The 115,343-nt window shown below is 41.1% G+C and carries 97 protein-coding genes, 5 tRNA genes, 3 rRNA genes and 1 pseudogene; 55 read left to right on the plus strand and 51 right to left on the minus strand.

Annotation, left to right across the window (positions count from 1 at the left end; genetic code table 11):
- Positions 1 to 331 precede the first annotated feature (331 nt).
- From dnaA to LXF01_RS00025, 5 genes are all read left to right on the plus strand, one after another.
- Complete coding sequence (gene dnaA, locus LXF01_RS00005) at positions 332 to 1,717, plus strand: chromosomal replication initiator protein DnaA (RefSeq protein WP_180066860.1); 1,386 nt, start codon at positions 332 to 334, stop codon at positions 1,715 to 1,717.
- 108 nt (positions 1,718 to 1,825) lie between these two features.
- On the plus strand, positions 1,826 to 2,974 hold the full coding sequence (gene dnaN / locus LXF01_RS00010) for a DNA polymerase III subunit beta (RefSeq protein ID WP_078194448.1): 1,149 nt from the start codon (positions 1,826 to 1,828) through the stop codon (positions 2,972 to 2,974).
- 23 nt (positions 2,975 to 2,997) lie between these two features.
- Positions 2,998 to 4,080 (plus strand): DNA replication/repair protein RecF, encoded by a 1,083-nt coding sequence (gene recF, locus LXF01_RS00015; RefSeq protein WP_078194447.1) that lies wholly within the window; start codon positions 2,998 to 3,000, stop codon positions 4,078 to 4,080.
- 43 nt (positions 4,081 to 4,123) lie between these two features.
- Positions 4,124 to 6,592 (plus strand): DNA topoisomerase (ATP-hydrolyzing) subunit B, encoded by a 2,469-nt coding sequence (gene gyrB, locus LXF01_RS00020; protein WP_233944753.1) that lies wholly within the window; start codon positions 4,124 to 4,126, stop codon positions 6,590 to 6,592.
- A gap of 170 nt (positions 6,593 to 6,762) precedes the next feature.
- A complete protein-coding gene (locus LXF01_RS00025) occupies positions 6,763 to 7,140 on the plus strand; it encodes a hypothetical protein (RefSeq protein ID WP_233944754.1) in 378 nt (125 codons plus the stop codon).
- Positions 7,141 to 7,670: 530 nt separating this feature from the next.
- On the opposite strand, the gene LXF01_RS00030 is transcribed toward LXF01_RS00025, so the two are convergent.
- Positions 7,671 to 9,608, minus strand: coding sequence for an ATP-binding cassette domain-containing protein (locus LXF01_RS00030; protein ID WP_233944755.1), 1,938 nt, complete (start codon positions 9,606 to 9,608; stop codon positions 7,671 to 7,673).
- A gap of 196 nt (positions 9,609 to 9,804) precedes the next feature.
- Here LXF01_RS00030 and LXF01_RS00035 point away from each other — a divergent pair, with 196 nt between their 5' ends.
- The 4 genes from LXF01_RS00035 (at position 9,805) to erpA (ending at position 13,758) form a co-directional block, all read left to right on the plus strand.
- Entirely contained in the window at positions 9,805 to 10,809 is a 1,005-nt protein-coding gene (locus tag LXF01_RS00035) for a putative solute-binding protein (protein WP_233944756.1), read from the plus strand.
- Positions 10,810 to 11,066: 257 nt separating this feature from the next.
- Positions 11,067 to 12,077 carry a putative solute-binding protein gene (locus LXF01_RS00040; RefSeq protein ID WP_078194442.1) on the plus strand — a complete coding sequence of 337 codons (1,011 nt, stop codon included), beginning with the start codon at positions 11,067 to 11,069 and terminating at the stop codon, positions 12,075 to 12,077.
- Between the two features lie 203 nt (positions 12,078 to 12,280).
- On the plus strand, positions 12,281 to 13,288 hold the full coding sequence (locus tag LXF01_RS00045; RefSeq protein ID WP_233944758.1) for a putative solute-binding protein: 1,008 nt from the start codon (positions 12,281 to 12,283) through the stop codon (positions 13,286 to 13,288).
- A 134-nt stretch (positions 13,289 to 13,422) separates the two neighbouring features.
- Positions 13,423 to 13,758, plus strand: a complete 336-nt coding sequence (gene erpA / locus LXF01_RS00050; RefSeq protein WP_078194440.1) for an iron-sulfur cluster insertion protein ErpA — start codon at positions 13,423 to 13,425, stop codon at positions 13,756 to 13,758.
- A gap of 68 nt (positions 13,759 to 13,826) precedes the next feature.
- Here erpA and LXF01_RS00055 read toward each other — a convergent pair whose 3' ends face one another.
- The 4 genes from LXF01_RS00055 to grpE all read right to left on the minus strand — a co-directional run bounded on the left by LXF01_RS00055 (position 13,827) and on the right by grpE (position 18,050).
- Positions 13,827 to 14,204 (minus strand): hypothetical protein, encoded by a 378-nt coding sequence (locus LXF01_RS00055; RefSeq protein WP_171263823.1) that lies wholly within the window; start codon positions 14,202 to 14,204, stop codon positions 13,827 to 13,829.
- Positions 14,205 to 14,324: 120 nt separating this feature from the next.
- Positions 14,325 to 15,236 (minus strand): matrixin family metalloprotease, encoded by a 912-nt coding sequence (locus LXF01_RS00060; protein ID WP_233944760.1) that lies wholly within the window; start codon positions 15,234 to 15,236, stop codon positions 14,325 to 14,327.
- A gap of 213 nt (positions 15,237 to 15,449) precedes the next feature.
- Complete coding sequence (dnaK, locus tag LXF01_RS00065) at positions 15,450 to 17,390, minus strand: molecular chaperone DnaK (protein ID WP_078194438.1); 1,941 nt, start codon at positions 17,388 to 17,390, stop codon at positions 15,450 to 15,452.
- Positions 17,391 to 17,510: 120 nt separating this feature from the next.
- Positions 17,511 to 18,050, minus strand: coding sequence for a nucleotide exchange factor GrpE (gene grpE / locus LXF01_RS00070; RefSeq protein WP_111885723.1), 540 nt, complete (start codon positions 18,048 to 18,050; stop codon positions 17,511 to 17,513).
- 938 nt (positions 18,051 to 18,988) lie between these two features.
- Between grpE and LXF01_RS00075 the strand changes: the two genes are divergently transcribed.
- Positions 18,989 to 19,216: a hypothetical protein gene (locus tag LXF01_RS00075; RefSeq protein ID WP_233944762.1), complete on the plus strand. Its 228-nt coding sequence runs from the start codon at positions 18,989 to 18,991 to the stop codon at positions 19,214 to 19,216.
- A gap of 177 nt (positions 19,217 to 19,393) precedes the next feature.
- Here LXF01_RS00075 and LXF01_RS00080 read toward each other — a convergent pair whose 3' ends face one another.
- A complete protein-coding gene (locus tag LXF01_RS00080; protein WP_180056042.1) occupies positions 19,394 to 19,963 on the minus strand; it encodes a hypothetical protein in 570 nt (189 codons plus the stop codon).
- Between the two features lie 201 nt (positions 19,964 to 20,164).
- Here LXF01_RS00080 and LXF01_RS00085 point away from each other — a divergent pair, with 201 nt between their 5' ends.
- Positions 20,165 to 21,235 carry an alpha/beta hydrolase gene (locus LXF01_RS00085; protein ID WP_233944764.1) on the plus strand — a complete coding sequence of 357 codons (1,071 nt, stop codon included), beginning with the start codon at positions 20,165 to 20,167 and terminating at the stop codon, positions 21,233 to 21,235.
- A gap of 63 nt (positions 21,236 to 21,298) precedes the next feature.
- Here the strand turns inward: LXF01_RS00085 and LXF01_RS00090 are convergent, their stop codons facing one another.
- Positions 21,299 to 21,970, minus strand: a complete 672-nt coding sequence (locus LXF01_RS00090; RefSeq protein ID WP_180110253.1) for an acetoacetate decarboxylase family protein — start codon at positions 21,968 to 21,970, stop codon at positions 21,299 to 21,301.
- A gap of 101 nt (positions 21,971 to 22,071) precedes the next feature.
- On the opposite strand from LXF01_RS00090, the gene LXF01_RS00095 reads away from it, so the two are divergent.
- From LXF01_RS00095 to LXF01_RS00145, 11 genes are all read left to right on the plus strand, one after another.
- Complete coding sequence (locus LXF01_RS00095) at positions 22,072 to 22,641, plus strand: peptidylprolyl isomerase (RefSeq protein ID WP_180005529.1); 570 nt, start codon at positions 22,072 to 22,074, stop codon at positions 22,639 to 22,641.
- A gap of 430 nt (positions 22,642 to 23,071) precedes the next feature.
- Positions 23,072 to 24,610 (plus strand): 16S ribosomal RNA (locus LXF01_RS00100).
- A gap of 61 nt (positions 24,611 to 24,671) precedes the next feature.
- Positions 24,672 to 24,748 (plus strand) — tRNA-Ile (locus LXF01_RS00105).
- Positions 24,749 to 24,822: 74 nt separating this feature from the next.
- A tRNA-Ala gene (locus tag LXF01_RS00110) sits at positions 24,823 to 24,898 on the plus strand.
- Between the two features lie 413 nt (positions 24,899 to 25,311).
- Positions 25,312 to 28,205: ribosomal RNA gene (locus tag LXF01_RS00115) — 23S ribosomal RNA — on the plus strand.
- Between the two features lie 196 nt (positions 28,206 to 28,401).
- A 5S ribosomal RNA gene (gene rrf, locus LXF01_RS00120) occupies positions 28,402 to 28,516 on the plus strand.
- Together the 16S, 23S and 5S rRNA genes with 2 tRNA genes alongside form the textbook arrangement of a ribosomal RNA operon.
- A gap of 625 nt (positions 28,517 to 29,141) precedes the next feature.
- The gene (locus tag LXF01_RS00125) at positions 29,142 to 30,515 is read left to right on the plus strand and encodes an MFS transporter (RefSeq protein WP_180066004.1); all 1,374 of its coding nucleotides are present in this window, start codon (positions 29,142 to 29,144) and stop codon (positions 30,513 to 30,515) included.
- Between the two features lie 361 nt (positions 30,516 to 30,876).
- Positions 30,877 to 32,322: an aldehyde dehydrogenase family protein gene (locus LXF01_RS00130; protein ID WP_233944765.1), complete on the plus strand. Its 1,446-nt coding sequence runs from the start codon at positions 30,877 to 30,879 to the stop codon at positions 32,320 to 32,322.
- An 86-nt stretch (positions 32,323 to 32,408) separates the two neighbouring features.
- Positions 32,409 to 32,969, plus strand: coding sequence for a DUF1287 domain-containing protein (locus LXF01_RS00135; protein ID WP_180134003.1), 561 nt, complete (start codon positions 32,409 to 32,411; stop codon positions 32,967 to 32,969).
- A gap of 367 nt (positions 32,970 to 33,336) precedes the next feature.
- Entirely contained in the window at positions 33,337 to 34,821 is a 1,485-nt protein-coding gene (locus LXF01_RS00140; protein ID WP_180079292.1) for a sodium-dependent transporter, read from the plus strand.
- Position 34,822: 1 nt separating this feature from the next.
- Positions 34,823 to 34,930 carry a methionine/alanine import family NSS transporter small subunit gene (locus LXF01_RS00145; protein ID WP_078191653.1) on the plus strand — a complete coding sequence of 36 codons (108 nt, stop codon included), beginning with the start codon at positions 34,823 to 34,825 and terminating at the stop codon, positions 34,928 to 34,930.
- A 74-nt stretch (positions 34,931 to 35,004) separates the two neighbouring features.
- Here LXF01_RS00145 and rsmB read toward each other — a convergent pair whose 3' ends face one another.
- Together rsmB and fmt are read right to left on the minus strand one after the other, a co-directional pair.
- Complete coding sequence (gene rsmB / locus LXF01_RS00150) at positions 35,005 to 36,312, minus strand: 16S rRNA (cytosine(967)-C(5))-methyltransferase RsmB (RefSeq protein ID WP_180131364.1); 1,308 nt, start codon at positions 36,310 to 36,312, stop codon at positions 35,005 to 35,007.
- On the minus strand, positions 36,312 to 37,271 hold the full coding sequence (gene fmt, locus LXF01_RS00155; RefSeq protein ID WP_233944767.1) for a methionyl-tRNA formyltransferase: 960 nt from the start codon (positions 37,269 to 37,271) through the stop codon (positions 36,312 to 36,314). Before fmt ends, rsmB begins: the two co-directional genes overlap by 1 nt.
- 437 nt (positions 37,272 to 37,708) lie before the next feature.
- Here fmt and ilvD (LXF01_RS00160) point away from each other — a divergent pair, with 437 nt between their 5' ends.
- The 6 genes and pseudogenes from ilvD (LXF01_RS00160) to LXF01_RS00185 all read left to right on the plus strand — a co-directional run bounded on the left by ilvD (LXF01_RS00160) (position 37,709) and on the right by LXF01_RS00185 (position 44,518).
- Positions 37,709 to 39,538 carry a dihydroxy-acid dehydratase gene (gene ilvD, locus LXF01_RS00160; RefSeq protein ID WP_111885144.1) on the plus strand — a complete coding sequence of 610 codons (1,830 nt, stop codon included), beginning with the start codon at positions 37,709 to 37,711 and terminating at the stop codon, positions 39,536 to 39,538.
- Positions 39,539 to 40,224: 686 nt separating this feature from the next.
- On the plus strand, positions 40,225 to 41,910 hold the full coding sequence (gene ilvD / locus LXF01_RS00165) for a dihydroxy-acid dehydratase (RefSeq protein ID WP_233944769.1): 1,686 nt from the start codon (positions 40,225 to 40,227) through the stop codon (positions 41,908 to 41,910).
- A gap of 151 nt (positions 41,911 to 42,061) precedes the next feature.
- Positions 42,062 to 43,384, plus strand: a complete 1,323-nt coding sequence (locus tag LXF01_RS00170; protein WP_111885146.1) for a hypothetical protein — start codon at positions 42,062 to 42,064, stop codon at positions 43,382 to 43,384.
- A complete protein-coding gene (locus LXF01_RS00175; RefSeq protein WP_078191648.1) occupies positions 43,365 to 43,652 on the plus strand; it encodes a chorismate mutase in 288 nt (95 codons plus the stop codon). The genes LXF01_RS00170 and LXF01_RS00175 overlap by 20 nt, the downstream gene beginning before the upstream one ends.
- 336 nt (positions 43,653 to 43,988) lie before the next feature.
- Positions 43,989 to 44,117, plus strand: a pseudogene (locus tag LXF01_RS00180) (IS5/IS1182 family transposase); the annotation flags it as partial.
- Positions 44,118 to 44,137: 20 nt separating this feature from the next.
- Positions 44,138 to 44,518, plus strand: a complete 381-nt coding sequence (locus tag LXF01_RS00185; RefSeq protein ID WP_168417344.1) for a hypothetical protein — start codon at positions 44,138 to 44,140, stop codon at positions 44,516 to 44,518.
- A 194-nt stretch (positions 44,519 to 44,712) separates the two neighbouring features.
- Here the strand turns inward: LXF01_RS00185 and nadS are convergent, their stop codons facing one another.
- From nadS to LXF01_RS00200, 3 genes are all read right to left on the minus strand, one after another.
- Positions 44,713 to 44,985 carry a NadS family protein gene (gene nadS / locus LXF01_RS00190; RefSeq protein WP_004676016.1) on the minus strand — a complete coding sequence of 91 codons (273 nt, stop codon included), beginning with the start codon at positions 44,983 to 44,985 and terminating at the stop codon, positions 44,713 to 44,715.
- Positions 44,978 to 45,298 carry a type II toxin-antitoxin system RelE/ParE family toxin gene (locus LXF01_RS00195; RefSeq protein WP_002126330.1) on the minus strand — a complete coding sequence of 107 codons (321 nt, stop codon included), beginning with the start codon at positions 45,296 to 45,298 and terminating at the stop codon, positions 44,978 to 44,980. The genes nadS and LXF01_RS00195 overlap by 8 nt, the downstream gene beginning before the upstream one ends.
- A 156-nt stretch (positions 45,299 to 45,454) precedes the next feature.
- On the minus strand, positions 45,455 to 46,063 hold the full coding sequence (locus LXF01_RS00200; protein ID WP_078194113.1) for an FMN-dependent NADH-azoreductase: 609 nt from the start codon (positions 46,061 to 46,063) through the stop codon (positions 45,455 to 45,457).
- A 98-nt stretch (positions 46,064 to 46,161) separates the two neighbouring features.
- On the opposite strand from LXF01_RS00200, the gene LXF01_RS00205 reads away from it, so the two are divergent.
- Both LXF01_RS00205 and LXF01_RS00210 read left to right on the plus strand, forming a co-directional pair.
- Complete coding sequence (locus LXF01_RS00205; RefSeq protein WP_233944771.1) at positions 46,162 to 47,073, plus strand: LysR family transcriptional regulator; 912 nt, start codon at positions 46,162 to 46,164, stop codon at positions 47,071 to 47,073.
- Between the two features lie 379 nt (positions 47,074 to 47,452).
- Positions 47,453 to 48,190, plus strand: coding sequence for a sulfite exporter TauE/SafE family protein (locus LXF01_RS00210; RefSeq protein ID WP_180049573.1), 738 nt, complete (start codon positions 47,453 to 47,455; stop codon positions 48,188 to 48,190).
- 9 nt (positions 48,191 to 48,199) lie between these two features.
- On the opposite strand, the gene LXF01_RS00215 is transcribed toward LXF01_RS00210, so the two are convergent.
- The 4 genes from LXF01_RS00215 to LXF01_RS00230 form a co-directional block, all read right to left on the minus strand.
- Positions 48,200 to 49,102, minus strand: a complete 903-nt coding sequence (locus LXF01_RS00215) for a LysR substrate-binding domain-containing protein (protein WP_233944772.1) — start codon at positions 49,100 to 49,102, stop codon at positions 48,200 to 48,202.
- A gap of 115 nt (positions 49,103 to 49,217) precedes the next feature.
- On the minus strand, positions 49,218 to 50,522 hold the full coding sequence (locus tag LXF01_RS00220; protein WP_180090300.1) for a solute carrier family 23 protein: 1,305 nt from the start codon (positions 50,520 to 50,522) through the stop codon (positions 49,218 to 49,220).
- A gap of 297 nt (positions 50,523 to 50,819) precedes the next feature.
- Positions 50,820 to 53,504: a phosphoenolpyruvate carboxylase gene (gene ppc / locus LXF01_RS00225; RefSeq protein ID WP_180107703.1), complete on the minus strand. Its 2,685-nt coding sequence runs from the start codon at positions 53,502 to 53,504 to the stop codon at positions 50,820 to 50,822.
- 152 nt (positions 53,505 to 53,656) lie between these two features.
- Entirely contained in the window at positions 53,657 to 54,280 is a 624-nt protein-coding gene (locus LXF01_RS00230; RefSeq protein ID WP_233944773.1) for a TetR/AcrR family transcriptional regulator, read from the minus strand.
- A 151-nt stretch (positions 54,281 to 54,431) separates the two neighbouring features.
- On the opposite strand from LXF01_RS00230, the gene LXF01_RS00235 reads away from it, so the two are divergent.
- From LXF01_RS00235 to dnaJ, 4 genes are all read left to right on the plus strand, one after another.
- Positions 54,432 to 55,538, plus strand: a complete 1,107-nt coding sequence (locus LXF01_RS00235; RefSeq protein ID WP_233944775.1) for an efflux RND transporter periplasmic adaptor subunit — start codon at positions 54,432 to 54,434, stop codon at positions 55,536 to 55,538.
- Positions 55,538 to 58,675, plus strand: a complete 3,138-nt coding sequence (locus LXF01_RS00240; protein ID WP_233944777.1) for an efflux RND transporter permease subunit — start codon at positions 55,538 to 55,540, stop codon at positions 58,673 to 58,675. The genes LXF01_RS00235 and LXF01_RS00240 overlap by 1 nt, the downstream gene beginning before the upstream one ends.
- Before the next feature lie 133 nt (positions 58,676 to 58,808).
- Entirely contained in the window at positions 58,809 to 59,186 is a 378-nt protein-coding gene (locus LXF01_RS00245) for a hypothetical protein (RefSeq protein ID WP_180011060.1), read from the plus strand.
- A gap of 106 nt (positions 59,187 to 59,292) precedes the next feature.
- Positions 59,293 to 60,411, plus strand: coding sequence for a molecular chaperone DnaJ (gene dnaJ, locus LXF01_RS00250; protein WP_111885156.1), 1,119 nt, complete (start codon positions 59,293 to 59,295; stop codon positions 60,409 to 60,411).
- An 84-nt stretch (positions 60,412 to 60,495) separates the two neighbouring features.
- On the opposite strand, the gene LXF01_RS00255 is transcribed toward dnaJ, so the two are convergent.
- Positions 60,496 to 62,139, minus strand: coding sequence for a PglL family O-oligosaccharyltransferase (locus LXF01_RS00255; protein WP_233944778.1), 1,644 nt, complete (start codon positions 62,137 to 62,139; stop codon positions 60,496 to 60,498).
- A gap of 198 nt (positions 62,140 to 62,337) precedes the next feature.
- Here LXF01_RS00255 and dapB point away from each other — a divergent pair, with 198 nt between their 5' ends.
- On the plus strand, positions 62,338 to 63,159 hold the full coding sequence (dapB, locus tag LXF01_RS00260) for a 4-hydroxy-tetrahydrodipicolinate reductase (RefSeq protein WP_078194102.1): 822 nt from the start codon (positions 62,338 to 62,340) through the stop codon (positions 63,157 to 63,159).
- Positions 63,160 to 63,217: 58 nt separating this feature from the next.
- On the plus strand, positions 63,218 to 63,862 hold the full coding sequence (locus tag LXF01_RS00265) for an START domain-containing protein (protein WP_233944780.1): 645 nt from the start codon (positions 63,218 to 63,220) through the stop codon (positions 63,860 to 63,862).
- A gap of 32 nt (positions 63,863 to 63,894) precedes the next feature.
- Here the strand turns inward: LXF01_RS00265 and LXF01_RS00270 are convergent, their stop codons facing one another.
- Positions 63,895 to 64,323 (minus strand): hypothetical protein, encoded by a 429-nt coding sequence (locus tag LXF01_RS00270; RefSeq protein WP_233944782.1) that lies wholly within the window; start codon positions 64,321 to 64,323, stop codon positions 63,895 to 63,897.
- Positions 64,324 to 64,430: 107 nt separating this feature from the next.
- On the opposite strand from LXF01_RS00270, the gene LXF01_RS00275 reads away from it, so the two are divergent.
- The gene (locus tag LXF01_RS00275; protein WP_233944783.1) at positions 64,431 to 65,867 is read left to right on the plus strand and encodes an aminotransferase-like domain-containing protein; all 1,437 of its coding nucleotides are present in this window, start codon (positions 64,431 to 64,433) and stop codon (positions 65,865 to 65,867) included.
- A 70-nt stretch (positions 65,868 to 65,937) separates the two neighbouring features.
- Here the strand turns inward: LXF01_RS00275 and ahr are convergent, their stop codons facing one another.
- From ahr to LXF01_RS00335, 12 genes are all read right to left on the minus strand, one after another.
- Positions 65,938 to 66,960 (minus strand): NADPH-dependent aldehyde reductase Ahr, encoded by a 1,023-nt coding sequence (gene ahr, locus LXF01_RS00280; protein ID WP_233944785.1) that lies wholly within the window; start codon positions 66,958 to 66,960, stop codon positions 65,938 to 65,940.
- 25 nt (positions 66,961 to 66,985) lie between these two features.
- Positions 66,986 to 67,555 (minus strand): DNA-3-methyladenine glycosylase I, encoded by a 570-nt coding sequence (locus LXF01_RS00285; protein WP_233944787.1) that lies wholly within the window; start codon positions 67,553 to 67,555, stop codon positions 66,986 to 66,988.
- Between the two features lie 20 nt (positions 67,556 to 67,575).
- Positions 67,576 to 67,821, minus strand: coding sequence for a hypothetical protein (locus LXF01_RS00290; protein WP_233944788.1), 246 nt, complete (start codon positions 67,819 to 67,821; stop codon positions 67,576 to 67,578).
- Between the two features lie 15 nt (positions 67,822 to 67,836).
- Complete coding sequence (locus tag LXF01_RS00295) at positions 67,837 to 68,364, minus strand: M23 family metallopeptidase (RefSeq protein ID WP_218949567.1); 528 nt, start codon at positions 68,362 to 68,364, stop codon at positions 67,837 to 67,839.
- 67 nt (positions 68,365 to 68,431) lie between these two features.
- The gene (gene mutY, locus LXF01_RS00300) at positions 68,432 to 69,478 is read right to left on the minus strand and encodes an A/G-specific adenine glycosylase (RefSeq protein WP_233944790.1); all 1,047 of its coding nucleotides are present in this window, start codon (positions 69,476 to 69,478) and stop codon (positions 68,432 to 68,434) included.
- A 156-nt stretch (positions 69,479 to 69,634) separates the two neighbouring features.
- Positions 69,635 to 69,994, minus strand: coding sequence for an HIT family protein (locus LXF01_RS00305; RefSeq protein WP_180022942.1), 360 nt, complete (start codon positions 69,992 to 69,994; stop codon positions 69,635 to 69,637).
- A 23-nt stretch (positions 69,995 to 70,017) separates the two neighbouring features.
- A complete protein-coding gene (locus LXF01_RS00310) occupies positions 70,018 to 70,785 on the minus strand; it encodes a dienelactone hydrolase family protein (protein WP_233944792.1) in 768 nt (255 codons plus the stop codon).
- 193 nt (positions 70,786 to 70,978) lie between these two features.
- The gene (locus LXF01_RS00315) at positions 70,979 to 71,671 is read right to left on the minus strand and encodes an FKBP-type peptidyl-prolyl cis-trans isomerase (RefSeq protein ID WP_233944793.1); all 693 of its coding nucleotides are present in this window, start codon (positions 71,669 to 71,671) and stop codon (positions 70,979 to 70,981) included.
- A 54-nt stretch (positions 71,672 to 71,725) separates the two neighbouring features.
- Positions 71,726 to 72,439 (minus strand): FKBP-type peptidyl-prolyl cis-trans isomerase, encoded by a 714-nt coding sequence (locus LXF01_RS00320; RefSeq protein WP_078191625.1) that lies wholly within the window; start codon positions 72,437 to 72,439, stop codon positions 71,726 to 71,728.
- Between the two features lie 246 nt (positions 72,440 to 72,685).
- The gene (locus LXF01_RS00325; RefSeq protein ID WP_233944795.1) at positions 72,686 to 74,872 is read right to left on the minus strand and encodes a polysaccharide biosynthesis tyrosine autokinase; all 2,187 of its coding nucleotides are present in this window, start codon (positions 74,870 to 74,872) and stop codon (positions 72,686 to 72,688) included.
- Positions 74,873 to 74,888: 16 nt separating this feature from the next.
- A complete protein-coding gene (locus LXF01_RS00330; RefSeq protein ID WP_078194091.1) occupies positions 74,889 to 75,317 on the minus strand; it encodes a low molecular weight protein-tyrosine-phosphatase in 429 nt (142 codons plus the stop codon).
- Positions 75,317 to 76,372, minus strand: a complete 1,056-nt coding sequence (locus tag LXF01_RS00335; RefSeq protein ID WP_180022948.1) for a polysaccharide biosynthesis/export family protein — start codon at positions 76,370 to 76,372, stop codon at positions 75,317 to 75,319. The genes LXF01_RS00330 and LXF01_RS00335 overlap by 1 nt, the downstream gene beginning before the upstream one ends.
- Positions 76,373 to 76,787: 415 nt before the next feature.
- On the opposite strand from LXF01_RS00335, the gene tviB reads away from it, so the two are divergent.
- The 10 genes from tviB to LXF01_RS00385 all read left to right on the plus strand — a co-directional run bounded on the left by tviB (position 76,788) and on the right by LXF01_RS00385 (position 87,984).
- The gene (tviB, locus tag LXF01_RS00340) at positions 76,788 to 78,065 is read left to right on the plus strand and encodes a Vi polysaccharide biosynthesis UDP-N-acetylglucosamine C-6 dehydrogenase TviB (protein ID WP_180122106.1); all 1,278 of its coding nucleotides are present in this window, start codon (positions 76,788 to 76,790) and stop codon (positions 78,063 to 78,065) included.
- Between the two features lie 17 nt (positions 78,066 to 78,082).
- Positions 78,083 to 79,108 (plus strand): NAD-dependent epimerase/dehydratase family protein, encoded by a 1,026-nt coding sequence (locus LXF01_RS00345; RefSeq protein ID WP_233944798.1) that lies wholly within the window; start codon positions 78,083 to 78,085, stop codon positions 79,106 to 79,108.
- The gene (locus LXF01_RS00350) at positions 79,105 to 80,322 is read left to right on the plus strand and encodes a lipopolysaccharide biosynthesis protein (protein WP_233944800.1); all 1,218 of its coding nucleotides are present in this window, start codon (positions 79,105 to 79,107) and stop codon (positions 80,320 to 80,322) included. The genes LXF01_RS00345 and LXF01_RS00350 overlap by 4 nt, the downstream gene beginning before the upstream one ends.
- Positions 80,319 to 81,512 (plus strand): O-antigen polymerase, encoded by a 1,194-nt coding sequence (locus tag LXF01_RS00355; RefSeq protein WP_233944802.1) that lies wholly within the window; start codon positions 80,319 to 80,321, stop codon positions 81,510 to 81,512. Before LXF01_RS00350 ends, LXF01_RS00355 begins: the two co-directional genes overlap by 4 nt.
- Positions 81,499 to 82,302, plus strand: a complete 804-nt coding sequence (locus LXF01_RS00360; protein ID WP_233944803.1) for a glycosyltransferase family A protein — start codon at positions 81,499 to 81,501, stop codon at positions 82,300 to 82,302. The genes LXF01_RS00355 and LXF01_RS00360 overlap by 14 nt, the downstream gene beginning before the upstream one ends.
- A complete protein-coding gene (locus tag LXF01_RS00365) occupies positions 82,299 to 83,513 on the plus strand; it encodes a glycosyltransferase family 4 protein (RefSeq protein WP_233944805.1) in 1,215 nt (404 codons plus the stop codon). Before LXF01_RS00360 ends, LXF01_RS00365 begins: the two co-directional genes overlap by 4 nt.
- Positions 83,514 to 83,518: 5 nt before the next feature.
- Entirely contained in the window at positions 83,519 to 84,127 is a 609-nt protein-coding gene (locus LXF01_RS00370) for a sugar transferase (RefSeq protein WP_326489494.1), read from the plus strand.
- Complete coding sequence (locus LXF01_RS00375) at positions 84,127 to 84,780, plus strand: acetyltransferase (RefSeq protein ID WP_233944808.1); 654 nt, start codon at positions 84,127 to 84,129, stop codon at positions 84,778 to 84,780. The genes LXF01_RS00370 and LXF01_RS00375 overlap by 1 nt, the downstream gene beginning before the upstream one ends.
- A 32-nt stretch (positions 84,781 to 84,812) precedes the next feature.
- Entirely contained in the window at positions 84,813 to 85,982 is a 1,170-nt protein-coding gene (locus LXF01_RS00380; protein ID WP_233944810.1) for a DegT/DnrJ/EryC1/StrS family aminotransferase, read from the plus strand.
- A 127-nt stretch (positions 85,983 to 86,109) separates the two neighbouring features.
- Positions 86,110 to 87,984: a polysaccharide biosynthesis protein gene (locus tag LXF01_RS00385; RefSeq protein WP_233944811.1), complete on the plus strand. Its 1,875-nt coding sequence runs from the start codon at positions 86,110 to 86,112 to the stop codon at positions 87,982 to 87,984.
- A gap of 60 nt (positions 87,985 to 88,044) precedes the next feature.
- Here the strand turns inward: LXF01_RS00385 and glmS are convergent, their stop codons facing one another.
- From glmS to LXF01_RS00425, 8 genes are all read right to left on the minus strand, one after another.
- The gene (glmS, locus tag LXF01_RS00390; RefSeq protein WP_233944813.1) at positions 88,045 to 89,883 is read right to left on the minus strand and encodes a glutamine--fructose-6-phosphate transaminase (isomerizing); all 1,839 of its coding nucleotides are present in this window, start codon (positions 89,881 to 89,883) and stop codon (positions 88,045 to 88,047) included.
- A 12-nt stretch (positions 89,884 to 89,895) separates the two neighbouring features.
- The gene (gene glmU, locus LXF01_RS00395; protein WP_233944815.1) at positions 89,896 to 91,260 is read right to left on the minus strand and encodes a bifunctional UDP-N-acetylglucosamine diphosphorylase/glucosamine-1-phosphate N-acetyltransferase GlmU; all 1,365 of its coding nucleotides are present in this window, start codon (positions 91,258 to 91,260) and stop codon (positions 89,896 to 89,898) included.
- A gap of 21 nt (positions 91,261 to 91,281) precedes the next feature.
- The gene (locus LXF01_RS00400) at positions 91,282 to 91,758 is read right to left on the minus strand and encodes a phosphatidylglycerophosphatase A family protein (protein WP_078194116.1); all 477 of its coding nucleotides are present in this window, start codon (positions 91,756 to 91,758) and stop codon (positions 91,282 to 91,284) included.
- 22 nt (positions 91,759 to 91,780) lie between these two features.
- Positions 91,781 to 92,698 (minus strand): thiamine-phosphate kinase, encoded by a 918-nt coding sequence (gene thiL, locus LXF01_RS00405; protein ID WP_180024788.1) that lies wholly within the window; start codon positions 92,696 to 92,698, stop codon positions 91,781 to 91,783.
- A 20-nt stretch (positions 92,699 to 92,718) separates the two neighbouring features.
- Positions 92,719 to 93,168, minus strand: coding sequence for a transcription antitermination factor NusB (gene nusB, locus LXF01_RS00410; protein WP_180024787.1), 450 nt, complete (start codon positions 93,166 to 93,168; stop codon positions 92,719 to 92,721).
- A gap of 4 nt (positions 93,169 to 93,172) precedes the next feature.
- The gene (gene ribH / locus LXF01_RS00415) at positions 93,173 to 93,643 is read right to left on the minus strand and encodes a 6,7-dimethyl-8-ribityllumazine synthase (protein ID WP_111885509.1); all 471 of its coding nucleotides are present in this window, start codon (positions 93,641 to 93,643) and stop codon (positions 93,173 to 93,175) included.
- 11 nt (positions 93,644 to 93,654) lie between these two features.
- The gene (ribBA, locus tag LXF01_RS00420; RefSeq protein ID WP_067765588.1) at positions 93,655 to 94,776 is read right to left on the minus strand and encodes a bifunctional 3,4-dihydroxy-2-butanone-4-phosphate synthase/GTP cyclohydrolase II; all 1,122 of its coding nucleotides are present in this window, start codon (positions 94,774 to 94,776) and stop codon (positions 93,655 to 93,657) included.
- A 314-nt stretch (positions 94,777 to 95,090) separates the two neighbouring features.
- Positions 95,091 to 95,663 (minus strand): TetR/AcrR family transcriptional regulator, encoded by a 573-nt coding sequence (locus LXF01_RS00425; RefSeq protein WP_233944817.1) that lies wholly within the window; start codon positions 95,661 to 95,663, stop codon positions 95,091 to 95,093.
- Between the two features lie 152 nt (positions 95,664 to 95,815).
- Between LXF01_RS00425 and LXF01_RS00430 the strand changes: the two genes are divergently transcribed.
- Positions 95,816 to 96,559, plus strand: coding sequence for an SDR family oxidoreductase (locus tag LXF01_RS00430; protein ID WP_233944818.1), 744 nt, complete (start codon positions 95,816 to 95,818; stop codon positions 96,557 to 96,559).
- Positions 96,560 to 96,607: 48 nt separating this feature from the next.
- A complete protein-coding gene (locus tag LXF01_RS00435; protein ID WP_180102805.1) occupies positions 96,608 to 97,213 on the plus strand; it encodes a 2-hydroxychromene-2-carboxylate isomerase in 606 nt (201 codons plus the stop codon).
- A gap of 191 nt (positions 97,214 to 97,404) precedes the next feature.
- Here LXF01_RS00435 and LXF01_RS00440 read toward each other — a convergent pair whose 3' ends face one another.
- The gene (locus LXF01_RS00440) at positions 97,405 to 97,980 is read right to left on the minus strand and encodes a hypothetical protein (protein WP_180090116.1); all 576 of its coding nucleotides are present in this window, start codon (positions 97,978 to 97,980) and stop codon (positions 97,405 to 97,407) included.
- A 158-nt stretch (positions 97,981 to 98,138) separates the two neighbouring features.
- Positions 98,139 to 99,650 (minus strand): acetaldehyde dehydrogenase ExaC, encoded by a 1,512-nt coding sequence (gene exaC, locus LXF01_RS00445; protein WP_078194071.1) that lies wholly within the window; start codon positions 99,648 to 99,650, stop codon positions 98,139 to 98,141.
- A 222-nt stretch (positions 99,651 to 99,872) separates the two neighbouring features.
- Between exaC and LXF01_RS00450 the strand changes: the two genes are divergently transcribed.
- Positions 99,873 to 101,054, plus strand: coding sequence for a helix-turn-helix domain-containing protein (locus tag LXF01_RS00450; RefSeq protein ID WP_233944820.1), 1,182 nt, complete (start codon positions 99,873 to 99,875; stop codon positions 101,052 to 101,054).
- 21 nt (positions 101,055 to 101,075) lie between these two features.
- Here LXF01_RS00450 and LXF01_RS00455 read toward each other — a convergent pair whose 3' ends face one another.
- Complete coding sequence (locus tag LXF01_RS00455; protein ID WP_233944822.1) at positions 101,076 to 102,038, minus strand: alpha/beta hydrolase; 963 nt, start codon at positions 102,036 to 102,038, stop codon at positions 101,076 to 101,078.
- A 246-nt stretch (positions 102,039 to 102,284) separates the two neighbouring features.
- Positions 102,285 to 103,496, minus strand: coding sequence for an iron-dependent methanol dehydrogenase (mdh, locus tag LXF01_RS00460; RefSeq protein WP_180123833.1), 1,212 nt, complete (start codon positions 103,494 to 103,496; stop codon positions 102,285 to 102,287).
- Between the two features lie 400 nt (positions 103,497 to 103,896).
- Between mdh and LXF01_RS00465 the strand changes: the two genes are divergently transcribed.
- Positions 103,897 to 105,597, plus strand: a complete 1,701-nt coding sequence (locus LXF01_RS00465) for an NAD-dependent malic enzyme (protein WP_233944823.1) — start codon at positions 103,897 to 103,899, stop codon at positions 105,595 to 105,597.
- Positions 105,598 to 105,742: 145 nt separating this feature from the next.
- On the opposite strand, the gene LXF01_RS00470 is transcribed toward LXF01_RS00465, so the two are convergent.
- The 9 genes from LXF01_RS00470 to LXF01_RS00510 form a co-directional block, all read right to left on the minus strand.
- Positions 105,743 to 106,402: a methionine ABC transporter permease gene (locus tag LXF01_RS00470; protein WP_078191524.1), complete on the minus strand. Its 660-nt coding sequence runs from the start codon at positions 106,400 to 106,402 to the stop codon at positions 105,743 to 105,745.
- A complete protein-coding gene (locus tag LXF01_RS00475) occupies positions 106,383 to 107,453 on the minus strand; it encodes a methionine ABC transporter ATP-binding protein (protein ID WP_233944825.1) in 1,071 nt (356 codons plus the stop codon). The genes LXF01_RS00470 and LXF01_RS00475 overlap by 20 nt, the downstream gene beginning before the upstream one ends.
- A gap of 10 nt (positions 107,454 to 107,463) precedes the next feature.
- Entirely contained in the window at positions 107,464 to 108,294 is an 831-nt protein-coding gene (locus LXF01_RS00480; RefSeq protein ID WP_233944827.1) for a MetQ/NlpA family ABC transporter substrate-binding protein, read from the minus strand.
- 64 nt (positions 108,295 to 108,358) lie between these two features.
- The gene (locus tag LXF01_RS00485) at positions 108,359 to 109,795 is read right to left on the minus strand and encodes an LLM class flavin-dependent oxidoreductase (RefSeq protein WP_233944828.1); all 1,437 of its coding nucleotides are present in this window, start codon (positions 109,793 to 109,795) and stop codon (positions 108,359 to 108,361) included.
- The gene (locus LXF01_RS00490; protein ID WP_233944830.1) at positions 109,795 to 111,018 is read right to left on the minus strand and encodes an SfnB family sulfur acquisition oxidoreductase; all 1,224 of its coding nucleotides are present in this window, start codon (positions 111,016 to 111,018) and stop codon (positions 109,795 to 109,797) included. The genes LXF01_RS00485 and LXF01_RS00490 overlap by 1 nt, the downstream gene beginning before the upstream one ends.
- Positions 111,019 to 111,029: 11 nt before the next feature.
- Positions 111,030 to 112,256: an SfnB family sulfur acquisition oxidoreductase gene (locus LXF01_RS00495; protein ID WP_233944832.1), complete on the minus strand. Its 1,227-nt coding sequence runs from the start codon at positions 112,254 to 112,256 to the stop codon at positions 111,030 to 111,032.
- Between the two features lie 399 nt (positions 112,257 to 112,655).
- Positions 112,656 to 112,731: transfer RNA gene (locus LXF01_RS00500), tRNA-Gly, on the minus strand.
- A gap of 46 nt (positions 112,732 to 112,777) precedes the next feature.
- Positions 112,778 to 112,853, minus strand: a tRNA-Gly gene (locus tag LXF01_RS00505).
- A gap of 47 nt (positions 112,854 to 112,900) precedes the next feature.
- Positions 112,901 to 112,973: transfer RNA gene (locus LXF01_RS00510), tRNA-Gly, on the minus strand.
- A 242-nt stretch (positions 112,974 to 113,215) separates the two neighbouring features.
- Here LXF01_RS00510 and LXF01_RS00515 point away from each other — a divergent pair.
- The 4 genes from LXF01_RS00515 to LXF01_RS00530 all read left to right on the plus strand — a co-directional run bounded on the left by LXF01_RS00515 (position 113,216) and on the right by LXF01_RS00530 (position 115,246).
- Positions 113,216 to 113,527, plus strand: coding sequence for a BolA family protein (locus LXF01_RS00515; RefSeq protein ID WP_078191519.1), 312 nt, complete (start codon positions 113,216 to 113,218; stop codon positions 113,525 to 113,527).
- 8 nt (positions 113,528 to 113,535) lie between these two features.
- Positions 113,536 to 113,928 (plus strand): SirB2 family protein, encoded by a 393-nt coding sequence (locus tag LXF01_RS00520; RefSeq protein WP_168378832.1) that lies wholly within the window; start codon positions 113,536 to 113,538, stop codon positions 113,926 to 113,928.
- 63 nt (positions 113,929 to 113,991) lie between these two features.
- On the plus strand, positions 113,992 to 114,828 hold the full coding sequence (locus LXF01_RS00525; protein WP_233944833.1) for a ParA family protein: 837 nt from the start codon (positions 113,992 to 113,994) through the stop codon (positions 114,826 to 114,828).
- Between the two features lie 13 nt (positions 114,829 to 114,841).
- Positions 114,842 to 115,246, plus strand: a complete 405-nt coding sequence (locus LXF01_RS00530; RefSeq protein ID WP_180026158.1) for a hypothetical protein — start codon at positions 114,842 to 114,844, stop codon at positions 115,244 to 115,246.
- Positions 115,247 to 115,343 lie beyond the last annotated feature (97 nt).

The raw sequence follows: 115,343 nt of genomic DNA on the forward strand, positions 1-115,343 counted from the left end.
TTTTAAAATTTAAATTTATTATTATTAGTGTTGATATTTTCTGTGGAAAACGCATTTTTAGATTTAAAAAACAAATAATTGCATTGTGGATAACGATGTTTTTATAATTTTGATAGTTTGTGGATAACTTTGTGCTACAATTTATCCACAGCTTGCGGATAAACTTATCCACACGTGATTTAAATTTAAATTTAAACTCAATTTGCGTTTTTTTGATCGATTTCGACTGATTTGTTCATGACAGATGTGGATAAGATGGTTAGAATGGCTGCCCGCTTAGGCGGGGTTGAATTATTTTTTTACGTACAATGGACTGAAATAGGGGTTTCACATGCTTTGGACAGACTGCTTAACTCGCTTGCGACAAGAGCTTTCAGGAAATGTCTATACAATGTGGATACGCCCACTAGTGGCAGAAGATGCAGGTGATAGTCTAAAACTCTATGCACCGAATCCGTATTGGACACGCTATATTCAAGAGCATCATTTAGAACTGATTTCAATTTTAGCGGAACAGTTGTCTGAAGGTCGGGTACGTAAAGTCGAGATTTTGGTTGATTCACGGCCTGGTGCAATTTTATCTGCAGCTGAGCAACCAGCAACAACCACCGCAGCATTAGAGTCAACGCCACAAGTGTCGGCACCGACTCGTCCTAAAAAAGAAAAAGAAGAGACGTCATCAAAGAATAACCGTAAGCGTCAGCTTAACCCATTATTTACCTTTTCCTTGTTTGTTGAAGGCCGTTCCAATCAGATGGCGGCAGAAACCTGTCGTAAAGTCTTGACGCAGCCCGGTGCTTCACAGCATAACCCCTTATTTTTGTATGGACCGACTGGTTTAGGTAAAACCCATTTGATGCAAGCTGTAGGTAATGCATTATTACAAGCGAAGCCGAATGCACGTGTGATGTACATGACGGCTGAAAGTTTTGTACAAGACTTTGTGAGCTCTCTACAGCAAGGTAAGGTTGAAGAATTTAAGAAAAATTGTCGTTCGCTAGATTTGTTATTGGTGGATGATATTCATTTGTTGGCGGGTAAAGAGGCCAGCTTGGTTGAGTTTTTCTATACCTTCAACGCGTTATTAGATGAATCTAAGCAAATCATTTTAACCTCAGATCGTTATCCAAAAGAACTGACTGAGCTAGATCCACGTTTAGTTTCACGTTTTTCGTGGGGCTTATCGGTGGGTGTTGAACCACCAGATATTGAAACCCGTATTGAAATTTTACTGAAAAAAGCGGAAAGCAATGGCGTGGAACTTCCACGTAATTGTGCGCTGTTTATTGCTCAACAAGTGGTTGCCAATGTTCGTGAACTTGAAGGTGCGCTGAATAAAGTTGTAGCCATTTCTCGTTTTAAAGGTACCGCTATCGACCTTGATGTGGTGCGTGAATCATTAAAAGATGTGTTGGCGATTCGTGCACGTACCATTAGTACTGAAAATATTCAGCGTGTGGTGAGTGAATATTTTCGTATTCCGCTGAAAGAATTGGTTGGCCCAAAACGTACACGTATTTATGCACGTCCACGTCAGTTGGCTATGGGGCTAGCACGTGAGCTGACAGGGGATAGTTTCCCTGAAATTGGTATGGCTTTTGGTAATCGTGATCACAGTACGGTGATGCATGCGTGTGAAAAAGTACAAAGCCTGCGAGAAGAAGATCCAATCTTCAATGAGGACTATAAAAACTTGCAACGTCTGCTGCAAAGTTAAGTCTTTTTGTTCAAATTCTGTTCTTGCAATGCGGTATATTCTGCCGCATAGTACACTGCTAAAAAATTAATTTATTTTGTCTGTCTTCAGTTTTTAGAGGAATGTATTGTGCGTTTAAAAATCGCGAAAGAAAGCTTACTGAATGTTCTGTCACATGTCGTAGGAGCGGTTGAGCGTCGCCATACCTTAAATATTTTATCTAATGTAAAAGTACAGGTAACAGAGCAAGCTTTGACCATTACAGGTTCTGACCTAGAAGTGGAATTGGTTGCGAGTACACCGCTGGCAGATGGCGCATGTTTACAAGCAGGGGTGACGACAGTTCCTGCGCGTAAACTGATGGATATCTGTAAATCATTGCCTTCAGCGGCATTGATTGATTTGCAAATTACTGAAGATCAACGTTGTATTTTAAAATCTGGCAACAGTCGTTTTGTATTGGGTACTTTGCCTGCAGAAGACTATCCATTATTAACCACTGAAAATACTCAAGGCACTCAAGTCGGTGTGACTCAACGTGAGTTAAAGCGTTTATTTGAAAAAACGTCTTTTGCTATGGCGGTTCAAGATGTGCGTTTTTATTTGACGGGTACTTTGCTTGAAATTGATGAAAATCAATTGCGTGCAGTAACGACCGATGGCCACCGTTTAGCGATGTGTGAAACAGCAGCAAGCTCGAATGCAACTCAAGCTATGCAAGCGATTGTTCCACGTAAAGCCGTAGGTGAATTGCAGCGTCTATTGAGTGTTGAAGACGAGCAATTATCGTTGTTAATTGGTCGTGAATTATTAAATGTAACAATTACCATTGCCAGCCGTGATAAAGAGCAGGGTGATATTACCGTACGTTTCACCACAAAATTGATTGATGGTAAATTCCCAGACTACCGTCGTGTGATTCCACGTGGTGGCGATAAAAACGTGCGCATTGCACATGATGTATTTAAACAATCACTGCAACGTGTAGCGATTTTAAGTAATGAAAAATTGCGTGGCGTCTTCTTGAAGTTTGATGCGGACACCTTACAACTTCGTGCCAATAACCCTGAGCAAGATGAAGCTATCGAAGATCTCGCGATTCAATATGCTGATGCACCGATGGAAATGTCATTCAATGCACAGTACTTATTGGAAGTTCTGAATGTATTGGATGGTGATGATGTTGCAATGACCATGACAGAAGCCAACCAGTCTGTATTGGTACAAGATCCACAGCAACAAGATCAAACCTATGTTGTGATGCCAATGCGTGTTTAATTCGGACTGACGTCTCAATTATTATGCATATCACGCGTTTACATGTAGAACGTGTTCGAAATTTAAAGACGGTTGCACTCTCTGGGTTGCAGCCGTTTAATGTCTTTTATGGGCAAAATGGTTCAGGTAAAACGTCTGTATTAGAAGCAGTACATTTGCTGGCAACTGGACGTTCTTTTCGAACCCATATTCCGAAAAACTATATTCAAAATAATAGCCCTGACGCTGTTGTCTTTGCGCAGTCTGCAACAGACCGTATTGGTATGCAAAAAATGCAGTCGGGCGAGCAAGTGATTAAAGTCAATGGAGACCTAGTGGGGACACAAGGACAGTTGGCTAAGATTTTACCGCTACAACTCATCGACCCACAAAGTACAGATATTATTGATCATGGTGCGAAGCCACGACGTCAACTTTTAGATTGGTTGATGTTCCACGTGGAACCGGAGTTTTACCATACATGGCAATATTATGCACGGGCATTAAAACAGCGGAATAGTTTGCTGAAATCACGACGTCATTTGAGTTTGTCTGACTTAGAACCGTGGAACAAAATGCTCAGTGACTATGGTGAGATCTTGCATAGTCTACGGAGTAATGTGGTGGAACAGTGGATTCGATATTTTCAACAAGATCTAGAAGCCTTATTGCCTGATTTAACAGTGACACTGGAATACAATGCAGGCTTTCATGCCGAAACAGGGCTGTTGAATGATCTGACCAATCAGCATTTTAAAGACTGCGAGCGTGGCTATACTGAGTATGGTCCGCACCGTGCAGATTTAAGGTTAAAAACCGCTATGGGTGATGCTGATGTTGTGCTCTCTCGTGGGCAAAAAAAGTTATTGATCATGGCGTTAAAACTGTCACAGATTGCAATGCTACATGCTTGTAATAAGGAAACTGTGGTATTATTAGATGATCTGACAGCAGAATTAGATTTAACCGCACAACAGCGTTTAATTGAGCGTTTAAGCCATCTTGGTAGTCAAGTTTTTATTACCACTTTAGACCATGATTCAGTGCAAAAACACTTACATGATTTATCTATTTCTTATCAATTATTCAAAGTTGAAAATGGTACGGTGCAGGCTGTTGTGCAATGAAATACCACCTTTGGATAGACCTATTTTTCACTAGGGAGAAACCATGAGTTCAGAAGATCAAGCTGCTTCTCAAACAGAACAAACCATAGAAAAAGCTTATGATTCCTCTAGCATCAAAGTATTACGTGGTCTAGACGCTGTACGTAAGCGTCCGGGCATGTATATTGGTGATACTGACGATGGTACTGGCCTACACCACATGGTGTTTGAAGTTGTCGATAACTCAATTGATGAAGCGTTGGCAGGTCATTGTGACGAAATTCAAGTCACCATCCATGAAGATGAATCTGTGAGCGTATCGGATAACGGCCGTGGTATTCCTACCGATATTCACCCAGAAGAAGGTGTTTCTGCAGCAGAAGTGATTTTAACGATTCTGCATGCGGGCGGTAAATTTGACGATAATAGCTATAAAGTTTCAGGCGGTCTACACGGTGTAGGTGTATCCGTGGTGAATGCGCTTTCAAGCAAGCTCGAATTAACTATTCATCGTGCGGGTCAAATCCACCAGCAAGAATATAAACACGGTGATTCTGTGTATCCATTAAAAGTGGTGGGTGAGACAGATCGTACCGGTACACGTGTACGTTTTTGGCCAAGTTCTGAAACCTTCAGTCAAACGATTTTTAATGTCGATATTTTGGCGCGTCGTTTACGTGAATTATCTTTCCTGAATGCAGGTGTGCGAATTGTACTACGTGACGAACGTATCAATTTAGAACACGTTTATGACTATGAAGGTGGTTTGTCTGAGTTTGTAAAATATATTAACCAAGGCAAAACCCATCTCAATGATATCTTCCACTTTACTACTCAAGCGGATAATGGCATTGGTGTAGAAGTTGCATTGCAGTGGAACGATTCTTATCAGGAAAATGTTCGTTGCTTTACCAACAACATTCCACAAAAAGATGGCGGTACGCATTTAGCGGGTTTCCGTGCTGCATTAACCCGTGGCTTAAACAGCTACATGGAAAGCGAAAACTTACTCAAAAAAGAGAAAGTAGCAGTTTCTGGTGATGATGCGCGTGAAGGTTTAACTGCGATTGTTTCGGTGAAAGTGCCTGATCCAAAATTTTCTTCGCAAACCAAAGAAAAATTGGTGTCGAGCGAAGTGAAAACTGCGGTTGAGCAAGCAATGAATAAGTCGTTCTCTGAATATCTTTTAGAGAACCCACAAGCCGCTAAATCGATTGCAGGTAAGATTATTGATGCAGCACGTGCGCGTGATGCAGCACGCAAAGCGCGTGAAATGACTCGTCGTAAGAGTGCGCTTGATATTGCAGGCTTGCCCGGTAAATTGGCAGATTGTCAGGAAAAAGATCCTGCCTTGTCTGAACTTTACTTAGTCGAAGGTGACTCTGCGGGCGGTTCTGCAAAACAGGGCCGTAACCGTAAGATGCAAGCGATTTTGCCGCTGAAAGGTAAAATTCTCAACGTGGAACGTGCACGTTTTGACAAGATGATTTCTTCTCAAGAAGTGGGAACACTGATTACCGCTTTAGGTTGTGGTATTGGCCGTGAGGAATATAACCCAGACAAACTGCGTTATCACAAAATCATCATCATGACCGATGCCGACGTCGATGGTTCGCACATTCGTACGTTACTGTTGACCTTCTTCTTCCGTCAAATGCCAGAACTTGTGGAGCGTGGTTATATTTATATTGCACAGCCACCGTTGTATAAGCTGAAAAAAGGCAAGCAAGAACAGTACATCAAAGATAATGATGCGCTTGAGACTTACCTGATTTCAAATGCAATTGATGAGCTTGAATTACACATCAGTGCAGAAGCACCAGCCATTCGTGGTGAGGCTTTAGCGGGTGTGATTGCGGATTATCAAACCTCTCAAAAGAGTTTGCATCGTCTGACTGTACGTTATCCTGCAAGTGTGTTGGATGGTTTATTGGCAGTAGAAGGCTTTAAGTTAGATCAAGCAAATAACCAAGACTATGTACAGACTTGGGGTGAGCAACTACGTGCCAATATTGAGAAAACTCAGCCTAGCCTACGTCCTGAATTAAGCATCGAAACGTTTGAGCATGAAGATACTGAAGGCAATAAGTCAGCGACCTATTTCCCGCGTATTACCATCTATGTTCATAATTTACCGCACCAATACTTGTTAGATTCAGGTCTATTGGGTTCAGGTGAATATGCGCGTTTACTCAAAAATTCGAAGAGTTGGTTCACATTATTGGAAGAAGGTGCTTACCTACAAAAAGGCGAGCGCAAAATTCCAGTGAGCAGCTTCCATCAGGTTTGGCAAAACATCTTACAAGACTCACGCCGTGGCATGATGATTCAGCGCTATAAAGGTTTGGGTGAGATGAATGCTGAGCAGCTTTGGGAAACCACGATGGATCCTGAGAACCGTAACATGCTGCAAGTAACGGTACAGGATGCGATTGAAGCTGATCGTATGTTCTCTTGCTTGATGGGTGATGATGTGGAACCACGTCGTGCCTTCATTGAAGAAAATGCGTTAAATGCGGATATTGATGCCTAAATTCTGATTACAGAATCATTCAAAAAAGCACTCTTGGGAGTGCTTTTTTTTATGCTATCTTAAATAAAATTGAATATTAAATCGCCAATTCGTGTTTTATAAAATTGACTTATTCTGATGCTAAGCTCAAATCAATTTGAACTTAGCAGCTAAAAATAAGAGGTCTATATATGATGGACAATCAACTTGAACACATTCGTGACATCTGGGTAAATGCATTTTTTACCGGAAATTATACTGTTTTAGCCGAATACGAAGATGAGCACTTTAAGGTGGTTTATGAGCAAGATGGGCGTGTCGAAAGTAATTATATCCGCTATGAACGTATTGCACATGCAGTGAAGAATGGGGTTTGGAAACCACAAAAACCAGACGTAGAATTTGAAGAATATGAGTTTAATCGTGACCAAACTGAGTGCAAAATTTTAATTGGTTTAGCTGAAACACAGCAGCAAATACAGGAAATCTGGCATTTTGATCAGACCTGGAAAATACAAAAATTACGCTTTTTAAAGGCAAAAAAAGCCCATCCTTCTGCCTTATCTTAAACAATAAAAAGTTTAAATTGATGTAGTCAGTAGAGATAAAATGCATCCATCTTGCAAATATGGATAAGTTTTGTGAATTTTCACATTTAATAGTGTTCAACATCAAAGTTATTTATAATTGTGGATAATATTATTTAAAAATATTTATCCACAAAAAGGTGGTTCGATATTTTGAATTTAAAAAATAAAAATGAATTTAAAACTAAGATTTGAATTTAAAAATGGCTTTTGTGGATAACTGCGGCAATGAGTTTGATGTGAAGTATATTTTTTGAATTCATTTACAAAATTAGGGTAAAAGCTATCGCTGAATTTTTAAATTCTTTACGAAAAGAAATGCCTTAACGATGCAATAACCAGTTGGATATGAACATTCGATTTTTTAAATATTTTTTAGATTTATAATGTGATTATTATTGTGAAGTATAAATAAAAAATCGCCGTGGAACATTTAAATTTCACGGCGATTGATTTTTTGAGCTTAAGTTAGGTTTTCTTAATAATGCAAATCTATGATTTTGCTTTTTAAATTAAGCCTCAAAACTACTTTCCATTTCTTCTAATTCCATCATTAATTCAAGCATTTGCTCTTCGACAGATTCAAGTTTGGCTTTTAATTCTGTTTGCTCATTCATTAGTTTGAGTAAGTCATCTTTACGACTGGCTTCATATAAAGCACTGTCTGCTAATAATTCCTCGATTTCGTTTAAGCGTGGCTGAATTTTGCTGATTTGCGCTTCATTTTTTTCAATGTTTTTACGAATCGGGCGGGTCAATTCACGCTGACGTGCAGCTTCTTTACGTTGCGCTTCTTTATCGACTTTAGAAATCGTCTGTTTAGTTTCAACTTGAGATTTGATGGGAGTAGGGGCTTGTTGGCTATTTTTCATCATGTCAATCCGTGCTTGACGCAGCCAATCGGCATAAACCACGAGGTCGCCATCAAATTCGCGACATTTCCCATGATGTACCAACAATAATTCGTCACAAACGCTGGCAATCAATTGACGTTCATGCGAAACCAAAACCACAGCGCCTTCAAAGTCTTGTAATGCCATAGTCAGGGCATGACGCATATCGAGGTCTAAATGGTTGGTCGGTTCATCTAGAATTAAAACATTGGGGCGCTGCCAAACAATCAAAGCCAAAGCTAATCGTGCTCGTTCACCGCCTGAAAAGCCTTCACTTGGCGTATCCATGCGTTCGCCACTAAAACCAAAGCTGCCTAAGAATGAACGTAATGCCGCTTCACTGATTTTTTTGTCAGCAATTCGAGATAATTGCAACATAGGGCTGGCATTGCCATCTAGAGCATCCATTTGATGCTGTGCAAAATAGCCAATATTCAACAGTTCAGAGGCTTTGCGTGTTCCTTGTAATAAGGGAAGGTCACCAACTAAGGATTTAATTAAGGTTGATTTACCCGCACCATTCATCCCGAGTAAACCAATTCGGCTGGTTGGGGTAATTTGCAGGTTTACGTTGGTCACGATCAGTTTGTCGCCATAGCCAATATCTGCGTGTTCCATTTGCAGCAATGGTGAACTCATTTTGGTCGGTTCACGGAAACTAAAGGTAAATGGTGTATCGACATGCGCCGCAGAAAGTTCCTGCATGCGTTCTAATTGTTTAATACGGCTTTGAGCCTGCTTAGCTTTAGTCGCTTTGGCTTTAAAACGGTCAATAAATTTTTGGAGATGTGCACGGGTTTCAAGTTGTTTTTCATAGGCTTGTTGTTGTTGTGCCAAGCGCTCAGAACGGGTGCGTTCAAAGGTTGAATAGTTACCGGTGTAAAGCGTCAGCTCTTGATTTTCGATGTGTAAAATATGATCAGTCACCGCATCTAAGAAATCACGGTCATGTGAAATCAAGATCAGTGTGCCTTCATAAGCTTTTAACCAATCTTCTAACCACAAAATCGCATCTAAGTCTAAGTGGTTGGTTGGTTCATCGAGTAATAAAAGGTCAGAGCGGCTCATCAGGGTACGCGCAAGGTTTAAACGCATACGCCAACCACCTGAAAAGCTTGAAACATTGAGCTGGGATTGATGTTCAAAAAATCCCAGGCCAGCCATCAATTGTGAGGCTTTAGATGGTGCTGTATAGCCATGGATTTCATCAAATCGGCCATATAAGTGTGCCAATGCTTCATTGTCTAATTGTTCTGGATGTTCAAGTTTATGTTGTATTTCCCAATATTCTTCATCGCCTGATAGAACGAAATCAATCGCTTTCATATCGAGTGCTTTGATTTCTTGTGCCATATGCGCGACGGTCCATACCGCAGGACGAGTCAATGAGCCGCCATCAGATTCCATTCCACCTAAAAGCGCAGAAAAAAGAGTCGATTTACCCGCACCATTTACACCGGTTAAGCCGATTTTCCAGCCTGGATGCAATTGCATAGATGCTTTTTGAAATAAAACACGCCCACCGCGACGAATGGAAAGTTGGTCTAACTGAATCATGGAACTAACTAAACAAGAAGAATGTGGGGCTATTCTAATGGATGGCTTTGCAAAAGAAAAAACAAAGCATCGCAACCATCTGAAAAAATGTGACAGATTCCACGTATTTAGGTATATTGAACGGGCTTTAGTATTAAAAAAATATTTCAAGTTTTTGTTTTAAATGGATTAATAAAACATATTGGGAATATAAGAAATGAGAAAAGGAATTTTAATTTTATCGCTTCTTTCAGGTGTGATGTCTGCACAAAGCTATGCCAATCAGAAGGTTTGTGTGTTCGATTTACTTGGAAAAGCGGGGGAATCTTATAAGCTGATGGAAGAGTGGTCTCTGGCCAGTAAGGCATGGGGAGCACAAGTTCAACTGATTTCATATCAAGATGAATCCAAAGTCGATAAAGATTTTAAAGAAGGGAAATGTGACGCATTTTATATGACCTCGATGCGGGCACGTGCGTATAACAAATTTGCCGGTTCGATTGATGCCATTGGCGGTGTACCGAATAATACTATCGCACAAAAAGCCATTACCTATGTCTTAGATAAACGGAACAGTAAACGACTGATTAGCAATCTAGGCAAAGATAGTTATGAAGTGGCAGGGATCGGGCAAATTGGTTCAGCCTACATTTTTGTCCGTGATCGCAATATCAATAATTTAGAAAAAGCTGAAGGTAAAAAATTTGCCATTTTGCATTATGATTATGCGCAAAAAGTGATGGTAGACCGTGTTGGCGCTGTGCCAGTGATGTCAGAAATTTCTAATTTTATTCGCAAGTTTAATCAGGCCGAAGTTGAAATTGTGGCTGCGCCAGCTTATGCCTTTAAGCCACTCGAAATTTCAAAAGGCTTAGGCACTACCGGGGCGATGGTGAATTTTCCTGTGGTGAATGTCACGGCAGACCTGATTATTCGTAATAATAAATTCCCAGAAGGTTTTGCTGAACCTTCTCGGCTATGGTTCGTTAAACAATTACCAAAAAGTTTTGCCATGGTGAAACGTATGGAAGCTGAAATTCCTGCCAAATATAAGATGAATCTCAGCAAAGATGATCAGTTGAAGTATCAGAAAATATTGCGTGAAGGACGGATGGATTTAACCAAACAAGGGATCTATGACTCCACCATGATGACGGTACTAAAAAAAGCCCGCTGTACGATTGAGCGAACCAATTTTGAGTGTTCAGTGGCGGGTGAATAAGCTTTTTTCTGTATTTCTTTGTAAATTTTGATGCAATCGCTGTAAATGTAAAAAGCCATTTTTGGAAAGATAAGATGATGATTATATTTATAATTTAACTTTAAATAAAATGTGATATGCATCACAGAAAAACAGAATATGCCAAAATGACATAAATAAATGGAGTAAATGCTCTATTTTTTTTAATTTAACTTGCTTAATATCGGGCTTGTGTAAGGACACCTCTGAACCATAAAAAGATTTGAAAGGAAAATAGAATGAAAAAAACGCTCCTATCATTGGCTACATTTGCTGCAATTGGCTTTGCTGGTTCAGCTCAGGCAGCAAAAGTAGATATCTGTGTATTTGACTTACTAGGTAAGTCAGGCGAGTCATATCAAATGGCTCAGGAATGGGCGCTTGCAGCAAAAGGCTGGGGTGCTGAAATTAACTTAATTCCGCGTCAAGACGAAGCAGTAGCTGACAATGACTTTAAAGCGGGTAAATGTGACGGTGTATTTATGACCGCAATGCGTGCGCGTCAATACAACAAATTTGCAGGCTCTATTGATGCGCTGGGTGGCGCACCGAGTAATGCGATTGCACAACGTGCGATTACCTTTGCATTAGACCAACGTAATGCTGCAAAAATGGTCAGCAATCTAGGTGGTAAGAAATATGAAGTGGCGGGTATTGCCCCACTAGGTTCAGCGTTCATCTTTGTCAAAGACAAAAAAATTGACTCAATTGAAAAAGCAGCAGGTAAAAAGTTTGCAGTTTTAGGCTATGACGAAGCACAAAAAATCATGGTGCAACGTGTCGGCGCTCAAGCTGTGATTTCAGATGTATCTAACTTTGTGGCGAAGTTTAATAATGGTCAGGTGGATATGGTGGGTGCGCCTGCATATGCCTACAAACCATTAGAGATCTATAAAGGTTTAGGTACCAATGGTGCGATGTTTAACTTCCCAGTTCTACAAGTGACTGCGGACTTTATTATTCGTCCTGATCAGTTCCCTGCAGGCTTTGGTCAAAAATCACGTGATTGGTTTGTGAAACACTTACCGAAGAGTATCGCGATGATTAACCGTCTAGAAGCGGGTATTCCTGCGAAATATAAACTTAACCTAAGTGCAGAAGATAAAACCAAATATCAAAAATTACTGCGTGAAGGTCGTATGGATATGACGAAGCGTGGCATTTACGATGCAGGCATGATGTCTGTTTTGAAAAAGGCACGTTGTTCTGTCGATAAAGCCAATTTTGAATGTTCACTGGGCGGCGAATAAGCTGATATTTAAAGAAAAAAGTCTGGATTTATCCAGGCTTTTTTTTGCAAATTTACAGGTCATTCTCGCCATTGAGTGAGCAAAATATTCAGGTAATCTAAATTCAAATCGAGGGCTGTGAGTCAATTGAATCGAACTCAGCATGACCCAAAATTCAAAAAATGGTTAAAAAACAAAAACAGTAAAAAACAAGGAAAGTCAGTATGAAACAATGGACAAAGGCATTGGGCGTTGCTGCTGCATTAATAGCGGTAAATGGCGTAGCTCAAGCGAAGCAAGTGGTATGCGTATTTGATTTGGTCGGTAAAAATGGTGATGTTTTTACCCTGATGAAAGATTATCAATTGGCGGCAAAAAACTGGGGCGCAGACATTGAGCTCCGCGTCGGTCAAAATGAAGCAGTGATTGCAGAAGATTTTAAAGCCGGTAAATGTGATGGGATCAGTGTTACTGGTATGCGTGGTCGCCAATTCAATAATTTTACTGGTTCTTTAGATGCCATTGGTGCGATTCCAGATTTGAAATTGGCCGTAAAAGTTATGCAAGGTCTTGCAAGTCCAACATTTGCGAAGAGCATGGTTAATAGTAAATATGAAGTGGCAGGTGTGATACCTGTTGGTGATGCCTATCTGTTAGTGAATGACCGAAGTATTAATACTGTCGCTAAAGCAGCAGGTAAAAAAATTGCGGTGCTTGACTATGATGAAGCACAGAAAATTATGGTGCAGCAGGTCGGAGCTCAAGCAGTCAGTGCTGATGTAACCAATTTTGGCGCCAAATTTAACAATGGTCAGGTAGATATAATTGGGGCACCTGCTGCGGTGTTCAAACCATTGGAATTACATAAAGGTTTAGGCAGCAAAGGCGCAATCGTCAATTATCCAATTTTACAAGTGACGGGAAATATCATTATTCGCCCAGATAAATTCCCTGCAGGTTATGGACAAAAATCACGTGATTGGGTCAAAACACAATTACCTCGCGCATTCACCATTTTAGGAAAAATGAAATCGGAAATTCCAGCCAAATATTGGATGGATGTTCCAACTGCAGACAAAGCTGGTTATCAAAAAATGATGCGTGAAGCGCGTATTGATTTGACTAAACGTGGTATCTACGACAAGCGAATGATGAAACTATTATGGCAATTCCGCTGTAAACAAGATCCGAAAAACTTCGAATGCGCATTACAGGAAGAAAACTATAAATAAGTTTTAAATGAATCTTGAGAAAAATACTCTGATTTAACTTTAAACTGTGAAGACTGACCATATATTGAGTATGTTATACTTGAAATATGGTCTTTTCTTTTTAAAGACACCCCAATGACTCAGAGGAATCCATCATGAATGCTCAAGCACTTGTGCTGACTGACAATGCTGCCAATAAAGTACGCCAATTGCGTGAGAGTGAAGGTAATCAAGACCTTATGTTACGTGTATATGTGACTGGTGGTGGTTGTTCAGGTTTCTCATATGGGTTTAATTTTGCTGAAAGCCAAAACGAAGATGATGCTGAATTTATCAATGGTGATGTGAAGATGTTGGTTGATTCACTGAGCTATCAATATTTAGTTGGTTCAACAGTCGACTATATTGAAGGTCTTGAAGGTTCTCGATTTGTGGTTCAAAACCCGAATGCGACAACCACGTGTGGATGTGGATCTTCATTCTCGATCTAATCGCGATGATGAATTGAGCCATAAAAAAGCCCTCATTTAGAGGGCTTTTTTAATGTTTAAAATCGATATTAGGCTTCAAATTTTAGTGCTTCTAATAGATCTAAAATTACGGTAGTCACGTCTTGAGTCAATTGATAATTATTAAAAATTTCATATGCCGTAATGGTGACATCGGTATCACTCGGAAGCAGGCGTTGTTCTTCTTCGATGAGGTCACGGATCGGCAATAGGGTTTGTTTAACTTGTAAATGCAAGACATCTTTAAACTCAAGATTTTCGTCTTCGAGCTCAATTAATTGCTCATTAAAAAAGGGTAAAAGTACCGCATGGAGATAAGGTTGAATGTCTGTAATATCAAAAATCTCAATATCACGGGTTTGTTCAATCGTGCTGATGTGGTCATTCACTTCAATTAAGATATGGTAGTAACTCACATTGCTCTCCACGTAAGATGTCATTGATATAAGGGAATTATTGCAAATCAACAATAACATGAAATGCTAATTATTGTTGGTGAATCCTATAATATCCTTATAAATTGTATGGTTTTTTATGATCAGGGCACACTAGCGATAATACAGTAAGCTTTGGTCTGCTGGCATCAGTTTAAAGTTTTCTAATTGTTGCGCGCCTAAGATTGGGTACATTAATGCAGCAGGGTCATTATGGTGAGATAAGCCGAGAGCATGTCCGAGTTCGTGGGCAAGGGTAAGGCGTAAATCATCTTCGGCATCAAATTGATAAATCTGAATCTGATCGCCCATAAAGACACCTTTATGAAACTCTCGAGCAGGAAAGCGCTGACTGGCTTGTATCACGCCTGCATTATATTGATCGATTTGCTGGTTATAGCTTAAGACTTGTTGGTTAAATTGATCATATTGCTGATTAAATCGATCTATTTCTTGGTCTAATTGCATCGCTTGTGCTTTAACTTGCTCAAGTTCTCTTTCAACGCGTTGCATATTGGGGCCTTGTGCATGCTCTATTCGGCTCCAATTCATACGTTCTTGTGACAGCTGTGCGATTTCCGCACGAATCATGGCTTGTTTTGATCGGAGCTGTTGCTCATTCATCTCCAGACCTTTTCTCGAATTTGCTAAGTTCTCGGCATATAAATCATTACGGGCTTTATCTGCGGCTAAGGTCTTTTGGACTTGCTTATAGGCATTGTATTGTTCTTGGCGATCATCATAAATTAGATGGATCGCCAGTTGTGCATTTGGGTCATAGATAAATAACGGTTTGAGTGTCCCTTTATGCCATATCTCTGCGGCTTCTTGGCTAAGTTGAATGACTTGTTGCTGGCTTAATCCAAAACGCGGATCGACATCAGCAACCCGATAACGCAGTCGGGTATCGAGAGGGTGTAAAAGTCGATCTGAAATTGAATTAAATTTCAGTTGAGGATGCTGCTTGGTTTGATAGATCCACCAAGTACTCAAAACGATGACAACAATAATTAAAATCAAACGCATAGAGTCGCAAAACTTGATTATATTACATTAATTTAACTGAAATTTAGCGCTATGCAAATCTAAGTTTAGATTGATAGTGAGTCGAAAAGAATGTGGCTGTTTGAACGTTTGCGTGTTATTTGAATATTGCCTGATGCAGATAAAATCATCCAAAAAAAACCGCGCTTTCGCGCGGTCTTTTTGAGCTTTGAAAGACTCAGTTAAAGCGACAAATTATTTTTTGTCATCTTTCACTTCAGTGAACTCAGCATCTACAACGCCGTCATCTGCTTTTTGAGCTTGACCTTCAGCGCCTTGGAAAGCGTTAGGATCAAAACCTTCAGCACCGCCTTGACCTTGTGCAGCTTCATAAGCACGTTGAGTGATCGGCATAATGATGTTTTGAAGTGCTTCAGTTTTCGCTTTGATTGCATCTACATCGTTTTCTTTAGTCGCTGCTTCGAGCTCAGCTACAGCAGCATCGATTGCAGATTTCTCATCAGCAGTTACCTGCTCACCAAGATCTTTTACTGCTTTTTGAGCAGAAGAAACAAGTGCATCAGCTTCGTTACGTGCTTTCGCTAATTCTTCAAATTTACGATCTTCTTCAGCATTCGCTTCAGCATCTTTGATCATCGCTTCAATTTCAGCATCGCTCAAACCAGAGTTAGCTTTAATTTGAATTGATTGCTCTTTACCTGTGCTCTTATCTTTTGCAGATACTTTCAAGATACCATCAGCGTTGATGTCAAATGATACTTCAATTTGTGGTACACCACGTGGAGCAGGTGGAATATCGCCCAATTGGAAGTTACCCAACAATTTGTTTTGTTGAGCCATTTTACGTTCACCTTGGTAAACTGAAATGTCTACAGCTGGTTGGTTGTCTGCAGCAGTTGAGAACACTTGAGATTTCTTCGCAGGAATCGTCGTGTTTTTCTCAATGATCGCTGTTAACACGCCACCCATTGTTTCAATACCAAGTGTAAGCGGAGTTACGTCAAGAAGAAGTACGTCAGTTTTATCACCTGAAAGTACTGCACCTTGAATCGCAGCACCCATCGCTACAGCTTCATCTGGGTTCACGTCTTTACGTGGCTCACGGCCGAAGAACTCTTGTACTTTTTGTTGTACAAGTGGCATACGAGACTGACCACCCACCAAGATTACGTCAGAGATGTCAGAGGTTGAAAGACCTGCATCTTTAAGTGCAATCTTACATGGCTCAATCGTACGAGCAACCAATTCAGCAACTAAACCTTCAAGTTTAGAGCGAGTCACATTGATCACTAAGTGTTTAGGACCAGTCGCATCTGCTGTGATGTATGGAAGGTTGATTTCTGTTGCATTCGAAGAAGAAAGCTCGATTTTTGCTTTTTCAGCAGCTTCTTTTAAACGTTGAAGTGCAAGCGGATCTTGTTTCAAGTTTACGCTTTGTTCTTTCTTGAACTCTTCAACTAAGTATTCAATTAATGCATTATCGAAGTCTTCACCACCAAGGAATGTATCACCGTTTGTAGACAATACTTCGATTTGTTGGTCGCCATCAAGGTCAGCGATTTCAATGATTGATACGTCGAAAGTACCACCACCTAAGTCGTAAACCGCAACTTTACGGTCGCCTTCTTTTTTGTCCATACCGAACGCAAGTGCAGCAGCTGTTGGTTCGTTGATGATACGTTTAACATCTAAACCAGCAATTTTACCTGCATCTTTAGTCGCTTGACGTTGAGCATCGTTAAAGTACGCAGGAACAGTAATTACCGCTTCAGTTACTGTTTCACCAAGGTAGTCTTCAGCTGTTTTTTTCATCTTTTTCAAGATTTCAGCAGAGATTTGTTGTGGTGCAAGTTTCTTGTCGTTTACATCAACCCAAGCATCGCCATTGTCAGCTTTGATGATTTTGTAAGGTACAAGGCCGATATCTTTTTGCACAGCTTGGTCTTGGTACTTACGACCGATCAAACGTTTGATTGCAAATAATGTGTTTTTAGGGTTAGTCACTGCTTGACGCTTAGCAGATTGACCGACAAGGATCTCGCCGTCTTTATACGCAATAATAGATGGGGTTGTACGAGCGCCTTCAGCGTTGTCGATTACTTTTACTTTGTCGCCTTCAAGTACTGCTACGCAAGAGTTTGTAGTACCTAAGTCAATACCAATGATTTTCGCCATTTGGATGTTTCCTCTAAAATTCTTTTACGATGTTTTCGCTTGTTATCCGATATGAGAGCCAATCAAAAATTTTCAAGTAATATTGGTTAAAATTTTTAATTCGTCTCAGAAAATTTGTCTTTATGCACCAACCATAACCATAGCAGGGCGTAATAGGCGACCGTTTAAACTATAGCCTTTTTGCAATACTGTTCCGATTTCATTCGATTTGGCATTTGGATCGATGCCCACAGCCTGGTGAAGATCTGCATTGAAACCATTTGCAGTATCCACAGCAACCACACCAAATTTTTCTAAAGTGCTGAGCAATGATTTCAGTGTAAGTTCTACACCTTCAGATAAACCTGATTTTTCATCACCTGCCGCAGCAATCGCGCGTTCAAGGTTATCAACTGACTCAAGCAATTGTTTTGCAAATTTTTCCAGCACAGTATCTTTATGCTTTTCAGATTCGCGTTGAATGCGCTCTACACTTTTTTGCGCTTCATATACGGCATTTGCAGTACGTGCTTTTTCAAGTTTTAAGCTTTCTTCTAAATTGGTGATTTGTGCTTGTAAATCTTCAACTGAAACTTCAGCTTGCTCGTTTTCAGCTTGAGTTTGCTGTTCTGCTTGCTCTTGTTGAAGATCTTGAGCGTCTTGGTTTTGCTCAGTCGCCATTGATTTACTCCGTTTAAATGGGTTCTTAAACATGTTCAGTCCTTATAGCTGTGCGTTCAAACGACATCGATGCGTAACTGCCATGCGTTTTGAATTCATGATTAATAAAAGAAATCGGGGCAGGGTATAAAAATTCAAGCGAAGTCAGCGATTAAATGCAATTTTTTATTCAAATAAATGGTTTTTCAGCCAAATATCGACTGCAAAATTAAATTCTATGAAAATATAAATTATTGATTTGAATGTATAATCATATTTTGATCGGATTTATAGATTTTCATCATAAATTTTAACGGTTTCTCTTTGTGCCTGAAAATTTGCATAATTTATCTATCGGAAGTGACCATATCCACTGGAGAGAGGGATATGGTGACTACCTCTAGATTTTAGAAACACTTTTCCATGCTGATTTCCCAAGAATCAGCATTTTTTTTGCCTCAAAAAATAGTGGTTAATATTTATACATAAAAACTCTTAGTATCAGTTTTATTAAATATTTCACAAAAAATGATCAGCACAGTATTCTTTATTTCAGATTCTATCGCTGTAGTTTCTTAATTTATTTCAAATGTGTTTTTCATGGCCTGCTTCTCTCATAAGCAGGCTTTTTTTTTGCATGAAATTTATAAAAACAGCCACTTAAGTAACTGAGTTGCAAGTTTTGTTGAACTTTGTTGTATTCAAAAGCTGTGATCACGCTTTATTCAAAATCATTTATATTTATTTTTTTAATAAAAAACAAAGCATTTGAGTTAAATAAATGATGTAAAGCCTCAATATAAAAGAAAACTGCCTGATTAATAAAACATTTCATAAGCTGTACCGTGCCTCGTACAAAGTACAACTCAGAAGGTGGGAACTTCACAGAATTATTTTCCATTATGACTCAGGCAAAGTTGAGCTTTGCTTTTAATGATTCAATGAAGGAAATAATGAAGATGAAAAAAATTGGTTTATTCGCTGTCGCAGTTTTAGGTTTTGGTTTAGCTGCGGTAGGTTGTACTTCTCAAGAAACTGTAGAATCTCCAGAAACCGCACAAGTAACGTCTGCAACTGAAGCATCTGTAACGACAGAGCAATCGGGTGCTGTGGTTCAAGCAGATCCATCAGCTCAAGATGCTGAAGTTCAATCTGCGCCTGCACCGCAACCTACAGTTCAGCAATAAGATTGTTTAATACTCTCTGACCTGTAACAACAGGCAGTCAAGAATAGACAGAAGATAGGATGCCTCTTCTGTCTATTTTTTCTATTGCTTTTTTTACCTTTTCTATTTTTAGTGAACGAAAAAAAGCCCATCATGTAGATGAGCTTTTTACTTTTAACCGATCTGCAAAAACAACAATTAACGGCGATTTTCCCACGCGCGACGACGTTCTTCAGCCGCTTTACGTTGTTGATCTGATGCCTTTCTTAAATCTTGAATATTCTTTTTGCGCTCTTGCTCAGTTTGTTTTCTACGATCTTGACTAGCTTTACGGCGCTGTTCTTCTAAACGCTGACGCTCTTTGCTGACTTTTTGACGATCTTGTTCAGCACGTTTACGACGTTCAGCTTCAGAGTATTTACGCTGTTGTTCTAGACGTTGACGTTCGAGTTCGTTTTTACGACGATCCCACTCTTGTTGATTTTTACGATTCTGTTCCCAGTTACGCTGGTCAAGTTGCTGCTTTCTACGTTCAAGCTCTAAACGATTACGTTGTTGTTGTTGACGTTCCCATGTACGGCGGTCTTGTTCATAACGACTGTCGTAACGGCGATCATAACGATTGTCATAGCGTCGATCATTATTATCATAACGGCGGTCATAACGTTGATCATAACGTCCATCGTAGTAACCATCTTCAGGGAATGCTACGCAGCCTACAGCCAAAAAAGCAGTCGCAAAAGACAGAAGGATGATCTTTTTAGCCATGGTGAGTATCCTTTATCGAGAATGGGTTAGCATAATCAACCCATAAAACTTGGGTAAATTGTCAATGACAACTCTATAAAAGAAGATTAGCTTAACTAGGTCTGTACTATGTATGTTGATGTTGAGACTTATATGTGAATATGGTCACATTTGACCTAGATCATGTAGAAAGTATGAAGAGCATAATTCGAAGGATAGAGCATGTTTGCATTGAATGAATCACTTAAAAATATGAAAGATAAAGGCCAAGGTACGGCTGCTCGGTTACTTGATCGTCTTCCTAACTTTGCCAAAGAAAGCCTCGCAAAACGTCTCGATTATCCGTTTATTTTTCCAGAATTAGATCCGCTGGTGAAATGCATGATGGCGGCTCAACTCAAGCAAGGTAAGTCAGGCTTTGTGACTGAAGACTATGTGAAGTCTCGTAAATTATTTGATTTACAGATGGAGTCGATCAAGACCAAGCCGACCTTTGTGAAACAAGTGCAAAATATACGTCTACCTTTACAAAGTGCTACGCTGTTTGCGCGTCATTATCATCCTGCTCCAAATAAAAAATTACCGATGATCGTGTTCTATCACGGTGGTGGTTTTGTGGTGGGTGGTCTAGACACGCATGATGAAGTTTGTCGTTTATTGGCCGTGCATGCCAAAGCACAAGTTTTAAGTATTGATTATCCTTTAACACCAGAAGCCAGCCCAGCTCAATTAATGCAAAGCTGTGAAGATGCCTTGGCCTGGACTTATCAAAATAGTCGTCAGTTTAAAATTCTAAAAAATCGAATTGCGGTGGCAGGGGATAGTGCAGGCGGCAATATTGCTACTGCGGTTGCGCAGCGCAGTGCTCAGAAAGTTTTTGCCCCGCAAGTTCAGCTATTAATTTACCCAGTAGTGGATTTCAAAAGTCGCCACCCATCTTTCTATGCGTATAAAGATGGTCTAGTTCTGACTGAAAAAGATATTGATGTCGTAACGGCTTTATATGCAGAACAACATGCTGTGGCCTTGGATGATCCATTAATTTCACCGACCTATGGAAAATTGGCAGGTATCGCACCTGCGTATATCGTGACGGCAGGGCATGACGTTTTACATGACGAAGGTGAAATTTATTCGCATAAACTCCGTCAGCAAGGGGTAAAAGTGTTTTATCAAGAATATACCGATCAAACCCATGGTTTTATCAATTTAACCCCGGTTTCGCACCGAGCTAAAAAATACGTGATCGAGATCAGTACGAAGTTCCGTAAATTTTGGGATAAACGTAGCTAATCATTCCTTTATATAAAGTAAACCCAGTGTTTCACGTGAAACACTGGGTTTTGATTTATTGAGTTATTTATCTTGGATTTTTGCAGCAGGAAATACGAGGCTAAATTCGGGGACATAAAAGCTTTGCAATAATCGTGCTTCGGCAAAATTAGGAAAAATCTTCTGCGTGTTGTGCCATTCTACCTGTTTCAGTTTAGAGAGCCGTCCACGAAACTTCGGTGAAAATTGATAGCTCTTACCTTCCCAAGCTTGTCTGATTTGCAACATCGCTGCTGGGATATGATGACTATTAATATAGAAAGAACGCTGTGAACGTGATTTTTTTAAACGGATCTGCATTTTGTGTTGTTCAACTTCTATAGTACAGACCACTTCATTGTCATGTTGTTGCCATTCAAACTTTGCCAACTCTTTAGGAATACCCCAGAGTTTTTGACCATGAATGACAGAGATATCTGTCGAAACATAAATCGTAGGAATCGAACTTAACCTTTTCTTACTCCATAAAGGGTGATCTAAAATCAGCAATTCGTCATAAGGACCCACAGGCGAATCATGGTATCGGACCAATAACACCTGAACCACACGACCTAAAGGCGATGTCGCTAAACGGAACATCTGCGCTTGTTGGATAAAACTCGGAGAGATCCAATAATTCAAAATAAAAGCATCGCCACGCAGTTGCCAAGGCGGTAAATGTGTCAATGGAGTGTCCGACGGTATTATTTGCGTCATCATTGTTCTCGTTTTAATAATGGCAGAATAATTACTTTTTAATCATCAAAGACTAATATACAGTCAATGACAAGTACGAGATCAACCAGAAGAGTTAGCAAATGTTAAAACAGATTTTATTTACCGCAGCACTTGGCTGTGTGAGCTTAAGCAGTTTTGCTGCCAATACTATTGTCGAAATGAAAACCTCTCAAGGTAATATTGAAATTGAGCTATTCAATGACAAGGCACCTATCTCAGCTAAAAACTTTGAAAGCTATGCAAAAGAAAAATTTTATAACGGCACGATCTTTCATCGTGTGATTCCTGGATTTATGGTTCAGGGTGGGGGTATGGATGTCAAAATGCAGGAGAAGCCAACAAAAGCGGCTATTAAGAATGAATCAAGTAATGGCTTGAGCAATAAACGCGGCACATTGGCAATGGCACGGATGAATCATCCTGATTCAGCAAGTAGTCAGTTCTTTATTAATGTTGCAGACAATGACTTTCTCAATAAAAGTGCAATGAATGCGGGATATGCTGTTTTTGGTAAGGTCACTAAAGGTATGGATATCGTCGATAAAATCGTAAAAGTTCCAACTGCGAACTATGGAATGCACCAGAATGTCCCTGTAAACCCAGTGGTTATACAGAGTGTGGTGATTAAAGCAGCACCTGTAAAAAACTAAGCACACAAAATAGGAAAAATATTTTACATGATATTTGTAATAAATATCATGTATTTATGTGAATAAAGTGTGTTTTTTTGAACCATAATGGTGCATAAAAATAAAACACTCGTGTTCTTTGTGAGTGAAAAGCACTTGCACGTGTAAGAAATTGCCCTATAATGAGCACCATACCGACGAGATAGACGGAAACGAACGAAACGCGAAGCGTTGAGTTGTTGAGTTTATCGAAGTCCAGCTTCTAGCATTGACGAAATGTTAGAAAGATCATTAAGAGATTATGAAGAACAACTTGTGTGGATTTTTACTGATTGATCGATCGAAATTATTTTCATTGATTGATGGTAGAAATTACTCGAAGTTTATTTGAGCAAATTTTTGTCAGTAATTGATGAGCCAAGATTGGTACACTATATGTACTATTGATTTTAAACTGAAGAGTTTGATCATGGCTCAGATTGAACGCTGGCGGCAGGCTTAACACATGCAAGTCGAGCGGGAATAGGTAGCTTGCTACCGATTTCTAGCGGCGGACGGGTGAGTAATGCTTAGGAATCTGCCTATTAGTGGGGGACAACATTTCGAAAGGGATGCTAATACCGCATACGTCCTACGGGAGAAAGCAGGGGATCTTCGGACCTTGCGCTAATAGATGAGCCTAAGTCGGATTAGCTAGTTGGTGGGGTAAAGGCCTACCAAGGCGACGATCTGTAGCGGGTCTGAGAGGATGATCCGCCACACTGGGACTGAGACACGGCCCAGACTCCTACGGGAGGCAGCAGTGGGGAATATTGGACAATGGGGGGAACCCTGATCCAGCCATGCCGCGTGTGTGAAGAAGGCCTTTTGGTTGTAAAGCACTTTAAGCGAGGAGGAGGCTACTTTGGTTAATACCCAGAGATAGTGGACGTTACTCGCAGAATAAGCACCGGCTAACTCTGTGCCAGCAGCCGCGGTAATACAGAGGGTGCGAGCGTTAATCGGATTTACTGGGCGTAAAGCGTGCGTAGGCGGCTTTTTAAGTCGGATGTGAAATCCCCGAGCTTAACTTGGGAATTGCATTCGATACTGGGAAGCTAGAGTATGGGAGAGGATGGTAGAATTCCAGGTGTAGCGGTGAAATGCGTAGAGATCTGGAGGAATACCGATGGCGAAGGCAGCCATCTGGCCTAATACTGACGCTGAGGCACGAAAGCATGGGGAGCAAACAGGATTAGATACCCTGGTAGTCCATGCCGTAAACGATGTCTACTAGCCGTTGGGGCCTTTGAGGCTTTAGTGGCGCAGCTAACGCGATAAGTAGACCGCCTGGGGAGTACGGTCGCAAGACTAAAACTCAAATGAATTGACGGGGGCCCGCACAAGCGGTGGAGCATGTGGTTTAATTCGATGCAACGCGAAGAACCTTACCTGGTCTTGACATAGTAAGAACTTTCCAGAGATGGATTGGTGCCTTCGGGAACTTACATACAGGTGCTGCATGGCTGTCGTCAGCTCGTGTCGTGAGATGTTGGGTTAAGTCCCGCAACGAGCGCAACCCTTTTCCTTATTTGCCAGCGGGTTAAGCCGGGAACTTTAAGGATACTGCCAGTGACAAACTGGAGGAAGGCGGGGACGACGTCAAGTCATCATGGCCCTTACGACCAGGGCTACACACGTGCTACAATGGTCGGTACAAAGGGTTGCTACTCCGCGAGGAGATGCTAATCTCAAAAAGCCGATCGTAGTCCGGATTGGAGTCTGCAACTCGACTCCATGAAGTCGGAATCGCTAGTAATCGCGGATCAGAATGCCGCGGTGAATACGTTCCCGGGCCTTGTACACACCGCCCGTCACACCATGGGAGTTTGTTGCACCAGAAGTAGGTAGTCTAACCGTAAGGAGGACGCTTACCACGGTGTGGCCGATGACTGGGGTGAAGTCGTAACAAGGTAGCCGTAGGGGAACCTGCGGCTGGATCACCTCCTTAACGAAAGATTGATGATTGGTAAGAATCCACAACAAGTTGTTCTTCATGACGATGTATCTGAGGGTCTGTAGCTCAGTTGGTTAGAGCACACGCTTGATAAGCGTGGGGTCACAAGTTCAAGTCTTGTCAGACCCACCATTCTGACTAACGAAGTATTTGAATAAAATACGGAAGCAAACAGAGAATCAGAAACATTGACTTATTGATAAGCTGGGGACTTAGCTTAGTTGGTAGAGCGCCTGCTTTGCACGCAGGAGGTCAGGAGTTCGACTCTCCTAGTCTCCACCATACATTCCTTCGGAATGTATAAAGAACGAAGCTAAAATAAACAATCAAATGATTGTTAGCTTAGTCCTTAAGCGATCAAGTGTTTAGGTTATAGAGCTTAGCAACAAAGTAGCGTATGATTCGCTTCATTGTTATTAAGCTCTGTGATTTATCACAGTTTCCTGACCTGACGAAGGCTGGAAAAATCATTAACAGAATATATTTGAGTTGAAATAATTTGTTCATACTCGTTTGATTTAACCTAACAAGCAATTGTGAAAGTTGAATGAAATGAGTTACTAGCGAAATTAACTGAATCAAGCGTTTTGGTATATGAATCTAATTGAAGCTGTACAGTGATTAAATTCACGAAGCTCTAAACTGTAATGTTGGTTGATCTACTTGTAGGATCAAACGACTGTTTGGGGTTGTATAGTCAAGTAATTAAGTGCATGTGGTGGATGCCTTGGCAGTCAGAGGCGATGAAAGACGTAATAGCCTGCGATAAGCTCCGGGGAGGCGGCAAATATCCTGTGATCCGGAGATTTCTGAATGGGGAAACCCACCCGCTATAAGGCTGGTATCATAAACTGAATACATAGGTTTATGAGGCGAACGAGGGGAAGTGAAACATCTCAGTACCCTTAGGAAAAGAAATCAATTGAGATTCCCTCAGTAGCGGCGAGCGAACGGGGAAAAGCCCATTAAGTTATCTAAGCTTTAGTGGAACGCTCTGGGAAGTGCGACCATAGTAGGTGATAGTCCTGTACACGAAAGGGCTTAGATAATGATGTCGAGTAGGGCGAGGCACGTGAAACCTTGTCTGAATATGGGGGGACCATCCTCCAAGGCTAAATACTCCTGACTGACCGATAGTGAACCAGTACCGTGAGGGAAAGGCGAAAAGAACCCCTGTGAGGGGAGTGAAATAGATCCTGAAACCGCATGCATACAAGCAGTGGGAGCCAACTTGTTTGGTGACTGCGTACCTTTTGTATAATGGGTCAGCGACTTACATTCAGTAGCAAGGTTAACCGATTAGGGGAGCCGTAGAGAAATCGAGTCTTAATAGGGCGTTTAGTTGCTGGGTGTAGACCCGAAACCGGGTGATCTATCCATGAGCAGGTTGAAGGTTGGGTAACACTAACTGGAGGACCGAACCCACTGTCGTTGAAAAGCCAGGGGATGACTTGTGGATAGGGGTGAAAGGCTAATCAAACTCGGTGATAGCTGGTTCTCCCCGAAAGCTATTTAGGTAGCGCCTCGGACGAATACCATTGGGGGTAGAGCACTGTTTCGGCTAGGGGGTCATCCCGACTTACCAAACCGATGCAAACTCCGAATACCAATGAGTACTATCCGGGAGACAGACTGCGGGTGCTAACGTCCGTAGTCAAGAGGAAAACAATCCAGACCGCCAGCTAAGGCCCCAAAATTATAGTTAAGTGGGAAACGATGTGGGAAGGCATAGACAGCTAGGAGGTTGGCTTAGAAGCAGCCACCCTTTAAAGAAAGCGTAATAGCTCACTAGTCGAGTCGGCCTGCGCGGAAGATGTAACGGGGCTAAAACTATATGCCGAAGCTGCGGATTTACACATAAGTGTAAGTGGTAGGGGAGCGTTCTGTAAGCCGATGAAGGTGGATTGAGAAGTCTGCTGGAGGTATCAGAAGTGCGAATGCTGACGTGAGTAACGACAAAACGGGTGAAAAACCCGTTCGCTGAAAGACCAAGGGTTCCAGTCCAACGTTAATCGGGGCTGGGTGAGTCGACCCCTAAGGCGAGGCCGAGAGGCGTAGTCGATGGGAAATTGGTTAATATTCCAATACTTCAGTGTAATGCGATGAGAGGACGGAGAAGGTTAAGTCAGCCTGGCGTTGGTTGTCCAGGTGAAAGGAAGTAGGCATGTATCTTAGGCAAATCCGGGGTACTCTATGCTGAGATCTGACAGCAAGCTGTACTTGTACAGTGAAGTGGCTGATACCATACTTCCAGGAAAAGTCTCTAAGCTTCAGTTACACTGGAATCGTACCCGAAACCGACACAGGTGGTCAGGTCGAGTAGACCAAAGCGCTTGAGAGAACTCTGCTGAAGGAACTAGGCAAAATGGTACCGTAACTTCGGGAGAAGGTACGCTGCTTTTGGTGATGGAACTTGCTTCCTGAGCTGAGAGCAGCCACAGAAACCAGGCCCCTGCAACTGTTTATTAAAAACATAGCACTCTGCAAACACGAAAGTGGACGTATAGGGTGTGATGCCTGCCCGGTGCTGGAAGGTTAATTGATGGGGTTAGCGTAAGCGAAGCTCTTGATCGAAGCCCCAGTAAACGGCGGCCGTAACTATAACGGTCCTAAGGTAGCGAAATTCCTTGTCGGGTAAGTTCCGACCTGCACGAATGGCATAATGATGGGGGCGCTGTCTCCAGCAGAGGCTCAGTGAAATCGAAATCGCCGTGAAGATGCGGTGTACCCGCGGCTAGACGGAAAGACCCCGTGAACCTTTACTGCAGCTTGACATTGAACTTTGATCTTACTTGTGTAGGATAGGTGGGAGGCTTTGAAACCGAGACGCTAGTTTCGGTGGAGCCAATCTTGAAATACCACCCTGGTAATATTGAGGTTCTAACTCTGCTCCATGATCTGGAGCGAGGACCATGTCTGGTGGGTAGTTTGACTGGGGCGGTCTCCTCCTAAAGAGTAACGGAGGAGTACGAAGGTGCGCTCAGCGTGGTCGGAAATCACGCGTAGAGTATAAAGGCAAAAGCGCGCTTAACTGCGAGACCCACAAGTCGAGCAGGTACGAAAGTAGGTCTTAGTGATCCGGTGGTTCTGTATGGAAGGGCCATCGCTCAACGGATAAAAGGTACTCTGGGGATAACAGGCTGATACCGCCCAAGAGTTCATATCGACGGCGGTGTTTGGCACCTCGATGTCGGCTCATCTCATCCTGGGGCTGAAGCAGGTCCCAAGGGTATGGCTGTTCGCCATTTAAAGAGGTACGCGAGCTGGGTTTAGAACGTCGTGAGACAGTTCGGTCCCTATCTACCGTGGGCGCTGGAAATTTGAGAGGATCTGCTCCTAGTACGAGAGGACCAGAGTGGACGAACCTCTGGTGTACCGGTTGTGACGCCAGTCGCATCGCCGGGTAGCTATGTTCGGAAGGGATAACCGCTGAAAGCATCTAAGCGGGAAGCCTACCTCAAGATAAGATTTCCCTTGGACTTTATGTCCACTAAAGAGCCGTTGAAGACTACGACGTTGATAGGTTGGATGTGGAAGTGCGGTGACGCATGAAGCTGACCAATACTAATTGCTCGTGAGGCTTGACTATACAACACCCAAACAGTTGTATGTAAAGCATCAATTGATTCACATATAATCAATCAAACTTGATTTAGTTGAAAAGCTAGATAAAATGAACACCTTAAATTAACTCAAGTACTTCTGTTAATAACTCATTTGGTAGAAAACTTAGCACGAAGAGCACTGCTCTGAGATTAGACTAAGCAAGTATCCATAACAGTTGTGCTGGCGACAATAGCAAGAGTGAACCACCTGATCCCTTCCCGAACTCAGAAGTGAAACCTCTTAGCGCTGATGGTAGTGTGGGGTTACCCATGTGAGAGTAAGTCATCGCCAGCTCATTATTCGAAACACCCCCTTCAAAGCGAAGGGGGTGTTTTTTTATGCCGGGAAGGAAAAGAGGGAAGAAGAAAAGCAGTAGGATAAAACTGGAAAATGAGAAAATTATTGATAGATTGAGGCTTGAATTATCTAAACATGGATGATTATTAGACAAAAAACGCATTCAAAAATGATTAATCAGGAGAATTACTAGCTTAAAATGCCGGAAAATCTGAATGTAAGTCAGCTAAAACAACAGTTTAAATGCTTAATTATCGACTTAAGTGATGGCTGATGACTTATGATTTAGAAATCTACGACTTAGATCGTAGAACTGCGATTTTTTTCTATAAAATTTGAGTTTTATTCTGACAATTTTCATATCAAATAATCTATCGTCTGATTGTGATTTAGCTTCTAATAACACATTGATAATTAATCATTATTAAAACTAGACCCGCAGTCCATCGACTTTTTTATGTATAAATATTTCAAAAATATTCGAGTTTTTATGACATTTTATTCCCAAATGACATAGATATATCTGAAAGGTATGGATCTATACCTTTGTAATTTTGGACAATTTACATTGAAAAACGGCATTGTAGCGAAAAATAAAACTCACAATTGGAGGTGAGGTTCAATGTCTGCAAGCACAATGAATGTGAATAGCGTTGTCGATAACGCTAAGTTCACAAAATCGCATTTCAGCATCATGATGTGGTGTCTAATTCTTATTTTATTTGATGGTTACGACTTAGCGATCAATGGTGTTGCGCTGCCTTTATTGATGAAAGACTGGGGATTAACAGCTGTTCAAGCAGGTATGCTAGCGAGTACAGCACTTGCAGGGATGATGTTTGGTGCCATGATGTTTGGTACTTTGGCTGATAAGATTGGCCGTAAAAAAGTCATCATGATCTGTGTATTTTTATTCAGTACATTCACATTTTTAGGTGGTTTTGCATCAAATCCTACGGAATTTGGTGCTTTACGTTTTATTGCTGGACTTGGCATTGGTGGAGTATTACCGAACCTTGTGGCATTGACGTCTGAATATGCACCTAAGCATCTACGCAGTACTTTAGTGACCACTATGTTCAGTGGTTATGCAATGGGTGGCATCATGGCCGCTCTATTTGGTTCATGGTTTACTGCGGATTATGGCTGGCAAATCATGTTCTTCATTGCGGGTATTCCACTGTTACTGTTGCCGTTTGCTTGGAAATTTTTACCTGAATCGCTCACATTTTTGGTGAAGGTGAATCGTCACGATGAAGCTCGTAGGATGATTCAAACCATTGCACCAGAGCAAACGGTGACTGCAAATACTCAACTTGAACTGACTGAAGTTGCTGTTCCGGGTGGAGCGTCTGTTAGAGCGTTGTATAAGCAAGGTCGTGGCATAAGTACGATGTTGTTTTGGCTATGCTTTTTTATGTGCCTATTAACGCTTTATGCATTAGGCAGTTGGTTACCAAAACTAATGATGGCCGCAGGTTATTCATTAGGTAGCAGTTTGACGTTCCTATTGGCGATGAATATTGGTGCGGTAATTGGTACGATTGGCGGCGGTATTTTAGCGGATAAGTTCCATTTAAAACCGGTGATCATTACATTATGTCTGGCAGGTGCTGTGGCATTATCTTTACTCGGCTTTAATTCTCCACAGCCTGTGATCTACCTTTTGGTTGCAGTCGCAGGTGCATCGGCGATTGGTTCTCAAATCTTACTCTATAGCTATGTTGCACAGTATTATCCGCTGTCTGTTCGTTCGACAGGAATTGGTTGGGCATCTGCTGTGGGGCGTACAGGTGCGATTGTTGGTCCGATTCTGATCGGCTATTTATTATCACAAGAATTGCCACATCAAATTAATTTTATGGCTGTGGGAATTCCAGTAGTCATCGCAGCGATTGCAGTGTTCTTTATTCGCAAAGCGCAAACGGATGAAGAAGTTGCCGCTTTAGAAAATGTGAATAAGGCTTCAGTGAAAACACAGCGTTCGTATAGTTAAAACATAGATTTAAAAAAGCCCGTCATTTGATGGGCTTTTTTTGTGTTGTATTCACATTTTATATTATTAATTTAGTTTTGAAGAATTTATTAATATTATGATAAATAATGAGATTTTTTATTTTAAACCGCTTTTCTAATTTAATGTCATTGTTATATAGAGACTCAATCATCGTTTTTTCAGTGCAAGCATAGATCTGAAAATAGGGATGGTATTCAGGGCAATTAGGTAGCTGAGTTTGACGCTTGTGGTTCATTTTGTTACTTAAATATAGTGAACTCTGTGTTCAGTCAGCGCATGATAGAGGGCATAGATTTATTCACATTTATCAATAATGTCTCAAGATCATGGAAATATCGTCATGTCCAAAGCCGTACAAGATATAAAAGATTATCCGCTCTATGTTGCAGGTAAAGCAGCGACTACCGATCAGTGGTTAGAAGTGAATCATAAATATACCCAAGACGTATATGCACGCGTTGCACTCGCAGATGCTGCAACCATTGAAAAAGCCATTGATTCAGCGGTTAAATCTAGCGCTGCAATGGTGGCATTGGAACCTTTTCAAAAACAAAAAATCTTACTGCACTGTGTTAAACGTTTTAATGAAATGCGTGCAGAATTGACTGAAATTTTAATTGCGGAAGGTGGAAAACCGCGTAAAGCCGCAGCTGCTGAAGTTGAACGTTTAATCAATACCTTTCAAATTGCTGCCGATGCTGTCACACAGATGGATGATGGTCGCATGATCCCATTGGCGGTTACTGCAGCGGCATCTGGATATCAAGGTATGGTCAAACATGTGCCGATAGGCCCTGTATCGTTGATCAGCCCGTTTAATTTTCCGATCAATCTTACTGCGCATAAAATTGCACCTGCCATTGCCGCAGGCTGTCCATTTGTGTTGAAACCTGCAAGTTTGACGCCTATTTCAGCTTTAAAAATTGCGGAAGTTTTAGCAGAAACGGATTTACCTAAAGGTGCTTTTTCAGTTTTACCTTGTCCACGTGAACATGCAGATGTCTTGGTAACAGATGACCGATTTAAACTGCTCAGCTTTACCGGTTCCGATGTTGTCGGCTGGGATATGAAAGCGCGTGCGGGGCGTAAAAAAGTGACTTTGGAACTCGGTGGCAACGCTGCTGTATTGGTTGAGCCTGATACTGAAATTTCAGCGGCATTTATTGAACGCTTAGTCAGTGGGGCGTATAACCATGCAGGGCAGGTGTGTATTAGCGTACAACGCATCTTGGTGCATGCTGATATCTATGCAGAGGTGAAGAAAAAACTCGTGGCGAGAATGAAGGAGCTTAAAGCGGCTGATCCTCATTTGGAAAGCACCATGGTCGGTCCAATGATTAAGGAAGCAGAAGCAACACGCGTGCATAAATGGGTCGATAAAGCAGTAAAAAAAGGTGCCAAAGCATTGGTTCGTGGTGAACATCAGGGGGCTTTGCTCGATCCAATTTTATTAGAAAATGTCGATGAATCGCTAGAAGTGTATAAAGATGAAATCTTTGGCCCTGTAGCGATTTTAGAGAAATACAAAAACTTTGAAAAAGGTATCGCCAAAATTAATAGCAGCCGTTTTGGTTTACAGGCGGGCATCTATACGCAAAATTTGAATAAAATGTTGTATGCGTGGAATCACTTAGAGGTCGGTGGAGTGATTATTAATGACATTCCATCTTTCCGTGTTGATAACATGCCATATGGTGGCGTAAAAGATTCTGGCTTAGGCCGTGAAGGAATTCAGTCTGCCATTCGAGATATGCAAGAAGAACGCGTATTGGCGATAAAACTGTAGCAGTTTAAACTTGGGCTTGGTTCAGTATGGATCTGTTCGAAGCCCATTTTTTAATCATTTCAAAAACCTAAAGTGCATAAGAAAAAATGAAAAGAATTTTATTATTGGTCAGTTTGATGACCGTGAATATGGCTGTCTTTGCCTTTAACGCCACTCAAATGGTGACGGATGCACGCAGTCAGATTGGGAAAACCTTATATTATGATCCTGCGTATACTGCACTGCGTTATCCGATGGGAGATGTCCCTTTAATCAAGGGTGTTTGTACCGACGTGGTAATTCGTGCATTACGACAGCAAGGAATTGATTTACAACAAGCCATTCATGAAGATATGAAAGCCAATTTTAAGCAGTATCCACAAAAATGGGGCTTAAAAAGTACTGATAAAAATATTGATCATCGGCGTGTTCCCAATATTCAAACCTGGATGCTACGTCAGGGCTTTGTTGTCAAAGATAAGCAGTATTTGGCCGGAGATATTGTCACTTGGGACTTAGGGCGTGGTTTAGTGCATATCGGTGTGGTTTCAGATCGTAAAGTGAAAGCTAGCGGTGTTCCGCTGATTATCCATAATATTGGAGAGGGCACACAGGAAGAAGATATTTTGCATGCCTATCAAATTACCGGACATTATCGAGTGAAATAACTTTAAAAATTTAATTGGAAATAAAATATTCCTAAAAGTTATATTATTGATAACTTAAATTGTATGAAAAATAAGCTGATTAAATGAACATTTAAGCCTAAACACATTATAAAAATGGAATATTTTCCGTAGAAATTACAGAAAAACTTAAAAAAAGTGAGTATTGTTAATTCATACAAAGGGAAAGTTATTTGTGGTGTTTTTAACCAAAATGCGCATGTGATTTTTCTGTTTGCAATTTGGTATAGACGCTCACAAGGTATCTCACCAGATCAAACACCCAGAATTTTATTTTTATGGTTCTTTTTTTGCTCGCGATATAACCATAACAAGCAGCAGTTAAAGATGCCTGAGGTTTAGGTGTTCTATGTCAGATAATCGTGAAAACTGGTCGGCACGATCAGGATTTATCATTGCCGCTATTGGTTCCGCTGTAGGTTTGGGAAACATTTGGCGTTTCCCTTACGTGGCATATGAAAATGGTGGCGGTGCATTTTTAATTCCCTATTTAATTGCAATTTTTGCAGCGGGTTTGCCTTTATTATTCTTAGATTATGCAGTGGGACATAAATTCCGAAAAGCTCCGCCAACTGCATATAAAAAACTTATGAACAGTGAGGCATTAGGTTGGTGGCAAGTGATGGTGACACTCATCATCGGGATCTACTATGCCAGCGTATTGTCATGGGCCGGCAGTTATATTTTCTACTCAATCGGTCAAAAATGGGGTGAAGATACGCAAGGCTTCTTCTTTAATACCTACTTGCAAAATGCCGATGGAATTGCCTTTGGTTTTGTACCGACCTTATTTTTTGGATTGGTGATTGTTTGGGCGATTACCATGTTCATTTTATATGGTGGTGTGAAGAAGGGTGTAGAGCTTTCGAATAAAATCTTTATTCCATTGTTGGTGATTTTGTTCTCGATTTTGGTGATTCAAGCGGTACGTTTACCGGGTGCTACAGAAGGTTTAAATGCATTCTTTACGCCAAACTGGGATGCGATGACTGACTATAAAGTATGGTTAGCAGCCTTTGGTCATATCTTCTTCTCGTTATCGATTGGTTTCGGGATCATGTTGACCTATGCGTCTTACTTAAAGGCAAAAACCAACTTGACCGGTTCAGGTGTAGTCGTTGCATTAGCCAACTCATCATTTGAAATTTTAGCGGGTATTGGTATTTTTGCGGCATTGGGCTTTATGGCGCATAGTGCGGGCGTACCTGTAAATGAAGTGGTTTCAGGCGGTATTGGTCTTGCGTTTATTGCTTTCCCGAAAATCATTTCGAGCTTAGGTGCTGGCGGCGATTTATTTGGTTTCTTGTTCTTCTCGTCACTGGCTGTAGCAGGGATCACCTCAATGGTGAGTATTTTGGAAGTGCCAATTGCGTCGTTCCAAGATAAATTCGGCTGGTCACGTAAAAAAGCTGTAACGATTGTTGCGGGTGGTTCTGCCATTGTATCGACCTTAATTTTCTCAACCCACAGTGCGATTACTTTCGTTGACATCATTGACTACTTCGCCAATAACATTGGTATCGTAGCGGGTGGTTTGTTCTCGATTATCTTGGTGTCTTGGTTCCGTCGTCCATTGCTTGCGCAATTACGTAATCATGTGAATCAATATTCAAGTATCAAATTGGGCTTTGGTTGGAACTTCTTATTAACGGTTGTTACTCCGCTTTCATTATTAGTAGCTTTAGGCTTAACCATTAAAGACGTTGCATCTAAAGGCTATGGTGGTTATCCAGTTGACGTGTTATTGCCTGTAGCCGGTTTAGTCATTGCGATCTTTGTGCTTGGTGCGATTGTATTTAGTTGCATGAAAGACAAAAACCCTGAGGAGAAATAACATGAATACATCTGCATTAATCATGATGATCATTTCAATTGTTTTGCTTTGGGGCGGTTTGATCTTAGCGTCGATCCATTTAGCAAAACATCCAGATGAAGAAGATTAAGCTTCATCGTTGATAAAAAAGGAACCCGAGGGTTCCTTTTTTATGTGGTACTAAAAAGCAAATTCTATTGTAGATTAAGCTGTTTTTTGAATGAGGCAGTAGAAGAAGCCATCGCCATAACCCACTTTCGGGAACAATTGACGACCATGAATTTGTTCAACACCCCAATCCGCTTCAATTTTAATTTCTTGGGCATCGGCATGATTGGCAAAGAACTCAACCATTTGCTGTTCATTTTCAGCTTTTAAAATCGAGCATGTGATGTAAAGCAGCGTGCCGCCGACTTTAAGCTGCTTCCACATGTTTTCCAAAATTTGTTTTTGTAACACTACAGTTTTTGCAATGTCGCCCGATTGACGTAGTAAACGAATATCAGGATGACGACGCATTACACCGACAGCAGTACATGGCGCATCGAGCACGATACAATCAGCAAGTTCAGGAGCAGTATAGGTGATGGCATCGGCAGTCTGAATTTCAACATGTTTACCATCGAGATCCAAACGATCAAGGTTTTCAACCACGCGTTTCAGACGCTTTTCATCTTGATCCAGTGCAATGAGTTTCTTCGGTTGGAAAGTCTCTAAAATATGTGCGGTTTTACCACCCGGTGCAGCACAAGCATCAATCACAAATTTACCATCGAGATTTGGTAATAGTGTTGCACACAGTTGAGCATGTTCATCTTGTACCGAAAAACCACCTGCTTCAAAGCCCGGTAAACTTGGAATATGTAGGCTTTCGTCCATCACAATACCGACATTAGAGAGTTCACAGCGATGTGCATCGATGCCTTCATCTTCCAAAATATCGAGGTATTCGTCACGGCTGACTTGGCGTGTATTAACACGTAAAGTCAGTGGTGCAATTTGCTTAAGCTCATAACTAAGTTCATCAAATTGTTCGCCCCAGTCTTTTTTCAGACGTTTGGTTAACCAACTTGGTAAATTGGTGGCTTGTTCAAGTACGTCGTAGAACTGTTCTGTTTCACGTGTTGCACGGCGCAAAATTGCGTTGATTAAGCCACTTAGACTTCCCATACCCAATTGTTTTGCAGCTTCCACCGTTTCAGAAATTGCAGCATGAGCTGCGACACGGGTACATAACAATTGGTATAAACCGAGGTATAAACAGGTTTCAACCACTTGGTTATCTACCGGTTTAGACAGTAATGGTAAAGTCAATTGTTTCAATGCATACCATTGACGTAAACAACCGAGCACCAATTCATGGAATAACGCACGGTCTTTATCTGACACGATATTCATTTGCTGCGCGAGTACCGATTGCAGCGATTGACCATTTTGGACAGCCAATAACGTCTTCACTACCTGAGCACGTAAATTAAGGTCTCGGGTCGAGGCGTTGGGAGATTGCTTCATTATAAAATTTGTCCAATAGTCAATTTTTGGGTTTGTAAAATTTGTACAGGGTTGAGTGGTTTAGCACCCGGCCATTGTAAAGAGGTCAAAATAATCACGCTGCCATTGGCACAGGCAACGTGTATGCCTTTTTTGTCGATGGCAATGATTTCACCTGCTTGAGCGTTCGGTGCAGACACAGCAGAAAGTTTAGAATGCCAGACACGTAAGTTGTTTTGTTCATCCAACTGAATAAATGCTACCGGCCACGGATTAAAGGCGCGAATATTACGATCGATTTGTACGGCATCGATGGACCAATCAATTTTTGCTTCGGCTTTTGAAAGCTTATGTGCATAAACTGTTAATGCTTCGTCTTGGACTTCACGGCTGTCTAAATATTGCTGCAATGTTTGTTCAGTGTCTAAAACGGCAGTAATTGCAGTTGCACCTTGCTGTGCAAGTTTGTCATGCAAAGTTGCAGAGGTATCCGTTGCTTCAATCGGGCAGATGGTTTTATACATCATGTCGCCTGTATCGAGTCCGGCTGCCATTTTCATAATGGTGACACCTGTTTCAATATCACCTGTTGCGATGGCACGTTGAATCGGTGCTGCACCACGCCAACGTGGCAGCAATGAACCATGAATATTCAGGCAACCATATTTCGGGGTATCTAGCACGACTTGCGGCAAGATCAAACCATAGGCTGCAACCACCATAACATCGGCATTTAAGGCCTTTAATTCCGCCTGTGCGGCTAAACCTTCTTCAGTCGATGATTTGAAATGAAGGGGTTGGTAAACAGGAATATGGTGCTCTAAAGCCAATTGCTTTACGGCAGAAGCTGTGAGTTTTTGTCCACGTCCAGCTTTGCGGTCAGGTTGAGTGTATACCGCAACAATTTCATGTTGTGTGTTGAGCAAAGCAGCTAGTGCTGTTGCGGCAAATTCTGGCGTACCGGCAAAGATGATTTTCAAAATGAATGAACCGAATCTGTGTTGAATATGTGGATTATAGCAAATGATTAATGCGTAATTTAGAACATTAGAAATTGATTTTTGCAACTTTGAAGCTGTCCAAGCTCAATGATTTCATAACCCAAAATCGCAAATTTGCAATTTTAAAATAAATTATATTTATATAAAATTTAAAAATTATTCATGAAAGTTTTGTATTGTGCAGCCATTGATGGCGGTATAGTAGATTTCAGTTAAAAGATTTTTGTCGTCAAATCACTCGGTTTTATTTATAGACCCATCTGCCCAAATCTCAGCTTAAAAAGCCATCTTTAAAAACAATGGCTTGGTGTATGATAGGTTTAAAATTCGACTGATTTTACATCATTGTCAGTATGATTTAGCCAGAGTGAATCTGTAGGATTCATTTCAAGCTCAAACTTTGTTGGAAATATAAAATGCCTGACTATCGTTCAAAAACATCGACACACGGAAGAAATATGGCGGGTGCGCGCGGCTTATGGCGCGCAACTGGTATGAAAGATGAAGACTTCGGTAAACCAATTATTGCCGTCGTGAACTCATTTACTCAATTTGTACCGGGTCACGTTCATCTTAAAGACCTTGGTCAACTCGTGGCGCGTCAAATTGAGCAAGCAGGCGGTGTAGCTAAAGAGTTCAATACCATTGCAGTCGATGACGGTATTGCGATGGGCCATGACGGTATGCTGTATTCATTGCCTTCACGTGACTTGATTGCAGACTCAGTAGAATACATGGTGAGCGCGCACTGTGCCGATGCCATGGTATGTATTTCCAACTGTGACAAAATTACCCCAGGGATGTTGATGGCGGCAATGCGCTTGAATATTCCAGTGGTATTTGTCTCGGGCGGTCCAATGGAAGCGGGTAAAGTTAAAATCCGTGGTAACGACAAAGCCATCGACTTGATTGATGCCATGATTGTAGCTGCAGATGACAACTATACCGATGAAGAAGTTGCTGAATACGAACGTTCTGCATGCCCAACTTGCGGTTCATGCTCAGGTATGTTCACCGCAAACTCAATGAACTGCTTAACAGAAGCATTGGGTCTGTCTTTACCGGGCAACGGTTCTACACTGGCAACACATGCAAACCGTAAAAAATTATTCGAACGCGCAGGCTCTTTAATTGTTGAATTGGCTAAACGTCATTATGAACAAGATGATTACAGCGTATTGCCACGTGAAATGGTGACCAAAGCCTCGTATGAAAATGCAATGACTTTAGACATCGCGATGGGTGGTTCAACCAATACCGTTCTACACTTGTTGGCTGCAGCCAATGAAGCTGGCGTTGATTTCACGATGGACGACATTGACCGTTTATCTCGTAAAGTGCCTGTACTCTGTAAAGTTGCACCTGCGAAAAACGACGTACATATGGAAGATGTACACCGTGCTGGCGGTATCATGTCCATTCTCGGTGAATTAGACCGTGCAGGCTTATTGGACACATCTGTGGGTACTGTTCACGAAGCAAGCTTAAAAGATGCTTTAGATAAATGGGACATTATCCGTACTGAAAATGAAGACGTTTACCAATTCTTCCGTTCAGCACCAGGCGGTGTACCAACGCAAACTGCATTCTCACAAGATCGATATTACCAACGTTTAGATGGCGACCGTGAAAATGGCGTGATCCGTAATGCTGAACATGCGTTCTCGAAAGATGGTGGCTTAGCTGTGCTTTACGGCAACATTGCACTCGATGGTTGTATCGTAAAAACTGCGGGTGTAGATGATTCAATCTTGAAATTCAACGGTACTGCACGTGTGTTTGAAAGCCAAGATTCAGCAGTAGAGGCGATCTTGGGTAATGAAATCAAAGCCGGTGATGTGGTTGTGATTCGCTATGAAGGCCCACGTGGTGGTCCGGGTATGCAAGAAATGTTGTACCCAACCAGCTACCTGAAATCGAAAGGTCTAGGCAAAGAATGTGCGTTATTGACTGACGGTCGTTTCTCTGGCGGTTCATCAGGCCTGTCAATTGGTCACGTTTCACCTGAAGCAGCAGAAGGCGGTGCAATTGGTTTGGTGGAAGATGGCGATTTAATCGAAATTGATATTCCAAACCGTACCATCAACCTTGCTGTTGATGAAGCAACCATGGCCGCTCGCCGTGCAGCGCAAGAAGCCAAAGGTTGGCATCCAGTTGAAGAGCGTCCACGCAAAATTTCGAAAGCATTGAAAGCCTATGCAATGCATACTACGAGTGCGGCGAAAGGCGCAGTACGTGAAATCTAAGCTTTAGATTTCTAAATAGAAAAGCACTCCTAATGGGGTGCTTTTTAAATTTCCATCTACATAACTTGTAATGGATAAGAGGAAACGTCATCCGCAACTGTCTGAGGCAAACGGTAATTTAAAAGTGAATGTTTCTGCGATCATTTTTTTAGTTGCAAACAGTTGCCGAGTTTTGCGGATGACAAATGGTTTTGGTTGCTTTTGCCGAAACAAAAGTAACATACGTGCTCCGAAAATTAGCTTTTATAGGATAAGACTCCGCTGTAATCAGCTTTTAAATGAAATAATGGGACAATAATTCTAAGTTATAGATTTCTTAATCTGATTGAAAATAATGTTTCTTGAAGCAACTAAATAAAATTTAATAATTAGTGGATGTCATTAAAATTCTAAAAAGACAGCCTCGAATAGTAGCTATAATTTATATGGCTTTGTGTAGGCAATCCCTTACTTTTGAAAGATCAAAAGTAACAAAAATCTTTTGTTCTCCTGATATTGCATCCCTGCCATACAGGAAAACAGCGACATCCATGTCGCTTTGTCATGTGATTGAATGGTATTGCATGCGCTAAAAATCTCTTTTGTTGAGATGTAATTTCTTTTACATACCGAGCGCTTTCTATACAATAAATTTAAAAGAACCCGCCAAAGCTGAAGCCAAAATCAGCCATCGCCAAGGAACAACAATGAGTAAAAATAATATCCGCGAACATTCTGCTCCTGTTTATGAAGGCATAGAGAATGCGCCTGCACGTTCCATGATGCGTGCCACAGGCTTCCAAGATGCTGACTTTAAGCGCCCATTTATAGGCATCGCCTCGACTTGGGCCAATGTCACGCCGTGTAATATGCATATTGATGGCTTGGCGCGTAAAGCTGAAAGCGGGGTGAATGCTGCAGGCGGTAAAGGCATTATTTTTAATACCATCACCATTTCTGACGGCATTTCCAACGGTACAGAAGGCATGAAGTATTCATTGCTATCGCGGGAAATCATTGCCGATTCCATTGAAGCTGTGGTGGGCTGTCAGGCCTATGATGGCGTAATTGCCATAGGCGGCTGCGACAAGAATATGCCAGGCTGTATCATGGGTTTGGCGCGATTAAACCGTCCGGGCCTGTTTATTTATGGTGGCACCATCAAACCCGGAGCAGGGCATACCGACATGATTTCGGTATTTGAAGCAGTTGGTCAGCACGCCAAAGGCGAAATTAATGAAATTCAGGTCAAGCAGATTGAAGAAGTCGCGCTGCCGGGGCCGGGTTCGTGCGGTGGTATGTATACGGCCAATTCGATGGCTTCAGCGATTGAAGCACTGGGCATGAGCTTGCCCGGGTCTTCAGCACAGGAAGCGGTATCCGCGGATAAAATTGCCGACTGCCAGCGCGCAGGTGAAGCCGTGATGAACCTGCTGCGTTTAGATATTAAGCCGCGTGACATTATGACCAAAGCCGCTTTTGAAAACTCGATTAAAGTGCTAATTGCCTTAGGTGGGTCAACCAATGGCGTACTGCATTTGATTGCCATGGCGCATACCGCAGGTGTGGAACTCTCTTTGGATGATTTTGTGCGCATCGGTAAAGATATTCCTGTGGTGGCCGATGTGCGTCCATCGGGTAAATATTTAATGTCGGAACTGATCGCCATTGGCGGCATTCAACCGCTAATGAAGCGCATGCTGGATGCAGGTATGCTCGATGGTTCTTGCCTGACGGTCACAGGCAAAACTTTGGCAGAAAACTTAGCCGATGTAGCAGACTATCCTGCAGGTCAGCAAATTATTCTGCCGTTTGATGCACCGATCAAAAAGGATTCGCACTTAGTAGTGCTCAAAGGCAATTTATCACCGACAGGTGCGGTGGCTAAAATTACCGGTAAAGAAGGGCTGTATTTTGAGGGGCCTGCGCGGGTATTTGAGGGTGAGCAGGGTGCCATGCGCGGTATTTTAGATGGCGAAGTACAAGAAGGTGAAGTGGTGGTGATCCGCGGTGTTGGGCCGAAAGGCGGGCCGGGTATGCCTGAAATGCTGAAACCGACTTCAGCGATTATTGGTAAAGGTCTAGGCAAATCCGTCGCACTGTTGACTGATGGACGTTTCTCGGGCGGCAGCCATGGTTTTGTGATTGGTCATGTGACACCAGAAGCCTATGAAGGCGGCCCAATTGGCTTGGTCAAAAACGGCGATAAAATTTCAATTAACGCTGAAACTCGTGAAATGACGTGGCATGTGGCAGAGGATGAAATTTCTGCACGTCGCGCGGCCTGGGTCAAACCGAAACCCAACTATACCCACGGCGCTTTGGCTAAATTTGCCAAGTTGACCTCTGGTGCGGAAAAAGGTGCGGTGACTGACCTAAATCTAGACGTCTAATCCATTGTTAAGCATTGAACATTCAGCCCTGACTTGATATAAGTTTTGCACAAGGCTTATATCTCATTTAAAACAGCTTCATAATAGAAGTTGACTTTAAGTATGTGCTGGCAGTGCTCAGTACAATTCATCATTTTGAGGCAAAAAACGCATGTCACTGTTACGCCGTTGGTTCGATCCAATCCGATCGAGTTGGTTTTATCAGAAACCGACCCGACAAGCGGTGTTACCCACGGAACAAGGTCTGAGTGTTTATCTTCGACTGGATGATGTTTATAGCTATTTGGCTGCGCAGCAACTGCCTCAATTAGAAGAAATTCTCAGTGATGAAATTAAACCACTAAAAGTGATTATTTGTCGTCAGAGTGCTGAACCTCCAAATCAAATGTCATCGATAGAATGGCAACAATATTGTCTGAATGATGCCCAAATTTTAGCGCGGCAGCATCGTTTTAGTTTTCATGAAACACCTGAACAACCGACCGCTGAAGCTTTAGAACAAGCCGAAATTATTCTAAAAAATACGCCATTACGCGGCCAAGACTTTCTTTATTTACTTGAAGATGTGTTCCACATGTTGTGGCAAAAGCAGTATGGCAAGCTGAGAACACTGTACGCGATGGCCAGCCGTCATCATAAAGCGCAAGATTTTCCAGAACGGATCTTTTCTGACTTAGCAATTTTGACGGGGTATTTTGAATTTGGCGAACGTAAGTACCATGCTGTAGATGATTTACTGCGTTTAACGCGCCGTTTAAAACAACAAAAACTCCTGACAGATAACCCGATCTTTATGATCAATCATATTGAATGGCGTGAGCACCTGATCAGTGATGCAGAAGAGTTGAATGAAATTCAGGGGCTCGATCCTGAGCTTGATCTCTACATCGCGATGGAAGATCCGATTTCATGGTTACTGTTGGCTTATATTCGTGAGGAATTGGCGGACTATTATAATATTCAGCTGAATGTGTATCCATTGTCGTATCACGGTCGAGATTTATTTGACTGGAGTTTGGCAACACGTCTGTCTAAACGGACCGAAGTTAAGTTCACACCATTTTGCCGGCCTACAGAAGCTGCGACATTAGCTATGTCACAGCTTTACTACAGTGCACCTGAAGAGCAGCGTATTGATGTGATGTATCGCATTTTGGAAGCCGTATGGACCAAAGGGCGTGATTTATCCTTCAAAGCACATTTTCAGGCCTTACAGTATGAGTTAGAGATTTCTGAACTGACTACTAACGATATTGCTGAAAAATTAAAAGAAAATGATATGCACTGTGAGATGAAGTCACAGCCCGATTTTCCTGTTTTAGAATTACGTATTGCAGGTCAAAGCTATGTATTTAATAGCTTATACCGCGTTTGGATGATTGAAAGTATTTTCAGTAATGTGTTAGAAGAGAAGTATAAAAGTGAAAACACCGCTGAAAGTGAAGCCAGAGAAGATGAAGAAAGAAAAAGTTGAGTCATTAGAGCAAGCCCGCGCACAGATTGATGTGATTGATCAGGGGATTATTGAGCTCATTGCTGCACGTCAGTTTTATGTCGATCAAGCGGTGCGTTTTAAGCGTTCAGTACAGGATGTTCAATCACCAGAACGTGTCGAAGCGGTGATAAGTAAAATTCGTCTACAAGCCACAGAGCACGGTGTAAATGCAGATATTGTGGAACGTTTATACCGCGATATGATTCAGCATTTTATTCAACGTGAGTTGAAAGAGATTCGTCCATAGTTGGGACCGATTTGAATTTCGTATAAGAGATTTTATGTTAAATAGATTCGATTAGGTGTTTATCTCTATACATCGTAATTTCAGCCTCCATTATAAAACTCAATAAATTCTGAGTTTATGCACGAGTCGTGGTGCCGTACATGATTTTGAACTATTCAAACGCCATTTAAATCAGATTCCTGCAGGGTGTTTTCTCCTTATAAGGGCTACCAAGTGATCTATACCGTGTATCCAAATAGTCTATTGCCATTAAAAGCAAAAAAGCACTGTAGACTAGAGCCTGAGCTAAAACTTTATAACTAAGAAATCAATAAAAGAAGAATTGGAATTGAGCATGTATTTGGGATTTTGAAAACCTTCAAAATTCTTGCTTAACGATATCGCAACCGTGGTAAAAGACTGGGATTAAGATTCAATTTAATTGCAGGAATCTATAATTTGGAACTGAGTAAAAATGACTTATGAAAAAGCTTTAATGGTGTTTTATGGAATCTAATAAAGGTTATCCTCGTTTTTATATTTTTGCTTGTTTAACTCTAATTCCTGTTGTGTATTTTGGTTATTTTGCCAAGGAGTATTTTCTTATGGAAAAAGCAAGAGAATATAAAATAAAAAATAAAGTAAATGTGGGATGTTTGTTTTTGGAGAAAAAATATCAAACTAAACATGGGATTGATAAGTTTGAGGTAAATATTGATGGTAATAAATATTTGCTGAGCGATGTTGTTGTTAAAGGTTTTCCATTTAAAAAAAAATATTATAATTTTCAAAAAGAAATTAGTAATGAAAAAGCTTGTTATAGGGTTTCCTATGTAAAGGTTAAAATTCTATTTTTTGAACGGAGTTTTATTTATGATTTAGAATAGACCTCTTAAATTGGTTAAAATTTAAATATTATTCAATTATATTTTATAATGATTTAGCTAATAAAAAATTAGATAAAAGCCATACTTTCGCAAGGGGTCTATTAATTTGAATGTTAACTTACCCTAAATTAACATAATACACGTTATACGAATTCAAAAAATGGGAGCTAAGCTCCCATTTTTAATGCATTTTTTTAAATAAGACTAGGATGTGCATCTAAAATTCGAATCAATGTTGCTGCTGGTCCTGTTGGATAGCGTCGGCCTTGTTCCCAGTTTTGCAGAGTACGATGGCTAATGTGGAGACGTGCTGCAAATTCGCTTTGACTTAAACCAGTTTTTTCTCGCACTTCCTTAATATCTGGTAATTCAAGTTCGGTCGTTCGACTAGCTTGGATCTCTTTGCGCTTGATTGCTCCTGCTTCTTTAATCGAAGCAACTAAGTCATCAAATAAGTTGTTATCCATGAAATTGCTCCTTCACGAGTTGGCGCAGAATGGCGGTTTCTTTATCCGTTAGATTATCTTTTACAGATTTTGGATAAGCCACCAAGAAAAAGATTTGATCATCCTCATTTACCCAATAGTAAATTACTCTGATACCGCCACTTTTGCCTTTATTACCTTGAGCACAACGTACTTTTCGAATGCCACCGCCATTCTTGATTAAGTCACCTTTATCTGGCTGAACCAATAGATCTTGTTGAAGTTGACGATATTCCTCATCAGATACAAGGTCTTTGATTTGCTTGGTAAAGATACTGGTTTCAATGAATAACATAGATTCTGTGTACGTCAATGGCGTACAAGTATTCTAGCAGTTTCCACATCAAAAAACGAGAGCTGCTGCTCTCGTTTCGTATAACCGCCATTATGTTAAATAGGAACCTTAGAACAATAGAAAATTATAATTTCATTGCCATAAGGAAGAATACACTTACAATCCTACGTTCGTTTGTAAAGCAATTTGCTGTGAAGCTAATTCAAGTGCTTTAGATTTCCCTAATGGTTTAATATCAGTGCCTTCAGCATATATAAAATCTACCTTATCAATACCAATTAATCCTAATACTGCTATTAAATATGCTGTAACAGCATCTGTTGGAAGATCTTGATGAAAACCACCACGTGAACTAAAGATAATTGATTTAACACCTTTAATTAATCCTACGGGTGCGGTTTCTGTATATTGAAAAGTTACTCGTGCTCGTGCAATTAAGTCGAACCAGTTTTTTAATTGGGTTGGTACATTTAAGTTATACATTGGTGCTGCAATCAATAATAGATCACAATCTTTCAGCTCTTGAATAAATTGATCAGAGAGAGCTACTGCTGCTTTTACCTCAGGTTTTTCATTCGCCTCTCCACGTAAGGCATTAAATATCTCTAAGTTTAATACTGGTAAGTTCATAGCTCCTAGATCATGTTCAATTATTTGGTCAACATAACCACTTTGCTTACGTCTATATAAATATTTATTAATGAGCTGATTACTTAGAGATTTTTCCTGCATAAAACTAGATTTGATAACTAAAATTCTGTTCATAGTAAGGTTCCTAATATGAATTTTAATTAGATTATCATTGATAAATTGGATACAAAAGTGATAATAAATCAACTCATTGATTCCCAATTGGAACTAATATGCGTGTTAATGATCTGAAAAGTTTGATGGCATTTATTAGTGTTGTTGAACAAGGAAGTTTTACTAAAGCATCAGAAAAATTACATCTGACTCGTTCCGCTGTCAGTAAGATGATTTCAAAGCTTGAGGTACAGCTCGGAGTAGTACTTTTTAACAGAGATACACGTCATTTAGCTCTCACAGAAGAAGGTAGTATTTTCTATGAACATAGCCAGCGGGCTGTACAAGAAATATTAATAGCTGAGACATTATTTGAAAGTAATAATCAAAATATTCAGGGAATGATACGTATCTCTATGCCTGTATTATTTGGACAAAAGTTCATAGTTCCGATATTAAGAGACTTAGCAGATGAACATCAAAATTTGAATATGGTTCTTTCTTTTAATGATCGTTATATTGATTTAATTGAAGATAATTATGACCTAGTGATAAGAATTGGTAATTTAGAAGATAATAGTCAATTAATGGTTAAAAAGATTTCTGAGCATGCAATGTGGCTCTGTGCCACACCTGAATATTTAAAAAGATACCAGGTTCCTGAGAGCATCAAAGATTTAGATAACCATCAGACTATTGGATATTTGAAAAATGGGCAGCTTGAAAAGTGGATATTTCAAAGTTCTCATCATAAAACTATGAAATATTTGCCAAAAAATAAAGTTCAAATGGATGACATAAAAAGCATATTAGATTATGTACTAATGCATGGAGGAATTGGTTGGTTACCTTCCTGGTTGATTCAAGAATATATACAAAGTGGTCAATTAATACACCTACTTACTAACTATTCAAGTACTAACTATCCTATTCAAATTGTATGGAAAAGATCAAATTTCTTACCAATACGTGTTCGTACTACCATTGATAAAATAGCTTCATCAATACAAAAAGATAGCGTCATTAAATAAGATTTATAAGAGAGGAATTCTAAATTGATAGTAATACAAAATCTTTCTAGTTTAATTTTTAAACACGGATTTATTAAGCTTTCCTAAAATTAACATAATACACGTTATACGAAATTCTTGAAATTTTCCTATAAGTATCAATATTTTATTAAAAACCGTTCTAGTAAACAGCATATTGGAACGGTTTTTATATCACTATTCCACCAATACGCTTATAACTTATTCGAAATCAAAAGAGTTTGTTTAGCCCATCTACGCTATCTGCTTTAGACGCTATAACCTAGCCTCAACTTTTTATTGAGGCTCTATTCCAAAAACACTGATTTTTCAAAGTGCCTGAATTGCATAGCATAGAGCCAATTTTTCAGCGAGTTTCGCCATGATTTGGTTCGTCATCACAGTTTTTGCAATCGCAGGTCTAATTAAAGGCACGATTGGGTTAGGCCTGCCTGCGGTATCGATGGGCTTACTCACCATGGTGATCAGTCCATTTCAGGCAGCCACGTTATTGATCATTCCATCTATGGTCACCAACTTTTGGCAACTATTTGCCGAAGGGCAGGTGCTGCGCCTCATTCAACGCTTTTGGCCCTTATTACTCGGCATCATCGTTGGTTCAATTTGGAGTATTTTTCCAACTTTAGGACATGGTGAATTTAAAAGTGAAGCTTTACTGGGGGGCATGTTGGCACTATACGGACTGTATGGGCTTTGTGCGAAAAGCTTGCCGAACTTTGCACCACATGAAAAATGGCTATCTCCAATGATCGGTTATCTCGGTGGAGCGCTGACTGTAGCTACAGGTGTAGTGGTGATCCCGGTAGTACCATATTTGCAAGGTTTGCAGCTCAAACGCGATGATCTTGTACAGTCACTCGGTTTGGCCTTTACCACATCAACCATTTGTTTGGCAGTGTTCTTACAGCAAAATCCTGTGGAAGATCTTCCGATTGATTATGCCATGTCAGCCATGGCACTGATTCCTGCGCTCATTGGGATGTGGGCAGGGAAAAAAATCCGTTACCGCATTCCAGAACAAAAATTCCGTAAGGTGTTTTTTATCGGGTTGATTGCCCTCGGTAGCTATATGATGCTGCACCAGTTTGGCGTGATTTAAAGCCTAGACTTAGCCATCTAAAGTAGATTTTTGTGACAGTAGAAACTGACTGAAATGCTGATAATTTAAAGGTAAATCATCAAAATTACGTGCGGTGAGGAGCAGTTTTCGATTGGCCCATTTACCGCTGAGCTCAACTTGGGCAAAGGCATACAAACTGATTAATCGTTGGGCCGCACGTTTTGGCATGATGGCAACGCCCACACCATTCGCTATCACTTGCGCGATCGCGGCAAAATTCGGCAAACGCAGCCGATACTGAATTTCACAGCCGAATAATTTGGCTTGTGCCTCGATCGATTGTTGCAAGGAATGATATTGCATCAAACCGACAAAGGGATAATTTAAAATCTCTGCGGGTTTGACGCTAGATATCGAGGCCAATTCATGAGTTATAGGACAAATCAGCACCAACGGATCATCTGCAAACTCAAGCGTTTGTAGTTGTTCAGATTTAAAGAAACCTGAAATTAAGCCTAGTTGTGCATTACCTTGCTCTATCGCTGCAATGATGTCTTTAGACTCGGCTTCATGCAGCTCAATTTGTGTGTTGGGATTTTCTAGCAAATAACGTGGTAACAAGACCGGTAAATATTCACTTTGTGCAGATGAATTACACCATAAGGTCATATTGGAACTTAGCCCATGGGCAAAGGGCAGCATCGCGTGTTCTAATTGTTGCCCCTCACCTAAGATGCGCTGTGCATGTTCAACCAAGGTTTGACCGGCAAGAGTCAGTTTGACCCCTTTGGCTTGGCGAGTGAACAGGGCGGTGCGGTAATGCTGTTCGAGTTTTTTAATCCGTTCACTGGCTGCTTGTAGCGAGATGGCAGAACGAGCAGCGCCTTTGGTCAGACTGCCGCTGTCTACAATGTGCAGCACCAATTGAAGGTCGAACAAATCCAGTCGCATATGGTGTATTCCTTGGCTAATGCCTTATCTTACCGAAAGAGCAGCTATAAAAAAAAGCGACCTTTCGGCCGCTTTTCAAATGAATGTTGTATTCTTTTTTAAATGCTTTGGAGGCTTATTCTGATTTATCGCCCAAGCTAAAGAACCAATTCAAAATCAGCGCTGCAAATGTAGCAGTACCAATACCACCTAAGTTGAAGTTACCGAATTGAAGTGCAAAGTCACCTGTACCTAAAATAATCGTGACTGCTGCCACCATCAGGTTTTTATTTTTTGAGAAATCGACTTTGTTTTCAATCCAAATTTTCGCACCTGCAATGGTAATTAGACCAAATACAACAATCGATGCACCTGTCAAAATGGCTTGCGGAATGGTATGAATAATCGCACCAAACTTTGGAGAAAGACCAAGGAAGATGGCGAATACACCTGCAAATACAAACACGATGGTCGAGTAAACACGCGTTACTGCCATCACACCAATATTTTCGCCATAAGTGGTCATACCCGGACCGCCGACACCGCCTGAAAGTGTAGTTGCAACACCATCTGCAACAAAGGCTTTACCAATGTGCGGATCAAGATTTTCACCTGTCATCGCGCCTACAGCTTTGATGTGGCCAAGGTTTTCTGCAACCAAAATCAACGCAATCGGTGCAATGATGAGCATGGCATTGAAGTCAAAGACGGGTGAATGGAAGTGCGGAACACCAAACCAAGCCGCTTCTTGTACGGGAACGAAATTGATTGGTGTACCATGACCCATCACATTGGAAATGATGTAATACACCAAATATGCCAGTAATAGACCGACCAACAGCAATAAGCGTTGTAACAAGCCCTTCGTGAACACTGCAATCGAACCCATACACAGTACAGTGACTAATGCCATCCACATATTAAAGTTGTTGCCTGCAACCCCTTTAATAGTCACAGGAGCTAGGTTCAGACCAATGATCATCACCACTGCACCTGTAACGACAGGTGGCATGAGTTTTTCAATCCAACGGGTACCCGTTGCCATCACGATAAAACCAAAAATGGCATATAAAATACCGCAGGCCATAATCCCGCCAGCAGCCAATGCGATATTGGCATTTGCTGCGCCAGTACCTGACGCTGCATAACCGGTTGCCGCGATCACCACACCAATAAAGGCAAAACTAGAGCCTAAATAACTTGGTACACGACCACCTGTCATAAAGAAGAACAGGATGGTACAGATCCCCGACATTAAAATCGCAAGGTTGGCATCAAAGCCCATCAAAAATGGCGCAAGGACAGTTGCACCAAACATTGCAAAGGCATGTTGTATCCCCAATACAACACTTTGCACCGGAGGTAGGTACTCATTTGTACCTACAGGACGTGCATCAATATTGCCTTCGTACGGGCGCCATTTGGGAAACCAATTGGACATAAAATGAGCACTCAATAGATAAATTGTGCACATCATACTCTTGTTTTTTAGAAGATTTAATCTCTTTTAAAAATATTTTGTTCAAACTAATTACATGACTTTACATGTAAATTTACCAAATGGTAAAAGTTTTAAGGGTGTAAAAAAGGCATTAAATCATGCAATTAATCAAATAGGCTTGGAGCCAATTCTTCATAAATTTTTCTTATTTTATATATTCCAAAATAAATTAAAACCAATATGACTGGTCAAAAAAAAAGCACACAGTTCTGTGTGCTTTTTGAAAACTTGGAAGATTTAGCCAGTGTTACGCAAACCTGCCGCAATACCCGCGATGCTAACCATCAACGCATGGTCGACTGGGGTATTTTCAGCTTGACGCTCGGCAAGGTATGCACGGCGGCGTTTCATCAGTTCGGCTTGTAGTAAATGTAGCGGCAATAAATAAGGCTTACGCACCTTCATGGATTGGTCGAGCACATCGTTACTGCTAAGTAATTTCGATTCACCTTTGAGTGCTAATAGCGTTTGTACCGCATCACGTAAACGCTGACGTAACTCTTCACCCAACTGTTTGAGGTCTGAGTCATCCGTCAGATGAGACTCATAATACAGCGCCACATGGCCATCAGCTTTAGACAAGACCATTTCCAACATATCAATTAACGTTTGGAAATAAGGCCATTGCTCCAACATTTCTTCGAGTGTCTGCTTTTGACCTTGATCAATCACTTGATTAATCGCAGCACCAGTACCGAGCCAAGCAGGTAGCATCAAACGGATTTGCGTCCATGCGAACACCCAAGGAATCGCACGTAATGACTCAATTCCACCGCTAACTTTACGTTTGGCTGGGCGTGAACCGAGCGGTAACATTTGCAGCTCCAGTTCGGGTGTCACAGTCCGTAGATATTTTACAAAATGCGGATTTTCACGCACAGTTTGACGATACACCTGTACCGACAGATCCGTCATGCTGTGCATGAGCTGACGCCATTCCTGTTTTGGTTCAGGCGGTGGCAATAAGGTCGCTTCTAAGGTCGCTGCGGTGTAAATTTCCAAGTTTTGTAAGGCAATGCCTTCTAATCCAAACTTGAAGCGAATCATTTCCCCTTGTTCTGTGACACGAATCGCTCCTGAAATCGAACCCGGTGGCTGTGAAAACAGCGCTTGCTGTGTCGGCGCTCCACCACGGCTGATTGAACCGCCACGGCCATGGAATAATGTCAGTTGTACATCATGTTTTTTCGCAACCGCGGTTAATTCTTCCTGCGCACGATACTGTGCCCAGTTTGCCGACATAAAGCCCGCATCTTTGGCAGAGTCTGAATAGCCAATCATCACCTCATGTTTGCCCTGAATATGCTGCTTATACCAATGCATATTGAATAGGGTATTCATGGTACGGGCGGCACCATCCAAATCTTTTAAAGTTTCAAACAGTGGCACAACGCGTAGCGCTTGTTTGATGCCCGCTTCTTTTTGCAGTAACAATACGGCCAAGACATCACTCGGATGCTCTGCCATGGAAATAATATAAGCCCCTAAACTTTCAGGTGGCTGTTCTGCCAAAGTGCGCATGGTCGCAAAGACTTCTTGTACATCTGGATGTTCAATCAGGCTTTGTTTTGGCTCATTTAAAAACTTCGGTAGCAGTGGACGTTTGCTTTGCAGTTCCTGAATCAAGAAGTTTTGACGGGCTTGCTCCGTCCATGTTTCAAAATTACCTAAACCTAAATATTCCGTAATGGCAGAAATCGCTTGGCGATGACGCGTGGATTCCTGACGAATATCTAATTTGAGTAATTCGATACCGAAACAATTCACTCGATGAATAAAGTCGAGTAACTGACCATTGGCAATTTCAGGTAAACCGCTGTCAATCAGTGAACGGTAGCAAACCAATAGTGGATCGAGCAGCTCATGGCGGCTTTTAATGACTTGGCTATCGTCAGCATCTTCACCACGGAGCTTTAGTGCCAACCAGTGACGAGTGGCTTTGAGGCGTTCACGCGCATCACGGAGATATTCGCGATACGGCTCAGGGTGGAAATGGCCTAAGGCATCACTAAGCTCTTTGCTGCATTCTTGAATCGAAAGTTCCCAGCGCAGGTCTTCGATATCGCGTAAATACAAGTCGGCAGCTTTCCAACGTGAAAGCCACAGCACTTCTTGAGTAATATTATGGGTGACGTTTGGGTTACCATCACGGTCACCGCCCATCCATGACGCAAAGCGCACAGGGGCAACATTTAAAGGCAAGGTCTTGCCACAATGATCTTGAACCATGCCATCCAATTCACGCATGAATTTGGGTACAGCATTCCACAGGGTCTGTTCAATGGTCGTGAAGCCCCATTTTGCTTCGTCGACAGGCGTCGGGCGATGTTGACGAATTTCATCCGTTTGCCATGCCGAGCAAATCAGTTGTTTTAAATCATCCAGTACGGCTTTGCGTTCGCGTGGCGTAAGTTTTTGTTGATCCATTTTAAACAGGCAATCATTAATCCCATCATATTTTTGGATCAAGGTACGGCGACTGACTTCGGTTGGATGTGCAGTCAGTACCAATTCAATTTTTAATTCACAAATTTGTTGGAACAGTTGGTCCGAACTGATGTTATTGCTTTTAAATTTTTCAAATAAATGATCGAGTGGATTCGGTGAAGGTGCTTGCTCATCAAACTCACTTTGGCGACGGCTGCGCACCACATTGTACTGTTCGGCAATATTGGCAAAGTTGAGAAAGTGCGTAAATGCACGGGTCAGTGGCAGAATTTCTTCATCTTTTAAATTTAAAAATAATTGTTCTAACTGTTTTTCAGCTTCAACTTGTCCATCTCGCGCGCCTTTAGACAAAGCACGAATTTGCTCTACCTGATTAAACAAATCTTGTCCTGCATGCTGCTTTAGGGTTTCACCTAATAAATTGCCCAGTAAGCGCACGTCTTCACGTAATGGAGCATCAATTTGTTGAATCATTTGTTATTTCTCCGCGTATTCCTGTCTCGACTATACCCCGAAAGTGCCATGGCAAAAGGGGGTACAGACAAAAGTCGGATGACTTTTCTAGCTAAATGAGCAATAGCTATGCCATTTGTTTCAGTTTAGCGTTGAAATATTTCAGAAAATGCTTAGCTCTGCGTGCCGAGTTGATATTTCAACATAAAGATGTCGATGGCAGAGTGAATAATGGCCTGTCGCTCTGCTGCTTCAGGTACTGGGCGCATGCCCAATAAGACTTCTTGATGGCGTAGGCCCATCAGTAGCGACACAATCAGTTCAGTTTGTCTGGCAGGATTATCCTGCTGAATGAAATTTAAAGCCGCTGCGTCTTGAAAGAAATTCTCCCAGACTTGGCGCATTTTCAAATGTGAGGCACGGAAAAACTGTTCGACCAAAGGACTGTGTTCGGCAGCCAACTCCAAAAGTAATAAGTCCAGTTTAATGGCTTCTGGCAAATTCATGATGTTCAGCCCCAACTCACAAATTTCAACGAAAGCCTGCATAAAATGACTTTCGCTGTGCAGATGTCGCGGGCGGGTATTCAAAATATATTCACAGGTGTCTTCAATCGCACTGGTAAATAAGGTGGCTTTGTCCTGAAAATGATTATAGACCGTCAGTTTGGTGACCCCTGCATGTTGGGCAATCTGATTCATACTGCAACCGTGATAGCCCATTTCTAAAAATAATTGTTTTGCAGACTCTAAAATCCGTTGTCGTTTTTCTAAGTCTTTCGGGCGGCCGACATTCATTTGCTGAAAAAATTCCAAAAAAGGCGAAAAGGTCATTGATTTCGGATAATTAATCTAATTAATGTACCGCATGGTATATTAATTAAAAAATAACCAAATTAATTGAATAATATTCTGCCCTAAAAAAGACTTTTTATTAAGAGCGAACTTCATGAGTACGATTAAGACCACAGTTGTCAGCATGATTATCGTTTGCAGTGTGACCTTATGGGGATGCAGCAAGGATAAAGCCCAAACGGAACAGGAAGTGCCATTTGTGATGGTGACTCAGCCGGGCGCCACACATTTTGAACAAAAAAGTTATGCGGGTGATGTACAAGCACGCCAGCAAACAGCTTTAGCTTTTCGGGTTGGCGGCCAAATCACTGAGCGCTATGTCGATGTTGGAGACCAAGTCCGAGTCGGGCAAGTCTTGGCAAAATTAGATGTCAAAGATGCACAGTTGCAACTGAATGCAGCACAAGCACAGCTTGAAAGTGCGCGTTCCGCTGCACAAATTGCTGAAGATGAACTAAAACGCTTTAAGCAATTATTGCCAGTCAATGCCGTGAGTCGTTCGCAGTATGATGCGGTGGAAAACCAATATAAAGCGGCACAGTCGAACTTAAAGCAAGCCCAATCAAATTATGATGTGAGTCGTAATCAGACCGGTTATAACCAATTAATTGCCAATAAAACTGGGGTCATTACTGAGCGCAATATTGAGATTGGTCAAGTGATTGCAGCAGGACAACCGGCATTTCAATTGGCGATAGCTGGTGAACGTGACGTGGTCATTGGTGTGCCTGAACAAGCGGTTACTGAAATTAAAACAGGGCAGGATGCATGGGTCACCTTGTGGTCGAAACCACAGGAAAAATTTGCAGGCTATGTGCGTGAAATTAGTCCTGCTGCCGATCAGTCTCGTACATATAGTGTCAAAGTGGCATTACGTGAAGGCAATAGTGCCATTCAACTGGGGCAAAGTGCACGGGTATTTTTAACCAAAGCACAGCAGAATGTTTTGCATGTGCCATTATCGAGTGTGTCTGCGAGTGGTCAGCAGGCGTATGTGATGGTGGTCAATGCAGATAATACGGTACGTAAAGTTCCAGTAAGTTTAGGCGAATACGGACGTGACAGCGTGCCCGTACTTAGTGGTCTGCAAGCAGGGGATTTTGTTGTGGTTGGCGGCGTGCATTTGCTCCGCGAAAAACAAAAAATACAACCTGTTGATCGTGAAAATCGAGCGGTACACATTCAGACAGGAGTTAAATAATGAATTTTAACTTGTCTGAGTGGGCACTGAAAAATAAAGGCTTAATCCTTTATTTTATGATTCTACTGGGCATTGTTGGGATATTTTCTTATTCCAAATTGTCGCAGAGTGAAGACCCGCCATTTACCTTTAAAGTCATGGTGATTCAAACCTATTGGCCTGGTGCAACAGCCAAAGAAGTTTCGCTACAAGTCACCGATCGGATTGAAAAAGAACTGATGACCACGGGGCAATATGAACGCATCATGGCGTATTCACGTCCGGGTGAATCCATGGTGACCTTTGTGGCCAAGGACAGTTTACGTTCGCAGCAAGTCCCTGATGTTTGGTACACCGTACGTAAAAAGGTCAATGATATTCGCCATCAATTACCATCTGGGGTGCAAGGTCCTTTCTTTAATGATGAATTTGGTGACACCTTTGGTAATATCTATGTGCTCACCGGCAAAGACTTTGACTATGCCACCATGAAGGAATATGCCGACCGTTTACAGCTCCAGTTACAACGAGTCAAAGACGTTGCGAAAGTGGATTTGATTGGTCTACAAGATCAAAAAGTTTGGATTGAAATTTCCAACACCAAAGCCACGCAAATGGGCATACCCGTGACGGCGATTCAACAAGCCTTGCAGCAGCAAAACACGGTTGCCAGTGCCGGCTTTTTTGAAACCAATTCAGACCGGATTCAAGTGCGTGTCAGTGGTAATTTACAAAACATTGATGAACTGCGTCAGATGCCCTTATTGGTGAATGGACGAACCATTCAATTGGGTGATGTGGCAGATGTACATCGTGGCTTTAGTGATCCACCGCAGCCGCGTATGCGTTTTATGGGTGAAAATGGTTTAGGCATTGCCGTGTCGATGCGTAAAGGTGGCGACATTCTGGCTTTGGGTAAAAACCTAGAAACAGAATTTGCCCGCTTGCAAAAAACCTTGCCCTTGGGCATGGAACTGAAAAAAGTGTCGGATCAGCCTGTAGCCGTGAAGCGCAGCGTCAATGAGTTTATGAAAGTCCTCGCTGAGGCGGTGATTATCGTCCTATTGGTGAGCTTCTTCTCCTTGGGTTTCCGTACGGGATTAGTCGTAGCATTTTCCATTCCATTGGTCTTGGCCATGACCTTTGCAGGCATGCAGATGTTTGATGTCGGGTTGCACAAGATTTCTTTGGGGGCATTGATTCTCGCACTCGGTTTATTGGTGGATGATGCGATTATTGCCGTCGAAATGATGGCGATTAAAATGGAGCAGGGCTATAGCCGATTACAAGCCGCCGGACATGCATGGCGCACCACTGCATTTCCAATGCTGACAGGCACACTGATTACTGCGGCAGGCTTTTTGCCGATTGCCACAGCAGCATCGAGTACTGGGGAATATACTCGCTCGATTTTCCAAGTGGTCACTATTGCATTGGTGGTGTCATGGTTTGCAGCAGTGCTGTTTGTTCCCTATCTGGGGGATAAATTACTGCCCGATTTCAACAAAGATTTGGTACAAAAAGCCCCATGGTATCAGCGCCTGTGGGCACGTTTGCACAAACAACCTGAACCTCAGCCGATGGTGCATCATGCCGGCGAACATCATGATCCTTATCAGTCTCCGTTTTATCAACGTTTCCGTGGTTGGGTCGACACTTGTGTGACCTATCGTAAGACGGTGATTGCAGCGACGGTTGGCATCTTTGTGTTATCGATTTTAATGTTTAAAACTGTACCACAGCAGTTCTTCCCACCGTCAAACCGTGCTGAAATTTTAGTAGATTTAAAGCTCGAGGAAGGTGCATCTCTGAAAGCCACAGAAGCGGCCGTAAAAAAAGTCGAAGCGTTCTTGTCGAAAAAACAAGGCATTGATAATTTTGTGGCTTATGTGGGGACAGGTTCACCGCGGTTTTATTTACCTCTAGATCAGCAGTTACCCCAAGCCAGTTTTGCTCAGTTTGTGGTATTGGCTTCATCTTTAGATGATCGCAATGAAATTCGTCAGTCATTAGCAGAAGAAATCCGTAAGCTCTTACCTGAAGTACGTACTCGCGTTTCACTTTTAGAAAATGGCCCACCTGTGGGTTATCCATTGCAGTTCCGCGTGTCGGGTGAAGATCTGAGCTTGGTTCGAGAGTGGGCACAACGCGTGTCTGCAAAAGTCAGTGAAAACCCGAACACCACCAATGTGCATTTGGATTGGGGTGAACCAAGCAAAGTCATTAAACTGGACATCGACCAAGATCGCGCACGTCAAATGGGGGTTTCCAGTCTAGATCTGTCCAATTTCCTGAATAGTTCAATCAGTGGTGCGGTGATTAATCAGTATCGTGAGAAACGAGAGCTGATTGAAATTCGGATGCGTGGTGATCAAGCGGAGCGATTGGATGTCGGTTCTCTCAGCAGTTTGGCTGTACCGACCAGCAATGGTGGTTCAGTGCCATTGGCGCAGATTGCGAAAATTGAGTATAGCTTTGAAGAAGGTTTGATTTGGCATCGTAACCGTTTACCGACCATTACTGTGCGCGCGGATATTCGCAGTAAATTGCAACCTGCAACGGTGGTGGGTGAGTTAAAAGATTCATTTGATCAGTTACGTGCAGAGATGCCAAATGGTTATCTACTCGAAGTAGGCGGTACTGTGGAAGAGTCAGCACGAGGCCAAACTTCTGTAAATGCAGGCATGCCATTATTTCTCGCAGTTGTCATGACTTTGTTGATGATTCAATTACGCAGCATGTCACGGGCGATGATCGTATTTTTAACAGCACCTTTGGGTATTATTGGCGTGGTGTTATTCCTGTTATTATTCAATAAACCCTTTGGTTTTGTGGCAATGCTCGGCACGATTGCACTGTCTGGAATGATTATGCGCAATTCACTGATTTTGATTGATCAGATTGAACAAGATATTCAGTCTGGGGAGTCGGCTTGGGATGCGATTATCAATGCAACGGTACGTCGTTGCCGTCCAATTGTGCTGACTGCATTGGCCGCTGTATTGGCGATGATTCCACTTTCTCGCAGTATTTTCTTCGGTCCAATGGCCGTGGCGATTATGGGTGGATTGATCGTGGCGACCCTGCTGACCTTGTTCTTTTTACCTGCGCTATATGCACAGTGGTTTAAAGTGAAAAAAACTCAGCAGAATCCTTAAAAGTGTCATAATATTGGGTGCGAAATATTGAATTTTTCTCTATAGTAGCACCTGATCTACAAAGACATTTTTAAAAAGTAAAACAACCACAAGTGCAGCGCGGCATATTGTGGTGTACGGGGTTGAATCACAGATGACAGCAGAGAGTTTAGCTAAGTATCGCCGTTATATTGCGATTTCTTATGTCTTCATGTTTTTCGCTTTATTTACCCTGATTAGTGGTGTATTTGCCTACGGCTTTGCACGCAAAGTAACTCAAATCGATTCTGCAGAAGTTTGGCTCCAAGCCCAAGCGCTTTGGGTCATGCGCACCGTCGTGATTTATTCCATGATGGCCATTTTTGCCGCACTGTGGTTTATTCCTTTATTTTTCTATTATTGGGACACCTATCTTTGGGTGACTGCATGCACGGTAATTGGTGTGATCTTTTCTGCGATTGCCTTTTTGTATCTATTAAATGCATGGATCCAAGGTCTATCCAAATTCGTTAAAAATAAGGCTGTTTTCTAAGTCGATTTATTTTTTTCCTGCCTACCCCTTGAAAAAATGGTTTGATTCCCCAATTTCAGACCACAGTTAAGTATTAAATTAAATTCCGTGAGGAGCATCGCCAGACATGGCTAAACGTGATTATTATGAGGTTTTAGGTGTATCTAAAACCGCAAGTGATGATGAAATTAAAAAAGCCTACCGTAAGTTGGCGATGAAGTATCACCCTGACCGTAATCCAGATAACCCAGAAGCTGAAGAAAAATTCAAAGAAGCTGCAGAAGCATATGAAGTTTTATCGGACAGCGAAAAACGTAGTATGTATGACCGTATGGGACATCAAGCTTTTGAAGGCGGCATGGGCGGCGGCGGTGGCTTCGGTGGCGGTTTTAGCGCAGAAGATATCTTTAGTCAGTTTGGTGACATATTCGGTGGCGCATTTGGCGGTGGTGGCCGTGGTGGTCAGCAACGTGCACGCCGTGGTTCAGACTTACGCTATGTTATGGAGCTTACCCTTGAGGAAGCTGTGAAGGGCGTGAAAAAAACCATTACCTTTACTGCGCCAGCGCCATGTGATGCCTGTGATGGTAAAGGATCTAAAAATCCAAACGACGTTGAAACCTGTAAAACTTGTCATGGTGCAGGTCAAGTGCGTATGCAACAGGGCTTCTTCTCTGTGCAGCAAACCTGTAGCACCTGTCGTGGTCAAGGTAAAATTATTAAGAACCCATGTAATAAATGTCATGGTTCAGGGGTTTCTGACCGTCAGCAAACTTTAGAAGTGACCATTCCTGCAGGTGTGGATAATGGCGACCGCGTACGTTTAAGTGGCAAAGGCGAGGCGATCCGTGATGGCCAAGCAGGCGACTTATATGTAGAAGTGGTGGTACGTGAACACGAAATCTTCCAACGTGATGGCGCTGACCTGTATATGGATGTGCCTGTAAGCATTGCAGATGCTGCATTGGGTAAAGAAATTCAAATTCCGACTCTCGATGGCCGTGTGAGCTTGAAAGTGCCTGAAGGAACTCAAACTGGCAAATTGTTCCGCTTACGTGGTAAAGGTGTGAAACCTGTACGTACCAGCATGACTGGTGACTTACTCTGCCGTATCGTGGTGGAAACGCCAGTGAATTTAACGGCTCGTCAACGTGAATTGTTAAAAGAGTTACAAGACACGATGGATGGCGATGACAATAAATCATCTCCGAAGAAAAAATCATTCTTCGACCGTTTATTTGATTAATTGATATGATTTGCTTGAGTTCGCTGTGATTTGAACTTAGCTATAAAAAAGCCTGCAAAATTGCAGGCTTTTTTAATGAGCGTTTTAAGGTTTCGGCTGTGCTATAGGTAGTAATAAACTCTCATAGCTCATGTCGAGCCTATAGATATTTTTAAGACGCTGTAGCTGATGACGTGCTTCAGCCTCACGACCATTAAAGGCCAATAAACGTGCATATTTAATGATGTGGTATTTCGCTGGATAGCTGCGAACCAATTTTTCAGTATCCTGAATGGTTTGTTCAGAAACGATGGAGTACGGATTTAAACGAATAATCGCCACCCGATGTCTAAATTCCGTCAGCAAATAGATCGGCTCATGGTTGGTGATTTTCTCCGGTGTTTTTTCATATTTTGATGCCTGGCCCAGCTGAATTGCTGCATTGGCATAATCACGATAAATCACCGTAATCAGCACTGCGCCAATCACGAAAACAATGCGGATAAACCACGGAGACAGACTCAAAGTAGCCGTCTGTGATTTCGCAGCTTGAAGAATCCCGATAATAAAACCCGCAGGCAGTAAGAAATATGCGTAGTTTTGCGGAAACTCCAACATGGCATGAATAACGAAGACACCGACCATCAATAGGCCAATCACAGATAATGCAGACTTGGCTAACTTCTGTAATTGAATGCCCCAGTAAGCGAAATAGGCCAAGAACGGCACACCAATAATGGCGCCATTCCACAATAAGAAATCCAAAATAAAATTGTGTGAGCTACGAATCCATACAGGCCCTTGTACCGTGTCAGAGATCGAGACAAAAGCGCTACTGGTTTGATGCCAACCATAGCCAAACCAAGGCTGTGCAGCCACGGCATGTGCCATTTGTTGCCAAATGGCTAACCGAGACATATCTCCACCAGCACGTTTGACCACGTCACGACTTTCTTGAATATTCATGTCGGACATTTGGCTCATGATTTGACTTAATTTTGGCATCAATACAATCAGTGCCACAAAGCCGATAAACCAGGCCAAGCTGTAAAACCAGCGGAGACGAATATAATCTTTGTACTGTGCATAAGCTAAATAGACTAGGACACAGATACTTGCTACCCAAGAGGTGCGAGATTGGCTGAGCGCGACCCCAATTAAAATAGGAATTGCACAAACGACCAAATAGCGGGTTTTAACTTTTTGTTGTTCATAAACATATAAGCAGGCTAACAAGGACATGAGCAGAAACGTGGCCATGTTATTCGGCTGAGCAAAGTTTGCAAATGGGCGCGTAGTTCCACTAATTTTCATCACAAAAGGAAGAAACGAGTCGAAATCTAACCACTGACATATTGCGATGAGTCCAGTCATTACCCCAGAAGCAACAAAGGTATAGCTCAGGTATAGGAAGGTTTTTTCGCGTTTTTCTGTACCTTGCGAGAGACTAAAACCTAGATTGATACACAGCCAGAAGCTGAACACAAACAGCATACAGAGTAAGGCAATACTAAAATAATACACCTGCCCAAAAGCCAGTTGGATGAAGGGAATCAGCGCTAAGAGCAACAGGGGCAGGGAAATTTTTGCCACCCTGAGCTTTTCTTTAAAGAACGTTGCCGCTAAGGCAAATAAGGCAAAGAAGGTGTAAAGCTCACCGGTATACGTGGCCCAAGGTCGGTAATGAATCGGAATCAGCCATGCCAGTGCAATACAGACTGCCGCACAAAGATACAATAGGGTTTTCATGAATATTCAAGATCAATAGAACGCGCCTATCATACCGTGAAAATGCCTAAACTTGGTGAGGGAATAGTCAGCGTCTGTCGTAGAAGTTGATTTGCACAATGACTCCAGAAAATGCAGGATTTTTTTGTTTGTAACTTAGCCTGCGCATGGAGTTTTGATATAGTAAGACCAATTTCGAATCAACATTAGGAAAATGTTATGTCAGCAGCTCCACGTATTGGTATCTTGGGCGCAGGCGGTCGTATGGGACGCATCTTAATTCAGGCGGTTCAGCAAGCTGGTTATCAATTAGCTGCTGCGGTAGAACGTCCTGAAAGTAGCTTGGTCGGTGCGGATGCCGGTGAACTTGCAGGGATTGGCGCGGTTGGCGTAAAGGTTGTCGGTAACCTAGCTGAGGTTTTAAAAGATTGTGATGTCGTGATCGATTTTACTGCACCTGCAGCAACAGCACAGCATCTTAAACTTTGCCGTGAAGCAGGCGTTGCGATTGTCATTGGTACCACAGGTATGAATGATGAGCAAAAAGCTTATCTCGATGAAACAGCAACAGAAACTCCAGTGGTCTACGCAGCGAACTATTCTGTCGGTGTAAACGTTTCAATCAAACTTCTTGAATTGGCATCAAAAGTATTTGGCGATACTGTAGATATTGAAGTGATTGAAGCCCATCATCGTCATAAAGTTGATGCACCATCAGGTACAGCGCTAATGTGGGGCGAAGCCATTGCCGGTGCTTTAGGACGTGATTTAAAACAAGATGCTGTGTATTGCCGTGAAGGTCATACGGGTCCACGTGAACGTCAAACCATTGGCTTTCAAACGATTCGTGGTGGTGACATTGTCGGTGAACATACTGCGATGTTTATCGCGGATGGCGAACGTGTTGAAATTACCCATAAAGCAACCAACCGTATGAACTTTGCTTCTGGTGCAGTACGTGCAGCTGCATGGGTAGTCGGTCGTGAAGCACGTAAGTACGATATGAAAGATGTACTGGGTTTTAACGATATTGACGTATAAAAGCGCGTAAAAATCCTTTATAACAAGACAATAAAATTAAAATAAGACGATCAATGGAATGAACAAAGTCATCTTTATGGCTTGTGCTGTCGCATTCACTGCGGCAGTACAAGCGAAAACTATGGATAATGCCAAACTCACGATTAATAAAAATAATATTAAGGTTTGGACCTACCAAAATGCTCAAAATCCTGTCTTTCAATACAAAGCTGAAACTAGTTTTGATGTGCCCATTGAAAAAGCGGTTTCCCTGATTTTAGATGTGGAAAATGCAGTGAATTGGGTCCCTTATATGGGCAGTGTCAAAGTCTTATCCCGTGATGACCAGAAAGGCGAATTCAGCTTATATATGGTGCTGGATTTTCCTTTTCCCTTGAAAGACCGTGATTTAGTGGTACAAGGCAAAATGCGTAAAGATGCACAAGGCATTATTAGCATCCAAAATAAAGCGGTGAAAAAAGGTTATCCGATCAATCCCAATTATGTACGCCTAACCGACTATGAGGGCGATTGGACCTTCCAGCGTTTAGGCAATCAAAAAGTCAAAGTGTCAACCTATGGCTATGCCAATCCGGAAGGCTCCATTCCGCTCAGTTTCGTGAATATGTTTGTGCAGCAACAGCCTTATCAAATGCTACAAAAAATGAAAGTGCAGCTGGGTAAAAGCAAAACTGTTGTGACCTTTCCCGAAATTTTAAAATAAGCCTTAGCAATGATTTAGTTCAATATGAACGATCAATGACTTTGCATGTCAGGCAGGCGAAATGCCGTCAATTGCTGCATGTGCTGTGCTTCTGGAAGTTCGATACTGAGTAAGGTTTGTTCTGGAAATTGATGCGGATGTAACTTGATTTGAAATTGCCGCGCGGTCATTTGTTCACAGGCAAAGCGAAGTTTGGCTTGCTGCGGCATGATATTCATGCCGTTTTCAGATTTGGCTTTATAAATATATAGCTGCTGATGTAACCCGCCGCTGGTGATCGGTTGGATCTGCTCAAGTTCATATTGCGTCAGTTTTTGGGCACTCAAAAAACCTTGAATTAAAGATTTACAGATAAAATTTTGCTGGCTTTGAGCTTGAGTGTGCTGTTCGGGTTGGCACGCCATAAGCGTGAGTGTACTGATGATGATTAAACCCGCTCGAAGCTGCGTGAAGTCATTCATTTAATTTTCCCCCTATCGTTATTTTTGAGATATCAACCTGATGCCATCAGCTTAAATCTGTTAACTTAATGGGTACAGATACAAGAATGATTAAAAAAAGGGTACAGATGGCTTTTCAATATCAGCAGCTTGCGCAGCAGTTGGCACAGAAAATTTATAGTGGTGAATTGGCCGCAGGGCAGCGTCTGTATGCGCTACGTCAATTTTCACAGCAGCATCAGATCAGTTTAAATACCGCGAAACGCTGCTATGAATTACTTGAAGCCAAAGGCCTGATTTATGTTAAAGAAAAGTCTGGTTATTTTGTACAATCCTCACAGAAAGCCCAGCAAATTGCCGTGCCGAATCATCCTGATTTTGATTCCCGACCTCGTGAAATTTCGAATTTAGAATTGCAAATTCAGATCCATGAAGCATCTGCAAATAGTCGCCTGATTCATTTGGGTTCAATTCAGTTGTCCCCCAATTTTGTTCCTGTTGAAGCAATCAGACGTTCAATCCAAAGGGCATTAAAGCATTGTAAACCAGAAGATTTTTTATATAACAATCGGCAAGGTCATCCACAATTGCGTGAAGCTTTGTCGGCACATTGGGCTGAAGATGGTTTTTACATGCCTAAGGATGATATTTACATCAGCAATGGTTGTATGCCTGCTTTGTCAGTGATGTTGCAAAATCTAAGTGCGGAAGGGGAGAGTGTCATTGTTCCGACGCCGAACTATAACGGGCAATTGCAATTATTGGCTTTATTGAAGCGGAAAATTGTTGAAATTCCTGCCAATACGGAAGGTTTTGATTTAGATCGTTTAGAGCAGGCAATGCGGGATTCAGGCGCGAAAGTATGCTTATTGACTGCAAATTTTCAAAATCCTTTGGGTTTTTGTTTAAGTAATGAAGATAAGAAACGAATTGCACAACTGGCTGAAAAATATAAATGTTATGTGATTGAAGATGATATTTATGCTGAGTGTAGTTTCAATGCAAAGCGACCATTGCCTATCAAATATTGGGATCGGGCGGGCTATGTGATCTATTGTGCGTCGATTTCAAAATCTTTATCGCCTTCTTATCGGGTGGGGTGGTTTTGTCTTCCACCACATTTGCAACATTTGCGTCCGAAATTACTTTTGCAAAATGATTCGGTGAATACGCCTTTGCAGTTAGGACTTGCAGATTTGATTTTTAGTCGTGCGTATCGCCAACATCTTGCTGAATTGCGTCCTAAATTAATGGTGCAAGTCGAGCAGTATCGTCAGTATATTTACGATGCTTTTCAAGGGGTTGATATCCGTCTAAATCGGCCTCAAGGCAGTTATGCACTGTGGTTGCAGATGCCTGAACAAATAGACAGTTTGGCGCTGTATTACCATGCGCAAAAACATGGCATCAATATTGTGCCAGGTTTAATTTTTGGTGAGGACAATCGTTATAACAACTGTATTCGTCTAAATGCCGGGCATGAGTTGTCTGTAGATATTCAGCAGGCCATTTTGTTGCTTGCAGATTGGGTACGTAAGGAATGCATAAACTCAAATACCGTCTAATTTTGATGAGTGTATAAAGGACACAAAAAAGCCTGCATGCGGCAGGCTTTCTTGGCTTAGATTTTTGCCGTTAAAAATCAGCCTTCAGCACAATTCGATAACGCACGTTTCCTGAATGCAAACGTTCAATCGCTTCATTCACCTGAGACATGGGATACATTTCAATTTGAGGTGCAATATTTTGACGTGCAGCGAATCGAAGTAATTCACGCAGTGCCGCAGGAGAGCCAGTTGATGAGCCTGTAACTGATTTAGCACCACTGATCAGCATACCTGCGGGAATTTGCATCGGCTCAAGTGCTAGGCCAAGCATGTGAACGCTTCCATTCGGTGCCAAAGTTGAAAGATAGGCTTGCCAATCCAACGTCACATTGACCGTGCTTAAAATCAAATTGAACTTCCCACGCTGAGCTTTAATTGCAGCAAGATCACGACTATTCACCACATGGTCAGCACCCATGGCTTTAAGTTCATCGGTTTTATCTAAGTTTGAGCTGAACGCAGTAATTTCACAGCCCCAAGCCTTGAGCAGTTTAATCGCCATATGACCTAATCCACCAATGCCGATCACGGCAACATGGTGAATGGCCTGAATTTGGTGCTGCAAAATGGGATCAAATACCGTAATCCCACCGCAGAGTAGAGGACCAGCACTGGTTGGGTCGAGATCATCTGGAAGCGGAATAACCCATTGCCAGCCTGCACGGACTTTGTCGGCAAAGCCACCTGCATGACCGACGATCGTTGCTGTCTTGGTTCCAGTACATTGTACTTGGCGACCATTGATACATGGGTCACAGTGTTGACAACTTTCTGCTGTCCAGCCAATGCCTACACGCTGTCCGATTTTGAGTCCTTTGGCTTCGCTGCCGAGTTGGGTAATGGTTCCAATCACTTCATGCCCAGGGACTACAGGATAAACCGAAGATTTCCAATCATTTTGGATAATAGAAATATCTGAGTGACAAAGACCGCAATACTCGACTTTGACTTCAACCTGATAGGCTTGTAATTCACCTGCATCAAATTGGTAGGGAACAAGGGCTTCACCACTGTTCATTGCTGCATAGGCGTGGATTGTATTGTCACTCATTATTCTATCCTTTCTGCTTTTGAGGTCATTCTGCGTGCGTGTATTTAAAGTCACAGTGATTTTCATGATCGTTAACCATGCCGATGGCTTGCATCAGAGCATAGCAAGTCGTTGGACCGACAAATTTAAAACCATGCTTTTTTAATGCTTTGGACATGGCCTGACTTTGAGCGGTTTGTGCAGGGGCGCTGCGATATTCAACGACATCATTATTGGCAATGTGTCCTTCGACAAAATTCCAAAGAAATTCCACAGGATGAATCCCTTGGGCTTTTAACTGTTGCCATGCTTTGGCATTATCTCGAATGGCAGTGAGTTTGCCGATATGGCGAATCAAACCTGAATCTTGTAATTTTTCTTGTAATTGTAGGTCACTCAACGCTGCAATTTCGGCAATGGGATATTGAAAAAAATGCTGCTGATAACAGGCCCGTTTTTTCAGCACAGTGATCCAAGACAGCCCCGCTTGTTGTCCTTCAAGACACAGCATTTCAAAGAGATACTGCTCATCAAAGCTAGGTTTAGCCCATTCAGTGTCGTGGTAGGCAATATATAAAGGATCTTCGGAGCACCAAGCACAGCGTTGTATTGTCATGTTGAATGCTCCGTTTTGAATTAAATTTTAAAAGCTGTCCATTGGTCGTTTTTATTGTCCCAATACAACAGTTCCGCTTGATCGAGATCGGTAAATTGAATCCATACATCTTTACCTGATTTGTCTGCGTAGCCGGTGCTGATGAGTAATGCTTCTTCAGTGATCTCCATGATCCAGCCCTGATAAGACTGTCCATTGAGGCTGATTTTTTGTTGATTACCAGATTCTGCAAATTCCACCAGACGATTGATCAACGCTTCTGACATGTATGTTTCCTAAAATTAACGTAAATACGGATAGGGGTTAACGGCATTGCGACCTTTACCACCCAAGTAAATGCCATAATGCAAATGTGGTGCAGTATGTCGAGCATTGCCAGTATTACCTACATAGCCAATGACATCACCTTTTTTGACATAGTCGCCGACATTTAAGCCACGTTTATGACCATCAAGATGCGCATAATAATGCCAAGAACCTGCAGGCCCCATAATCCATATCACTTTACCACCCAAATTGTTATTACGTAAGTCAGCAACTAAACCTTCTGTAGCACTGAGAACTTTTGTTCCACGTGGAACAATAATATCAATGCCTTCGTGGCTTCGTCCTTGGCTACGCGCTGCGCCCCAAGTATCCTTGAGCGCACTTCGTTTGACTTGATGAACAGGAACAGGCAATTGATTGGATAAACGCATGTTTTGTAATTTTTTCACTTCATGAGCAGGCAATGTACTGCCTGATGGTTTGGGTGGAGTCGACGTACAGGCGCTGAGTAAAAGCAAAATAAAACCAATACCGCTGAACAACCCTTTGCGAAGCTGAAAAAATCCTTGAGTCACATTTGTCCCTATTCAATTGATGAGCAGTTAAAAACTATGGCATAGAATGGCTTTCGAGTTCTAGCGTAGAAATGAGTTTTTTCATGGCGGTTGGAATACCGAGTGCAGTGGCTTGTATCGGGCTAAACCACTGTCCGTTGCATTCAATCGCTAAATGCTCTTTTTGATCGGCAGCAACAGTAAATACAGTAGCTTCTAAAAGCCAAGTGAAGTGGGTAAAACTATGAGATATTTGCACTTGAGTAGTGGTAGGTTTCAGATCAAGCTGCTGAGTGTGGGATTGAAACTCATGGGGTTGATCAAAAATAGGTAAACACCACAGACCACCCCATAGCCCGCTATTCGGACGTTGTATCCAAAGCCATTCTCCTGCAGATTGAATCAGCATGACTTGGGCCTCTCTCACTGGAACAGGCTTTTTAGGCTTTTTATAAGGTAATTCAGTCTCTAAACCCTGAGCATGTGCTTTGCAGTGCTGTTGCATGGGACAATATAAACAGAGCGGCTTTTTCGGCGTGCAAACGGTTGCACCAAGATCCATAATCGCTTGGGTATAATCGTGGTTACGTACCGTGGGGCAAAGCTCACTCGCCAGTTGCCACATGGCCCGTTCATGTACAGGTTTCGATAAATCATCTTCAATAGCAAAGAATCGAGACAATACTCGCTTGACGTTGCCGTCCATAATCACGCCATATTGTCTTAAACCTAAAGACATCAGCGCACCTGCGGTAGACGGGCCGATGCCGGGTAGTTCCATCCATTGCTCAAGATTGCTTGGAAAATGTCCCTGACGTGCAACAATACCTGCGGCTTTGTGTAAGTTCCGAGCCCGTGCATAGTAGCCTAAGCCAGCCCAATAGGGTGCCACATCATCCCACGAAGCATGGCCTAAATCTTCAACAGTCGGAAATCGTTGAATAAATCGATCAAAGTATTGTAAGACGGTTTTGACTTGAGTCTGTTGTAGCATAATTTCTGAAACCCACACTTTGTAAGGGTCATCCTTCACTTGCCACGGTAAGTCATGACGACCATGGGCATCAAACCAGTCGAGAAGGGCATCAGAAAAGTTAAACATGCAATACAGTCAAAATTGAAAAAACCTGCCTAGTATACATCTTTCTATAGGCATTCTTTTTTGTTCAAAACGAAATCTGTATATCAGGGGAAATGCAAAAATAGCGGCTATCAAAAAAGGAGCCGAAGCTCCTTAGTGAGTGTCAATTTTTAAATTTTAGCTTTTAAAGCCCCAGCGGGTATCAAGCGCCAACGTTTGGTTTTCATAACGTGGAATAATGTGAATGTGCACATGTTCAGTGGCTTCGCCAAAAACTTGTCCATCATTAAACCCAATATGAAAGCCAGTAGGTTGATAACGTAAATTTAATTCATTACGCGCTTGTTCAAGTAAGGACATTAAACTTTTACGTTCTTTATCAGTAATTTCAAAAAAAGAACCAACGTGACGTAGCGGGACAATGACAGCATGTCCTTTAGACAGTGTGTGTGGTTCAGGAAGTACAACTCCAAAATCATTTTTTGCAATAACGTCATATTCGTCAAAATTGCAATATGGACAATTGAGATCTGTCATTGTGCTCTCCTCATTTTTATAAATTAAATATTGGTATTGGTTCTTAGCGCTTTAGAACCAAGCTGGCGTGCTAACAAGGCATACATGGCCGCTAAGCTTTGTTGTTCTGCAGTAGCGTTATAAGCTAAATCTACGCCGTTGGCTTTGGCGCGTTCATCCGCCATCGGGTTACTAAAGCCATGTTTTGCACCTTCAAAAATATTAATTTGATACTTCACTTGGGCAGCATCCATTTCATTTCTAAAGGTCGCAACATCTTCTAAGCTCACCATCGAGTCGAGCTCACCATGTTGCACTAAAATCTCTGCTTGAACTTGTCCTGTTTGTGCAGGAGTCGCTGTAGCAAGTGTTGCATGGAAGGTCACCACAGCTTTTAATGCAGCACCTGAACGAGCTAAATCCAGCACGACTTTTCCACCATAGCAAAAGCCTATAGCTGCGAGTTTATCTGCATTTACTTCTTTTTGCTGTACCAAAGTGTTTAATGCAGCAGACGCACGGGTCACAATGGTGTCGGCATGATCAAAAGTCTGCATCATCCATTCATAAGCTTGCTTGGCATCTGTGGTGACTTTTTTATCACCATACATATCCAAAGCGAAAGCAGCATAGCCTTGTTCTGCCAATTCACGCGCACGTTGTTCGGTATATTCATTGCGTCCCCACCATTCAGGTGCAACTAACACACCTGCGATCGCAGTGTCTGACTCTGGAGCAGCAAAATAGCCAAAAAGTTGAGTTCCATCCGCTGCTGTATATTGAATTTCGCGAGTCTTAATTTTAACGGTCATGGTCAAATCCTTATGTGCGGCTACGCAGTTGATGAAGATTTAAAATAAATGGAAATTGGTTTTTGTGAAATAAATATAAGATATCAATGTGAATTTTAAGTCAAATCAATCAAAAAAATTGTAAAAGAAAATAATGGTACGAAGAAATATTGAGGAGCACCGAGATTTGTCGATGCTCCTGAAGTGGGTATTGTTATTTAGAGAGAACTTCGATGAGCTCTACATCAAAAATCAGTGTGCTGTTTGGCTCAATGACGTCTGCTGAACCAATTTGACCATAACCCAAATTGGCAGGAATGAAGAAGCGATATTTTGCACCTTCTTTCATCAACTGTAGACCTTCTGTCCAACCTTGAATAACTTGGCTCACTTGGAACATCGCAGGTTGGTTGCGTGCAATTGAACTATCAAAAATAGTGCCATCAATTAAGCGCCCTTCATAGTGAACTTTCACTGTTGAATTGGCTTTGGGTGACTTACCTTTGCCGGCTTGAATGACTTGATACTGCAGGCCAGATTTCGTGACCTGAATACCTGGTTTTTTGGCATTCTCAGCAAGAAACGCAGTGCCAATAGTCGCATTTGCGTCCGCTTTTTTCTTCAATTCAATCAGTTGTTTCGCTTCGGTTTGCTTTTTATATTGAGTTAAAGCACGAGTCATTTCTTCATCTGTTAATGACGAAGCTTGACCTTTAGAAGCTGCCTTTAAACCTGCAACAAATGCATCAATATCCAAATCCTTAATGGATTCAGCATTACTGCGTCCCATTAAATAACCAAAACTATAACCGACTTGTTCTGCAGCACTACTTTTATTACTGACATCTTTGGCAAATACAGTGCTTGAGCAGAGTGCCAAACACAACATACTGATCTGTAATTTCATGACCGAGTCTCAAAATAAAGCAGGAGAGCGAAAAGCTCTCCTGTACCGGTTTTATTATTTAACTTCAATGAGTTCTACATCAAAAATTAAAGTACTGTTCGGTGGAATCGTTCCTGGAACACCTTGAGCACCATAACCTAGGTTTGAAGGAATATACAAAGTAGCTTTGCCACCTTCTTTCATTAACTGCAGACCTTCAGTCCAACCCGGAATTACTTGGTTCAACGGAAATTCAATTGGCTCGCCGCGCTGTACTGAACTATCAAATACTGTGCCATCCACTAACTTACCTGTGTAGTGAACTTTAACAACTGATGTAGCTTGCGGTTGTTTACCTGTACCTTCTTTCGTTGTTAGGTACTGTAAACCAGAAGCAGTGGTTTTAACCCCAGCTTTGCTTTTGTTTTCTGTTAAGAAATTATCGCTGCTACTTTGTGCTTGCTTATTGCTTTCAAGTTGTTTGTTTTGCATTTCTTGCTGAAACTCAGCATATGCTTTTTGTAATTCTTCTTCAGTATATGCAGGTTTTGCACGAGCATGGCCTGCACGAACGCCAGTGACAAAGCTATCAATATCTAATTCTGGAGGCGTTTGATGGGCAACTTCATAACCAAGTGCATAACTGATTTTAGCGACAGCAGAAGCATTTGCAGCTGGTTGAGTTGATGTTGCTGATTGCGTAGCAGGTGTTTTAGTTGCATAGTAAACAGGAACAAGTGCGGCACCGCCGAGTAATACAGCGACAGCGATAGGTAGGGCCTTACTCATATATTTTCCCACAATTATTTTATATGTAAAAAGTTGCTGAAATTCTAGCAGACTTTTCCTGTTCAGCGCTTACCTATCTCTACGATCAGGTAAGGTGCAGGAAAGATCATCATAGTCATGTTCTTATTTTTATACTATAACGGTATGAATATATAAAACATTTTTTATACAGAAAGTGGCATGCAACATAAATTTCGCACATAAAAAAAGCCACCGTATTTGGTGGCTTTTTTGAACAGGCTTAAATTAGTCTTGGTCTTTTGAAGCTTTATAACCATAGGAATAGTTATAGCCATAACCATAGCCTGCTGAGCTACGTTGAATGTCGTTTAGAATAATACCATTGACCTTCACACCCACTTGTTCAAAGCGGTTCACGGTTAACTCTAATTCTTTCAACTGCGTTTTCGCATAACGAGCAATCACCAGATTCACGCCAGCAAATTGCGAAATAATGATACCGTCTGTCACCGCAAGTACTGGAGGTGTATCAATGATCACATGATCGAACATCGGTGAAATTAGATCTAAGAATTCTTTGAATTTACCAGAACTTAAAAGCTCAGATGGGTTAGAAGGGCTCTTACCGCGAGTAATCACACTTAAATTTGGAATTTCAGTGGTTTTAATGATGCTGTCTAGATCGCGCTGACCATTTAAATATTCAGAAAGGCCTGGTTGGTTGTCATGATTGAAATATTTGTTTAAATAACCACGACGTAAATCAGCATCAATAATTAAAACGCGTTTATTACTTTGTGCAAGAATTGTTGCCAAGTTGGTTGAAATGAATGATTTACCAACTTCTGGTGCAGGCCCCGAAATCATGATCAGGTTATTTTTTGCAGATGTCAGTGCAAAGTGAATGGCAGTCCGCATACTGCGTAGGCTTTCAATCGCAATATCATCGCTATTTTTAACCGCAAGTACAGGAATGGTCTTTTTCTTCTTCAGTAACTTGATGCGACTTTCCTGAATAGGGGAACGTGGCACAGTGGCATAAACGGGAAGATCAAGGGTGTTCTCAATTTCTGAAGAATCTTTGATTCCCGAACGAAGCATGTTACGTAGTAGTGCAAGTAATGTACCGAGGAAACCACCAAGAAAAATTGAAAGTATCAAGATTTGTAGTTTTTTTGGTGCAATTGGTTCAATAGGCTCTACGGCAGTATCCACAATACGGACATTACCAATTTCACCAGCTTTGGCAATTCGTAATTGTTGATAAGAGTTAAGTAGAGCAGTGTACAGCTGTTGCTTGACTTCAACTTCACGATAGAGCTGTAAATAACGACGTTGTAGGTCTGGTAATTTTTTTAAGGTGGTATTCAATTCACTAATTTTGCTATTGATTGCACCCAATTGAGCATTCATTTGTTGCATCACTGGATGTTCACTAGTGTACTTCGCAGAAGCTTCAGCAACTTTTTGCTCTAATTCAGCTTTTTGAGTTTCAAGAGTGACGCTTTGAGTTAAATATAGTTCAGATTCTTTGGTTACATCGACGGTATTAAACTCTTGACGGAATTTGTTAAATTCACGTTCTGCGACATCAAGCTGCTGTTTTAATTCAGGGAGTTGTTCGTCTAGGAATTTTAATGTTTGTGCACTTTCAGCCGAACGTCTTTCAATATTTTGATGGCTGTAGGCTGCTAAAATGGCATTTAAAACTTTTGTAATATGTTCTTTATCTTGGCCTTGATAGTTAAGGCCAAGCACGCCCGTCATTTTACCTTTTTCAGCAACAGAATAATTTGCCAAAATACTGTCAACTGCAGCAGGTAAAGACTGTTTTTGAATTAAATAGTCATCTTTGAATTGATCTTTGCTATAAATTGAGATTTCCCAAAGACCTTCTGCTGTACGCAAAGAGCTTTTTTGGTTCAATGGTGCTGTTAATATTTTTTGGTCAGTGTCTAGATCAATTAAAGAAAGTTTATTTTCTTGAAACTGTAGGCCAATATCCTTGTCACGATATTGTGTAGGGATATCAAATTGGCGAATTTCAAAACTTTTTTCATTATCTTTGAAAATGACTGATTTATTTTTATATTCTGTGACATATTCATGCGGCGAAAATAAGCGATCAGTGAAAGAATTCTCTGTACCGGAAATTTTTAAATCTAGATGTAAGTTTTGAATCACGGTGCCAAGAACTAAACGTGATTTAAGAATCTCAATTTCTGCTTGCGCTGGTTGTTTTTGATCAATCATGCCTGATAGATCACCTAATAAGGCAGCAGAAGCCCCTTTATTCTCTTCGACCTGTACTAAAGCATTGACTGCATAAGTGTCGGGAGTGGTTCTAAGATAAAGTAAAGCACAAACAAGACTTAAAATTACACATAGAGCAATTAACTTCCACTGTGCAATCAGAGAGAAAAATAATTCCTTTAAATCAATTGTATCTTCTGTATTGGTATTTTGGCTCATAATCGTACATCAAAAGTTAAATTTGTTTAGTCCAATCTGCAATGCAAGATTGGATCAGTTCTGAGGTCTGGTCAAAAAAAGCTTGATCATGCTGATATGGGTCAGGCACATTTTTACCTTGCCAATGGCCTAAACGAAAAGTCTTTCCTTTTGCAAATGGCCATGTTTGTTCAATATGCTTTTGTTGATTTGAACTCATGACTAAAATTAAATCTGATTTCTTGATCAGTTCAGCATTTAATTTTTGCGCAATGTGTCCACTCATATCGATGCCAATTTTTTGCATACAGTGTTGAGCTTTTTCATCTGCTGGATGTCCAACCATGCCTGAGATTCCCGCTGAATAAATATTCAGATCGGGATGATTCTTTTTCAGAAGATATTCTGCCATAGGACTTCGGCAAATATTACCTACACACACCACCAGAATATTTTTAAATAACATTATTGACCCATTCTGTCGATGTTATAGATCATATTTGAGAAAGGAATCACCTGATTGATCACGCGCTGCCAACGTGCCAAGCCAGATGCATCAACATATACAATATCGTTGCTACGCATTCTGAACTGGTTTGCGAGTCCAAAGTCACCAATACTGGTTAAATCCAAATGATAAATTTCGGTCATCGGGCTATTCATATCACTACGTACTACGTAGATTTTACCTCGACTTGCAGAAAGCGAGTTTACCCCAAGACTTTCGCCCAAGACATCACTTAAACTCATTCCTTGATCACGCATTGGTAGGGATTGATTTTTACCAGATTCACCCATTACATAAATTTTCTGATTTTCGCGTGAATTGACATAAATTGTATCGTTAGGCTGTATGAGTAGATTATGTAGTGAATAGCCAGCCTTTTCTAACTGAATGCTATTTAAGTTGTAAGTTTGTCCTTGGCGTACCAAGGTAATAGACGTATTATCGCCAAATTGCGTATTCACACCGCCAGCAAGACCAAGAGCAGTATATACGCTGGTAGGTTGGTCGGTGAGATTAAATTGACCACCTTTCATTACATTACCTTGGACAGAATAACGCTGGCCTTGGTAGGAAAGAACGCGAACAATCACATCTGGGGTTTTTAAATAGCGGGCAAGTTGGCTACGTAACTCCTGATTGACTTTTGTTAGGGATTTTCCGGCAGCTTTATATCGGCCAATAATAGGGAATTGAATATAACCATTTTGGTCGATTTGGTAACCGTTTGATTTTATCGCCTCTTCATTACTAATGGTATTTGTAGGTGGCGTTATTTCCGGATATGCCCATAAATAAATGGATAAAATATCACCAGAATTTAATCGATATTGTTGTTGTTGTTGATTGAAAAGGTGAGCAAAATTTTGTTGATTAATCTGTGCGGGTTGAACGGCTGCTAAATTGTCTTGTGATAATTTGATGACATTTACAGTTGAACCTAGATCTGTTTGGAAAACACCTTCTTTTGGTAAATCATATGTTTGAAGACCTGATGTGATTGCACAACCCGTCATACCTAAACTGAGTGCTAACAAGAAGCTATAACGATAGTAACTCACTCGAAATCCTACTTATAAAAATAATTGAATTGTAAAAAAGGCAACAGCCTGATTTTTAAAATATATAACGCAGCATTTTATACTATGTAAAGTAAACATCCTAGGATTTGCTGTCAAAATGTGTTGCTACAGTGTAATGATTATTGTGTGAAATAAAACACATATTTGTTAATGAATACATAATAAATTCATTTAAGTAATTGGTGTTAAAAATCAAATATTAATATATTGGATAAAAAATAAACGTTGAATTTTGCAGTTATAATTTTTGATTACGAAAAATAATAATTTCCGAAAAATATAAGGGCGATTTCTGCTATATTATGAGGCGTTTTTCACATGATTAAATCATAAATTATAAGGCTCTGGAATGTTGCAACTCTCGGAACTAAAAATTGCTGTAATTGGGTTGGGCTATGTGGGTTTACCACTAGCTGTTGAATTTGGTAAAAAAGTACCTGTAGTGGGTTTTGATATTCACCAAAAACGAATTGATGAGCTGCGTTCAGGGCAGGACCATACGCTCGAGGTATCTCCGGAAGAATTAGTACAATCTACACATTTAACATATAGCGCAAATTTAGAAGATCTTAAATCTTGTAACTTTTTTATTGTTACTGTGCCAACACCAATTGATGAATTTAAGCAGCCGGATTTAACTCCATTAGTTAAAGCTTCAGAAAGCATTGCAAAAGTGCTGAAAAAGGGCGATATCGTGGTGTACGAATCAACGGTATATCCAGGTGCAACTGAAGAAGTCTGTATTCCTGTTTTAGAGAAAAACTCAGGCTTAACATTCAATCAAGATTTCTTTGCAGGCTATAGCCCTGAGCGTATTAACCCGGGCGATAAACTGCACCGCGTCACCAATATTTTAAAAATCACCTCAGGTTCAACACCTGAAATCGCTGATTATGTTGATGAAGTCTATAACCTGATTATTGAAGCAGGCACGCATAAAGCAGCCAGCATTAAGGTTGCAGAAGCAGCTAAAGTGATTGAAAACACCCAGCGTGATGTGAATATTGCCTTAATTAATGAATTGGCATTGATTTTCAATAAAATGGGCATTGATACTGAAGCGGTATTACAAGCAGCAGGTACCAAATGGAACTTCCTTCCATTCCGTCCGGGTTTAGTTGGTGGTCACTGTATCGGTGTTGACCCGTACTACTTGACCCATAAGGCGCAAGCGATTGGCTATAACCCTGAAATTATTTTAGCGGGCCGCCGTTTAAATGATGGCATGGGTGCTTATGTGGTCACTCAGCTAGTTAAAGCCATGCTGAAAAAACGCATTCAAGTAGAAGAGGCTAAAGTCTTAATTTTAGGCTTAAGTTTTAAAGAAAATTGCCCTGATATCCGTAATACCCGCATCATTGATATTGTGAAAGAACTGCAAGAATATCATGTCAATGTTGATGTATATGACCCTTGGGTAGATGCCGCTGAAGCTGAACATGAATATGGAATTCGGCCTGTACAAGCACCTGCACAAGGTGAATATGATGCTGTGATTTTGGCAGTCGCGCATGAACAATTTAAAGACATGGGTGTAGAGACGATCCGTGCGTTGGGTAAAGAGGATCATGTACTCTATGACTTGAAGTACGTGTTATCTCAAGCTGAATCTGATATCCGCCTTTAATTAATAGAGTAACAAAGATGAGCCAATATAAGAATGTTTGTGAACAACTTATGAATCAGCCAAAAATATGGCTGGTGACGGGGGTGGCTGGCTTTATTGGCTCAAACCTTTTAGAGACTTTACTTAAGCTCAACCAAACTGTGGTGGGTTTGGATAACTTTGCCACGGGTCATCAGCATAACCTTGATGAGGTGCAAAGCTTGGTCACTGCGGAGCAATGGGCGAAATTCAGATTCATTGAAGGTGATATTCGCAAATTTGAAGACTGCCAAAAAGCCTGTGTAGGTGTGGATTATGTGCTGCATGAAGCTGCTTTAGGTTCTGTACCGCGTTCGATTGCCGATCCGATCACCACCAATGACACCAATATTAGCGGTTTTTTGAATATGTTGACTGCTGCACGTGATGCAAATGTATCTAGTTTTACATATGCAGCAAGTAGCTCAACTTATGGTGATCATCCTGCATTACCAAAAGTAGAAGAAAATATTGGTAATCCATTGTCTCCATATGCAGTGACCAAATATGTAAATGAACTTTATGCTGATGTTTTTGCTCGAACTTATGGTTTTAAGACAATTGGCTTGCGTTACTTTAATGTTTTTGGTCAGCGTCAAGATCCAAATGGGGCATATGCTGCAGTAATTCCTAAGTGGACAGCTGCAATGATTGCTGGCGAAGATGTCTTCATTAATGGTGATGGTGAAACCAGTCGTGATTTCTGCTTTATCGATAACACTGTTCAAGCCAATATTTTGGCGGCAACTTCATCTGATGAGGCAAAAAATCAGGTCTATAACGTTGCAGTTGGAGATCGTACGACTTTGAATGAGTTATATCATGCTATTCAAACCGCACTTGCTGAAAATGACGTTAAATTTGACCGTAATCCTGTGTATCGTGAATTCCGTGTGGGTGATGTGCGTCATTCGCAAGCTAGTATTGCTAAAATTGAGCAAAGTTTGGGTTATACACCACAGTTTAAAATTGCTGAAGGTGTTCAGTTAGCGATGCGTTGGTATGTTTTGAATTTAAAGAAATGAATTTAAATATAAAGGTTCTAAGTACCATTGGTGTAAGGGGAGCGGTAGCTTTTGGAAATTTCCTCTTACCTATTTTAATTGCAAAATATTATGGTTTAAAAGATTTAGGTATTTTTGTCACTATTATTTCAACAATTACTTTTATTCATATTGTTTTAAAGTTTGGTATGGATAAGACAATAATGAGAGAGGTGGCAAAATTAAAAAATATAAAAGAGTATATAAAACTATCATTTAAGGTGTTTTTTTTAGCTTTTATTTTATTATGTTCTTTATGTTTAATTTTTGATAGTTATATAAAACTTGAAAATTTATTATACATCCTGTTTACATCAATACCTTATACAATATTAATTTTAAATTCTACTATTTTGCAGGCATTAGGCAGACCGGATCAGGGCTTAATTTTTAATCCCGGGTTGTCGAGCTTAATAATATGTATTCTACTTTTTATTATAAACACTAATTTTAATATTAATGATATTCTCAATATTTATGCATCAATTCTATGGTTGATGCTTTTTATCTCCTTGATTGTTATATTTCCATTAATATCTAGATATAATGAAAACCAAAAATTAGATTTTGGCTGGGAAAAAAAATACTTATATAATTCAGGTATTTTTTTTATAATATCTATTTTTATTTTTTCACAACAAATTAGTTTAACATTTACTTTAAATTATTTTGAGAGTATTGAAATAGTCGGAATGGTGAGATATGCTGAAAAATTAGCAATAATTTTTACATTTCCTTTGATGGTGATTGTTGCAATATTTTCACCTAAATTTTCATATTTATATTCAACGAAAAATATTGAACAGTTGAGAAGGGCTTTTAATAAATCCTTAACTGCTTGTATATTTTCAGCGCTATTATGTTTAATAGCATTTTTTATACTATATTACAGCGTTGGTAGGATTGATAATCAAAGTTATGATAATTTATCATACTTTTTGGTACCATTTGTTTTAGCTCAATTAATAAACTTGCTTACTGGGCCAAGTGATATATTACTAAGTATGGTTGGTAAAGAGCGCTTATTGCTATGGCTGACAGTTTCCTCTGGATTTTTTTCAATTTTATTGTTTTATTTTGCATTGAAATTTTCTACACTGTTAGTTGCAGTTTATTTGTTGAATTGTATTTATTTGTTAAGAAATATTTTACAATTTTATTTTTCTAAGAAAATATTGAAGAGTGATTTTCTGTGATGAATCCAATTTATCCAATAATTATATATTTAAACTTTTGGATTCTATTTTCATTAAATTTCTATGGCGCAGCACAAATTGTAACTCTAGGGTTCATGGTTCTTATTTTTATATATATTGGAACAACTAAGAATTCAGAAAATTATTTTAATGTAAAACGTATTGATCTAATACTGATTGTTTCAGTGATTTTACTATTTTCAAATATTGGTTCATTTTTTTTATATGGTGAGTTTAGCTATTTAGCAAGAAGTTTTTACGTTCTAGTCCCATTTATTCTATTCTTGGTTGTAAAAAAAATAAAAATTACAAATTACAAAAAAATTTACAATTTAATGGTGGGATTATTTTTGATTTCAAATCTAATAGCACTGTTTTATTTAACAACTTTTAGTCCAGCACATTTTAAGTTTGTTCCAGCTGTTAGCTGGGCCTTTATCACATCAAATAATATTTCTTATCATGTTACATTGTTGTCTTTTTTACTTTTAGTTTTTTCATATAGCTTTAAATATAAAGTTAAGTTATCTTTGGTATTAGGAGTGGTTTTTTCATGTATTCACTTTTCAAAATCACATCTCGTTTTTTTAATTTTATCTTTATTAATATCTTGGTTTATTTTAAGCAAAAAAATTTATAAAATTTCAATTGTGGTATCTTTATATATTTTAGGTGTTCTAACCTATTATTTCGATTTAAAGAGTTTTGTAGATAACTTGGATATTAAGCCTATTAGTAGAATATATTATGGTTTTACTGAAATGCCAGTTTTAATACAAGTTAACGGTTGGAGAGATGGACTTTTACTATTCATTTCTGATGTGGGTGATGAAACTAGATCAAATATTTATATGAATGGATTTTCAGGAATTAGTGAAATTGGTTTATTTGCTGCTGATCCAAACACATATTATCGGATTTTTGGTGGTCGAGACTATCATAATACCATTTTATATATTTTGTATGAATATGGCATGCTAGGTGGGTTATTTTATTTCTTGTTTTTATTTGGAATTTTATTTTCTATTTCTGGTGTGAAAAATATTGCTGTAAAATTTTTATTAACAGCTGCATTTGTATATTTCTTCTTTAGGTCATTGTTTATCTCTGCTGATATTGTTTGGATAAGTTTTTATTGGCTTATAATTTTCTATATATATTATTTGAGTAAGAGTTATGTTAAGGTTTGAGGTCGCTATTTCTTGTTTAAATGAAGATATTTTTAAAATACAAAATAATTTTAAAAATATCTTTAATATGCTAAATATTTTTATTCATGTTATACATCAAGTTAATGATAATTGCGATTATAATGATGTAATAAATTTATTAAGTGCTAATTCAAATTTGCGTTATTCAAGACTAGATCGTTTAGGTTTGCCATTAAGTAGAAATTTTGCACTTGAAAACTGTTCAGCTGATTTACTAATACCAACAGATTCTGATGTTGTACTATTTTATGAAGAATTTGAAAAAATATCATCAATTTTTGAAAATAATTCCGAAATTGATTATGTTACGCTCGAAAGTTTTTATGATCCCGAAAAGCTTCAGCCTAGAAGAAGTTTTAAAGATACGGATTTTACTCATACTAAGCGCTCATTATTATCTGTGTCATCTATAGAAATTGTTATTAAAGTTAAAAGCTTTAAAGAAACAAAAACGCACTGGGATTTAGATTTTGGTTTGGGAGCAAAATTTTCTGGAGGCTTAGAAACTGTTATGTTGCAAAATGCCTATAGTAATAATTTACAAGGTAAATTTTTTCCCATTCCATTAAGCTATCACCGTGAATTATCAACTGGTACTGAAATTAATCTAAGAAGAGTCTTTATTCGATCTGCTGTTTTCGAGAAAATTTTTGGTAAAAATAAAGGTAAATTTTTATCTTTGTTATTTCATGTTAAAAACTTTAATAAATTTAAAAGTTTAGGTGCTATGAATTTAATTAAGACTATTATGAGTAATAAACATATATGAAAATTATTTATTTGCATCAATATTTCAATACACCAGATATGTCTGGTGGTACGCGTTCATATGAAATGGCAAAGCGTTTAGTAGCTGCTGGTCATGAAGTGCATATTGTTACTTCATGGGTAGGAGATTCGCCTCATACAGAATGGTATCAAGAAATGATTGATGGAATAACAGTTCATTGGTTTCCGAATCCATATAATAATAAAATGTCGTTTAAACGACGTATACAAGCATTTTTTCGGTTTGCATTTGCCGCAAAACAAAAAGTAAGTCAGATTCCAGCAGATGTCATTTTTGCTACAAGCACGCCGTTGACTATTGCATTGCCAGCTATTTTAGGTGCCCGCAAACATAAAATACCTGTAGTTTTTGAAGTGCGCGATTTATGGCCTGAAGTTCCTATTGCTATGGGAATTTTGAGAAAGCCCTATCAAATTTTTTTAGCAAAAGCTTTGGAAAAATGGGCATACAAAAATTCATCACACGTCATTGCACTTTCTGAAGGTATGAAAGAAGGTGTTATATCCACTGGATACCCAAAAGATCGAGTTTCGGTAATTCCAAACAGTTGCGATAATGATTTATTTGATGTTAGTGAAGAAGATTATTTGAAGTTTAAAGAGAAAAATACTTGGTTACCAAATGCTGAAACAATTATTTATACTGGCACGTTTGGAATGGTAAATGGTGTCGGTGTAGCTGTAGATTTAGCGAGGGAGCTTAAGCAAAGAGGATCTACCATAAAAATTTTACTAATTGGTGATGGCCTCGAATTTGAAACTATATATAAAAAAGCACGGGAATATAAAGTTTTAGACGAGCAATTATTTATACGAAAACAAGTTCCTAAAACAGAAATTCCGTATTTTCTTAAATATGCGACGATGGCTTCTAGTTTTGCTATTGATTTACCTGCAATACAAGCAAATTCCGCAAATAAGTTTTTTGATGCACTTGCTGCATCTAAACCAATTTTAATTAATTATGGTGGTTGGCAAAAAGATATTATAGAGCAAAATAACTGTGGTGTTGTGGCTTGGAAAAAATCGATAAAAGAAATTGCTAATGAGCTAGAAGAGTTTATAGGTGATAATGAGGCATACACTCAAGCATGCATTAATGCTAAGAGATTAGCTATGAATGATTTTTCAAGGGATCGTCTTGCGGCTCAGTTGGAAAAAATATTATTACAGCATAGTAAGGGGTTATGAAATCAATGCTTAAACGATTATTAGATATCGTCATTGCCTTTATTGCTTTAATCCTCCTTTCTCCTCTATATGCATACGTTGCATATAAAGTGAAAAAAAATTTAGGTTCGCCGGTATTATTTCGTCAAGTGCGTCCAGGTTTAAATGGTAAGCCATTTGAAATGATCAAATTCCGCACCATGAAAGATGCAGTAGATGCACAAGGTAATCCGCTACCCGATAGTGAACGCTTGACGCCATTTGGTAAAATGCTGCGTTCAACGAGTTTGGATGAAATGCCAGAGCTTTGGAATGTCATAAAAGGTGATATGAGTGTGGTTGGCCCACGTCCATTACTTATGGAATATTTGCCTTTATATAATGAAGAACAGGCAAAACGCCATAATGTGCGCCCAGGCATGACGGGTCATGCCCAAGTGAATGGACGTAATGCCATTAGCTGGGAAGAAAAATTCAAATTAGACACATGGTATGTCGAAAACCAGTCAACCGTATTGGACTTTAAAATCATGTTGAAAACTGTGCAAAAGGTCATTGCTAAAGATGACATTAGTGCAGAAGGTGAGGCAACCATGACTCGCTTTACAGGATCGAAACATAAGGATGAAAAATAATGTCGAATAAATTGATTGGTGTTTACGGTGCAAGCGGATTTGGTAAAGAAGTCATGCCACTAGTACGTGCGCAATTTACTGAATTCAATAAAGAACATTTTGTATTTATTGATGACGGTCAAGCAAATACAGATTTAAACGGATATAAAGTACTAAGCTACACGGATTTTATCAATGATTCTAAAACCGATAAACATGTGACAATTGCAATCGCAAATAGCCTAGTACGTGAAAAATTGGTGGCTCGTTTAAATCAGGATAATGTTCAACATTTAGAAATTCAAGCTGCAAATACAGTTATTTTAGATGAAGTTGAGATTGCTGAAGGTAGTTTACTCTGTCCATTTACCTGCTTAACCTCGAATATTAAAATTGGTAAGTTTTTCCATGCCAATATTTATAGTTACGTTGCACATGATTGCATCATTGGCGATTACGTAACATTTGCACCTGGTGTAAAATGTAATGGCAATATTCATATTGAAGATCATGCCTATATTGGAACAGGTGCGGTGATCAAACAAGGTACCCCAGACAAACCATTAGTGATTGGTAAAGGTGCTGTGGTTGGTATGGGTGCAGTCGTGACCAAAAGTGTTCCCGCAGGCGTTACTGTTGTAGGTAATCCAGCCCGAATTTTAGAGAAGAAATAAAGATTTTTAAAAAATCAATTTAGGAAAGAGATATGTTAAACACTGCATTGGAACCGTGGCCAAGCTTTACGCAAGAAGAGGCAGATGCTGTATCAAAAGTATTACTGTCAAATAAAGTAAACTATTGGACAGGTCAAGAATGCCGTGAATTTGAAAAAGAATTTGCCGCTTTTGCAGAAACTCAATATGCCGTAGCTTTGGCAAACGGTACGGTTGCACTCGATGTCGCATTAAAAGCTTTGGGTATTGGGGCAGGGGATGATGTGATAGTCACTTCACGAACATTCCTCGCTTCTGCAAGCTCTATTGTGACTGCTGGTGCAAACCCTATATTTGCAGATGTAGAGTTAGATTCGCAAAATATATCTGCGCGTACGATCGAAGCTGTTTTAACACCAAATACTAAAGCAATTATCTGTGTACATTTGGCGGGTTGGATGTGTGATATGGATCCAATCATGCAGCTAGCACAAGATAAATGCATTTATGTTATTGAAGACTGTGCACAGGCACATGGCGCAAAATACAAAGGGAAATCTGCGGGTTCTATCGGACACATTGGTGCTTGGTCTTTCTGTCAGGATAAGATCATGACCACTGGCGGTGAAGGCGGCATGGTTACCACTAATGACGAAGCTTTATGGAAAAAAATGTGGTCATACAAAGACCATGGTAAAAACTTTGACAGCATTTATAACAAGCAGCACCCGCCAGGTTTCCGCTGGTTACATGATTCGTTTGGCACCAACTGGCGCATGATGGAAATGCAAGCAGTCATTGGGCGTATTCAGTTGAAAAAAATGGCTGAATGGACCAAGGTCCGTAATGAAAACATGCAGAAAATCTATGCAGCCTTTGCTGAAACACCATATATAACTGTCTCACAGCCAAGTGAGGAATATGTACATGCAGCATATAAATGTTATGTTCAAGTGAATCCAGAGCATTTACCTGAAGGTTGGTCACGTGATCGCATTATGAATGAAATCACGGCACAAGGTGTCCCATGCTTTAGTGGTTCGTGCTCTGAGGTTTATTTAGAACATGCTTTTGATGGAACGCCTTGGCGCCCTGAACAGCGTTTAGCAAATGCACAAAAACTTGGGGAAACTAGTCTGATGTTTATTGTGCATCCAACCTTAAGTGAAAATAGTTTAAGTACAACAATTCACGCAATTCAAAGTGTACTTTCAAAAATTTAATTCATTTTCTGTGTGGCGAGTCTCAATAATTGAACTCGCTTACATTTTTACATTTGTTTAAAAATGCTAGATCGACTAAAAACATTTTTAGTTCAATTATATAAATAGCATAGAGAAGACTAATCCTGTGAAATCAGTCATTATGCCCTTGGTGAATTCTCCTCGATACGCCAAACAATTATTTTTAGTAATTTTAGATTTTTTAGTATTTCCAGTTCTCATCTGGTTTTGTTATGCGTTACGTGAATTTAATTTAGGTGCTGAAGTTGTTCCTAATATCGCATATGGCTCACTTTGGGTAAGTACTCTTGCTGTAGCTATGTCACTCATTTGTGGACTTTATCATTTTATTGTTCGTACATTTAACGAAGTTTTTTTTACTCGTTTAGCAATTGCTACAGGATTAACAATCTTAGGTTTATATGCTTTAGCGTATTGTAGTCATGCATTTATACCCACTTCAATTCCATTGATGTTTGGTTTTTTAATGTTTGCTTGGGTGTGGTTTAGTCGTAGCGCAATTCGTTTTATCGTGAGAGCGAGTTTACAGACGAATATGCCCAAAAGAAAAATTGTGATTTATGGTGCAGGTTATGCAGGTCAACAAATTGCGGCTATGCTAAATCGTTCTGATGAGCATTTTCCATTATTTTTTATCGATGATGATGAGTCACTTACAGGGCAAATTATTGGTGGATTAAAAGTTTATAATGCTGATCAAGGACTTAAGCATCTTGATCAAGAAAAAGTAGATGAAATCTTAATTGCATTACCCTCTGTAGGACGTACACGTAAAAGTGAAATTGTGAAGTTCTTAGAGCCAGCGCATATTAAAATTACTGAAATTCCTGGCTTAACGAAATTGGTCGATGGTGATATCCATGTTTCCGATATTCGTGAAGTTGATATTATTGATTTATTAGGTCGAGATCCTGTTCCGCCTATTCCTGAGCTGCTCGCTAAAAATATTCATAATAAAGTTGTAATGGTAACAGGAGCAGGAGGCTCAATTGGGTCGGAGTTGTGTCGGCAAATTATTAAAAACCACCCGCAAAAATTAGTAATATTTGAACTCACTGAGTTTGCACTATATAGCATTGATAAAGAGCTACGTCTGAATTGTAATATTGAAATTATTCCAATTTTAGGAACAGTATTAGATGAAGCTAAACTTGAGCGAGTCATTGAACAATACCACGTGCAAACCGTTTATCATGCAGCAGCTTATAAACATGTCCCCTTAGTTGAATGTAATCCTTTAGCAGGATTAAAAAATAACTCTGTGGGTACAGCTTTTAGTGTAAATGCAGCTGTTAAAAAAGGCGTGGAAACCTTTGTATTGATTTCAACTGATAAAGCAGTCCGCCCAACCAATGTGATGGGTGCTTCGAAGCGAATGGCAGAGCTATATTGCCAAGCAATGGCTGAGGCGCAAAATCAAACACAAATTAGTATTGTGCGCTTTGGTAATGTTTTAGGTTCTTCAGGTTCGGTCGTACCTTTATTTAAACAGCAAATTGCCAAAGGTGGCCCGATTACCGTTACACATCCTGATGTCACTCGTTACTTCATGACAATACCCGAAGCATCACAATTGGTTATTCAGGCTGGAGCTCTCGGCACAGGTGGTGATGTATTTTTGTTAGATATGGGAGATCCTGTTCGAATTCAGGATTTAGCACGTCAAATGATCGCTTTAAGCGGTTTAAAAGTTCGTGAAGAAGGAACGGATATCGGTGATATAGCAATTCATTATTCTGGACTACGTCCTGGTGAGAAATTGTATGAAGAGTTATTGATTGATCAGGAAGATACTCAAGTGACGGATCATAGTCGTATTCTTCGTTCATTTGAAAAGCATTATCCGCTTGAGGAATTACTGCCTATTTTTGAGCGAATTTATAACTTAACTGCAATTGAAGCCGATGTTAATTGGGCATTGGAGCAATTGGAGTTCTATGTTGATGGTTATCAACGTGGCAAAGAAATTCAGGTCAATTAATATTTTTTAGTTTATGAATGTAAAAAAGGAGCCATGAGGCTCCTTTTTTACATTGGGGTATTATTCCACCGTCACAGACTTCGCCAAGTTACGTGGCTGATCGACATCAGTACCACGTAATACTGCAACATGATAAGAGAGCAGTTGTACTGGAATGCTATACACAATCGGCGCCAAGATTTCATTCACACTTGGCACATACACAACATGTTGACGATCTTTGGCTTTGATCCCGCTATTTTCATCAGCGAAAACAAATAACTCACCACCACGTGCTTGCACTTCTTCCATGTTCGATTTGAGTTTGTCCAACATGTCATCTTGTGGAGCAAGAATCACCACAGGCATATCATTATCTACCAGTGCCAATGGACCGTGTTTTAATTCACCAGCCGCGTAGCCTTCTGCATGGATGTATGAAATCTCTTTAAGTTTTAAAGCACCTTCAAGTGCGATAGGGAACTCAGTTCCACGACCCAAGAATAGGCAGTGATTTTTTTCAACAAATAATTCTGATAGACGTAGAATCTCAGCATTATTTTGTAAAGTATCTAAAATCACTTTTGGTGTATGCCAAAGCGCTGCAATAATTTCAGAGACACGGTCAGTTGAAATGCTTTGCTTAATTTGACCAATTTTCAATACCAATAGCATCAATGCCGCAAGCTGTGTGGTAAATGCTTTAGTCGAAGCAACACCAATTTCAGGGCCTGCAAGCGTCAACAAACTGTAGTTGGTTTCACGTACCATTGACGAAGTTGCGACGTTGCAAATGGTCATGGTGGTGATATTCAAGCTTTTCGCTGCTGCACGTTTTTGCGTATCACGCAGTGCAGCTAAAGTATCGGCCGTTTCGCCCGATTGAGAAATACAAACATACAGTGTGTTATTCACAATCACAGGCGAACGATAACGGAATTCACTGGCAATTTCGACTTGGCAAGGTACATCGATCAGTTGTTCAAACCAATATTTGGCAATCATGCCGGCATGGTAGCTGGTACCACATGCGATGATTTGCACTTGTTGAATTTGGCTGAAATCTTGAGCTGCATTGGCAAGGAAATCATCACGAAGCGCATTACCATTTAATGCTTGTGAAATCGTTTGCTTAATCGCTTCAGGCTGCTCATAAATTTCTTTGAGCATATAGTGTTTATATTCACCTTTTGAAGCATTGCTGACAGTCGCATCAAGATCTTTGATTGGACGATTCACTAATTTACCATCGACGAATACTTCAATAGTATTACGTGTCAAACGTGCAATATCACCTTCTTCAAGGTAGATAAAACGGTTGGTAATTGGTAAAAGTGCCAATTGATCCGAGCTAATAAAGTTCTCGCCAATACCGACACCAATCACGAGAGGTGAACCTTCACGCACCGTGATTAATTCATCAGGATGGTCGGTATGTACGATACCCAGTGCATAAGCACCTTTGAGTTGAGGTACGACACTTTTAACCGCTTCTAAAAGACTCGGAGTGGTTTTTAAAGCGTCATTGACTAAATGTGCAACAACTTCTGTATCTGTTTGTGATGTAAAGACATAACCAAGCGCTTCAAGATCATCTTTAAGCTCTTGATAGTTTTCAATAATACCGTTATGAACAACAGCCACATTGCCTGAAATATGCGGATGGGCATTATTTTCAGTCGGTTTACCATGGGTTGCCCAGCGCGTATGTGCAATACCGACCGAACCTGCGATATCTGCTTCTTCAACGGCTTGTTCAAGATTTGCAACTTTACCTACGCGACGTTCACGTAGAACATGGCCTTTATTAATCAGCGCTAAACCCGCAGAGTCATATCCACGATATTCAAGACGCTTTAAGCCTTCAATTAAAATATTGGTAATACTACGTTCTGCAACGCCACCGACAATACCGCACATAATTTAATCCTCTTATTTCTTCAATTTTTGGGGACGTTGATAGTTTTCTTTGGCAAATTGCTTCGAACGTTCTACCGCAAGACTATTGTCTGCCACGTCACGTGTAATGGTTGAGCCAGCACCCACTGTTGCACCATGACCAATGGTGACAGGAGCGACTAATGAGCTATTTGAGCCGATAAAGGCTGAGTCACCGATAATGGTTTTAAATTTATTTGCGCCATCATAGTTGCAGGTAATGGTGCCTGCACCAATGTTTGAACCAGCACCGACATCTGCATCACCTAAATAGGTAAAGTGGTTGGCTTTTGAGCCGACGCCAATGCTTGAATTTTTAACTTCAACAAAGTTTCCAATATGCACTTCATTGGCTAATTTTGCGCCTGGGCGTAAACGTGCAAATGGACCGATTTGAGCTTCTTCACCAACAATGGCGCTGTCAAAAACGCTATATGGTTGAACTTTAGTGCCTGCTGCAATCTTGGTGTTTTTAATCACACAACCTGCACCAATTTCAACGTTATCACCGAGTTCAACATCACCCTCAATAATTACGTTGATATCGATACGGACATCTTGACCAACAGTCAATGTGCCACGTAAGTCGAAACGTGCAGGATCAATCAGGTGAACGCCTTGTTGCATCAGTTGTTTTGCTTGGAAACTTTGAAATTCACGCTCTAATGCCGCTAATTGTACGCGGTCATTGACACCTTCGACTTCGAATGCACGCTCTGGTTCAACAGATGCCACTTCGAGACCGTCAGCAATTGCCATTGCCACGATATCGGTCAGGTAATATTCACCTTGTGCATTATTATTGCTTAATTGGGGCAACCATTCGTGCAATTTAGCATTACTTACGGCATAAATACCGGTATTAAATTCTTTGATTTTACGTTGTTCTTCAGAAGCATCTTTGTGTTCAACAATGGCTTGAATTTTGCCATTTTCACGTACAATACGACCATAACCTGTCGCATCATTAACCGTTAGGGTTACTAAGCCAATACCTGTTTGAGCAGATGCATCTAATAGTTTTTGTAATGTTGATTCAGTGATACAAGGCACATCACCTGAGAGAATCAAAGAAATCCCGGTTTTTGCTAGGACAGGCAGAGTCACTTTGACTGCATGGCCTGTACCCAATTGTTCTGCTTGTTCAACCCATTTGACATTTTCATGTGCAAACGCGTTTTGAACCAATTCGCCGCCATGCCCATAAATGGTAATTATTTCTTCTGCATTTAGTTTTTTCGCAGTGTTGATGACATGGCCAAGTAGGGGTTGTCCTGCGAGTGGTTGTAATACTTTGGGTAAACGAGAACGCATACGTGTCCCTTTACCTGCAGCAAGAATAATAACGCTAGTAGACATGTTTAATCCTAGGTGTTTCTATTACATAGACAAAATATAAAAATAAATACAGATGCAAAGCGCGGCCCAAAGACCTGCAATAATGTCGTCGAACATGATGCCAAAGCCACCACCGACTTGACGGTCAATGACACGAATAGGCCACGGTTTCCAGACATCAAATAAACGGAATAGGGCAAAACCAATCAATGCCCAAGTCCAGCTCATTTGCCCAAGATATAAAATTGGGAGGAAGGTAATAGACTGACCGGCAAATTCATCCCATACGATGCGGCCATCATCATGAACACCCATGACTTTGGCGGTTTGACCGCAAATATAGATCCCAATAATCGACATGATGATCATGACTATAATAGAGTTGAAAAAGCCGATTGCAAGCCAACCTGGAATAAACAACAAAGCAAAAGCAGAGCCAAAGGTGCCCGGTGCTTTGGGTGCAAGACCCGAGCCAAATCCCACGCCACAAAAGGCGATGACTCGGTTAAACCAAGACATGGATTTAAAGTTAATGGCTGGCTTATGCAAAATGCTGGTATCCCTTAAATTTTATGACTTGGTCCACACCGTGGTTGTTATAACGGATTCCCAAATTTGGGGTGATTTGACCGATTTTACTAATGTTTACATCTAATTTTAGTTGCAGAAGTTTTTGATAATTCTGCGGACTTATTGTAAAGCATAACTCATAGTCATCTCCACCCGCGAGGGCGTATTGCCACTGCTTTTCTTGTTGTAATTGTTTTACATCGTGATCGATAGGAAGTTGATCTAATTCAATTTCTGCACCGACGTGTGAAGCAGCGAGGATATGTCCTAAATCTTGTGCGAGCCCATCAGAGACATCAATCATACTGTTGGCTAAGCCTTTGAGCTGTTGGCCCAATAAGCAACGTGGTGTGGGATAATCTAAACGGCGTTGTAAGCGATGACCTAAATGGTTTAAGCCAAATGCAGCATCACCGACTTGTCCGCTGACGCAGATATAATCACCGACTTGGGCACCTGAACGTGGGACAGCTTGTCCTGATTCTACCCAGCCGAGGGCTGTAACTGAAATCGTCAGATGAGGACTTTGTGTGGTATCACCACCAATTAAACTCACACCAAATTGATCGCAACAATCATATAAACCCTGACTAAAGCCTTTGAGCCAGTCATGATCAATTTGGGGTAGGCTTAATGCCAGTAAAATACTATGCGGTTTGGCGCCCATTGCAGCAATGTCAGAAAGGTTGACGGCTACAGATTTCCAGCCAATGGCATGTGGGTTGGTGTCGAGAGGGAAGTGACGTCCAGCAACGAGAGTATCGGCACAGATGACCAATTGTTGCTGTGGAGGAGGGGTGAGCAAGGCTGAGTCATCACCGACCCCTAAATCGACAGCACTACTGCTGTGACGATTAAAATAGGTATCAATGATAGAGAACTCAGCCATACAACGTACTACTTAATAAATTAATTAGCTTGTTGCTTTTCTGCTGCACGCAATGTAGTCGCTAAACGATCCAATACACCATTGATGTACTTATGGCTGTCTGCACCGCCAAAATGTTTAGCTAACTCGATCGCTTCATCGAGTACGACACGGTAAGGAATCTCAAGGTGTTCTTTGAGTTCATACGAGCCTAAACGAAGGGTTGCAAGTTCAACGCCATCTAAGGCTTCAACTTCGCGATCGAGTACAGGGATTAAAAGCGCATCCAATGCTTCATGATTGGCAACAACCTCGGTCAATAACTCGTGGTAATAGCCGAGATCTACCTTGTGCATGGCATTTTCCACACGCGTACGTGCTTCAATCTCATGCACAGGATTGCGGCTCATTTGCCATTCATAAATTCCTTGTACAGCAAAGCGACGTGCTTTACGTTTTGCTGCATAAGTTGCTTGAAGTGTTTGCGACATAGCGTTAAATAGCCTTTAACAAGTTAACCATTTCAATAGCAGTCAAGGCAGCTTCACTACCTTTATTTCCTGCTTTTGTACCTGAGCGTTCAATCGCTTGTTCAATACTATCCGTAGTCAATACACCATTAATTACTGGTAAGCCAGTGTCTAGACCAACAACGCCTAAACCTTTGGCACATTCGCCAGCAACAAAATCGAAGTGAGGCGTGCTACCACGAATCACTGCGCCAAGCGCGATGATGGCATCGAAACGATCTGAAGCTGCAAGTTTCTTTGCAACCACTGGAAGTTCCCAAGCACCCGGTGCATGAACAATAGTGATATTATCCTCTGATACGCCATGACGTTTCAATGTATCAACGGCACCTTCTAGCAAATGTTCAACAACAAAGCTATTAAAACGACCAACTAAAATCGCATAACGGTCTTCGTTCGCGAGATGTAACATACCTTCAATACGGCGAACTGCCATAGCAACCTCGATTATTTCTCTGATGTTTGATTTGCGGTGATGTATTCCACCACTTCTAAGTTAAAACCTGATAATGCATTAAAACGTAATGGCGAGCTAAGAAGCTTCATTTTTTCCACGCCTAAATCACGTAAAATTTGTGCGCCGACACCAATGGTTTGATACTGCTGAGACAGTGCCGCATTGGATTTAACATTTTTCGGTGCAGTTAAATTTTCTAAAGCAGGGCCTAAGTCCTGTAAATGACGCTGACCAATCCACACTAAAACACCACGATCGCTGGATGCGATTTCTTTGAGTGCTTTATCGAGATTCCACGCTGGAGCGCCATCTTGTTTATTCAGTTTTAATAAGTCACGAACTGGGCTGAAACCGTGTACACGTACAGTGGTCACGCCTTGCTTTGGTTCGCCTTTCACAAGGGCTAAATGAATGTCTGGATTACCAATTTCACGGTAACGGAACAATTCAAATGTACCGTATTCTGTATCTAGTGTTTGCTGGTCTAGACGTTCAACCGTTTGTTCGTTAGTCATTCGGTAGTGAATCAGATCTGCAATGGTTCCCATTTTTAAGCCATGCTTTTCAGCAAAGACTTCAAGGTCTGGGCGACGCGCCATAGTGCCGTCTTCATTGATGATTTCACAAATCACAGATGCGGGTTCTAGGCCGGCTAAACGCGATAAATCACAGCCTGCTTCAGTATGGCCTGCACGGTGAAGGACGCCACCAGGCTGCGCCATCAGCGGGAAAATATGGCCTGGCTGTACGATGTCAGCCGGTTTAGCATGTGCTGCTACAGCAGTTTGAATGGTGTGCGCACGTTCAGCAGGTGAGATGCCTGTTGAAATGCCATTTGCTGCTTCAATCGACAAGGTAAAGTTGGTACCGTGCTGTGCACCATTGGCATCTACCATGAGTGGTAGATTTAACTGTTGGCAACGCTCTTTGCTGAGCGTTAAGCATACAAGACCACGCGCATGCGTAATCATGAAGTTGATATCTTCAGGGCGTACGTGGGTCGCAGCGATAACAAGGTCGCCTTCATTTTCACGATCTTCATCATCCATGAGGATGACCATTTTACCTGCACGAATATCAGCTACGAGCTCTTCAACAGTATTGAGCGGCATCAATCTTCACCTTTTTGTTTGTCTCGAATGACATTTACTTGCATTGATTGTTGCATAGTCTAACGTTTTTTTGCGTTCTTTGCCTATGCTTATCATTTTCCTTTAATGGCTCATTGTTATACACAGTCGTCAGAACCTTGAAAAGAGGACTTTATTTGAATTGTGCCATTTATGCCCAATCTTTAAGCGATTGAAAAGCATAAAAATTGGCAACCTTATACGGATATTGAATAATTGAGCCTTAGAGGGCTGACAGCTTGTCGTAAGTGTTTAATCGCATAACTACATGAAGGATCACATAAAATAATCGTTACTTATGCAGCTGAGTGTGCAGCTAAATAATCTTGAATGATCATTTTATTGGCCTGCAAAATGCTTTTTTGTAATTCGGGATCATGCATTGCCCGTGCAATTAAAACCGCACCGACCAATTGGGACATCATGGCCCAAGCTTTTTTTTCACTCGCCAAATGTGCGCTAAATAAAGCATGACCACGCAGTAATTCCTTTTCATAGGCCTGTTTAATCGTGTCATCTGCACGAGCTACTTCGGTCGCAAGTGTCGGCAAAACACAGCCTTGTTCAGGATGTTCAAGGTGGGAAGGGGTTAAATAACGGTCTAATTCAAAATTAATCCAGTCGGCTGCATTATGATGCGGGTTGCTTTGCCACATATCAAAACTGTGTTGTAACTCATGTTCAATTAAGGCTTTAAGTAGCTCTTGTTTAGACGAAAAATGTGAGTAAAAAGCACCACTGGTGACGCCGGCGGCTTTCATGAATCCATCCACACCTGTTGCGGCAAAGCCGTCTTTTTTCGCAATTTGTCCGCTGATGGTTAAAAGTTCTTGGCGTTTTTTTTGTTTGTATTCGGGTTTGTAGCGCATCTGCAACCCCCTTGAAAATAATATTGACGATAAATTAACCATAACATAGTATTCGTTATAGTAACGATCGTTATTTAATAATGTGTGGTTTAAAACCGACGCGTAAATAAAATGAGCGTGGAATAAAAATAAAACAGCAATGGAGTGAGACTATGCAACAACTCAATCGGATTTCGGCAAAAGTCGCTTTAGTGATTGGTGCAGGTGATGCAACTGGTGGTGAAATAGCCAAACGTTTTGCCCGGGAGGGTTATATTGCTTGTATGACACGACGAAATGCAGACAAATTAAAGCCTTTAATTGCTGAAATTCAAACACAGGGAGGGACTGCTTTTGGCTTTGGTTCTGATGCTCGAAAAGAAGAGCAAGTGATTGAACTCATCGAGCATATCGAATCAAACATTGGCTCGATTGAGGTCATGGTCTTTAATATTGGTGCCAACGTCCCTTGTAGTATTTTGGAAGAAACCGCACGTAAATATTTCAAAATATGGGAGATGGCATGTTTCTCGGCTTTTTTAACTGGTCGGGAAGTGGCAAAACGCATGGTGACACGTGAACGAGGCACGATTATTTTCACAGGAGCAACAGCTGGGACACGTGGTGCTTCAGGATTTGCAGCATTTGCAGGGGCAAAACATGCGCTGCGGGCATTGGCACAAAGTATGGCACGGGAACTAGGTCCACGTAATATTCATGTTGCGCATGTGGTGGTTGATGGTGCAATTGATACCGATTTTATCAAAGATACATTCCCTGATCTTTATGCTAAAAAAGAGCAAGATGGTATTTTAAATCCAGTACATATTGCGGAAAATTATTGGCATCTCTCACAGCAACCACGAGATGCATGGACGCATGAATTAGATCTGCGACCATGGATGGAACATTGGTAAGCACTGATTTAAAAATATTAGGAAAATAAGCAAAAAAGGACGAAAAAAATGAAAGTCATTGAGTTTTATTTTGATGTTGGCAGTCCATATAGCTACATCGGATTTCACCGTATTCAGCACATTGCTGAGCAATATCAGGCAGAGATTATCTGGAAACCGATGTTATTGGGTGGGGTGTTTAAAGCTACTGGCAACAGTAGTCCGATGGCTGTGCCTGCAAAGGCACGCTATTCCATGCGGGATCTTAAGCGCTGGTCAGATCTATGGCAGATTCCCGTGCAAATGAATCCGTATTTTCCGATCAATACTTTGCAGTTGATGCGTTTGATAACCGCAGTCCAATTATTTCAGCCTGAAGTATTTCTCAATGTACTGACGGGTATTTTTAACGCAATGTTTGGTCAGCCACGCAATTTAAATGATCTCAATGAATTAATTCAATTGATGCAGGAGCTTGGATTGGAGGTAGCGCAGGTTAAATCATGGCTTGAAGATGAAAAAGTAAAGTCTGAGCTGAAAGTTATTACCGAAGAAGCCATTGCACGTGGTGTGTTTGGGGCGCCAAGTTGGTTTGTCGATGATGAGTTATATTGGGGTGTTGATCATTTACATTTTGTTGAGGCGGCTTTACAGGCTTCATCACGATCAGCCTAATTGGACGAATACTTGAGTGAATGCTACTGAATATGAGCACCAGTTTTAGGGCGGGAATGCAGAAGTCATTGTAGATGTAAGTGGAATTATAGAATGGATCATGGCTGATTGTCTTACTTACATCTACTTTTACTCAGCTTTCATTTGTATTGAGTCTTATTTTTGGGGTACTAACTTAAAAAACTTAAGCTTTATTCCGTATATAAATAATGCTGACATTTGGTGCAATTTACGGTGCATGAATCGCTTGCATAAATACCTTTACGAAAGAATCGTTTATTGCCGCAAAAGATACAGATAAATTCATCTTTATGATTTTTAGCGCTTGGTAGCTCTTGGTAAACGAGTCTTAATCCATTGTCTTTATAACGATAATTTCGACCATAAATTTGTTTAGCAAGCCAATAGTCCAAACTTGTAAATTTTATGGCAATACAACTGATGATACAAAAAGGAAATAGCCATATAGATCCAAATGCTTTGGAAACAGACGCCCAACCTGAAAATACACTTGTGAAAGTAAAAAACATGACCGCGAAAGCACCAAAGAAGAAAAGATAGAATACTTTGCTTTGGAAAGAGCTTAATTTGTTTAAGTATTTGAGATGATGTTCATAAGTCGAAATATCATCTTGGTTGGGCACAAATGCGGGATAACGTGCTTGCTTAGGTTTGTCTGACACTTGATCACCAAATGAATGACCACAGGCACTACAAAAGTGATGTTGTACTAATGCTTTTTCTCCACAGGAGACACAATATTTCATAGCTATTTAAATATTTTTAATTAATAAAGTTATTTGTTTAGCAAGCATAAGAAAATTTGCAGCTTTTTAAAAGAAATTTCAATGAATTCTTTGAAGAGGCTTCTAACAAAAAAGCGAACCGAAGTTCGCTTTTTATCTCATGTATTGTTCAACGCTGCTTAGAAGAAGCCCATTGGCTTGGTGTCATAGCTCACCAAGAGGTTTTTGGTTTGTTGATAATGATCAAGCATCATTTTGTGATTTTCACGGCCGATCCCTGATTTTTTGTAGCCGCCGAATGCAGCGTGTGCAGGATAGATGTGATAACAGTTGGTCCATACACGGCCCGCCTGAATGGCACGACCCGCACGATATGAAGTATGTGCTGAACGCGACCAAACCCCTGCACCTAGACCATAAATCGTGTCATTGGCAATTTTAATGGCATCGTCGAAGTCTTTAAAGGTGGCAACTGAAAGCACAGGGCCGAAGATTTCTTCTTGGAAAATCTTCATGTCATTGGTGCCTTTGAAAATGGTTGGTTCAATATAGAAACCTGTACCGACTTCATTGCGTGGATCACCACCAGTAATGAGCTGTGCACCTTCATTTTTACCTGTCGCAATACAGCCCAAGATTTTATCTTGCTGCTCTTGCGATGCCTGTGCACCAATCATGGTATCGGTATCGAGTGGATGACCCGTCTTAATACGTTTCACACGTTCTACTGCCATTTCCAAGAATCGATCTGCAATGCTTTCTTGTACCAATGCACGTGATGGACATGTGCAAATTTCACCTTGGTTGAGCGCAAACATGGCAAAACCTTCGAGTGTTTTATCTAAGAACTCATCGTCTTTGTCCATGATGTCTTCAAAGAAGATATTTGGTGATTTTCCACCAAGTTCTAAAGTCACAGGAATGATATTTTCAGTCGCATATTGCATGATCATTTGACCGACAGCGGTTGAACCTGTGAAGGCGATTTTTGAGATGCGTGGATTGGTCGCCAATGGACGACCGACTTCAACACCATAACCATTCACAATATTCAGCACGCCGGGTGGGAGTAGGTCTTGAATGAGTTCAGCCAAGACCAAGATGCTGACAGGCGTTTGCTCCGCAGGTTTCAACACGATGCAGTTTCCCGCAGCCAATGCTGGAGCAAGTTTCCAAGCCGCCATCAAGATTGGGAAATTCCACGGAATAATTTGACCGACCACACCAAGTGGTTCATGAAAATGGTAAGCAATAGTATTTTCATCAATTTCAGAAATGCCGCCTTCTTGGGCACGGATACAGCCGGCAAAATAACGGAAGTGATCGATACACAGTGGAATATCAGCGGCTAAGGTTTCACGAATCGGTTTACCGTTGTCCCATGTTTCTGCGACCGCAAGGAGCTCTAGGTTTTCTTCAAGTCGATCGGCAATTTTTAATAAAATATTTGAGCGTGTGGTTGGGGAAGAGGCGTTCCATTGGGCTTTGGCTTTATGCGCTGCATCCAAAGCCAATTCAATATCTTCAGCAGAAGAACGTGGCACTTTGGTAAAAACTTTACCGTCTACAGGGGAGATATTTTCAAAGTATTCACCTTTCACTGGCGCGACCCATTGGCCACCAATCAGGTTTTCATACTGAGCTTTAAACTGAACTTTTGAACCGGGTTGATTAGGATCGACATAACGCATATGAATTTTCCTTTGCTTGTTTATTATGATCTTGTTGGGCTGCCTATCTGTGGCAATCTACAGCTTTGGTATAAGGTACTTTTGTACATTATTTGATTAGCATAGCTTGTATAAGGTTGGAAAAAGGTTGGAGACAAGAAGGTTTACAATATTTTTTTTCAGTCTTAAAAAACAAAAGCCGGGAAACGGATTTTTAGTCATGAATTGTTGTGAGAATAATGAATGATGATACAGAAGGATTTATCTGAGAAACGACAGAATGTCGAACGGTTAAGGCAGGGCATGAGTCTGTCAAAGCAGCAAACCTCGCAATTGAATGAGAGCATTGCGAGTTCTTGGCAGCGATCGGCGCAGGCGGAAATTCCGGAAAATCGGAGTGCTGCGCCTTTGGTGAATTTAAGTCCCCAGAGTCAACGACAGTCGGCATTGCATCATGCGTTGCAACATTGTGCCGAAGATTTAAAACACATAGCCGAACAGTCGTCGATGGTACTTGCCGTGGGCGATGTAGGTAGCACGATTATTTGGAGTGCGTCGAGTCGGCAAATGCAAAGTGCTGCGGAAAGTGTGCATTTTATTGCGGGTGGGCAATGGCGCGAAGAATTGGTCGGCACCAATGCATTAGCGTTGTCTTTAAAAACCCAACAGTCGAGTTGTGTGTTTTCAAATGAACATTACATGCCATCAGTACATGAATGGGTCTGCTATGCAGCACCGATTATCGATCCACATACGCAGCAAATTTTGGGCGTGGTTGATTTATCCACCGTGTGGAAAAACCACAATAGTTTAGGGCTACTTGCGGCTGAACGCTGCGCTTCGATTATTCAATCGGCTTTACTCGATTTTCAAAAACAGCATTTGTATATTCGGGCCTTTGCTGTGCCGCAAGTGTTATTTAATGGCAAAGTGATGGTGCTGACCCCGCGGCAAATAGAAATTTTGACCATCTTGGCGCTATGTCCGCAAGGCATGACCTTAGATACTTTGCATCAAGCCTTATATGGTGAACGAAAGGTGAGTGTTGGGACTTTAAAAGCGGAAATGTCGCAGCTACGCGATATTTTGGGTGGCATGTTAGGCTCAAGACCCTATCGCTTATTGGCGCAAGTCGAAGCCGACTTTTTACAAGCCGAGCAAGCTTTAGATGCAGGTTATCTCGATTCTGCATTAAAACTGTGTTCAGGGGTTTTCTTGGCTAAAACTGAAAGCCCATTTTTAGGGGCATGGCGTGATTGTCTTGAGTCACGCTTGAGCCAAGCGATTTTTAATGCCAAAGAAACGGATGTTCTGCTCAAGCATGTCGCGCGTTTTCCTGAAGCCATTGATGCGGTTGAACGCCTGATTGAGCTGATGCCGAGATCACATCCCGTACATCAGACCTTGTTGAAATTAAAACAGTGAGTTGCAATGTCATACAGGCTATTAAAGGCCTTTATTGGCCAGCCATTGAAAGAGCTGGGTATAGACTTGTTCGCGTGCTGATTTCTCAGAAAGGACTAAGTCATGTAAACCATTTTGGATACTTTGAATGGTGACATCGCCTTGAATTTTTTTGGCATATTTTTGGATATCTTTTACACCCAAAATCACATCACTGGTCTGCGCTGCTTTACCCCATTTTTTGGGATTTTTAGTTTGATGTGAATGCATCACTAATACCGGTATATCAATCGTCACACCTTGATGAATTTCCTTTTGAGCCTCATAAATTGTCCGTACAAAACTTAAATACACCATTGGATAGCGGGTCTTTTTCCAGTCTAAATTGAAGTTCCATTCACCCTTGAGTTCACGGTGTAAGCTGGCGGTGTACCATTTATTTAGTTCACTTGGGAATTTTAAATTGGGAAAAGTCTTTGCCAATTTACTCAGCTGTGGAATACCCAGTGCGCGTTTCACTGGATTCATGTTGAAATCATAAAATGGGCTGTTAACCCAAAGGGCTTGAATTAAAGGATGATTTGGATGATGGGCTGCATACAAAGTGGTGGTTAAGCCACCGGTAGAATGACCACAGAGCAGCAAGGCATCATGACCTTCATCAGCAATGATCGTTAGAGCCTGATCTATTTCGGCATCATATTCAGACAGTGCATGCACATTATAGTATTTTTGATGCGGGCGGATGGAGCGACCATATTTTCTTAAATCTAGTGCGTAAAAGTCGAAGCCATGCTGATTGAAGCGTTCCGCCATTTCGGTTTGGAAAAAATAATCGATAAAACCATGGATATAGAGCACCGCTTTGGAGGTAGGAGCCGTGGCTTTTTTGCGAACCAGTGTGGCAACCACAGGGCCTTCATAATCATCAGGGAAGGTCAGCGTGGCTTGTTCATAGCCTGCGCCCAAAATGTCAGGCTGATACTGAATATGTGAATGGCTCATTATTATACTCATCAATATTATTGGACATTATGCTTTATCCTTGATGAGCCATGAGCTTTTGTCAAATGAATAATCGATGCTGATTTACGAACTAAAAAAAGAGTGACCTCAGTATGAAAGCGACCAATCTATAGTCGCTTTCCTGAAATAAAAGGTGAAATGGATTCAGTTGAGCCTACATTACCAGACTCAAAGGATAATGTAGGCACTTGGGTCACTTAAACATGAAGACCTATTGGGCTTAACTTAAACGGCTGCTTTGAAGTCGACCACAGAGGCATTGGCCTTAAGCGCTGCCTTGAAAATATCAACCACTTGAGCATGAGTCGCTTTACGTGGGTTGGTGAGCATACAGGCATCTTTTTGCGCATTTTCAGACATGATGCTGAGGTCTTGTTCTTTCACACCAAGTTCAGAAAGGCTCGATGGAATACCAATGGATGCTGAAAGTTCACGAATTGCTGCAATTGCTGCATAAGCTGCTTCAGTTACAGTAAGACCGTCAGTTGGTACACCCATGAGCTGCGCGATACGTGCATAGCGGTCAGGGCAGGCGATCAGGTTAAATTCGCAAACGTGTGGTAGCAGCACGGCATTACATACGCCATGTGGCAAGTTGTAGAAGCCGCCAAGTTGGTGAGCCATCGCGTGGACATAACCTAAAGATGCATTGTTAAATGCCATCCCTGCTAAGTACTGTGCATAGCTCATCGCATCACGTGCTTCTAGGTTTTCGCCATTGGCTACGGCAGGGCTGAGCCATTCACTGATCATTGAAATGGCCTTTTCAGCACAAGCATCGGTAATGGGATTGGCTGCTGTAGAAACATATGCTTCGACCGCGTGCGTTAACGCATCCATACCGGTTGCTGCAGTGAGCGCCGCAGGTTTTGCAATCATTAGTTTCGGGTCATCAATGGCGATAAGAGGGGTACAACGCCAATCGACAATTGCCATTTTAACGTGGGTGTCAGTATTGGTAATAATACAGAAACGGGTCATTTCTGATGCCGTACCTGCGGTGGTATTAATCGCAATGAGTGGAGTCATTGGGACTGTACTTTTATCAATACCTTCATAGTCACGAATATGGCCACCACCCGCAGTCACTAAGCCAATGCCTTTGGCACAGTCATGAGAAGAGCCGCCGCCGAGAGAGACAATAAAGTCACAGCCATTGTCATTGTAGGCATCTACACCGCTATGTACGTTGGTGTCAGTTGGGTTGGGTTCTGCGCCCGGGAATATATGACTTTCTACGCCAGCTTCAGTTAAATATGCGGCAATGGTGTCTGCCACACCAAATTTGTATAGACCGGCATCGGTCACGATAAGCGCTTTCTTTGCGCCAAGATTTTGCGCCTTTGCACCAATTTCTTTAGCACAGCCGGGGCCAAAAAGTGAAACACAAGGGATGTAAAAACCGTTTGTTTGATCTGCAATATTTTTAAAAGCCATGGTGCGATTCCTTCTACCATTCATTGTCATTTGTTATGGGTGATACTCACCTAAACTGAGTATTGCGAGGGATGTTTTAAATTCACACCTACCAAAGACCTACCAAATTTAGGGCTTTGTATTGAACTTATTTAATTGATTGAAATTTAATCATTAATTATTTTTGCTATTTTCTGAGATTCGCTAAAAGTCGTATACATTTAAGCCAAAATAGGCGTTGCTGTGACTAGATGTATGATCGAGTTATCAGATTATAAAATCTAACTAAAACTACTATCAATTTACTAAATGCCCCAAAGCGCTCGAATCAGGATAGGCTATAACAAATAACGAGATAGTCACTTTTGTGCATTTCGCTTTTTGCAGTGCGAAACAAAAGATTAATTAAACGAGTTAAATAATGCCTAGTGAAAATTTGAAAACGAAACGTCCTTTATATATTCCTTATGCCGGAAATACACTTTTAGAACTCCCACTTTTAAATAAAGGCTCTGCGTTTAATGAAGATGAACGTAAGAGCTTTAATTTGCACGGTTTAATTCCACACGTCACGGAAAGTATTGAAGAGCAAAGTCAGCGTTCTTATCAGCAATATTGTGCATTTAATAGTGATATCAATAAGCATATCTACCTGCGCAATATTCAAGATACCAATGAAACATTGTTCTATCACTTAATTGAAAACCACCTCAGTGAGATGATGCCGATCATCTATACACCAACAGTGGGTGAAGCTTGTCAGCGCTTTTCAGATATTTACCGTCGTCATCGTGGGATCTTTATTTCATATCCTGACCGTGATCATATTGACCAAATTATTCATAACGTGAATAAAAAGAACGTGAAAGTGATCGTGATTACGGACGGTGAACGTATTCTTGGACTTGGTGACCAAGGCATTGGCGGGATGGGGATTCCAATTGGTAAGTTGTCGCTGTACACCGCATGTGGTGGGATCAGTCCAGCTTATACATTGCCGATTACTTTAGATGTCGGAACCAATAACCAACAGCTGTTGAATGACCCGATTTATATGGGATGGAGTCAGCCTCGTATCAGCGGTGAAGAATATTATCAATTTGTCGATGACGTGATTAAAGCCATTCAACAACGTTGGCCAAAAGCGCTGATTCAATTTGAAGACTTTGCACAAAAAAATGCGATGCCTTTATTGGAAAAATATCGCGATAAAATTTGCTGCTTTAATGATGATATTCAAGGAACAGCAGCGGTGTCTGTCGGAAGTTTAATTGCGGCATCACGTGCAGCAGGCAAGCAGCTCAAAGATCAAATCGTCACATTCTTAGGTGCAGGTTCAGCAGGTTGCGGGATTGCAGAACAGATCATCAAGCAAATGGTGGCGGAAGGTTTAACCGATGCTCAAGCGCGTGCGCGGGTGTTTATGGTCGATCGCTTTGGTTTAATTACTGAAAATCAGCCGAATCTTTTAGATTTCCAACGTAAACTTGCCCAATCTACAGACAATGTTGCACATTGGGCTGATGCCGAATCTATGATTTCACTGTTGGATGTGGTGAAAAATGCCAAACCTACGGTACTGATTGGTGTTTCGGGACAACCAGGGCTGTTTAGCCAAGAGGTCATTGAAACGATGGCTGCGAATTGTGAACAGCCTATTGTGTTGCCACTGTCTAATCCGACATCGCGTGTCGAAGCGGTGCCTGCAGATATTATAGAGTGGACCAAAGGTAAGGCCCTGATTGCGACTGGTAGTCCATTTGCACCAGTGAATTATCATGGAAAGATTCATCATATTTCACAGTGCAATAACTCCTATATTTTCCCAGGGATTGGTCTCGGTGTGATTGCATCTGGGGCGAAACGTGTGACGGAAAATATGCTGATGGCATCGAGTACGGCATTGGCAGACTGTTCACCAAAATTGGCAGATCCAAATGCCGATTTATTGCCAAGTTTGGATTATTTACAGGATATTTCGAAGAAAATCGCATTGAAAGTGGCATTGGCTGCGATTGCTGATGGTGTTGCGCCAAATGTCAGCGTTGAAGTGCTCGAACATGCGATTGAAGAGAATTTCTGGAAACCTGAGTATCGTGATTATGTCCGTGTGACTTATTAATTTGGTATAAAGATGCTGATTGAACAGAATCGATTTTGCATCTAATCGAAAAATACCCTAATCCAGATTAGGGTATTTTTTTATGTATAGAGGCATATTTTTTTTAAGAAATACGAAAAATTATCGAGCGGGGCGCTTTAAATCTTTAAATTTTGCGTTTATCCAATTGGTTGGAAATGTGATCTCCACAGGCTTGAACCAGCATCACGATCGCGACCAAGACCACTATCACTGCCAGCATGATTTGCATATCAAAGCGTTGATATCCGTAACGGTAAGCAATATCCCCCAAACCACCTGCACCGATAGCCCCTGCAATGGCAGAAGAATTAATCATGGTCACCAAGGTCACAGTAAAGCCCGCTACGATGCCAGGAAGCGCTTCAGGGAGCAGCACATGCCAAATGATTTGTTTGCGATTACAGCCGATGGCTTGAGCGGCCTCAATCAGACCTTGATCGACTTCACGTAAACTCACTTCTGCAATGCGTGCAAAAAAAGGCGTGGCCGCAAGGGTTAAAGGCACGACGGCAGCCCAAACGCCATAACTGGTGCCCACGATAAAGCGCGTGAGCGGAATGAGTGCCACCATTAAAATCAGAAAAGGCACCGAACGGGTAATATTGACCAACCAACCTAGTGTGTGGTTTAAGCTTTTTGAGGGATAAATCCCGTGTTCAGCACTACACACCAATACGACCGCTAAAGGCAGGCCGATCAGAAAGGCCACAAAGGCTGAAACGCCGACCATCAGTAAAGTATCAATGGTTCCACTAATCAGTAAATCAATGAGTTGGTCGTGCATAGCCAAGTACCTCAATCTGTGCGATATGGTGTTTAAGTTGTTCAGATAAGGCGTTGATCTCTAAATGGCTGTGGTCTACAGCAACAATCAACGAGCCAATTAAATGCCCTTGAATACTATCGATATGACTTTGATACAGATGTACTGGCGCCTGAAATTGATCAAAAATAAACTTTAAGTCCGGCGACTGTTGTAGCGTCGATTCATAGCGTAATTTTAAAATGATTTGATCATTTGGATCTGAAGGCTGTGGTTGAATATCGCTTGGTAAATCAAGCTGTTCAAGGTTGAGTAACTCTTGTGTGATCTGCTGCTGAGGCGTAGAAAACACTTTCCAAACCTGTCCTGCTTCTACAATTTCACCTTGATCGATCACTACAACTTGATCGCAAATTTCTCGAATGACCTGCATTTCATGGGTAATCAACACAATGGTGATACCGAGCTTTTGATTAATTTCTTTAAGCAAAGACAGCACAACAGAAGTACTTTCAGGATCGAGTGCAGAAGTCGCTTCATCACAGAGTAAAATTTCCGGATGATGAACTAACGCTCGTGCAATCCCGACACGTTGTTTTTGCCCACCGGAAAGTTGAGAAGGGTAGTGCGCTGCTTTATTTTCAAGACCCACTAGCTTCAGCACTTCATTCACTCGCTGAGAAATATCGGCTTGACTGAAATTGGCAATTTTAAGGGGCAGTGCAATATTGTCATACACGGTTTTGGCAGACATTAAATTAAAATGCTGAAAAATCATCCCAATGCGTTGACGCAGGGCTATCAACTCTGCGTGATTTAAGCTTGATAATTCCTGTTGATGGATGTGAATACTGCCATCACTGATTTGCTCTAAGCCATTCACCGTTCGAATCAGCGAAGATTTACCCGCGCCGCTTTTCCCAATAATGCCGAATATTTTGCCTTGTGGAATATTCAGATTGATATCTTTTAAGGCATGAACTTGTTGTCCTTGCACATCATAAAATTTATTTAAATTTTTGATTTGGATATGGGGGACGGCAAATTCAACCGATGAACCGAAACTCACCATGAGTGACTCCTTATTTCCAACCAGGGAACCACAGTTTTGCACCAAAATCTGCGTCCAATGCCTGTTTAACTTTAGGTGAGTTGTGATAAATATCGACAAATTTACGCAGTTTATCATCATGATCTACATAGTCATCACGTACGGCAAATAAGATGGCAAAACGCTTGTCAGTATTGGAGTCAAACAGTAAGGCATTTTCAGGATCGGCAGTTTTTGCTAAACGTAAATAATGTGGATAGCCAAAAGCCAGATCGACATCATCAATTGCACGTGCCGTTTGAGGGCCTTCAACCTCAATAAATTGAAGCTGTTTAGGATTCGCAGCAATGTCATTTAAAGTCGATAAAAAGTTATCTGGCTGTTTCAGCTCAATGAGCTTGGCTTGCTGTAACAGTTGTAAGGCACGGCCCTGATTGACCGGATCATTCGGAATCACCACTTTGGCTTTATGGGGTAAATCAGCAAAGTTTTTATACTTTTTTGAATACAGTCCGACATGGGTTGCAGCACCAACATCAAAGGCTTTGATTTTAAAATCCGTTTCTTTTTTTGCATTATCTAAAAACGGTTGATGTTGGAAAAAGTTCGCATCAATATCGCCGTGGTTTAGAGTGATATTTGGGGTATTCCAGTCTGAAAATTCCACCAATTTAACATTCAGCCCTTGCTGCTTGGCTTCATCTGCAGCGACTTGTAAGGGTTTAGCAAAAGATGGGCTAATCCCAATCACCAATTCACTTTGATGACTTTTCTTTTGTTGATTCCAAATAACTAAGCCAATCACCAAGATGGCCACGATTACACCAATCAGTGTGAATTTAGATTTTGCTGTTTGTGCCATGGCACACCTCTATATTTCCAAATAATTAAATTTTTTGTCTAACATGTTGTTTTATAAATGCAGCTTATGCTGTCTCAACGTTTTTAAGTGCTGCCTGAGATGATGTGTCGGAAGTGCGACATCGGTAGCGATGAGCGGGATGTGTCATTGCTAAATGGTCACCTTGTTGAAACAGTTTTTGCCTTAAACTGCCAGTGTCATACGCAGTTTTATAGCGACCACGTTGCTGTAATTCAGGAATGACCAAACGGATAAAATCTTGATGTGACTCAGGTGCAACGGTGCGAGTCAGATTAAATCCATCGATGCCAGTTTCATCCAAATAATCAATCAACTGTTCTGCAACGTTGGCGCCACTCCCAACAAAGAGCGGATAACGCCCACCTAGAACGTGCTGAGCACGCAAATCTTGGCGAGTAATTTTTTGCTCTTTAAATTTTTGATTGACCGATGCGATGCTATTGGTCTGCTGATACGGAATGGCTTCATCTTCTGCAAAATTGGCGAGGTTCATCCCAATCGAACTGGAAAAGTGTGCCAGTCCCGCTTCAGGATTGGCATAGCGAATGTATTCAGCCAATTTCTCTTGGGCGAGCTCATCGGTCTCTGCGGTCACTACCGTAATGCCAACAAAGAGTTTCACGGCTTGTGGGTCACGACCTTGCGCTGCGGTTTGGCTGCGAATTTTTTGTACCTGATTTTTGACTTTTTCAGCGCTGTCCGCACCGATAAACATGCCTTCTGCATGTTGCGTCGCAAAAGCTAAGCCACGTGGTGAAGCACCAGCCTGATACAACACAGGGGTGCGCTGAATCGATGGAGAAACTTGAAATACCCCTTGGCTTTGATAGAACTTGCCTTGGTGTTGAATGGCATGTACTTTTTTGGGGTCGCTAAAGATGCGATTTGCTTTATCTTTTTGAACCGCATCATTTTCCCAAGAGCCTTCCCAAAACTTATAGCAAAGCTGCAAAAACTCTTCAGCTTGTTCATAGCGTAGGTCATGATCTTTCAAGCCTTTTTGCCCAATGAGGCGTTCTGCACTATCTAAATATCCAGTCACGATATTCCAGCCGATTCGACCTTGGGTCAGGTGGTCTAGGCTGGCAAATCGACGTGCAAATTGATAAGGCGTTTCATAGCTCAAATTGACTGTTACACCAAAACCTAAGTTTTCAGTGACCGCAGCCATTGCAGAAATCAGGGTGCTGGGGTCATGGCTCGGCAGTTGGATCGACTCTTTAAGTGTGAGATCGATATTGTCTTCATAAACATCATAGACCCCGGTGATATCTGCAATAAATAGCCCGTCAAACAGCCCTTGCTCCAAGGTTTTGGCAAGATCCGTCCAATAGCTCAGTTCATTAAAGCGGTGTGACTCATCGCGTGGATGGGTCCATAAGCCATGATTGATATGGCCGACACAGTTCATGTCGAAGGCATTCAGTAAAATTTTCTTGGCAGAATGTGATTGGGTATCTGCTGTGGTGATTTGGCTCATTACAAGGTCCCTCGACGTGGGGGCAATACGCCATTCAGGAGGTAATTGGCAATGAAGAAATATTTCCAACGCCCTGCATCATGCAAGGTATGGACACGTGCATTACGCCAAAATCGATCTAGACCATCTTCACGCTGACTGCCACGACTGCCTGCAAGCTCAATCAATTTTGAAGCCGCTTTCAGTGCAGTTTCAGTACTATGCGCACGCACTTTCGCTACATCTAATGAGGCTTTTGCGATGTTTTCAGCATTGGGCTGTGGGCGAGCAGCATCGATGGCACGAGCGGCTTGTTTCAGCAAGACCTCACTGGCGCGAACATCTGCGGCAATGCGACCGAGTTCGTATTTGGTTAAAGGATCTTCGCTTGCAAGATCAAGACCTGAATCAATCCATGGTCGAGCTTGGTGTACGCGGCTCAAACTTTCTTCAAAGGCTGCGCGGGCTATACCAACTTCAATCGCAGCATGCATAATTTGCGCAAATGGCCCAACCAATGTCGGCTCTGTAAATGCCCGATCAAAGGGAATGACATCTATGGCAGGAACTGCAACTTGGTGAAATTTTACAGAGCCGCTACCCGTGGTGCGCTGTCCAAACCCTGTCCAATCATCGATCAGCTCTAAACCTGTACTTTCACGTGCAATAAAGGCTAAATATTCACGACCATCTTGGTCTTTGACCAATGTGGGAATACGATGTGCAAATAAACTGCCGGTGCAATAAAACTTCTCACCATTCACCACAAAACCATTGTCATGAGAGCGAATCGACGTTTGTTTTTGCGCAGCGGTTTTGGTTTTAAACTCGGCTAAGGCATTGCCAAAACGAGCGCCAGCAAGCACTTCGGCATAAAGCTTTTGCTTTTGTTCAGTTGTGCCGGTGTTTCGTAATACTTCCAATGCATAAAAATGGTTTTGTGGAATTTGCCCAATTGAGCCATCTACACCACTCATAAGCGCAATCACTTGCGCCACGGTATAACTTGAAACTTCGGCACCGCCAAATGCCTTGGGAACCGTGATTGCCCAGAGACCAGATTGACTATAGGCCTCGATTTCATCAAACGGCAGTATGCGTTCGGCATCACGTTGCACGGCATTTTTTCTAAATTGTTCGGCTAATTGTTTTGCAATTTCAAGTGCTTCTGCATCGGACTGAATAATATGCGCAGGTGTTGTTGATATGGCCTGTAGCGAATTAATATTTGGAAATGAGGTCATCAGAATTCTCCTTAAATCCACGCATGGCGTGCAGGTAATTTATGATTTAAGTAATAGTCGCCTAAGGTATGCAGCTTCCAGCGCACAGGATCATGTAAGGTGTGTACTCGGGCATTGCGCCAGTGTTGATCAAGGTTATGGGCACTCAAACTTGCACGGCTGCCGCCTAATTCAAGGAGTTTTTCAGAGATCTGTAAGGCTGCATCATTGGCATAGATTTTAGCTTCAGCGACACGAATCGAAGCTAGAGCGGCTTGTTGTTCACTCACCTCATCAAGCTGATCTAATTCATCGAGGTAATCTGCGGCTTCATCTAAAAGTAAAATCGCAGCATCCAATAAAACCGCAGATTTACCCACCTCTTGTAGGGTGTAGGGCTCAAAACTGGCTTTCTCAACTTGTGCATCCACAATCGGACGGGCTTTTTGTACCGCAGAAAGGGTGTCTGCAAAGGCAGCTTCCGCAATCCCGACATCGATCGCGACTTGCATCAATTGTGAAAAGGCACCTCGATACGTTGGCCCTGCAGAAAGCTTACGTTCATCAAAAATTAATAGGGGGTCTACTGCCACATGGTTTAGTTTGACGGTGCCACTAGACGTTGTACGCTGACCAAAACCATTCCAGTTATCAATTACTTCTACGCCTGTAGCGTGTCGATCAATGATGGTCAGGACAACATGACCTTCAGGGTGAACGGCTTTAATCGCCAACCAATCTGCAAAACTACTGCCGGTTGAATAGAACTTTTCACCATTAACAACATACTTTCCATTTTCAATGCGCAGCGTTGTGTTTAAGGTTTTAGTGTCTTTGGTGTTGCGCTCTGGGCCACCATTGGCTAAACGTTTTCCCTGTAAAATTTCATTAAAAATAAAGGCTTTTTGCTCATCCGTTCCCATGAGGTCAATCATATACAGCAAGGCAATTTGGTTTTGTGGAATTTGGCCCACGCTAGAATCTGCTTTATTGATAATGCGAAAAACCTGCGCCAGTGTCTTGTTGGACACGTAGGCACCGCCAAATTTTTTGGGAATACGAATGCCACCTAAACCTTTCTGACTGAATAAGTCGATTTCTGCAAAAGGCAGTAGGCGGTTCTGATCACGTTCATTTCGACCTTCCAAAGCAAAATCGGCAACGTGATAAGCTGCATGAATCGCTTCTAAGTCATTTTCAATAACATGAATATTTTCAGAGATTAAATGAGACATAATGACACCTTTAATAGATATCAAAACGCTACTCGTAAATCCGTGATTCTTTAAATGATGGATTATTCTTAACTTAGCAAAATGTCTGTTTAGCATTTAATCTGCATAAAAAATATGCAAATTTGATAAAATAAGTGTTTGATTTAAAACAATAGATGTAGGAAAAACAACAAGAGGATTGATGATGAAAATCTGGTGTTAGCAACTTTGTAGATATTCAACTTTAAAAATAATATATCTAAGACAGGGGCTTAGCTGTTTTTTTTAATACTTTTTATTAATGGTGATCAATCAGCTTGAACTCCAATAGATGCTCAATATCATAGAGCTATGCAAAGATTAAAAAAGGGCTATAAATTGATTCAAATGTTTTTCAATCTGCAATAAAAAAGCCCCCATCTTTTGATGGGGGCTTTTTGAATTTGGAGCGGGAAAGGAGACTCGAACTCCCGACCCCAACCTTGGCAAGGTTATGCTCTACCAACTGAGCTATTCCCGCGGAGTCTATCCTGTTTTTTTACTAAAAAACTGAATCGAAAAAAATTTGGAGCGGGAAAGGAGACTCGAACTCCCGACCCCAACCTTGGCAAGGTTATGCTCTACCAACTGAGCTATTCCCGCGGAGTCTATCCAATTTTTTAAATAAAAAACCGAATGAAAAAATTTTGAGCGGGAAAGGAGACTCGAACTCCCGACCCCAACCTTGGCAAGGTTATGCTCTACCAACTGAGCTATTCCCGCATAGCCACGTATAATACATTAAGGATTTTTCAGGTCAATAACTTTATGAAAAACTGTGCATCGTTTGCATAAAATAAAAACAATTTGTTTGAAAATTGGAATATTTTTGCAGGTCAAAGGCTTCCATTTTGATGAAATCATGCAATTCAGATGGTTTCAGCAAGTTTGCGACACAAGAACTTGAACAAATACAGGCTATACTAAGATCAGTTAAACCTTTTTTTGAATTTGGGAGAGCCGTTTTGAGTTTAGAACAGCAATTAATTGAGCGTCTACAGACATTAGCGCCTACACATCTTGAAGTGGTGAATGAGTCCGCAGGTCATGGTGGTTATTTCCCAGGTAAAGAGTCGCATTTTAAAGCAGTGATCGTGAGTGAGGCATTTGCAGGTTTGCGTTTGGTGCAACGTCATCAAAAAGTCTATGCCGCAGCAGGTGATTTACTTAGTCCGGGGCAAATTCATGCCTTGGCCATTCATGCGTTTTTACCCGAAGAATGGAAAGGTCAAGACACCACTAGCCCTGAATGTGCGCATGCACCTAAGTCATCTTAAGGTGAGCCATGGAAACGCAATTAATCATTAAAATCATTCATATGTGTGGTGTGGCTTTAGGCTGTGCTGCCATTTTCATTCGTGCTTTTACGTTGTTTAAAGGGACGCAGGGCAATTTACCCAATCCGGCAGGGCGGAAGTTTTTTGTTGCTTTGCAACATGGCTCAATGACATTAATTGCCGTGACTGGAATTATCTTATTGTTTATGAAGAACTTTGATGTGCAGCCATGGTTCTATGCCAAAGTTGTGCTGTTTTTGGTGCTGCTGTCTTCTTTATCTAAAGCGTATAAAAAAGATGACAGTATTTTATTGGTTCAGCGCCGTGCGGGCTTATTTATTGCAGCTATTGCACTTATTTTCATCATTACATTGGTTATAATCAAACCAGTTTTTGGATAAATAGCTTATCCACATGGCCGATTTCAAGGCTTGAGTAGAAAAACAAAGATTAGAGGGTTTTGAATGCGTACGCGTGTGGTATTTAACCAAAAAGGTGGTGTGGGGAAATCGAGTATTACGGTCAATTTAGCGGCGATAAGCGCGCACCAAGGTTTAAAAACTTTGGTGATTGACCTCGACCCTCAAGCCAATTCAAGTCAATATTTGTTGGGGGATGATGCGACGTATTCGGCAGATAAGCCTGCACTTGAACCCAATATTGAAAATTATTTTGAAGAAGTCTTGGGGACACAACAAAGTAAAGGTTTGTTGGGAAATGCCATCGGTTCGATTTTGAAAGGCCGTGCCAAAGGTTTGGAAAGCTATGTGCATGCATCGCCGTATCCACGTTTAGATGTGATTCCTGCCAGTCCAAATTTAGGCGCGTTGGCACATGCCTTAGAATCTAAGCATAAAATCTACAAACTGCGTGATGCTTTACAGCAGATGAGTGGTCAATATGATCGAGTATTTATTGATACACCGCCGGCCTTTAACTTTTTTACTTTATCTGCGCTGATTGCGGCAGATCGCGTGCTGATTCCATTTGACTGTGACGTGTTTTCAAAACGAGCTTTACAGACCCTGATCGAAAATGTGTTGGAAACGCAGGATGATCATAATGATCGTTTGGAAATTGAAGGCATTGTGGTCAATCAATTTCAAGCACAGGCGAAGTTACCGCGTGAAGTTGTACAACAACTCAAAGATGAAGGTCTTCCTGTATTGGACAGCATGTTACCGCCTTCAGTGCTGATGAAAGAATCTCATCATAAAAATCAACCTTTAATCCATTTGGCTGCAGATCATAAATTGACGCAAGCCTATCAATCATTGTTCAATGAAATTGAGCAAAAGTAGTATCGAGAAAAGTATGAATGCACTTAAATGTGGTCTAGTTGCTTTCACTGCTGTTGTATTGGGTGCATGTGCAAGTACGCCTAAACCTAGCTATGTTTCACCTACACAGTATCAGTCTTTGAGTTGCCAGCAATTGCAAAGCGAATACAACCGAATCCACGACTATATTCAAAATGGTGTAGAAACGCCGAAGCGCACAGGCGTTGGTGTCGGTGTTGGCCTTGGTGGTGGCTGGGGCAGCCGTGGAGGTTGGGGCATTGGTCCGAGTATTTCGGTCAATATGGGACAATCTTCAAATACCAAACGTACCGAACTTTCACGCGTTCTAGGTGAGCAAGAAGCGATTGTACAGGCAGCAAAATTTAAGGGTTGTCCGATTATCGTTCGCACAAATTCGGCTACTGCAGCAAAATCATAAACGGATCATGAGCAGAGGCTTAGGCCTGTGCTATGAGAAAAGTGTAATAAAATTTGTCAGTAGGCGAGGCGTCTACTGGCATTCTTTTTGAGCCAAA

It is taken from the genome of Acinetobacter sp. SH20PTE14, from assembly GCF_021391555.1.
GTDB classification, from domain to species: Bacteria; Pseudomonadota; Gammaproteobacteria; order Pseudomonadales; family Moraxellaceae; genus Acinetobacter; species Acinetobacter amyesii.

Coding starts and splice junctions, on each gene's coding strand:
- LXF01_RS00125 (WP_180066004.1), top strand. CDS start 29,142: ATGTCTGCAAGCACAATGAATGTGAATAGCGTTGTCGATAACGCTAAG.
- LXF01_RS00195 (WP_002126330.1), bottom strand. CDS start 45,298: ATGTTATTCATTGAAACCAGTATCTTTACCAAGCAAATCAAAGACCTT.
- LXF01_RS00075 (WP_233944762.1), top strand. CDS start 18,989: ATGAAAAAAATTGGTTTATTCGCTGTCGCAGTTTTAGGTTTTGGTTTA.
- LXF01_RS00255 (WP_233944778.1), bottom strand. CDS start 62,139: ATGAAAACCCTATTGTATCTTTGTGCGGCAGTCTGTATTGCACTGGCA.
- LXF01_RS00270 (WP_233944782.1), bottom strand. CDS start 64,323: ATGAATGACTTCACGCAGCTTCGAGCGGGTTTAATCATCATCAGTACA.
- LXF01_RS00035 (WP_233944756.1), top strand. CDS start 9,805: ATGAGAAAAGGAATTTTAATTTTATCGCTTCTTTCAGGTGTGATGTCT.
- LXF01_RS00430 (WP_233944818.1), top strand. CDS start 95,816: ATGCAACAACTCAATCGGATTTCGGCAAAAGTCGCTTTAGTGATTGGT.
- LXF01_RS00175 (WP_078191648.1), top strand. CDS start 43,365: ATGAAGAAAGAAAAAGTTGAGTCATTAGAGCAAGCCCGCGCACAGATT.
- LXF01_RS00085 (WP_233944764.1), top strand. CDS start 20,165: ATGTTTGCATTGAATGAATCACTTAAAAATATGAAAGATAAAGGCCAA.
- LXF01_RS00080 (WP_180056042.1), bottom strand. CDS start 19,963: ATGGCTAAAAAGATCATCCTTCTGTCTTTTGCGACTGCTTTTTTGGCT.
- LXF01_RS00440 (WP_180090116.1), bottom strand. CDS start 97,980: ATGAAATATTGTGTCTCCTGTGGAGAAAAAGCATTAGTACAACATCAC.
- LXF01_RS00095 (WP_180005529.1), top strand. CDS start 22,072: ATGTTAAAACAGATTTTATTTACCGCAGCACTTGGCTGTGTGAGCTTA.
- LXF01_RS00525 (WP_233944833.1), top strand. CDS start 113,992: ATGCGTACGCGTGTGGTATTTAACCAAAAAGGTGGTGTGGGGAAATCG.
- dnaK (WP_078194438.1), bottom strand. CDS start 17,390: ATGGCGAAAATCATTGGTATTGACTTAGGTACTACAAACTCTTGCGTA.
- LXF01_RS00435 (WP_180102805.1), top strand. CDS start 96,608: ATGAAAGTCATTGAGTTTTATTTTGATGTTGGCAGTCCATATAGCTAC.
- LXF01_RS00350 (WP_233944800.1), top strand. CDS start 79,105: ATGAATTTAAATATAAAGGTTCTAAGTACCATTGGTGTAAGGGGAGCG.
- LXF01_RS00345 (WP_233944798.1), top strand. CDS start 78,083: ATGAGCCAATATAAGAATGTTTGTGAACAACTTATGAATCAGCCAAAA.
- LXF01_RS00425 (WP_233944817.1), bottom strand. CDS start 95,663: ATGCGCTACAAACCCGAATACAAACAAAAAAAACGCCAAGAACTTTTA.
- erpA (WP_078194440.1), top strand. CDS start 13,423: ATGAATGCTCAAGCACTTGTGCTGACTGACAATGCTGCCAATAAAGTA.
- LXF01_RS00045 (WP_233944758.1), top strand. CDS start 12,281: ATGAAACAATGGACAAAGGCATTGGGCGTTGCTGCTGCATTAATAGCG.
- LXF01_RS00145 (WP_078191653.1), top strand. CDS start 34,823: ATGAATACATCTGCATTAATCATGATGATCATTTCAATTGTTTTGCTT.
- LXF01_RS00485 (WP_233944828.1), bottom strand. CDS start 109,795: ATGAGCCAAATCACCACAGCAGATACCCAATCACATTCTGCCAAGAAA.
- LXF01_RS00375 (WP_233944808.1), top strand. CDS start 84,127: ATGTCGAATAAATTGATTGGTGTTTACGGTGCAAGCGGATTTGGTAAA.
- LXF01_RS00290 (WP_233944788.1), bottom strand. CDS start 67,821: ATGTCAGAAGCGTTGATCAATCGTCTGGTGGAATTTGCAGAATCTGGT.
- LXF01_RS00490 (WP_233944830.1), bottom strand. CDS start 111,018: ATGACCTCATTTCCAAATATTAATTCGCTACAGGCCATATCAACAACA.
- LXF01_RS00030 (WP_233944755.1), bottom strand. CDS start 9,608: ATGATTCAGTTAGACCAACTTTCCATTCGTCGCGGTGGGCGTGTTTTA.
- mutY (WP_233944790.1), bottom strand. CDS start 69,478: ATGTTTAACTTTTCTGATGCCCTTCTCGACTGGTTTGATGCCCATGGT.
- LXF01_RS00240 (WP_233944777.1), top strand. CDS start 55,538: ATGAATTTTAACTTGTCTGAGTGGGCACTGAAAAATAAAGGCTTAATC.
- ilvD (WP_233944769.1), top strand. CDS start 40,225: ATGAGTAAAAATAATATCCGCGAACATTCTGCTCCTGTTTATGAAGGC.
- ilvD (WP_111885144.1), top strand. CDS start 37,709: ATGCCTGACTATCGTTCAAAAACATCGACACACGGAAGAAATATGGCG.
- LXF01_RS00205 (WP_233944771.1), top strand. CDS start 46,162: ATGCGTGTTAATGATCTGAAAAGTTTGATGGCATTTATTAGTGTTGTT.
- ribBA (WP_067765588.1), bottom strand. CDS start 94,776: ATGCCGCTCAATACTGTTGAAGAGCTCGTAGCTGATATTCGTGCAGGT.
- LXF01_RS00040 (WP_078194442.1), top strand. CDS start 11,067: ATGAAAAAAACGCTCCTATCATTGGCTACATTTGCTGCAATTGGCTTT.
- nusB (WP_180024787.1), bottom strand. CDS start 93,168: ATGTCGCAAACACTTCAAGCAACTTATGCAGCAAAACGTAAAGCACGT.
- ribH (WP_111885509.1), bottom strand. CDS start 93,643: ATGGCAGTTCGCCGTATTGAAGGTATGTTACATCTCGCGAACGAAGAC.
- gyrB (WP_233944753.1), top strand. CDS start 4,124: ATGAGTTCAGAAGATCAAGCTGCTTCTCAAACAGAACAAACCATAGAA.
- LXF01_RS00520 (WP_168378832.1), top strand. CDS start 113,536: ATGGAAACGCAATTAATCATTAAAATCATTCATATGTGTGGTGTGGCT.
- LXF01_RS00480 (WP_233944827.1), bottom strand. CDS start 108,294: ATGGCACAAACAGCAAAATCTAAATTCACACTGATTGGTGTAATCGTG.
- LXF01_RS00470 (WP_078191524.1), bottom strand. CDS start 106,402: ATGCACGACCAACTCATTGATTTACTGATTAGTGGAACCATTGATACT.
- LXF01_RS00275 (WP_233944783.1), top strand. CDS start 64,431: ATGGCTTTTCAATATCAGCAGCTTGCGCAGCAGTTGGCACAGAAAATT.
- LXF01_RS00335 (WP_180022948.1), bottom strand. CDS start 76,372: ATGACGGGTTGTGCAATCACATCAGGTCTTCAAACATATGATTTACCA.
- nadS (WP_004676016.1), bottom strand. CDS start 44,985: ATGGATAACAACTTATTTGATGACTTAGTTGCTTCGATTAAAGAAGCA.
- LXF01_RS00220 (WP_180090300.1), bottom strand. CDS start 50,522: ATGTCCAATTGGTTTCCCAAATGGCGCCCGTACGAAGGCAATATTGAT.
- LXF01_RS00400 (WP_078194116.1), bottom strand. CDS start 91,758: ATGTCTTGGTTTAACCGAGTCATCGCCTTTTGTGGCGTGGGATTTGGC.
- LXF01_RS00465 (WP_233944823.1), top strand. CDS start 103,897: ATGCCTAGTGAAAATTTGAAAACGAAACGTCCTTTATATATTCCTTAT.
- LXF01_RS00330 (WP_078194091.1), bottom strand. CDS start 75,317: ATGTTATTTAAAAATATTCTGGTGGTGTGTGTAGGTAATATTTGCCGA.
- dapB (WP_078194102.1), top strand. CDS start 62,338: ATGTCAGCAGCTCCACGTATTGGTATCTTGGGCGCAGGCGGTCGTATG.
- LXF01_RS00130 (WP_233944765.1), top strand. CDS start 30,877: ATGTCCAAAGCCGTACAAGATATAAAAGATTATCCGCTCTATGTTGCA.
- glmU (WP_233944815.1), bottom strand. CDS start 91,260: ATGTCTACTAGCGTTATTATTCTTGCTGCAGGTAAAGGGACACGTATG.
- tviB (WP_180122106.1), top strand. CDS start 76,788: ATGTTGCAACTCTCGGAACTAAAAATTGCTGTAATTGGGTTGGGCTAT.
- LXF01_RS00315 (WP_233944793.1), bottom strand. CDS start 71,671: ATGAAATTACAGATCAGTATGTTGTGTTTGGCACTCTGCTCAAGCACT.
- LXF01_RS00135 (WP_180134003.1), top strand. CDS start 32,409: ATGAAAAGAATTTTATTATTGGTCAGTTTGATGACCGTGAATATGGCT.
- LXF01_RS00200 (WP_078194113.1), bottom strand. CDS start 46,063: ATGAACAGAATTTTAGTTATCAAATCTAGTTTTATGCAGGAAAAATCT.
- LXF01_RS00025 (WP_233944754.1), top strand. CDS start 6,763: ATGATGGACAATCAACTTGAACACATTCGTGACATCTGGGTAAATGCA.
- LXF01_RS00475 (WP_233944825.1), bottom strand. CDS start 107,453: ATGGTGAGTTTCGGTTCATCGGTTGAATTTGCCGTCCCCCATATCCAA.
- LXF01_RS00325 (WP_233944795.1), bottom strand. CDS start 74,872: ATGAGCCAAAATACCAATACAGAAGATACAATTGATTTAAAGGAATTA.
- LXF01_RS00215 (WP_233944772.1), bottom strand. CDS start 49,102: ATGCGACTGGATTTGTTCGACCTTCAATTGGTGCTGCACATTGTAGAC.
- glmS (WP_233944813.1), bottom strand. CDS start 89,883: ATGTGCGGTATTGTCGGTGGCGTTGCAGAACGTAGTATTACCAATATT.
- LXF01_RS00370 (WP_326489494.1), top strand. CDS start 83,519: ATGCTTAAACGATTATTAGATATCGTCATTGCCTTTATTGCTTTAATC.
- LXF01_RS00365 (WP_233944805.1), top strand. CDS start 82,299: ATGAAAATTATTTATTTGCATCAATATTTCAATACACCAGATATGTCT.
- LXF01_RS00235 (WP_233944775.1), top strand. CDS start 54,432: ATGAGTACGATTAAGACCACAGTTGTCAGCATGATTATCGTTTGCAGT.
- LXF01_RS00450 (WP_233944820.1), top strand. CDS start 99,873: ATGATGATACAGAAGGATTTATCTGAGAAACGACAGAATGTCGAACGG.
- ahr (WP_233944785.1), bottom strand. CDS start 66,960: ATGAGTGACAATACAATCCACGCCTATGCAGCAATGAACAGTGGTGAA.
- LXF01_RS00090 (WP_180110253.1), bottom strand. CDS start 21,970: ATGACGCAAATAATACCGTCGGACACTCCATTGACACATTTACCGCCT.
- dnaA (WP_180066860.1), top strand. CDS start 332: ATGCTTTGGACAGACTGCTTAACTCGCTTGCGACAAGAGCTTTCAGGA.
- LXF01_RS00360 (WP_233944803.1), top strand. CDS start 81,499: ATGTTAAGGTTTGAGGTCGCTATTTCTTGTTTAAATGAAGATATTTTT.
- LXF01_RS00210 (WP_180049573.1), top strand. CDS start 47,453: ATGATTTGGTTCGTCATCACAGTTTTTGCAATCGCAGGTCTAATTAAA.
- LXF01_RS00380 (WP_233944810.1), top strand. CDS start 84,813: ATGTTAAACACTGCATTGGAACCGTGGCCAAGCTTTACGCAAGAAGAG.
- LXF01_RS00265 (WP_233944780.1), top strand. CDS start 63,218: ATGAACAAAGTCATCTTTATGGCTTGTGCTGTCGCATTCACTGCGGCA.
- grpE (WP_111885723.1), bottom strand. CDS start 18,050: ATGGCGACTGAGCAAAACCAAGACGCTCAAGATCTTCAACAAGAGCAA.
- LXF01_RS00305 (WP_180022942.1), bottom strand. CDS start 69,994: ATGACAGATCTCAATTGTCCATATTGCAATTTTGACGAATATGACGTT.
- recF (WP_078194447.1), top strand. CDS start 2,998: ATGCATATCACGCGTTTACATGTAGAACGTGTTCGAAATTTAAAGACG.
- LXF01_RS00455 (WP_233944822.1), bottom strand. CDS start 102,038: ATGAGCCATTCACATATTCAGTATCAGCCTGACATTTTGGGCGCAGGC.
- LXF01_RS00285 (WP_233944787.1), bottom strand. CDS start 67,555: ATGACAATACAACGCTGTGCTTGGTGCTCCGAAGATCCTTTATATATT.
- LXF01_RS00310 (WP_233944792.1), bottom strand. CDS start 70,785: ATGACCGTTAAAATTAAGACTCGCGAAATTCAATATACAGCAGCGGAT.
- rsmB (WP_180131364.1), bottom strand. CDS start 36,312: ATGAAGCAATCTCCCAACGCCTCGACCCGAGACCTTAATTTACGTGCT.
- LXF01_RS00140 (WP_180079292.1), top strand. CDS start 33,337: ATGTCAGATAATCGTGAAAACTGGTCGGCACGATCAGGATTTATCATT.
- thiL (WP_180024788.1), bottom strand. CDS start 92,698: ATGGCTGAGTTCTCTATCATTGATACCTATTTTAATCGTCACAGCAGT.
- LXF01_RS00230 (WP_233944773.1), bottom strand. CDS start 54,280: ATGAATGTCGGCCGCCCGAAAGACTTAGAAAAACGACAACGGATTTTA.
- mdh (WP_180123833.1), bottom strand. CDS start 103,496: ATGGCTTTTAAAAATATTGCAGATCAAACAAACGGTTTTTACATCCCT.
- LXF01_RS00060 (WP_233944760.1), bottom strand. CDS start 15,236: ATGCGTTTGATTTTAATTATTGTTGTCATCGTTTTGAGTACTTGGTGG.
- ppc (WP_180107703.1), bottom strand. CDS start 53,504: ATGATTCAACAAATTGATGCTCCATTACGTGAAGACGTGCGCTTACTG.
- LXF01_RS00320 (WP_078191625.1), bottom strand. CDS start 72,439: ATGAGTAAGGCCCTACCTATCGCTGTCGCTGTATTACTCGGCGGTGCC.
- LXF01_RS00170 (WP_111885146.1), top strand. CDS start 42,062: ATGTCACTGTTACGCCGTTGGTTCGATCCAATCCGATCGAGTTGGTTT.
- LXF01_RS00530 (WP_180026158.1), top strand. CDS start 114,842: ATGAATGCACTTAAATGTGGTCTAGTTGCTTTCACTGCTGTTGTATTG.
- LXF01_RS00245 (WP_180011060.1), top strand. CDS start 58,809: ATGACAGCAGAGAGTTTAGCTAAGTATCGCCGTTATATTGCGATTTCT.
- exaC (WP_078194071.1), bottom strand. CDS start 99,650: ATGCGTTATGTCGATCCTAATCAACCCGGTTCAAAAGTTCAGTTTAAA.
- dnaJ (WP_111885156.1), top strand. CDS start 59,293: ATGGCTAAACGTGATTATTATGAGGTTTTAGGTGTATCTAAAACCGCA.
- LXF01_RS00185 (WP_168417344.1), top strand. CDS start 44,138: ATGGAATCTAATAAAGGTTATCCTCGTTTTTATATTTTTGCTTGTTTA.